Genomic DNA, 81,489 nt, shown 5'->3' with positions numbered 1-81,489 from the left:
GGCGCCGGTCCTCCCGGTCCTGTCAGTCCTGTCTGGCCCCCCCCCTCCCCGTCCCGCCCGCTCCCGGCGGCGCGGCGCCCCCCCGGGTGGACCGGCGTCGTTGTTTCCGTTCGCTCGTCCTGAAAGGCAAAACGATGACTGTTGTGACTGCGACCGCGCACATCGATGGGTGGGTCGGTGACCTCACCTACGACCCGGATCAGTGGGAACGTATGCAGGGCTCCTGGGCCAGTCGCTATCCCACGATCGACCGGCGCGCGCATGAGCTGATGGAACAGATCGCCCGCAGCGTCTCCCCGCACGATCATGACGCGGCCCGGGCTCGTCTCGATCGCTACGTGGCGAGTTTGTCTGATCGCGGTGTCCGTGTCGCTGCCGCCGATTTCCGGCGGGCTCAATTCGAGCACTATCACCGTCGACCGCTGACCCCGCTACCCACCTGAGCCGCGGGCACCGGCGGATGCGTGCGTCATGTCCGAGCCACTCCTACGAGTTGACCTGGAGGCCGAGATGCTCGGCTACGTGCTCTGGTCGCTGAACTCTCGGACCGCTGTCGCGTTCTCGAGGCGGTCGTCCACGATCTGACCGTGATCGTTGACGACTGTCTGGATCGCGAGTCCGAACAACTCAACGACGTGCGCCGCGAGCGCCTTGCCACCCCCCGCATGTCGCGCGGCGCGCCCCATCCCGGCAGCTCCTACGACTGGAGCCTGCCGGATACCCACCCCTCGCCCTGCGACACCGACGGCGACAGTGAACCGTCCCGGGTTTGGGGCCGCCTCCCCCGGCGAGCAGCACGGCACCTGACCGCGGTCAACCGCCGTGGCCCTGCATGGATTGCGGGGGCCGTGTCGGCATCTGTCCTGCCTGCCCCGATAGGTGCGCGGTGACTCACCGACACGGCCCCCGCAGTCCACGCCCAGCCACCACACCATCGCGATTCACCAACACGTCCGTCGGCCCCGGCCGTGCAGAGAAAGGCTCAGCCATGGCACTGATCTGGTTGATTGCCATTGCCATTGCAGGCTTCCTGATCTTCTGGTCCCTATTTCCCATCCTCGCCCGGGTCGCCGGAATCTTGCTGATGTTCGATTCCGTCCTCACGTTGGCTCTGTTTCCCGACCGGGCCCCCGCCGCGCATATCGGCTGGCTGCTGGCTGGGGTGCTGCTGTGGCTGGCCGGGCACGTCGTCTTCGCCGTCAAGCACGGCGCGTGGCGTTCCCGCCTCGCCGCGCGGATCGTCCGCGCTTCGGTCCTGCGGCGGTTGCTTCCCTCCGAACTCCGATAGTCCCGCCATGTCGTCCCTCGCCGACACCGGCGGTTTCCCGGCGGAATCGCCCGCCGGGCCGGGACGCGCTCGCCGCGCTTTGCCGTTGGACGCTGCGCGTCGGCTGCCGCCGAGCAGCTTGCGCAGTTCACCGACCGGCATCTCGGCCCAGGTGCCGAGATCGGCGTCGCTGACGCCGCGGTGTTTCATCCGGCGCAGCGCGTCGCTCTGCTCCGGCAGCGCGGCGGCCACCACCTTCTCGTAGGAGTCTTTCGCTTTCGCCACGGCTGTCTCGTATCGAGTCGTCGCGGCGGCAATCGCTGCGTCGCGGCGCTCGGCGGCCCGCTTCTGGGCATCGCGATGACGACGGAACAGGTAGAGGTCGTCGCCGTTGGCCCGGGCGATCTCGAGCTGATGCCGCACTGCCTGCGCGGCGATGCGGCGTGCGATCGCCCGCCCCGACGTCGAACGCTTGCGTGGCTGCTGGCTGTCCATGTCGTCCTCCACTTCCTGACGTCCCCGCCCGCAGGTCGCCCCAGGGGTTGCGGGGCTTCACAAGCCTTGTCCGCTCTCCCATTCTGTTTCTCCAGAATTTCACTGTAGCGCTGCTACCACTCCCTTCTGTACACCATTCTTTCTCGCGCCATCACTGCCCATTACATCCCATATGGGCTTTGCTTTTATATGCGTCACACCCCTTGCATCGCGATGCGACTCGGGGGACTTTTGAATAGGTGATGACACTTCACCGGCTGCATTCCGGTGACGGCTACGAGTACTTGACCCAGCAGGTCGCCACAGGCGACCGTCTTCGGGATCGCACCCGTGACCTCACCGACTACTACACCGCACACGGATGCCCGCCGGGTCAGTGGTTCGGTCGCGGAGCAGCCGCACTCGGTCTATCGGGCGAGGTGACCGAACAGCAGATGCAATTGTTGTTCGGCGAGGGAATGCACCCGGACGCGAACCGTATCATCACCGAAGCCTTGGCCGACGGAAAGACTATTGACGAGGCGATCGCGGCCGCGAGTTTGGGTGCGAATTTCTATCAATTCTCCTCCAAGACGCCGATATCGGAACTGCTCGATCGGATGGTGGTCGCGTTCACCGAGAAGGAAAAGCGGCGACCGACCTACGACGAGCGGATGATGCTGCGCACCGAGGCCACCCGTGTGCATCTGACCGCCGAACTCGGCGCCGAGCCGTCGACCGAGGCCATCGAGGACGCGCTCGCCCAGGAGCAACAGAAGTCGCGCAAGGCCGTCGCCGGGTTCGACTGCGTCTTCACTCCGCAGAAATCGATCGCGATCCTGTGGGGTTTGGCCGACGACGAGGTGCGCCGGGTCATCTGGGAGTGCCATGAGGAAGCGATGCGCGAAACCCTGGAGTGGGCCGAGCAGCGGTACGCGGTCACCCGCCGCGGCCACAACGGCGTCCGGCAGATCGACGCGACCGGGTTCACGGTCGCGTTGTTCCGTCACTACGACTCGCGCACGGGTGACCCGTTACCGCACACGCACGCCACGATATCGGCGAAAGTCGAAGGCAGCGACGGCAAATGGTCCTCGCTGGACGCGCGCCCGCTCTACGGCGGCGCGGTCGCGTTGTCGTGCCGCTACAACGCGATGATCGTCGGCAAGCTGCGGCGCCGGCTCGGGTTGCGGTTCGAGGCACGGTCCCGTGGCCGCGGCAAGCAACCGGTGCTCGAGATCGCCGGTATCTCCGATGCCATGATCGAGTTCTTCTCCCGGCGCCGCACCGCGATCATTGCCCGCACCGAACAACTCCTCGCCGCGTACCGGCGAGCACACGGCCACAATCCCGACAAGCGCACCCAAGCCAAGCTGGCGCAGCAGGCGACGCTGGAAACCCGGGACGCCAAAGCCGAACCGCACAGCCTGCGCGACATGCTGGCCGCCTGGGATCGCCGGGTCCGCGGTTTCCTCGGCGACGGCCGCGACGCACGACGGTTCGTCACCGATCTCCTCGAACAACATCGGCTCGACCACCATCCAGCCACATTCGACGCCCGCCGAGTCGCCATCGCCGCGGGTGTGGCCCTCGGCGGCGCCTTCGAAGTTCTGCGAGCCGACGACACACACCTGAACACGGCGATCGAGCACGCCATGGACCAATGCATCGGCCTGCACATCGGCGACCGCACTCCGGCCATCGCGCAGGTCCGGGGACTGCTGCGCTCACACGACGATGACGAGTTGCTCGCTGACATCGACGACGCATTCACCGCCACCCGGCGCACCACCTACGACCCGAAACGAATCGCCGGAGAAGTCACGGCCACGATCGCGCGGCGCCGGGCGACCTGGACCGAGGCCAATATCTATTCCGCCGCCGACGAACGAGTCGGTCTGTGCGATTTCGACAGCGACACCGCGCAGCGCGCCGCCGTCGAGGAAATCGTGCAGGCCGTCCGCGACGGACACAGCATCCGATTGACCATTGACCCGGACCCGGTGCCCGCGGCCATCGCGCGGCACAACGGGGAAAGCGAATTCACCGTCACCGGCGCGATCCGCTACACCAGCGACGAAGTCCTCGCCGCGGAGCACCGCCTGCTGGACGCGGCCAACACCGCCACCAAGCACTACCTGCCCCGCACCGCGGTCGACGCGGCCATCGCCGAAGTCGAGCGGGCCCAACCTCGCCGGCGTCGCCGCCGTCTCAACGCCGCGCAGCGGGCGATCGCGCATCACCTCTGCACATCAGGGATGGCGTTGACCGCCGCCGTCGGCCCCGCCGGCAGCGGCAAGACCACCGCCATGAAGGTCGTCGCCCGCGCCTGGCGAGCCAGCGGGAGGTCGGTGCTGGCGCTCGGTCCGTCGAAGAACGCGGCCCGCGAACTCGGCGACAGCATCGGCGTGCGCGGCTCCACCGTCGCCCGGATCCTCACCCTGGCCAAGTACCGGCTGCCCACCGGCATCACCCCAGGTGCGATGCTGCTCGTGGACGAAGCCGCGATGGCGGCCACCCACGACCTCGACCAGCTGCAACGCCTCGCCCACCAGCACGGCGCCATCGTGCGATGGGTCGGAGATCCGCACCAGCTGTCGGCCGTCGAGTCCGGTGGCGCACTGCGTCTCGTCGCCGCCGACACCTGCGCACCGACGCTGATGACGATCGTCCGATTCAAGACCGCCGCCGAGGCCGCAGCGACACTGGCGGTCCGTGCCGGCGACGCGGAGACGGCGTGGAAGTTCTACAGCGATGCCGGACGGGTCACCTCCGGGATGGTCGACGAGCTGCGTGAGCGCATCCTGGCCGATCACCTCGCCGATATCGCCGCCGGGAAATCGTCGTTGATGCTCGCGGCCACGCTCGATGACGTCGCCGCCTTGAACCTCGCCGCCCAAGCGGCGCACACCGTGTCCGGGCGTGTCGACACCATGCGCGGCTCGGTGCGGTTGTCCGACAGCGCTGACGGCTATGTCGGCGACGTCGTGGTGACCCGCGTCAACGACAACCGGTTGCGGATCACCGGAGGCAAACGCCGCGGCACCGGCATCGACAACGGCGACCTGTGGCGCATCCGGAAAGTGCACGGCGACGGGTCGATCACTGTTCTCGGTGTCGATCACCGCGGCAGTGTCCGGCTACCGGCCGATTATGTGGCCACTAACGTCGAGCTCGGCTACGCGTCCACGGTGCATCGCAGCCAGGGCAGCACAGTCGACCGGTGTCGCCTGTTGATCAACGCCACGCTCGGGCGTGCCCTGGCCTACGTCGGGCTCACCCGTGGCGCGGAATCCAACCACATCTACCAGGCCATCGACGCCCTCGACCCGACCTGCGAGCAGCAGCCCGAAGACCCGCTCACCGAACAGGCGATGTTCGCGAGGGTCCTGGCTCGCGAGGATGACAATCTCACCGCCACCGAAACCATGCGACTCGAACAGGCCCGCATCGACGACCCGGCGCGGCTGCGCGGCATCTACGACCACATCACCGGGCTGCTCGCCGACACACGCGGCCGTCACCTGCTCGACCGGGCGCTGCCGGTCGTGCTCTATCGCGACGCCGAAACCTCCGACCGATTCCAGACCCTGCTCGACACGATCGCGCTGGCCGATCAGCATTGGCTCGACAGCCGGGCCCTCGTCGCCGACATCGCCACCAACAACGGCGAGGACCTCGGCGACAGCCTGGCGACCGCCCGCGATGTGGCAGCAGTGCTGTGTGCTCGCGCCGACGACTGGATCGCGCAGCATCTCACCCCCGCGACCGCAGCTGTGTCCGCGGCGACCGACACCTTGACCGCGAATGTCTCCGGCGACGCGGCGCTGTATGCCGCCGCCGCGGCCGTCAATCGCCGCGAAGTACTGGCGCAATCGGGCCGGTTCCGGGCTTTGCGTGACGCTCCCGTCGCAGGCTGCCCACCCGTGCCGAGCCGTCATCCCGGCGTCGACACCGAACTCGCCGATCTCGCCGACGAACTCCGGCGCCGCCTCACCGGCGGCCCCGGACCAGCAGCGCACATGGAAGCCGCCGTCGCGCCCGCTCCCGAGTCCGGTTCAGACGACGTCACCCGGCGGACGCGTATCCAGCGTCTCGACCGGTTACGTCACGACCATGAGCACTACATCAAGCAGCTGTCCGACGAGCGCGGACGCTACCTGCTGTACCGGGCCCTGCCCGTGGTTGTGTACGCCGAAGCCACCCGCTCCCGGCATTTCTCCGCCTTGCTCGACGCGATCGCTCACGCCGACGCCACCGGCTTAAACAGTAATGCGCTGATCGGTTCGATCACCACCGACGACTTCACCGACTTCGGCCCCGGCCTGCTGGAGACCCAAGATCCCGCCTCCATGCTGGCCGGCCGCGCTCAACGATGGGTCGCCCGCGAGACAGAAAACCGGCACACAGCCGCAGCCAACGCCGCCGGTGCGCTAAAACTTGAGACATTGGCGCTCACCGACGACACGTCCACCGCCGAACATACTTCAGCGGCGGGCGCGATAAGCCGACTCTCCGAGCATGCCGCACTCATCCTAGCTGGGACGCGACCCCCGATGCTGAGCCCTACGCCCCCGTGGTTCCCTGGCATCGACCAACATCTCGTGGATTTCGCCGCTGAGCTGCGACGGCGTATCGTCCACGAGGAAGAAGCGCTCCGCGACAGCGACCACGCCGCCGCAGTTCTTCCCCAAACTGATGCTCCTGCCGTCGATCAGCCGGTCACTGATCCTCCAGATCCCGGTGTTGACAAATCCTTGCCATCGCCCGGCAGTGTCTCTCCCGTGCCGTCGGCGCGCCGCGACGACGCGCCACCCAACGCGGGATCGACAACGGAGGACGCCACACGCGGCACCCGGCGGCGGCGAAAACTCCTGCGCCGACAGCGTTCGCTGCCGGTTCGACGGGGCCGCCGGTCGCTGTAGCACACCAGCACACTGTGGCGGTCAGTGCTCGCCTCTTGATGCCAGTCGATCTGCGGCGGACAATTCCCGGTAGCCGCAAGCTCGCCCGACACCGAGAGGGACCTCCACCATGGGCCAGACGGGGCTGAGCGTCACCATCGCACTGGTACTTCTCCTGGCCTGGGCGCTATATCCCGGTCTCGCGCGATTCCTCGCCATACTCCTTGTAATCGACTCCATCGGATCCATCCTGCTGTTTCCGTACAAGGCGCCGTTGGCCCATCTCGGCTGGCTCGTCTTCGGCGTCGCGCTATGGCTTGCCAGCCATCGGCGCCTCGCCGTCCGCGACCGCTCGTGGCGCTCCGCCCTGGCCAAGCACGCCTTTCAACTGCCCGGTCTGCGACGTCTCCAACCTCGCGCCCTACCGTGACCGAGCCCAATCAACCGTCACAAGTTGCAGCCGGGCCGAACCTGCACGCCTTCCCGGGCAGGCCCCTATTACTCTGGGTTGCCGCTGGCTAAAGGCGCCGCTGCCGTTTTGCTTTTGCTGATCGTCCCGGCGCGGTGCGGCGACGCACCGAGCGCTCTCGTTTGGCGCCGAACCCAGGCACCGCCGTGAAGTCCGGGAAGGCCGCCACCGGAGCCGTGCGCTTCGTTGAAAGCGCACCGACATGGGCGTCGATTCTTGTCCGGACTTCCATCAGCGCGAAACCGAGCAGATTTGATCCTCGCCAATGGTCCGGTTCCCGAACTCGCGGATCATCGGCGGCCAGACCGATGCCCCAGACTCTGTCCCACGGACTCGCTTCGACCAGGATCTGCTTGCCCGTCCCCAACAAGTACTCACCGAGGTCTGCGTGCTGCGTGAACTTGGCCAGATTGCCGCAGACCACCAAGTCGAACCGGATCGCGTCCCAACGCCGCTGGTCGAACGGCCGAACTCGGCGACCGATTTGCTTGGCCTCGGACGGGCTCCCGCAGGTGAGTATCCGCTCGGCCGTGTCGTGGTCGCCCATCAGGCGCGCCTTGCTGGCCATCATCCAGTGCTCGGCGGTTGCGTACTCCGTTCCGCAGATCACGAAGGGTGCGGGCCACCATTGGCTGAGGCACCCAGCGCCCACTGTCCCGTCACGCTCGGGACGGTGACCGGAAAAGACAAGGAATTGTCCGGACCTGGCAGTCGCCGCCAACGCACGCAGCTCGGCTCGGGTTCGGTTTGCTGGCGCCGTTTTCGGCCACGGTCTTCCGGTTGCCTCGCCATCTTCTGACGATTTCGACAAATACCGGTGCGGGTCGACGTCGGGGACCAGAGTCGCGATCAGTTCGCGGTGCTGTGGATTCTCCCGCCATGCGTCGCGATGCCTTTCCACAGCCGTCTCGTAAGACCTCCGATGGCTCTAACTGTCAAGCAGCGGCGTTCTCGCGCGGTGGAGCGGCTGGGCCGAAGGCTTTGACGGGATCGAATGACTGACGAGTTTGGAGACAGTGATGCAGTTGCCCGAGCATCTTGTTGAACAGGTGCCGCAGTGCCGGTGTGTGCCGGTCTCCGTGGGCTCGGCGGTGTTGGTAGTGGGCGCGGCCGGGGCCGGGGTTGACTGCGGCGGCGAATGCCCAGATCCATCCGGCGGCGGCGAGGCGGTCGTTCTTGATCCGGCGGTAGGTGATGGAGATGGTTTTGCCGGAGGCTCGCGTGACGGGCGCGGATCCGGCGTAGGCCTTCAGTGCACGAGCGTTCGCGAATCGCTTGCGGTCGTCGCCGATTTCGGCGAGCACCCGTGCGCCGGTGAGGTCGGCGAGGCCGGGAAAGCTCACGATGATGGCGTAGTCGGGGTGTTTGCGGAACTGCTCGGCGGTGGCTTGTTCGAGGTCGTCGGCGCCGTGACAGGCGGCGTCGAGGGTGGCCAGCAGCGCGAGGGCCTGGCGGCCCATCGCCTTCTCCACCAGCTCGGGCTGGCGCAGTTGCGGCCGCTGGAGCCGGTCGAGAAGTTCGGCGGCCAACTCGTCGATGCGGCGAGCACGGCCGGCGCGGCGCAGTGCGGCGGCGACGCGGGCCTTGGTGAGCTTGGCCGCCTGCGCTGGAGTAGGCGCGAGCGCGAGGACAGCGCGTGCGTCGGGCTTGGCCAGGTTGGTGGCCGACTTTCCGGAAAAGGCGTCGAGGAAGGCCGGGTAGTACTCGCGCAGCAGCGACCGCAGTTCGTTGCTGGCCTTGGTGCGCCGCCAGACCGCGTCCTGCTGGGCGCGGGCGAGGACCGCGATGGCTTGGGCCAGTTCGCTGTCGGCGGGCATCGGCCGATGCATGTGGGCGTCGACGCGCAGGATGTTGGCCAATGTCATGGCGTCGGCGTGGTCGGACTTGGTGCGGGCCATCGAGTGGCGTTCCCGGTAGCGGGCGACCGCCATCGGGTTGATCGCGAACACCGGCCGCGCCGACGCGCGCAGGGCGGCAACCATGAGCCCGCGTGGGGTCTCGATCGCGACCGGGATCGGGTCGTCGGCGGTGTCTCCGGCGTCGGCCAGCAGCCGCGTCAGCTCGGCGAAACCGGTGGGGGTATCGGCGATTCGCTTCTTCGTGACGAGCTTTCCGTCCGCGTCGATGATGGCGATATCGTGGTGCCCTTCGGCCCAGTCGATGCCGCAGTAGATGTTCAATCCCGTCCTCCATCAGGTGTTTTCCAGTGGTCCGTGACCCGGGCGGAAACGCGCAGCACCCTACTTACGAGCCTCTGTGGGCTGGCCTCCGATGAGCTGTTCGCGATCCCAGCTCACCCGCACGGCACCTGTCTCTGTCAGAGCTCGAAGCTCACGAATGACGGGGCGTCCGGTCGTGCGGGCGGGCTCGAACCACGAGCTATCCCAACCGATTACGACGGCCGGGCAGGGCCGACACACCGCCGATACCCTGCCCGGCCGATCCCGCCGCCTCACCCACGGCCTTGTATCAGGGCCCGGGGCCCACGAGATTTGCAGGGATCGAGGCAGCAGGAGATGCCGACCACTGCCGCGGGCCTTCCGACAGGGCTCGGGCCCGGGACCACAACAGCGGTCAGCAGTCGGCAAGTCGGCAGACCCGGCCGCGGTGCTCGCAGCCTTTCAGGAGGACTCGCAGTCCTGGGGAGAAACCAGGAGTCAACCGCGACCGGGTCCACCGAACGATCACTCAACCGGTGAAGGCGCCACGCCTTTCGAAAGGATTTGCAGCCCGGGAACTTCCAGGCGTCCAACACCGACCGAACAACCGTTACGAGATAAGTAGGGTACTTCGCCCAGGTCGACAAAGACCGCCCGATGACGGCCAGTGTGCCGGCTGCGATAATGCTGCTGTCGAGCTGTCGTCGACATCGCAGCGCCGCCTCGATGTCACCGGATTCGACAAGCGCGGTGATGATACGAGCTATCTGTAGGTCGAGAGCGTTGATGGTATTTCCGGCCACGGGTGTCCTTCGGGAGTCAGAGGTGGCGGCGGACCTGTGTTTGTACGGGAGGCAGGGTGCGCTGTCGTCTGCGACGTTCCTGTTGCTCGGGAGTCGCATTCCTGTTGGTCCGGACGGGTGCATCACCTCGACGCCGTTCGTCCTGGCCTGAGCCCAGTTCCAGTGCCTCGCTGCATCTTAGGGAACTGCGTGATCTCGACTCCGAAGAGTCATCTCGCAGCGTGCTGCGGAGCCTTTGTCCGCCGTCAATGAGTTCTCGGAGGTGAACCACTCGATCTTGAAACTCCGTCAGTTCCGCTTTCGTCTCGTCCGGTATGCGGATCGGGTCGTCAGCCCGTGATTCGAGCGCGTTGGTCAGCTCGTCAACGTTTCGGTAGCGCCCGAGGTCGTACCGGTTCGCGGTGGTGAAGCCGGGTTTCTCGTTCACCTCCATAGCCACCACGTGCCATGGTGTGTCGCCGACTCCTTTCATGCTGATGTCGATACGCCTGGCATCGTTATCGGGGTCGTTGATGTGAGTGACCAGTCCGGTCGCACAGATCCGGAGGTATTCGTCGTGCAATTGACGCGGTAGACGGTCGATCCATGTTTCGGGTGGCTGGTCGTGTATTTCCCCGTTGGCGGTGAAGTCGAGGTGTTGCCCGATCGTGTCGACCGCCTCGGTCGGGTTCTCGGCGTGTTCGCGGCCGATATAACGCAGGTAGTCGACGATCTGGTCTCTGATGTTGTCGCGTCGTAGTCGCGTCTCAAGTCGCCGCGATACGAATTGCGGGTCGTGGTCATCGATGGTGGTGGCGAGGTAGTCCTCGACGAGGAAGTCGAGGCGAGTCTCGTCCAGCCATGCCATGCCGGTGGGTTCGGGCATCGGCCGTGTCAGCTCGGCCAATACGGCGAGTTCGGCCGATGTGTCGGCCGCCGGGCTGCTGTCGAGAGTCAGAATCCGTTGCGCCGCTGCCGATTCCGGGACTCTCACAGTGATCGTTACGTCGATTGTGTCATCCGGTTCGCCAGCCGCAACATTCATTTCCAGCCACTCGACAGCGCGGCGCAAACTGGTGAAAGTCTGGGCAGCGGTGTTGTCGCTGCCGTGGCTCGCGAAGGCGGCGAGGTAGTTCTCCGGAGTCATGTCGGGCCCGGGGAGACCAGGCGCCGACTGTGCGGTGGGGAGCGGAGATTCGCCGGGGTCGGAGAGTCCGGGCATTGGTTCTGCTTGGTGTCCGGGTCCTTGTGGGTCTCGGTCGCGGACCAGTTGATCGTGAAGGTCGTCGCCGACTGCTGCGTATGGTCGGACGATGTCGATCACGTCCTGTGGGTCGGTGAACTCGCCGAACCAATTGCCGATGTCGAGCAGGATGATGTCCCCTCCGGTGTGGTCGTGGCCGTCGAAGACTTGCGCGAAGTAGGTCCGGAGGCCGCGGTCCCAGCCGACGATGACTTCTCGGTCGGGATGGTGGGCGGCGTCGAGGGTCTGCAGCGGGATGCGGCTCACAACAGTGCCTTTCGTCGTATTCGTGCGCCTGCCGTGTGGCGGCGTCCGCGCGTCCTACGGCGGCCGCGCGCCGTGTCGGCGAGGTGGATGCCGGTCGCGGCGGTTTCGGGTTCTGCTGCCGCGACGGCCCCGCCGTGTGGCGTGGCGGGCAGGATCTCCGGGTGGTCGCACGCGCAGATTCGGGCTGTCGCCGCTAGCGCATCGAGGCGGGCTTGGAACGCGCACAGGTCTTGGACGATCTCGGCCGGTACGGTCACCGCGGGTAGGTGTTGTCCGGCTCGTGCAGTGGCGCGGTAGGGGGCGCCGATAGCGAGGTCGGCGAGCATGTCGGTGACTCGTGCGTAGTGCGGGACGCCGACGCGGCCGATTTCGCGGAGTTCGCTGCGGCGCGGTGGGTCGTGCAGATACTCGATAGTCGTCCATTCCCGATCGATCATGCCGACGATGAGGATTCGGCGAGGTTCAGCGGGATCGGCGAACTGGATGCTGAAACCGCCTGCGAAAGCCTGGTCCAGCGCTTGGGCTGCCTCGGAAGCGGGATCGCCGGTGTCCGGCCGAGTCGGTGCTGTTCGGGTCGGTTGTTGGGCGACCGGGCGAGCGGCCGTGATCGCCGTCTGGATCGCGTCGGCGAGTTCGGGGCCGGTGCCGACCCCGAATCGGTGTATCGCGGTGAATTCTTGGCGGTCCCCGGATCGGGTGTAGACAGCTGCCGCGGCTAGCGCTGGTTCGGCCGCCGAGGTGTCGTGGTGGGCGCGGTCGTGCAGCCAGGTGAGTGCGTCGTGCAGCCAGGTGAGTGCGTCGTGCAGCGTGTCGAACTCGGCCCTGCTGGGTTGGCGTGTTTCGTGCGGCTGGGCGGGGTCGGCGAGGATTGCGAATGCGGCGAGGTAGGAGGTGGCGAGGCGGTTGTCTCGTGGTCATGACGGATCCTCGATGGGTGAGTCGGTACGACTTACAGGTGGCGGCGCCGGACGGCCTGCCGAGCCGAGGATTGGCTTCGCCAGACGCGTTGGCGCCGTTGTTCTCCGCTGACGACTGCCGCCGGCTGTTGTGTGCGCTCGGTACGCTCGCTGCGGCTGCGTACCTCGCCCTTCTTGAGCAGCCTGCTGGGTGGAGCAGTCGAGGCGGGACGGCAGTCGACGCACTGTCCGTCGGTGACTTGCCGGTATTCGCTGCAGCCCTCACACCATCCGTTGCTGGCGGCGACCGGCTCTGTGGCGACCTTCGAGATGCTGTGCGGTGTCTGCTGTTTGGGTGTCTGCGGTAGTTCGGGGTGGTTGCGGACCCAGGATTCGATGGCGCGGTATCCGATGTCGCCCATGTCCCTGCACTGGTGCCATTCCTGCCGAAGGATGCTGCGTGCGGCTGGGCCGTTGTGTTCGGCGATGAATTCGCATCGGGCGTTGATGGCGTCGATTTTGCTGTGTCCCAAGGGAAGTTCCCGGATTCCGGTCATTCCGTCGGTCCGGCATGGGTTGCAGAGTCCGTCGTCGCCGCGTCCGGATCGGATGCGTTCGTTGTACGGCAACCCGTAGGGTGAGGTGCTGCTGTCGAGTGTCGCGCGTTCGAGGCGGCAGGCCACGCAGGGCAGCCCGCGCAGGGGTGGGGTGGCGTCTGCTTTGTCCTGGTCTCGGTAGTAGTCCTCGACCTCTTTGTAGCGGTCGTCGTCGTAGCCGCTGTCGTGCTGAATATCCAGCGACGCGAACGGTTTTCGACTGTCGCGGGTGAACGGCTTGTTGTCGTCGACGCCGGCCCGGCCGTCCGGGGCCTCGTCTAGCAGCTCGGTGTCGTCGATTGTTTCCTCACCCGTGCGCTGCCGACGTCGCTGGGCGGCGGCGTGGGTCCGTTGGTCGGCTGCGGTGTCGCCGAAGTACGCGTCGACAACGTTGTGTTCCTCGCGATTGGACGGCCGGGTCGGGCCGGTCCGCAGCGCCGGGTCCACGCGACGGCGCGTGTTGCGGGGTGGGCGGTAGAACTCGCTGCCGTTGGAGTTCGTGGCGTTGGCTCGCACGTTCCTTCCTCCGGCCGGTCGTGCGGGAAGAGGGTTGCCTGGCGCCTTGTGGACGTGGGGATCTGTTGGTGGCACCAGTTTTTCGATGAGTGCGCGCTGTGTCGGGTTGTTGTGCCAGAGCTGTCTCATCTCGGCTTTGGCCTCTTCGTACGGGTGGCGCTCCCAGATCGAGACGCACTGCCAGATCATGCCGAGCCGCTCGCGGTCGAAAGTCTTGGCGAGTTCGCGTACCTGCTGTTTGGCGCGGCGCAGGTCACCGGAGTTCACCAGGGCGGCGACCGCGGTGATCGCTTCGACGTCGCGGTCGATCAGCGGGTCAGCCATGGCCGTGCTCCTGCCGCTCGGCAGCGCAGTGTGCTGCGACCCGGGATGTGAATGGTGTTGTCATCGCGAAGCCTCCTTCGCTACGGGTTACGCGGAGTTCAGATGCGGCGGCGGTTTTGCGCCGCCGGGGGTTTCGACAGCCGCCTGCGCATGCGCTGAGCCCACGATGTCGTGGTGTCAGGGCTCGTTGCTTCGGCGCGCTCTACTGGGCCGCCTTGCGCATGGTCACCACTTCGCGCCCCATCGCGGGAGCCGTCGGCGAGTCGGCCCCTGCGATCGGTCGGTACGGGTGGCCTTACCCGGTCCCCGATGCTGTCGGTTCCGCGACTGGGCGATTCGCGGAAGGCGTCGGAACTCGCGATCCGACTGCCGAATTCATCCAGCAGCTGTTCGGCGGCGTGGCTCCACTCTGTGCTGTGTCCTGGCTCTGTGATCGAGTCGGCCAGCTCCTCGTAAGCGGCACGGTAGCCTGTTGTTTCGCGTGCTCTGTCTAGTCCGGCGGCAAGGTCGGCGACGTCGGTCGCGTATTTCCACAACTGTGCTTGTGCTATGTCGGGAGCGCGGACCGCCGGACACGGAATCGTTTCTCCTGTCCGGGCGTCGATGAGGACGGGCCTGGTTTCCAGACCGTCGAGGAATTCGCCAAGCCACGGGTGCACTCCAGAGCCGACCCGGTACTCACCGACGTACTCTGTCAGGTCGACGTGCTCGTTGTGTTCGCGCCGGTATTCGAGGGCGCGCCACTGCCCATCAGCGCTGTGGTAGCTGATCGAGACGCGTCGTCCGGCGTTTCCGGCCGCCGGTGCGGCGAATTCGACATAGACTCCGCGGGTTTCGACATCGTGGAGTGCTTTCCACTGCGGGTATGCAGGGTCGAACCGCTGTCGAACGGCGATCTCTATCTGATCAGCGATCTCCACCGACCTACTGACGGCGGAGTCCATGAGACTGGTGGTCGGCGAATGCAGGTAGTCGTCCCATGGGTCAGGATCGACATATCCCGTTGCCTTTTCATCGAGAGGCTCGAGACCGTTCAGAACCCGCCCGATCCTTCCGTCGAGCTCGGCCTGTAGTACCTCGCACTCCCAGTAGATGTCCGGGTGCATATCCCCGAGCCGCATGACGCTCATTTCGCTGCTCACGGCCTGATGAGCAGCAAGGAGCGCGTCCAGTGTCCCCCTTTCCTGAACTCGACCGAGGTGGTTGTCGAGATCGGTCAGGAACTCGAGCAGGATTGCTTGATGCGCCGCAGGCACCAGGACGGGCTCACGGCGGGTTGGTGATGTGCCGTTGAGTGTTGGTCCCCTTTGGAGTTGGCCTATCACGGCCCCCAGACGGTGCGTGTCGTCCAAGCGATAGGCGCCGATCGGGCGCAAGGCAACGCCGTCGAGATCCATGGATGCGGGTACTGATGACGAGATCACCCACTCGGGATCTGCGACCAATTCTCGGGCAGCGAACTCGTGATGTTCGGTGAAGATGATCTGCACGACGCGATGCGGCTGGGCGTCGGTCGCGGCAGCGAACACGACGTTCACTCCCTGGCGGCGCACGTTCTCGAATTCGGTATACGCCTCGTACTGCGGATCGAAGCGTTCCCGTACTCGATCGCGATGATCGTGGACTGTCGCATCGGGCGGCTGGGTTCTAACTGCTGCATCAAGATTCGCACCATCCGGATTCATGACATCGCTCGCGTCTGCGAGTTCCCGACGAGCCCGGTCGGCGATCCGTTGAACGCCGCCTTCGCCGTCGCTCTCCCATTCGGTCGCGGAATACACCACGCCGTCGACCACCAGGTCGTCGCCGATTACGTCGCGCCAGAAATTGAAGTCACTCATGGCATTTGCTGCCCTTCGCCGAGTCGCCTCGGACAGGCGGTTGTGCCGGGTCCGGCCTGTGTGCGCTGTACAGGCGGGTCGCCGAGTTCGACTTCGAGGGTGGGTTGGTCGGTTTGGTCGTGAGGTCGCCGGTCACGCCGTGCCGCTGCTGGTGGGGGTGTTTCGGTGGTGGCGTCGAAGATCCAGGAGTTCAGCTGCGACGTCGATAGGAGTGAGTCGATGCAGGTGCGCTGCCGGTCGCTGTCGTCGGGGCCGATGATGTAGCACGCGGTGACCGGCGAGGTGTCGATGAGGGTGAGGGCGGCCATGGGGGTGTCCGGGCTCAGGTTGTAGCGAAGTGATTTGACGAACCGTCGTCGGTCGTCGGTGAGCCGGTCGATGAGGCGTTTTTCGGTGGGTGTGGTGACGGGGATCCAGTGCCGGGTCACTGTCATGACCGCGATCTGTTCGACATCGGTTGTGCCCGTGTCTGTTTCACCGAGGGTGAGGATTCCGATCAGATGGGTGTCGGGGTTGTCGGCTCGCAGTGTGAGTTCGGTGCCGTACGTCGCGGTCATCCGGGCGTAGGTGTCGCCCGCGAGGTGTAGCGGGAGATCGGGGACGTGCTTGAACAGCAGTGCGGCGCCGGTGGTGGTCGGGGTGATGCGTTTGATCTCTCCGACGGCGATCATGAGCCGACGGCGCGATCGGTTGCCGGTGATGTGGGCCAGGGCGGCTGTGCGCCGGGCGATGATCTCGGCCTTGCGCTCGGAGTTGAACGTTTCGGGTATCCAGAGCCGGTTGACCAGCGGAGTCCGGTGGGTTGTCTTGTCTTCCGCGGCGGCGAGTAGGTATTTGCGGATGGTGGCCCAGTTGCGTTTGCCGAGCATGCCTGGTGTCCATCGGGTGAATCCGGCGTCGTCCCACAGCAGATGTAGCAGACCGCGCAACGTGAGCTTGGTGGGATCGCCGCCGCTGTCGTCGGCCCCGGTGGTCGCGGCTGTGGGGTCGGCGCGCCGTCCGTGGTGGGTCAGCGGGAATCCGAGGGTGATCCGGGTGGTTTCGGGCTGCTCTTTCACCGCCTTCCCCAGCAGCTGCGCCAGTCCGGAGACTTCGGGTGGCGGTGCGTAGGAGCTGCACAGCGGGTCGTGGGTCGATCCCGTGCCGGGCATTCGTTTGATCAGGTACCGGCCGCTGACCTTGGCGATGTACATGTCGACTCCGTCGCCGCCGTAGCACGTGCAGCGGGGCCGGGTTCCGGCGGCGTGTGCTGCGGCGAGCACCGTTTGCGCGTCGCCACGATCGCCGTCGATGGGGTGCCCGTCGATGACATACATTGGCTGTCACCGCCTTTCGTGGATGTCGGGGTGTGGTCCGGTGGCGTTCATTGCCGTCGCCTGCTGCCGCGTTCGGGGATCCAGCCCCCGGCGATACGCGAGTACACCCAGACGCGGCCGTCGTAGCGGATCGCGACGGTGCGCCCGGCTGCTTGGATCGATTGCGCGGATCGGTTTGCGATGAGGTCGGCCATGTCCTCGTCGTCGACGAGTTCCGGTCCGGTGGTCTCTTCCGGCGCTGCGGGGTTGCGGGCGTGTTCGGGTCGGCCGGCGAGGTCGTTGTGGACGAAGTCGTCGAATCCGGGATGGGTGGGTTGGGGTTGGGTGCGGTAGCCGCAGCGTCCCGGTCCGCAGCTGGAGAAGTCGCTGATACGAGTGAGTTGGTCGATGGCTGGCCAGAGCCATTGCTGGTGCCAGGCGATGAGGTCCTCTCGCGGTGTGTCGTGCTGGTCAGGTCCGGGTAGGTAGGCGGCCTGGTGCGCGGCCAAGAGCGCGGTGAGCGTTTCCACAGCGCTGCCGTGCCGGAACCAGCAGGAGGGAACGCGACTGCCGAGTTGGTAGCGATGCCGCAGCCAGTCGACCCAGTCCGCGAGTTCGCGCCACAGCAGTGCGGCATCGGCGGTGTCGAGGTCGGCCCAGCTGAATCGGCAGGCGTCGTCGCGGCCCGTGCTCCGATGAGGTCGGTCGAGCGCGGTATCCGGGGGTGTGTGCGGTTCGACTGTCATGGCTGCCTCATTTCCTGTGCGTCGAGGCGCAGATGTGGTGGGAGTTCGCCTGCGGCGACGAGGGTTTCGAAGGTCTCCAGCGCCGCCCGGACCTGGCGTTGGGTGTGAGGGTCGTCCCACACGCTGGGCAGTCGCAGGACGGCGGCGGGCGCGTGGCGGTAGATCAGCAGCCCTTGGTCGTGGTCGAGTTCGCGGATTTCGTCGGCGCGCAGGACCGGTTCGTCGCGTTGCTGGTAGCTGCGGCCCATGGTCCGCGACAGGCTGGCTTCCCATCGTTTGCGTTGCCCGAGCAGCCGCGAGACGGCTTCGAGTTCGTCGCCACGCAGACCGGGCAGCAGCAGCATCGCCGGTGGTGATTGGCCGAGCATGCGCCCACCGATCTGGCCCCAGCGCATTTCGTTCTGGGATTGGTTGTGCGCGAACGCCCAGACGGTGATGCCTTTGCCACCGCTGTCGGTCATGATGCTGGGCAATTCCGGGATGGGCGCGACGTTGTTGACTTCGTCGAGCACCAGCCGCACCGGCGGGTCGATCCGTTTGCCGGGCCGTTTCTGTGAGGCGCGGTCGGCGACGTGGTGGACCTCGGCGGCCAAGGCAGCGACGAACGGTGCCATGCTCTGTGACGTGCCTTTGGACAGCAGGTAGAGGGTGTTCGCGTGCGCGGTGTCCAACACGAACGACTCGACCTCGAAGGACTCCGCGGCGGGAACATCCACCGCGGCAAGCATCTTCGGTGAGGCGAGGGGCTCGAGCAGGCGGGCGGCGGCGGCCAGGACGTCGTCGCTGGATTCGGAGCTGGAGCCCAGGATCTGTTCGAGTTCGGCGGCCCAGTCGGGCAGGTGGGCGCCGAGGATGTCGACGGCGGTGCGGTTGGTGCGGCTGGGCACCCAGACGCGCACGTCGCGGATCGACCGGTCGTCGAGGGCGGCGGCGTGCAGATAGCAGCGCAGCAGGGTGGCGGCTTTGGATTCGAAGTAGCCGCCGTTCTTGGTGCCTTCCAGCGGCATCGCCTTGGTGAGCGCTTCGGCGCGGCGAATCGCCACGTCCGGGTCCGCGCAACCCGACAGCAGGGACCATCGGATTTTCCCGGGCCATCCCGAGAGGTCTTCGGGGTCGAACACCGCGATGCGGCCCTGTGCGGCGCGGTCGAGGAATGTCGCCGCCATCAGATCGGTTTTGGTCGAGGTGGCGGCGACGAATCCGGGTGCGTCGTACACACGCTGGTATGCCAGCCGCCAAGTCTTGCCGGATCCGGTGGGGCCGTAGACGATGACGCCGTCGCGAGGCGACAAGCACACCGACGATCGCGGGTCGGCGGCCAGGACCCCGACCCGGACGGTCCGCCGGTCCGGCACCATCGGCCGCCGCCGGAGTCGATTTCGGACATTCATCGCCGCCACCTCCGTCGATACCGGCGCGGCTCGCGCCGAGCTTGTTCGGGGAATTCGGCGGCGGATTTGCGGGCGGCCGTGCGCGGGTCGAGCCCGACCCTGCGCAGGTCACCACGGGTTGCCAGCCCGACACGGCGACGGCGGTGACGGCGGCGGGAGTCGATCTCGGCGCCAGCGATCGCCACCGCGCTGCACCAGGCGATCGCGACGAGGATCATGCAGGTCCAGGTCAGCCAGGCGGGACCGGGTCGCGGGTCGGCCGGCCACGCGGCGGCGGGATCACTCCAATGTTCGGTCAGCCGCGCCAGCGTGGGGGTCAGCTCACGCCAGCCGGGAGCAGCGGGCCCGCGTAAACACAGCAACGCAGACAGGGCCCCACCGCCGAACACAGCAACGAACCCGCCGCAGACGATGTGCAGGGCGAGCACCACCCCGGCCGGAAGCACCGGTTCCATGCGGATGGGATTGGGCAGCGGCGGCCGTTGCGTAGTCATGCTGCGTTTCCCTTCACAGCACGATCGGTGTCCGTGAGTGAGACCTCCAGCGGGGATCTGATGTGCTGCAACAGAAATGGGTCGCGCCGCCCGATCTTGACCAGCGCTTGGCCGCGGCCCAGGCGCATCAGGGTCTCCTCGGTGCCCGGGGGAAGCCGGTACATGCGGCACGTTTCGCGCACGTCGTCTTCGCGGCCTTGCCCCATGAGCACGACGATCGACGCTTCCTGCATAAGCGCCCGCGCCGGTGAGTCCACCGGAAGATCCGAAATGTGGTGAAACGCCGACACGGTGCACAGACCGAGCCCGCGGGACAGTTTCATGTTCGCCTGGAACACTTCCCCGGTGCTGCCCTGAGCGACGTGCCAGCCCTCTTCGACCACGAGAATCGTCTGGGCGAATCGCGAGGAGCGAGCGGCAAGCCGGTTGGCCAGCCAGGTGTTGATCACGGTCATGACGACTCGCAGAGCGGGCCCGTCGGTCGGCAGAGCACTCAAGTCGAAGTGCACCAGGGGGTGGGTGTCGAGGCTGTCGCGGATTTCCGGGCTGGTTTCGGCGTCGACGAGTCCTTTGAGGTCGCGGTCGGCCAATCGCAGCAGCGCCAGGCCCGGCTCGAGGCCCCATTCGAGACCACGCTCCGCCCAGCGACCCCCGACGGCACCGAAGTCGTGAGTCTGTGGATCGAGCAGTCGCATCGCCAGCTCGCGGATCACCGGGGCACGGCCCTGCTCGCGGGCATCAGCGTTGACGAGTTCGAGCGCGAGCCCGACCGCGGATTTCTCTCGTTCGTCGAGTTCGCGGCCCATGCTGTCGGCCAGCACCGCCAGCACGAGCGCTTCCTGTCCGGCGGGCACGACCCCAGTCAGGCCGCCGGCGTGTTCGCCGCCGGTGCTGATCGCGGGGTCCAGCAGATTGACGCATGCTCCGCCGCCGCCGGCCCGGAATCGGATCGACGCCGCCCCGAGCGTCCGGGCGATCGGTGTGTACTCGCCGCACCCGGATTGCGGCTTCTTGTCCAGCACGACGACCTGCCGATCGGCGACGAGCTGGCGCAGCCCGAATGCGGTTTTGATCAGCGCGGATTTTCCTTGGCCGATGTCGCCGATGACGCAGACGTTGATCCCGGCGATCGCGTCGCCGTAGAGAGCGAACGGGTCGAGGATCTCGAGCTCGCCGGAGACGATGTTGAGCCCGGCGACCACGCCCTCGTGCCGCGAGGAGCGACGGCTGGTCGCCAAATTGAGCGCCTCGGCCTGGCGGGTCGTCGTCCACGCCCCTTCGGGCCGCTGCTCGTACCAGCCGTACCGATCGAGCAGGCGCCGCCGTCTCGGCACGCCGCGCCGGGGCTGCTCGACATCTCCGTGCTCGGCCACCGGTGCGGCCTTGCGTCCCCGGGATGCGCGCCACGAACGTCTTCCGCGCAATCTCGGCTTGCTGCCGGTCTTGTCGGGGTGCCCGGCGCGGGTACGTTCGCGAGTCAGTCGGCGGATCATCGGGTGTGCCTCGTTTCGGCCAGGCCGCGCCCGAGGGGCAGCGTGGAGAACTGGGCGACGTCGTGATCGCCTGAGCACCAGCGGATTTCGGCGAGGGCGGACTCTGTGGCGGCTTCGGTGACGCGCAGGCAGGCGCGGTCGAGGTCGTCGGCGTCGCGGCCGGTGACGGCGACCGTGATGGCGTACACGGCGCCGTGGTGTCCGGAGCCGGGCATCAGGTCCTGGCGGCGGCGGTCGGAGGCGGAGGCGAGCACTTCGGCGGAGCCGTCGCTGATCTTGCCTTTGGCGCGTTCCTTCTGCTTCCGGGCTTCGTCGGCGGTGAAGTCGCCTTTGGCGGCGGCGCGGGCCTTGTGTGAGGGGACGAAGTCGATGCGCACCGACACCGTGCGGATGGTCGGCATCGGCGGGGTTTCGTCGTCGCCGGGATCGGCTTCCACACCGGTCAGCAGCGGTGAGAGCCACAGCGGGCCGAGTGGGACCGGTTCGATGGCGCTCGGCGGGATGAAGCCGACGCGGGTGCGCCAGGAGCCCGCGGCGCCGATCGCCACGCAGTCGGTTCCGCCGATGTAGCTGGGCCAGCAGGTGTCCCATTCGGAGTCGGCGTGCCGGCCCAGCCGGTAGTCGGGATCGATACAGCCGCGCAGCACCGCGCAGGCGCGTTTGCGTCCGTAGACCTCGACGCGGCCCATCCCGGACAGCACCAGCAGGCGTGCGGCGCGTTCGACCTCGTCGCGGATGACCGCGGCGATGCCGCCTTCGATCGGCGCGTTCTTCGCCCGCGCCGCTCGTGCGGTGGCGGCCATGAACTCGTCGGTTTGCGGGATGCGCAGCACGACGAAGACGCGATGCTCTTCGGCGAGCGGGGTGAGCACATCGATCAATGCCCCGTAGGACTCGACCGCGGGTAGCAGCCGCGTGTCGCCGAGCTTCCCGACCTGTTCTTCTGCCCACCGCTGGTGTGGGGTCATGTCCAGTGGCACCGACCGGTGGACCAGTTGGATCCCTCGAATGAGGCTGCCCGGCCGGGCCAGCTGTGCTTGCAGGCTGCCGAACGCCGCGGAGGTCGCGGCGTAGGCGGCGTCGCCGCGCAGTCCGCCTGCCACGCCTTCCACGGCCAGCATCACAGTGAAGAAGGTCCGCTCTCCCGGGTTCGCGGTGCGCAGGATGAACATCTCGTCCAGGCCGGTTCCGGCGACGTCCAGCGGGCTGGTGTTCGCCAACGGCGGCGGCTGCGCCCAGCCGGGATCGAGCCCAGGGTGGCCGTAGGCGGGGTCGGCGGGGTTGCGGTAGATGTGTTCGCCGCGACGGCGGCGCGTCCAGGTCCGCAACGCGTGCAGCCCGCGCGAGGCCCAGGACGGTTTGCCGCCGAATTCCATGGTCGCGGCGAATACGGCGGCCAGCCCGGCGGCGATGGCGATGATCGACCAGGTCGCTCCGCCGCCGATCACATACAACGCGATCGCGGCCAGCATCGAGCATCCCCAGGTCGCGAGCACGGGCTGTGACAGGCCGAGCCAGGAACGGCGGGCGATTTCGCCGCCGAGCATGTAGGTGCGTTGCTGGTCTGTCATTCCTCGGCCTCCCCGGGTGCGGCTTCGGCGGCGGCGCGGCCCTTCTCGAGGGCTGCGGCAGCTCCGGCCGCCGCGACGGGAATAGCCGCCGTGCCCGCGGTCGCGGCGATCGCCGCGCCCTTGCCGACGCTGCTACCGAGTCCGGACGCGAGCTTCCTGCCGATACCGCCACCGCTGCTGCGGTCCGGGGCACCGGTTTTCGTGTCACCGGTTGTCGTGTTGGCGGTCGCGTCGTTTCGGCGGCTGCCCATCGTGGCGCCCAGATGTGCCTCGGTCCGGCTGCGGCCGTCGTCTCGGTCGGAGGTCCGCCAGCTCGGATCGCCGTCGTCGGTGCCGCCACGCCGGTCCGTCTGTCGCCTCGAGGTGTCACTGCCGGTCGTCGAGGAGTCGTGGTGGGACCGGCGTCGTGACAGGGCATTCGCGCCGAATCCGCCCATGGCGCCGGCGAGCAGGGAGCTGGAGTGCCCGCCGAAACCGTTGGCGTCGCTGCGCGACGGCAGCAGCGGTGCGTAGCGCAACAGAGACCACGGGGCGAGGCCGACGACGATGAACGCGACGACGACCAGGCACAGTTGCCCGAGTGTGCTGAGGGTGCCTTGCCCGGCGGGCTGGCCCGTCAGTGCGGCGTTGACCACGGAGGTTTCCAGAGCCAGCAGAAGGAACAGCAGGGGTTTGGAAGCCACGAGGCCGATGAACAGCAGCACCGGGCGCAGAGCCTTGGTGCGCCATTTCGGGTGGACCCACATGCCGAACCCGATCCCGGCCGCGATCGCCAGGGCGGGCAAGGCGACCGCGTGCATCAGCAGGCCGAAGAACACGGCGAGCGAACCCGCGATGAGCAGCAGGAAAAGCAGGAATCCGACAACGACACCGCCGGGCAGCGCGGGCGCGGTCAGTTTGCCGCTGAAGCGTTCCAGGTTCGTCACCATGTCGCCCATGTCCGGACCGGAGATACGGACGATGCTCTCGGACATGGCATTCGACGCGCCGACGATCAGTTGCGCGAGCATCGGCGCGAACAGCATGAGGAGCACGCCCGCCGGGAGGTAGCCGAACAGGTCCGCGGCGATGGTTTTCACGGTCTCCCCCTTCGCTGCTGCTCGCCACAGCGCCAGCAGGGTCATCAGGCCCATGACCGCAATACCGATACCGCTCGCCAATGCGTACCAGCGCAGAAACCACTCCTGGGACGGGTCGAAGGCGCCGACCGCGACGAGGCCGCGCAGAACCTTGCTACTCAGGTCCACGGCGGAGGCTTTGCTGGCGTTGGCCCAGTCGTCGATCACCGACTGCGGGTCGGCGACGAATTTGATCGCGGTCGGGATCGCGGTGCCGAACACCCAGCTGAACGCGCTCACGACCGCGTTGCCGGCCGCGTAGACGCCCGTGTCGCGCAATGTCTCGTCGATCCGGTCGGACAGCGATTTGTTCTGGTCGATCCAGTTCGCGGTGCCGGCGAACAGCCGTGCCACATGCGTGTTCCACGCGACGCAGTTGCGCTGGTCTCCGCTCGGCGCGTCGGCCTGGTCGCAGTTCACGAAAAACGCGTGGGTGCAGTAGTTTCCAGGAAGGTCGCCGCCGCACGGCGCGGTCCACGCCTTATCGGGTACCGTCTGCGCGCCGCCCGTCTTGCGCATTTCGGCCAAGGACTGCTGGTCCGGTGCGGCCGACCAGACGAAACCCCACGTGTTCCATTGGGGATTCGCCCATCTCTTGAGGTCGTCCGCGCACGCCGGCTGCGGTAATGCGTAGGCCGGGTCGCCGGACGGGAATACCTTGGGCAGCAACTCTTTCGACGGTTCCCGGTTTGGTTCGCTGTCCGCCTCGAGTCGAGGGTCGAGGGAATGGTGTCCCTGGGCTCTGGCCGCGCCGACGGCGTACGCCTTCTTCTGGTCGTCGGTCATCGACCAGTAGATGAGGCGGTCCTCGTTGGCCAGCACGGCGTTGATGTAGGCGCCGATGTCACCGCCGCGGTCGGTGCAGGTCCCGGTGAACCAGGCCGCTTTGAATTCTGGGGTGTTGCCGATGAATTTGCGCAGGTCCGCGGGGAATCCGTTCGGCAGTGACCCCGACGGGGTGGCCGGGCCGGGCTCGGGGTCGGCGCTGGCGGTGCCGGCTCCGGCCAGTGCCAGCGCTGTGACGATCAGGAGCATCAGAATTCGCCGCATCATGGGCTCCCTCTAGTCGATGTAGAAGGTGTAGTAGCCGCCCTGTAGGGGGCGGGTCAGCGGTGATCCGGAGCCGGGGGCGATGGCCTCGTCCGGGGTGGGTCCGGTGTGGGTGGCGAGGTCTTTGGCTTTCCAGTCGCCGCGTTCCCAGACCAGCGACACGGTGGTGCTCGACCACAGCGTCATGACCGAGACCGGGTCTCCGGGGGTGATCGAGTCGCGTGACACCGCGACGGTCCACACAGCGACCTGCGCGGTGTCGGCGTTCACCGACTCGACAGTGACCGCGGCGGGCAGCACGTTGAGGACGTTGCTGTCGTGCTCGCGGCCGGACGCGATGTCCAGCGATTTCGTCAGTCCCGGTCCGGGATCCGACGCGGTCAACGCCGACCGCACCGCCGTCGCGGTCACGCGGCCTTGCCCGGCCTGGGTCAGTGCCTGAACGACGTTGACCGCTGCGGTGGCCGCGCCTGCCCGATCTCGGGTGTAGCCGGTGGGTACTCCGCTGGTCACGGTGGTCGGACCGTGGCCCGCGCGGACGTGCCCGCCGCCGGGACTGGTATCGCTTCCGTCGTGCAGCGACAACGCGGCCACCACAACGAGCAGACCGGCGGCGCCCGCAGCCAGCAGCCACCGCATCGACACTCGACGCGCGAGCCCGTGTCGCCGCGAGCCCGGCGCTCCGAGGGGTGCCGGTGGTGTGGAGGGCGGCTTCGCGTCGGGCGAGAGTGATCCGAATCCTGTTGTGCTCATAGCGTTTCCCTTCGGTGTACGTCCGGGCTCATCCGCCGACGACGAACAGGACGGTGCCGACCATCGGTGAGGCGAGCGCGACGAGGCCTAGGGCGATCAGGGCGTCTTGGAGTTCCTCGGAGCCTTCGGCCAGGTCGTTGGTGTAGCCGCGGGCTTTGGCGCGGCGCACTTTGAACGCGCCGACGATCACTCGCACGACGCAGCCGATCAACACCAGGGCCCAGATGAACGCCACGAGGCGTTTCCAGGTGGAGTCCATGGCCTCGCCGAACAGCCCGAAGTTCGGGGCGATGCCGCCGAGGGGGTTGGGGATCGCCGCGTCGGCCGTCGCGACGCTGAGCGTGACGATCAGGCACGCTGTGGCAGCGCTGACCGCAGTTCGCCAGGCGGTGCGTAGCCGGTGCGATCGGGTGATGGATGTCATCGGTGGGGCCTTTCTGGGTGGTGGTGGTTCCGGTCGGGTTGTCATGGCGTTCACCGCCGTTCGCCGTAGGGCCGGCCGTGGTGGGGAACCGCGATGCTCGCGCTCGGGCAGCCCGATCCGCACCGCGCGGAGGTCCGCGCGTCGTCGGGGGTGCAGCCGCGGCAGCGGCGCGGCGCACGGCTGCTTGGGGCGCGGTAGCTGTCGGGCAGGTAGGCCCCTTCCAGGGGTGCCGACATGCGCGTCAACATGTCGGCGAGCCCGTCTGCGACCGATGCGGCCACCTGTGTCCACGCTCGCCTCGATGAGGCTGTCAGGCGCGACCACACGATGCGTTCGCCTCCGGCCAGCAGCGGGTCGTGCGGCACGTCCAAGATTCGGGTGATGCCGGCGTGTTCGAGCGCGCCGACGATGGCCTCGCGGGCGGCTGGATCGGTTGGGGACTGTGTGGCGAGGGTGACCACCGCTCCGGTCACCAGGTCCCGGCGCCCGTACGCGGCCATGGTGTCGAGCATTTTCAGCGCCATATACGCCGCGTCGCGGCGGCACACCAGGGGCACGACCAGCTGGGTGGCGTTGTCGACCGACCAGGAGAACGGTTCGGCTCGATCGTTGTCGCCGCTGTCGATCACCACCATGGACCGGTGCCGTCGCAGCACCGCCATGATCGCCGCGCACTCGTTACGCCCGATCACCTCGAGACGGCCGGAGTGATCCGAGGCCAGGACTTCGTCGAGCGTGGGTTGCAGTCGCAGGTACCGCGCCAGGCTCGAGGCGTCGGCGGCCGGGGAACACAACGCACGCGCATTCGCCAGCACATCGACCACGGTCGGCGCGGTGTCTGTGCTGACCGCGGCGCGCGCGGCGAGGGTGCCGCGGGATTCGTTGGCGTCCCAGGCCACCACACTGCCGCCGCGGTACACGCCGAAGATATTGGCCAGCACGATCGTCACCGGAGTGACTCCGGTGCCACCCTTTGGGTTGGCGACCAGGATCACCGGCGTGCCCGGTAACGGCTGTCGGATCCGTTCGACAGCGCGGCGGTGAGCGACCTCGCTGCCGTCGCGAGGCGGGCGCAGCCGGCTCCCGAATGCGTTGACCCGGCCGCGCCAGCCCCACTCGGCCGGGTCGGTGTCGACGCCCTCGGCTTGTTTGAGCACGACCGGACGTGCCTGGTGTCTGTCGTTTCCGTCAATGGTGTCGGTTCGCAGGTTGTGTTGCCCGACCCCGTACGGGTCCGGGATCTCCTGCGTGTCGCCGATCTCGTCGCGATCTTCGTCGGCGTTGTCGGGCTCCTGCGGTCCGCCCGGTGCGGGGGTGGGGCGCAGGCGCTGGCGGCGCAGGTCGACGATCGCCTCGGCGTCGTATTCCGTTGTGCCGCCTTGGCCGTCGTCCGGTGCGGTGTCCGTCGACGTGCCGTCCGGCTGGTGTTGCTGGTGGTGGTGTTCAGTGCTCATCCGAATCTCCTCACTGACGGGTTGGAGCCGACAACGCTCATGGGGGCGGTCTTGACGACGTCGCCTGTTTGCGGGGCGTGCACGACGGTCCCTTCGCCCACGTAGACGGCGACGTGGCCCGGCGCGGGCCCAGCGGGAAAGACCAGGTCTCCCGGCTGGATCGCCGATTCCGGTACGGGAGCGCCGCGCGGGTCGTCGACTTGTTCCTGGCTGGTGCGCGGCAGGATGATCCGGCCGTCGGTGGCGACGGCGACCGCGCGCAGGGTGAGGCCGGAGCAGTCGAATCCGGGCGCGCCGCCGTCGGCGGCGGTGGGTCCGTCCGCCCCGCCGCCGCCCCACACGTAGGGGTGACCGCGCCAGCGCATCGCCTCGGCGACGATCGCCCCGCCGATCGAGGAACCGACCGATTCACTGCCGGTGAACGCCCGGGCGGCGGCCGGGATGGCACGCACGTACTTGCGGGTCTCGCCGTTCTGGCAGACCTGTCCCTGCCGCAAGGTCTCGTCGGCGCCGCAGTTGTACATCGACAGCCACAGTTCGGTGAGATCGCCGCGCAAAGTGCCTTCTGCCAGGCCACGTTTCGCGATGCCGGCCAATTCGCAGTCGTAGCGGCCCTGGCTCACAACCGCGTCGGGGATACTGCGGGGATCCTTGCGGCCGTCACCGTCGGCGTCGACGGCCGGCCCCTCCGGGGCGTTCCAGGTGTCGGGCATGAACTGGGCGGGCCCGACCGCGCCTGCCGGGCTGGTCGCGTCGACACGGAACCCGGACTCCTGTTGCAGCTGCGCGGCCAGCAGCGGCGCGGTCACCTCCGGGCACAATGCGGCGGCGCGGGCAATCCACGGCTCGAACGCCTCCGGCACCGAGCCCGCCTTCAGTCCCCCGTCGCCCGGCGCAGGGCCGCACCCGCTGCCGTAGCCAGGTCGCCCGGTCAGTCCGCTGCGGTTCGCGACCAGATCGATGGCGTCCGTCGCGGTCTCGCCCGCGCCGCGGGCGGTGAGCCACTGCATCGGATCGGTGTGTTTACCGCCGGACAGCTTTCCTCCGGGCACGACTTCGAAATGCAAGTGGGGCCCGGACGATTCGCCCTCGCTGCCGACATCGGCGATGTGTTGGCCCGCGCGTACGGTATCGCCGGTGTGGACGAGCACGCCCGCGGCCGACATGTGCCCGTAGACCGTCGACACGGTCCGGCCGTCGCTGTCGGTGGTGTCGATGACGATCCAGTTCCCGAACCCGTCGGCAGGCCCGGCCGCCACCACCGTGCCGTCGGTGGCCGAGTAGATCGGCGTGCCCGCCGCGGCGGCGAAATCCTGTCCGCTGTGGAACTCTCTTCCCCGAGGCCCGTACGGCGAACTCGGGACGAAAGTGCCTGGCGCCATGGGCATCACGACACGGGTGGGCCCGCGCGATGTCTCGCGCCGGGGCATGTCGGGAAGGCAGGTGGGGTCGGTGTGTCGGGATCGACCGGAGACGATGATCAGCATGACGATCACCGCGACGACCAGCCCGAGGACCATGATCGCCTTGCCGCCCGACGCCACTGTCGTTTCCGTGCTCACGACACGGCTCCGACCTGCCGGATACGCCCGGCGAACCAGTCCGTCAGCCAGGTAACAGCGGTGCGCCCGGACTCGTCGATGACGAATCGGTCGTACCCCTGATGTGCGCCCGAGGCGAAGAACGAGGCCGCCGAGACGCCGTCGGTAACCAACTGACCGAGGTCCGCCGCTCCTTGGGACGTGCTGTTGACCAGTGACTCGGCCAAGCCCGCCAGGTTCGACGCGCCGCCCATCGAAGCGGTCGGCGTACCTGGCTGCGGCGTGTCGAGCGCGGTGCTGGGGGTCTTGGCGGCTCCGGTCAGTGTGTTCACCGCGGTCGTGGCGAACCCGAGCAGCGTCGGAATGAGCCCGACGAGCCGGGCGCCGATATCGACGAGGTTGCCGCCGCCGGTGATCGCTTCAGCGATACCCCACAGTTGTTCCTGGAACCCGCCGACCTGCAACGCGAGCTTGACGACGTCCAGGTTCCCCAGGATGCCGACGATCACCGACGCGATCTGGGCGACGCCCTGCGGGTCGGGGATCATAGCCAGCAGGTTCGACACCATGTGCAGGTCGACTCCGGCGGCCATTTTCACCAGGGGGTTGCAAAGGTTGTTCAAGGTGCCGAACTGCTCATGCAGGCCACGGACTTTCGCGGGCAGGTCGATGCCGCCGTCCGCGACGATGGTGGCGATCTGGCGCAGGGTGTCCAGGATCTTCGGGACGTTGGTGGCGAAGTCGAGGGTGTTGGTCGCGACGTTGACCACCTGGTCGAACACCGTCGACGGTCTCAGGATCGACAACACGGTCGTGGCCTGCGACAAGGTGTCCGCAGGCATCGCCGACAGCGGCGCCGTCGAAGACGCCAAAGCGTTCGCCGACCCGGCGACATCCGGCGTGGGGCCGCCGCCTCCGTAGCCGGCTTGTCCGGCGATCGTGGCCAGCGAATCCAGCGCCGTGCCAAGGTTGCTGTTCTTCGCGGCGGTCAGCACCTGGCTCGCCTGGTGTTCGGGCGACCCGGCCGGTGCGTTGGCCAGCCGTTCGGTCGCCGCCCGATTGCTGTCTGCCCAGCCGAGCAGATCGGCCAGAGGCCGCAGCGTGTCCTGCACCGCCGTGACCGCGCCCGGGTCGATTCGCCCGGATAGGGCCTGTGGCACAACGGTATTGAGATTGTCGGCCAGCTTCGGCAGATCACCGCGCCCGAGATCGGACACCAGCGACTGGGTCAGTGCCTGCAGCTGCGCCGCATCGGCACCGGGCACCCCCGTCTGATCGGTGTTGCCTCTCGGGTTGTCCCCGCCGGATCGCGCACCGTCGGGCCCGGGCGCGGCGGGCTGGTCGCTTCCACCGCCGAGGATGCGGCCCAGCCCGGCCAGGATCGGGTTGGTCGCGGCGTTGGTGTTGCAGTACTTATCCCGTGGATCGCAGATTTGCGCGGTCACGGCCGATAGCTGGCAGAACCCACTGGGGCGTGGTCCGGCGATGCCGTGCCCGTCCAGTGGAGGGCCGACGACTTTGCCGCCCTCCGTGCCTTGCTGCGGGTCGGCGATCAACCCGACTGCGATCACTCGTTCCGGCGGGATCGGACCTTTGCCGCAGCCGATGCTTGCGGCGAGGTCGCCGATGACGTCGGCGCCCTGGCTGTATCCGGCCAGCACGAACTTCGCTGCGCTGCAGCGTCGGGCGAGATCGGTGAGCTCCCCTGTGGCGGCGGTGATGCCGGTGGCCTCGCTGGCGCCGTAACTCAGGCCGCGGTCCCATGCCGAGGCGCTGTAGCCGAGGAATTGGGACAGGAATCGGTCACCGAACCGGTCGCTGAGCCCGGTACCGACCGGTCCGAGCAGCCCGATCGGCTGAGCGGGGTCCGCTTGCGGGTGGGTCTCCCCCGTGCCCGGCACGAATATCCCGGCCACGGCGGGGCAACCCGGCCCGCTCGCGGAACCCGGTGCCGGTGCGGCGAAGGCGGGCGTCGTGCCGGTGAGAAGGGTGGTCGCGGCGAGCGCCGCGATCCAGGTTGCGGGGGTGGCGATCGGTCGCTTCACAGGCCGACTCCCATCACGATGTCGGCGTACGCCGTGGTGGTTGAGGAATGCAGCTGGTCGACGCTCAGAGCGACCCCGCCCACCAGATGCGGGTCATAGGGGACCTCGAACACGTCGCGCACCCAGCCGCTCAGGCTTCGGCGGATCTCGTCAGCGATGGATTCCGTTCGCCGATCCTGGTGCGTCACAACAACTGTCGTATCGGCGACGACGTCGACGCCGAGGTTGTGGTCCAGCCATTTCAGGCTTGTGAACAACCGGTTCGCCGCCCCGCGGCGGGCCGGTGCCGTGACGATTAGGCCGGTGTGGCCGTCACAGATCAGCGGCAGCAGCTGCTGCGCCGAGACGTGCCCGCCGCCGTCGTAGATGCCCAGATACCCCGACATCCTCAGCAGTCGCGCGGTCGTCCCGATGGTGGCTCGCGGGGGCAACGCTGTGTCGTCTTGCCACAGCAATCCCGCGCCGATGCTCGACGAGAGCAGCAGTTCGCGCGTGACCGACGTTGCGCCGTCGCCGATTTCGGTCAGCCACGCTTGCAGCGACATCGGACGCATCAGCTCGTCTGCTCCGCGCAGGCCGAGGTCGCCCCCGGAAGTGCTCGCATCGACGGCGACCGCGTCCCAGTCCGTCGTGGCGCCGATGGCCGCCGCCAGCCCCCACGCGGTGGTGGTCGCGCCAGCGCCGCCGCCTGTCCCGACCACAAGGACCGCGGGAGCGAGCGGCTGCGGGATGGCCAGCTCTTCGGGTTCAAATGCGGTGCTCATCGCGGCGTGATCCCGGTGATCAGGACCCGACCGTCCACGACGGTGGTGGTCACGGTCTGTCGATAGACCACCCGGGCACGATCCCGCCGGGTCTCGGTCAGGTCGACGTGCCAAGAGTTCGGCCCCGCCGGGGCGACAAGGACACAGAACCCGGTGCCCGCGGGGATGGTGTCGATGCCGGCCTGGATGGTCTCTGCCGCAGGCACATTCGCATCAGGGGTAGTCACCGCTCGTGCGGCTGTCCCGGACCGCGTGACGTAGTAGGCGGTTTCGAACGCCATCACGGCGCCGGGGCCCGAGTCGGTGCCGCCGGTGCCCGAGCCACGGACGGTGTCTCCGGTGACTACCGGCGTCGAAGAGCAGTCGCCGCCCTTCTGCGCGACCGGACTCTGCCCCGGGCTGCGCTGGTCGACGGCAATCGGGGCCCGAGTAGGCGCAGTGTTTCGGTTGGTGTGGTGCAGGAGTACGCCCATGGCGACCGCGCCTGTCACCACACAGACGCTCACTGCGGTCAGCGCGAGTCTGCGACGACGAGTTCTAGTCGCATAGTCGCGTGCTCGCCGAGACGCGATCTGCGTCCAACGAACGTCGAAGTCCTCAGCCAGATCGGTCGGGTCGGAAACTATGCCGCCGTGGCTGTCGGTGTCGGCAAGATGACGCAGCTCGCCCGCAGCGCCTATGTCCAAATCCAGCGCTGTCAGGTACCGATCCAGGTGCCGTTGTGTGCGGGTCATCGCCGAGCCACCCATCGATGCGGCACCGCGGGTCGGCCCATCTGCGCATGCAGCTGTTGCCGGGCCTGCCGCACGCGTTCGACCGCCGGGCGGACCAACGCCGGGGCGGCATCCACCAGCCACTGAACGGGCCGTATCACCTGCGCGAACTGTCGCGTGACCTCGGCGACCAGTGCACGGACCTGACTCCCCAAAGACTCAGCGCCGGACGCTGCCCCGCCACCGGTTGTGACGTGCCCCGTCGCACCCAATGAGCCAAGCGGGACACCGGCCTGCCCGGACTCGGCGACCGCGAGACCGACGCAGACTACGGCAACAGCCGGTGGCAATACACCGGCAATGACGGCGCGACGACAACGATGTTGCTCGCGATTGGACTTCCGCATCGGCGGCCCCACTTCCACGGCGACCCCACCGGCAACCGCGAAAACCGCAGGCGATCAACGCCGTTCGCGGCACACGATGCTCAAGCAGGATCAAGGCGAATGCGCACCGACCAGCGGCCCCGACGCAACAGCGCCGATCACCTCACAGGTCGGGAAGCCACAGCACAGGCACGCGTTCACTACGCGGTTAGTGCCCTTGTGGCGCTACATCCGGGTCCGCTGCCAGCGATCACCGGGGAACCCTCGAGAAGAGGACGCACATCCAATGTAGGACGGATCGCCCGAACTCGCAACCACCTGGCTAATAACCAGTTCGCGTGCGCCTTCCCTGCCTGACGGTGGACCTCGGACTTGGAGACCGGGTCCTGCACGCCATCATCGAAGAGCTGCCCGGCGGCGGTCTGCGTGAACACCCATACACGCGGGTGACTTCCGGCGGGACGTCGCAATCGGCCGGTATCGGCTGGTTCCGACGCAACCGCCTGGTCCCGGTCCCGGAAGTCGACTCGATCGCCGAGCTCAACGCGATGATCGATGAGTGGGACGCCGCTGACGACAACCGCCGGATCGGGGCACGGCCACGCACGATCGGGGAAATGTTCGCGGCGGAGGCCGGGTTGCTGCGCCCCTTGCCGGATGAGCCGTTCGAGACCGGCCGCTGGTTCGCACCGCGGGTCGACCGTTACGCGCAGATATCGGTGCGCACCAACAAGTATTCGGTCCCGGTCCGGTTCATCGAACGCCAAGTCCGGGTCCTGCTGCACGCCTCGGAGTTGGTCGTTTACGACGGGCCCACCGAAATCGCCCGCCACGAACGGCTACTCGCCAAGGGCGGATCGCGACTCGAGCTCGATCACTACCTGGAAGGGCTGCTGCGCAAACCCGGCGCGCTGCCCGGGGCGACCGCGCTCGAACAGGCCCGCGCCGCAGGCAAATTCACCCCGATCCACGAAGCCTGGTGGGCCGCCGCCCGCAGAACTCACGGCGATCAACACGGCACCCGCGCCCTGATCGAGGTGCTGCTGCTGCAACGGCATATGCCCCACGACCTGCTCGTCGATGCTCTGGCCGCGGCCCTGCAGTCAGGCGCGCTGACCGCGGATGCGGTCGCGCTGGAGGCCCGCAAGATCAGCGAAGCCCAGCCCGCGCCCGAACCCGTGGTCGATCTCGACCTGCCGATCGACCCGCTGCCCTCACTGACCGCGCGCCGTCTCGCGCACCTACCCCCGGACACCCGCCCGCTGCCCTCGGTCGCCCAATACGACCAACTGCTTCGCCTCCCCAGAGCCCAGAAAGGCACCTCATGACCGGAAATTCCGTGATCGGACGACGCAACGGTCTCACCGAGCCGGCCGCCGACACGGCCATCGACCAAGCCTGCCGAGTATTGCGGCTGCCGACGATCCGCTCCCTATTCAGCGAGGTCGCCGACACCGCCGCCAAAGAGCAGATGTCCTACCGGGCGTTTCTGGCCGAGCTGCTACTGGGCGAATGCGACGACCGGGCACGGCGCCGCTCCGAACGACGCATCCGCGCCGCCGGATTCCCACGCGACAAGTCGCTACGCGCCTTCGACTTCGACGCCAACCCCAACATCGACCCCGCCGCCATCCACACCCTCGCCACCTGCGACTGGGTCCGAAAGAGCTTGCCGCTCTGCCTGATCGGCGACTCCGGCACCGGCAAATCCCACCTGCTCATCGCATTGGGCACCGAAGCAGCCATGCAAGGCTTCCGGGTGAAATACACCCTCGCGACGAAACTGGTGAACGAGCTGGTGGAAGCCGCAGACGAGAAGGTGCTGTCTAAGACCATCGCCCGCTACGGACGCGTCGACCTGCTCTGCATAGACGAACTCGGCTACATGGAACTCGACCGGCGCGGCGCGGAACTGCTGTTCCAAGTCCTCACCGAACGCGAAGAGAAGAACAGCGTCGCCATCGCCTCCAACGACAGCTACTCCGGCTGGACGAAAACCTTCACCGACCCGCGACTCTGCGCCGCAATCGTCGACAGGCTCACCTTCGGAGGACACATCATCGAAACCGGAACCGACTCCTACCGACTCGCACACACCCGCACCACCAAGAGCTGACCTCAACCCGACACACCCACACCGCTCGACCGACACACCGGTCGAGCGGTGTTCGTTTTCACGCTCAGAACCCGGCACCAAACCGCCCACCCGATGCCCAGATTCACGCCAAACCGACGTCAGAATTCACGCCCAGAGCCACCACGCCTACCGTGAGCACAGCGCCTCCACGCGCTACACGGCCCTCCCGGACAGCACCGAGCCAAGGACTACCGGGAGGGCCTTCGCATGCCCTCATCGGCACGGTGCCGCCGCCAACCAACACCACCCCGAGCCCGGCACACACCAAGATTCGTCGGCACCCACAATGCCGCGAAACCACCCGCTACGTAGGAACTTTGAATGCCTTCCAACAGCCCGCCGGATCGGATGCACACGATGCAGGGTGGTCTTCGTCCGCATCAGATACACCTCACCCGCACCCACCTCAAGCCGATGAACCGCACGGTCCCGCAGAATCCCATCCACGTCAGGCCGATGCTTGTCCCACACCGTGTGCGAAACGCACTCGACGAACCCACCGTCCACGACGGGAGGACACTCCGCGACCCACACGAGCGCGAAACTGTAGTCATCCCAATGCCATCCGTGCGTATCCTCGGGCCGCTCCAACCGGGTGATCACGAACTGCTCCGGCTCGTACGGACAGGCGAACACCTGCTCACCAGCTATGCGCGAGACCGCATCGATCACCGCCGAGGACCGGTAAGCAGACGGAATCACGGTGCCGTACTCAGCGATTCGAGCGCGCGTGACGTTCCACATCCGCCGCGGCGTCGAATCCGTCGCCGCCAGCGTGAGATCACGACGAACCGCAATGGTGTCAGCCAACCGAATAGCCTCGGCCGCAACAGCGTTCACAACGTCTGGCGAGATGAACGATGTGACGCTTACACATCCACGATCGTCGAGCGCTCGCCCCGCACAGACGAGTTCTTCGTCCTTGTACACATGCCTCCCAACCGTCGCCGACGGCCACGTATTCGTACCACGTGTTCGAGACCTACAGCCTAGTTGGGCATTCCACTGCAGAGCTCCGGCCAGCGGCCGGGCGACAGTGCTCCCACTGACGCCTCGGCTGCTGCTGCGCGAAGGTGCAGAGTCTCAGATCGCGAGACATGTCGATCTTGGTTGACCAGCGGGTTCGTTGGGTTGTCTCACAGCATGCCATTTGGCTCGAGTCTCAGTTCCGTGGCATTTCTTCAGGTCCGCGCTCTTTCTGCGTCGTACCTATTTCGGACGAGCACGGGCAGGACTGGTGGCACTTCTTGTGCGAATTTCTCGCCGGGCCCAGTACGCCACGTTGAGCCCCGAACACGAGGACTGCCTGTGAGCGCCGATCACACACAGATAAGTTTCCCGTTCCGCGCCGGTCATTACACCGGAGACCGACTCACGGAAGGCTTGCACCATGCGGAAACTGATTTACGGTATGAACGTGTCCCTGGACGGCTACATCGCCGCGGCCGGCGACGACCTCGGCTGGGGCGGGCCGCCGGGCGACGAGCTGTTCGAGTGGAGGCTCGACCAGGAGCTGGCGATCAGTCTGTCGCTGTACGGGCGCAAGCTGTGGCAGACGATGAGCTCCTATTGGCCGACCGGCGACCGGCAGCCCAACGCCACCCCGGCGGAGATCGAGTTCGCACGGAACTGGCGGGACACGCCGAAGGTGGTGTTCTCCTCGACGATCGACAAGGTCGACTGGAACACCCGACTGTTCACCGGCGACGCGATTGCCGAGATCACCCGGCTCAAGGCTGAGGACGGCGGCCCGATGGGCATCGGTGGCGCGACGCTCGCCGGGGCGGCGATGCGGGCCGGGCTGATCGACGAGTACGTGATCACCACCTATCCGGTCCTCGTGGGCGGCGGCACGCCGTTCTTCACCACGCTGGACAGCTGGGTGAACTTGAACCTGGTGGAGACGCGGGCTTTCCCCGGCGGCGTGGTCCTGACCAGATACGAGACGTGAGAACTCGCCGCACCGAGCGGTCTTCGCACGCACCAACTCGAAACCTCCTGCTGCGGAAGCCAACTGGCGAAGATCATCTACCAATCAACAGCAGAACGCGCGGAGTCTCGAAACGATGGCGGATCCGCCACGTCACCGCCAACCATTCTGAGAATCCGCCACGAGTTCTGAGGCCCTACAGAAGGACGACGTCTAGGCGGCAGCGGGGGAAAATTCTCCGGCCTGCACACCCTTGGTAAAGGCGACCCACTCGCCGATCGTGAATGACAGCGCCTGATTACGGAAGTCGCGAAGTGTAGTTGTTCCGTCGGCCTCACGGATAATGGCCGGCACTTCGTCAGGCGGGCCTTCGAGGCTCTCTTCGGCTGCGACAACCGCGAGGAACTCGGGCCAGGCCGCAGCCGGGACGGTGATGATCGGCTCGTCGGCCGGGTCGCCCTGGTACTTGTCGTCGCGTATGAGCACGGTGTCCGCGTCCTGGCGGACCACGACGCAGTTGGACGAGTCGCGCGAGAACGACGACTTGAACCAACCAAGACTCACGACAACACAGCTGGACGTGTCGCGCGAAAACGACGACTTGAACCAGTGCCGTCCACAGTTACTTGCAGTGCCCATATAGATCATCCTACTCAATGAAAACCTCAAGTCTACCTGCGGATTCGTCGATCAACGCGAGGGACTGGTCAGGCGAGAGCGCCTGATCCTGCACATATTCGAACGATCGGCTGAGGTCCAAGACCTTGTCGGGATCCTCGATCATCTTTGCTTCCAGCGGTGACTCGAACCAGGCGAGTGGTCCGAGCTGCGCGCTGGTGAACTCCAGGACATGGAAGGTGCAACCGCCGAGGATTGGCCCCTTCTCACTCGTGAACGGAACGATCCGGAAGTCGATCGTGGCCTTGTTCTCCCTAATGGTCCTGGCCAGGTACTGAAGCTGGTCACGGAGCACTCCAGGCCCACCGAACTGCTGCTCGATCGCGGCCTGACTGACCACCGCGACCAGACGAAGTGGGTCATCGCCGAACAGGCGTTCCTGGCGCTTCATCCGTGCCGCGATCCGGCGATTGACCTCCCTGGCCGGGATCCCGATCTGGTCGGCCTCGATGAGTGCCCGAGCGTAGGTCTCTGTCTGAAGCAACCCGGGGATGAGCAGGCTCTCGTAGGTTCGTACTTCTTCGGCACCGTATTCGAGGCCGAACTCGTTGATGTGCTGCGCAGAGAAAACCTTGCTGTAGGCTGCCCACCAGCCACTACCCATCGCGTACTCCCGCAGCTTCAGCAGATGCTCCCGCTTGTCATCGGGGAACTGGAGCGCTTCGAGTACTTGGATGAACCTCTCGGGCTTGACCAGCTTCTTCTCGTTTTCGAACCTCGACCAGAAGGTGCCCACGACGCCAGCGGCGCGTGCCAGGTCCGGCCCCGTCATGCCGAGTTCTTCCCGTCGATCACGACAGATGGCGACGATCTCCCACTTGGCAGCTACTGACGAGATTGGTGGCATCGGAGCCCCTTCCTTCCAGTCTGGTGGCTGTACAGTACGCGCGCGGATCGCCATCAGCATATCCCCAGTATGTGTCGAGGGAGTTTTGTAGATCACTTGCGTGGTGCTATTTACCAACATATAGTCCGATGTGTCGGCCGTCACGTTGGTAGACGAGGCGGTGGGCGTTCGCCGCAGGACTAGTCCGGCCCTGCGACCAGCGACTAGCAGGTGATAGCCATGCAGCTCGTTTCGGGAATCGACGCATCTGACCGTCTATCGGCGCGGTACGTGAGCCAGGGCGGATGGTCGCCGCTGTGGCTGCCGGGGCGCACAGTGTCGACAGCTAGGGCGATATCGGCGATCCGTGCGGCCGAGGAGTTGCGGCGTGAACCGTCGCCGGATGACCAGGCGTGGACCGTGATTCGTGACGGTGCGGAGGCGCTCGGGCTGACGTTGCGGGAGTTCTGTCAGCTCTTCGATGTCGAGTGCGAGATTCCCTCGGTCTCCCCGGAGCGGAACATGTTGTGGGGGATGCGGTTTCCGGAGCGCGTGCGGTGGGGGTGGCGATGATCCCGCGGCCGTTGATGCTGGGATACATCCGCGAGGAGCTGCTGCTCGACGTGGTCGAGGCGGAGCACCAGCTGGACGCGTTCGCATTCGCGGAGGGCTTCTGCTTGGGGCGGGCATACCGCGATGCGGGGACGGCGACGGGTTCGTTGTGGGTGCTCGCCAACGAGATCGAACGTGGCGAGTGCCGCGATCTGGTGGTTCCGTCGCGGATGCACTTGGACGCGGTACCCGGGCCGAGAAGGGTTCTGGTGCAACGGTTGTGGGCGATGGATCCGGCGGTCCGGGTATGGTCGCTGGATCGCCGCGAGGGTCCGGTCGTGCTCCGCCGGCGCGAGCGAGGGGCCGCCCCATCGCATGGCCCCGGTATGACGGAGCTGGACGGATTCCGGTGCCCGGTGTCGCATGCCGGACAGTCGATCGCCCGGCTGCATGTGCACGAGAGCCTGACGCGGGCGGGGCTGCGCGACAGGGTCGCCCCGGTGGACGTCGTGGTCGGCGCACTGCTCGATGAGGCATTGGAGGCCGTGCAGTACCGGACGAGTCGTGAATATCCGATCTATACCCGCACCGCAGCGGCGCTCGACCAGTTGGCGAGCGAGGCCTTCGGCGAGCTGTGGATACGTCTGCTGATCACGCGGTCTGACGAGCTCGTGGTCGAGGTCGTCGAGCAGCGTGAACACGATCGAGACCTGCTCCCCGCTGCTCTAGTGCCGTTGGGTCGCTACGGGCGAATGCGGCCACGTGAGGGCGGAACGCTGACCTGGTGTGCTTTACCGCTGCTGGCGGCATGGACGGAAATGACCCATGCGATTCGGGCTCATCAACAGATCGCCGCCGGGGGTGCATGATGAACCGGGCCTCTGCGATTGTGCGACAAGACATCTCACGCCACGCGACCGACGAACACGTCGCACGGATCCGCGAGCTGGCCGCCGCCCGGCACTGGACCCTGTGCGGCGTGCTGATCGCGCCCGATGACGGCTGCTTCCGATCGATCCTGGCGAGGTTCGGAGAGGACCGGATCGATACGTTGCTGGTGCCGTCGGTGCTGCATGTGACCGGTTGGTTGGTCGAGGTCCGGTACCACGCCGAGGTTGTGACGCTGGAGCCGTTCATGCGGTGGCCTCGGCACTCGGCGCAGGACATCATCGCCCGCTCGGGCCCCACCGGCACCGCAGCAGGGCGGGAGCAGGTGCTCTGCGCAGGCGGCCACGTCGGGGTGGGTGGTGATGCGTTGTGGGCCTGACGCAGTCGATGTACGGGATAGTGCGCGCCGACCTGGCCGGCGTGGTCGCCGAGGACTGTGTCCGAGAAATACGCCGGTGGGCCCACGGCCATGGCTTCGATCTGCGTGGGATCGAATGCGTCTACTCCGACACCTCGTTCCCGCTTCTCATTGCGACCTTGCGGCCATCGCGGATCACCGCGGTGGCGGTGCCGTCGCTGATCCACGTCGCTGGTTGGGTCGACGCCCTGCGCAGCGAGGCGGACGTGTGGACGATGCACCCCCTGCGGTGCTGGCCGCACCGTACGGCCCCACCGACCAATCCGAATGCGGCACAGCCGCAGCGGAGGCGACGGGAGTGAGCTGTCATGGATTGCCATCTGACCGTGCGATTGGACGACGGCGCGCCCCTGCACTATCGGGCCGACCGGCGTGTGGCGGAAGCTTTCGCTGCTGCCGCCGCCTATCTGGCCCAGATCACCATCGACGACCACGTGCGGACCTGGATGCCGCAGCTGCCCTGTCAGAGCCTCTGGGAGTAGCCCGGAACGGGATGACCGCCGACCACTCGAACGAGGAGCAGCAGTTGATGCCCCCATTTGGAGCGTCGGGGATCGGCCATGGCAACGGGCGAGGAACCACCGATCAATTCAACGAAGAAGGAGCGATTATGCACACCACTATCGCTGCTATCGCAGCCACGAGCACTGACGTCGACCTGATGGTCGAGCAACGCTGCAACCTATACCGGGATCTGTTCGAGCTCAACGCTTTCCGCGACCCCGCGACGCGTGCGATCCAGATGGGTACCGGCCGGATGTGGGCGGTCATCGTGCCGAAATCTGTTGGCGCACGGGCCGGAGCACTGTTGCAGGAGCATTGCGCGCCGATCTTTTCTGTCGACCATGCGATGTGGGTATTCCTGACCGACCCCCCAGCGCGCACGCCGTACAGCGTCGAGGTAGGGGTGAATCTGTGCCGATTCGGTGCCGCCGCCGTACTTCCCGGCGGGAGCATCGAGCTGCCGACACCGGGCAACGAGAAACGGTGCTGGCTCCGGCCGCCCATCGAGGGCGGTGCCCGGCCGCCGTTCGACACCGTGGTCGGCGCCATCGTCACCGCGGGCAATCGGGCGAGGTGGCCGTGACCGACATGGATATGCGGTCGCCGATGGACTGCCAGCTCGACCCGGCCTGGCTGGAATGGTCGACCGACAAAGACGAGCGGCTCCGCGAATTCTTCACCCACGACGTCCCGGCAATGGTCGCCGACAAGTACTCCACCGCGGGACTGCGCGTCGCCGAACACGCACTGCTGCAACGGTTCCCGCCAGGACCATCCGCCCCACCCGAAGAGGAGGCTGTCGTTCGGTTCGCGTGTTATCTCGGGCAGGTGTTCGTCGAGAGTTTGAACGCCTACTGGTTCAACGATCCCTTCCCGTACACAGCACCGCGAGCAACGATCCGGTTCGAGTTCACCGACGTCCGGATCGACGTCCACGACCAGGTCGTTCTCGCCCTACACCACCGCACCGGCACCCGGTGGCACGACCTGCATACCGCGCTCGCCTCCCGCTGCCGAGCGTGGTGGGAATCCGGCCGCAGCGCCCGATAACCCGCTACAGACCGCGTGCCCAGACAACGCAGAGTTCACAGGGAATAGGAATGGCCGAAGGAATTGTGAAGTGGTTAGACAAGAAGCGCGGCTACGGATTCGTCAACGTGTACCGGCCGCCGGGAGTCGCCCCCGACAAACGATCGGACCTCACGAATGAGGTTGCCGAGGTCGGTACCGAACTCCCGCGCCGAAGCCTCCAAACCAGTCCACGGCGGCATGCACATCCCCCGGCGTGACCTCCACCGGATCGGTCATCCCTCCCCTGCGGTCGATCAGTTCACCTCACCTTCGCACTATAAGACGACCCGCACGCCCACGCGGATCCACCAACTTAAATGCCCAGCAGCAGCATCGAGAGAGCCTTACCTGGTGGCAGTCTCGAATCGCGGGTGAACCATCGACAGCATGGTGCAAGTCGGGCGGGGTGCATACATGATGATGGCGACGCCGATGAGGCAGATGAGTGCACCGGTGATATCCCAGCGGTCGGGGCGGAACCCGTCCAGCGCTACTCCCCACAGTAGCGATCCGGCGACGAACACTCCGCCGTAGGCGGCCAGGATGCGGCCGAAGTTGGCGTCGGGTTGCAGGGTGGCGACGAACCCGTAGAGGCCCAGGGCGACGATGCCTGGCGCCAATCCATGCCCAGCCTTTGTGTTCGCGCACGCCTTGCCAGATCAGCCAGGCGCCGCCGACTTCGGCGACTGCGGCGAGCGCGAACAGTAGGACGGAGCGTAGGACGGTCACGGCTGGTGAGCCTACGAGATCACCGATCGACTGGCCGGAGTGCAGCCGCAACTGCGCCCTGTGTTCCGAGCGGCATTGCCTTCGATGGTGGCACTACGACGGTGCATGCCACAGCCGTGAGCACGGCCGTGTCGCCGGGTCCAGATCAGCCCGCCGATGCCGATGATCAACGCGATCCCGACCGGTTCCAGCCATGACAAGCTCAGCAGCGCGACTCCGCCGCCCGCAACCCCAAGGGCCAGCAGCGGTGCAAGGCACCAGGCGATACAGATCGCGGCACCGGCCCCGATGGAGGCCCACCAGCGTCGGGCGCGCTCACCCCGACGAACTGCTCGCCGCTTGCCCGGAGATGGCCGATCTGGCCCGGCTGGTCGCCGAGTTCGCGCAACTTATGACCGAGCGCCGCGGCAGCGACCTGGACTCATGGATGAAGCAGGTCCGCGAGGCTCGGCTGCCCGAACTCGGCCCCTTCCTGCGCGGCCTCGACCAGGACCACGACGCCGCGATCGCCGGCCTCACGTTGCCCTACAGCAGCGGCCCGGTCGAAGGCGTGAACACGAAAACCAAACTGATCAAACGACGAATGTATGGACGAGCCGGACTTCCACTCCTACGGCACCGCATCCTGCTCGCCTAGCATCGACCGCCACCGGAAGTGCACCAGAGCCGTTAAATTGACAGTCCCCACGGCCCGGGGGCGACGCCGAGTACACGCGGAATTCAAAGTCCCGCCCTCATATTCGATGTGTGTGCTGTTGTGAGTATGTCGGTGGTCATCCGGGCTGTCCGGTATGGGAGTTCGGGTGGGTGTCGGGGGTGGGGCAGTCGTCGGGGGGTGTGCTGCGTAGCCGGGTTATGGCGGTGTCGATGACGGTGAGGAAGGTCCGTAGGTCCGCGGGGGGTGTGTCGCCGAACAGTGCGGCGGCCATCGTGTCTCGTTCGTCGCGGAGGGTGGTGGTGAAGGTGTGGCCGTGGCCGGTGAGGCTGACGAGCAGGGCGCGGCGGTCGGTGGGGTGTGGCCGTCGGGTGACGTAGCCGTCGTCGGTGAGGCCGTCGACGAGTCCGGTGATGTTGCGGGGGGTGACGGCGAGTAGGTCGGCGAGGGTGCGCTGGGTCATGGGTCCGTGGTGGTGGAGGGCCCACAGGAGCCGGGCGCGGGCTTGGGTGAGGCCGCGGTCGGCCATGCCGCGTTCCATCATCGCCCCGAGTAGTTCGGTGAGTTGAAACAGCCGGTCTGCCGCGGTACTGGCGGGGTCGGCCTCACCCGGTATATCGTGAAGCGACTTCACTATGTAACCACCTCCTAATTTCTAGGGTAGCGGGGTGGGTTTCGAGTTCGAGAGGGCGGTGGCGGTCATGCCACAGCAGATCAGACGTCGGCCGGTGTTCGCCCGGGTGTATGCCGGGTTGTTCGAGCCGGGGCTGGAACGGGCCGGGGTGGCCGAGTATCGGCGCCGGTTGCTGGCGGGACTGTCCGGGCGGGTGGTGGAGGTGGGCGCGGGACACGGTCCGAATTTCGGCTTCTACCCGCCGGAGGTGACGCGGGTGGCGGCGGTGGAGCCCGAGCCGCTGTTGCGGGCGCGTGCCGTGCGGGCGGCCGAGGAGGCGCCGGTGCCGGTGGAGGTGATCGATGGTGCGGCGGAACGGCTTGTGTTCGGTGCGGGGGAGTTCGACGCGGCGGTGGCGTGTATGACGTTGTGCTCGGTGGCCGATCCGGCCGTGGCGCTGGCGGAGCTGGCGCGGGTGGTGAAACCCGGTGGGCGGCTGCGGTTTTTCGAGCATGTCCGGTCGGAGTCGGCGCGGATACGTCGGGTGCAGCGGGCCGTGGACGCGACGGTGTGGCCGCTGCTGGTGGGTGGCTGTCACACCGGCCGCGACCTCCTGTCCGCGCTCGGCGCGGCCGGATTCACCGTCACCGAGGTGGAGCGGTTCCGGTTTCCCGACACCGCGTTTCCTTCACCGGCCGCCGAGCATGTCCTCGGCACCGCGGTGCTCGGCTCGCGAGGTGAGGATCTGTCGTGACGGGCGAAGCAGGCGCCGTGACGGATTCGGTGCCCGAGGGCGGTGTGGGTGCGGCGGAAGCGTCGGCGCGGTTGCTGGAGCGGATGGCCACCCGGCTCGGCGGGATAGCGTCGGCGGCAACGGTGTTCGGGACACCTATCGTCTCGGAGGGGGTGACGGTCGTGCCGGTGGCGCGGGCGGGCTTCGGGTTCGGTGGCGGCGCGGGCCTGGAGGTGCGCGCGGACGGGACCGGCGAGGGCGGCGGAGGCGGGGTGGACGTCCGGCCGCTGGGTTACCTCGAAATCCGTTCCGGCACAGTGCGCTATCGGCCGATCCGCGATCCGTGGCGCGATGTCGCGATCCCGCTCACGTCGCTGGTGCTGGCGACCGCCGCACCGAAACTGCTCCGCGGCCTCGCGCGGCTACGCCATGGTCGACGGCGTTGAGCGGCGGGCTCGGCCCTCGCGTGACGTCACAGCGTCGATGAGCGCGGTGACGGCCGTGGTGATGTCGCCGGGGGTGCTCCAGCGGCCCAGGGACAGTCGCACGGCGGCGAGGGCGCGCTGGCCGGACAGGCCCATCGCGGTCAGCACCGGTGAGGGGGTGTGGGTGCCGCTGTGGCAGGCCGATCCGGTCGATGCCGCGAGCTGTGGTGCGGCAGTGAGGATTTCGTGCCCGAGCGTGTCGTCGACGCTGATGTTCAGCGTGTTCGGCAGACGACGGGTGGCCGGGCCGTTGAGGTGCACGCGGCCGGGCAGGGCATCGGCCAGCCGTCGGTACAGGTCGTCGCGCAGGCGCCTGGTCCGGTCGGCGGAACCGGAGGCGAGGTCGGCGACGGCGAGGTCGGCGGCGGCACCGAGGGCGACGGCCAGGGCGACGTTCTCGGTACCGGCGCGCAGCCCGTGTTCCTGCCCGCCGCCGTAGACCACCGGCTCCAGCTCGACGCTGTCGCGCACGTAGAGAGCGCCGATTCCCTTGGGCGCGTACATCTTGTGTCCCACGAGGGTGAGCAGGTCGATGCCCAGCGCCTGCACGTCGAGGGGGATCTTCCCGGCGGCCTGGGCCGCGTCGCAGTGGAACACCGCTCCGTGCCCGTGGGCGATGGCCGCGAGTTCCGGTATGGGTTGCAGGGCACCGGTTTCGTTGTTGGCCGCCATCACCGACACCAGCACCGTCTCGTCACCGACGGCATCGGCGAGCGCGGCGGGGTCGACAAGGCCATCCGCATCGACCGGCAACAGTGTCACGCGGGCGCCGTGCAGTCGTTCGAGGGCCCGGCAGGTGTGCAGCACGGCGGGGTGCTCACTGGCCTGGGTGACGATATGTGGACGCGGCGACCGCGAGGCGAGTGCGGCGCCGCGCAGGGCGAGCAGGTTCGCCTCCGACCCGGACGCGGTGAACACCACCTCCTGCGGGGTGGCGCCGATGAACGCCGCGATCTGAGCGCGGGAGCGGGCCAGGGCGGTCAGCGGGGTGTCGGCGTAGCGGTGGCCGCTGGAGGGGTTGCCGAAGTCGTGGCGCAGGTAGGGCAGCAGCGCGTCCACGACCCGGGGGTCGACGGGGGTGGTGGCGTTGTAGTCCAGGTACACCGGCCCGTCGGCCAGGGCGGCCGGGATCGGGGCCGGGCGGGTCATGCCGGGACCGCGGTGTCGGTGGGGAGTTCGGCGAGGCGCCATTCGAGCATGCCGTCGTGCAGGCGGACCGCGCGGCGCCCGCGCTCGGTGAGCAGCCGCACCGCGTCGTAGGCGAGCACGCAGTATTCGCCGCGGCAGTACACCACGATCTCGGTGTCACCGGGCAGCTCGCCGATCCGCTCGGCCAGCTCGCCCACCGGAATGCTGACCGCGCCCGGGATATGCCCGGCCCGATACTCCTCGACCGGCCGCACATCCAGCACCAGCACCTCACCGGCCGCGGCCCGCTGCAGCAGCTGCTCGCGGGTCAGCTCCTCGCCACCGCCGGGCCCGAGGTAGGCGTCGCGCGCCGGGGCCACGGCGGCTTGATGCGTGTCGGCGACCTTGCGCAGCAGCGCGAACAGCTGCGCCACATCCTCGCCCGCGAGCCGGTAGTGAATGCGGACCCCGTCGCGGCGGGTGGCGACGAACCCCGCCTGCTTCAGCGTCTGCAGATGCGCCGACGCGGTCGTCAGGTTCAACCCGGCAGCGGCCGCCAGCGCCTCCACCGTCCGCTCGCCCTGCGCCAGCAGATCCAGCAATTCGAGGCGCTTGCCGCTGGCCAGCGCCTTCCCGCTGGCCGCGAACGCCTCGTACAGCGCCGCCTTCGCCGACGGTGTCGCAGCACCCATCAGATCCTCCATTCATCCATGGAATACCGTACACCGGTTGCTTCTCCAAGGTTCCATGGAATAGTCTATCTCCATTATTCCATGGTTTATTGGAATAAGGTGGCCCGCTCGGGCCGACGACACAGGAGCAACCGATGCCGACCGATTTCACGCTCGTCCCCGTCATCGACGAGGGGCTGGGCAACTCGACCTATCTACTCGACCTCGGCGACGGCCGGGCCATGGTGCTCGATCCCGAGCGCGACGTCCGCGCAGTCCGCGCCGAAGCCCAGCGGCGCAACCTACGCATCGCCTACGCGATCGAGACGCACATGCACGCCGACTTCATCTCCGGCGTACGGGAACTCGCCGACACCGACGGCGCGACGGTGCTGGCCCCCGAGGTCGGACCGCGCGGCTTCGCGGTCACCGGTATGAGCGACGGCGACACGGTCGAGCTGGGCCGATTCCGTTTGCAGGCGTTGTTCACGCCGGGGCACTCGCCGGAGCATCTGTCGTATCTGCTGCACCACGGCGACCGGTTGCTGGGCGTGTTCACCGGCGGGTCGTTGATGGTCGGCACCGCCGGGCGCACCGACCTGGTCAGCCCGGACCAGACCGTGCCCCTGGCCCGCGCCCAGTACCACTCACTCCAGCGGCTCATGGAACTCCCCGACGACACCCCCGTCTGGCCCACCCACGGCGCCGGGTCGTTCTGCTCGGCCGCCCCCGACGGCGAGCGCGTCAGCACCGTCGGCCGCGAGCGTGAGACCAATCCGCTGCTGCAGGTCGCCGGGGAAGACGAGTTCGTCGCCGCGCTGCTCGGCTCGCTCGGCACCTTCCCCGGCTACTTCCTGCGCCTGGGCGAGATCAACCACAACGGCCCCGCCGTCCTCGGCGCCACCCCGGCACTCGCTCCACTGACCACCGCCGACGTGCAGCACCTGATCGCCGACGGCGCACAGGTTGTCGACGTACGCACAGCGGCGGCCTTCGCCGCCGGGCACATCCCCGGCGCCCTGTCGATCACACTGCGGCCGGTGTTCGCGACCTGGCTGGGCTGGCTGGCCGACCCCACCCGGCCCGTCGTCATCGTCCGCGACCCGAGCCAGAATCCCGACGACATCGCTTGGGAGGCAGTCAAAGTCGGCTTCGACACCCTCGCCGGAGAACTGCACGGCGGCATGCCCGCCTGGACCGGGCCGCGCGAGGACGACGCCACCACCCTGGTCGCCGCCGACCGCCTCGCGATCCAGCCGGGCGCGGTGCTCGATGTCCGCCAGCACGGCGAATACACCGCCGGGCACGTGCCCGCCGCCCGCAATATCGAACTCGGCGCCCTCACCGCCCACCTGGATCAGGTGCCCGAGGGACCGGTCGTGGTGATGTGCGGGCACGGCGAACGCGCCATGACCGCCGCCAGCATCCTCGCCCGCGCCGGGCACACCGACATCCGGGTTATCGACGGCGGCGCCGCGGACTACGCGCGCGCGACCGCAGGCACCCTGCAGGTGGGGTCGTGAGCGTGAGCACCGCCCGCCCGCCGGTGCTCGGCCTCCGCGAGAACGCCGCCCAGTTCACCCTGCTCGTCGCGGTCAACGCGCTGGTCGGCGGCATGGTCGGCCAGCAGCAGACCGTGCTGCCGCTGCTTGCCGAATCGGTGTTCGGGCTCACCGGCTACACCGTCATCTTCACCTACGTCGCCGCCTTCGGGATCACCAAAGCCCTCGCCAACTACCTCGCCGGAACCTTCTCCGACCGATACGGCCGCAAACCCGTGCTCCTCGTCGGCTGGCTTGTCGCCGTCCCGGTGCCGGTGATGCTCATCGCCGCACCGAACTGGTGGTGGGTGGTGGCCGCCAACATCCTGCTCGGCATCAACCAGGGCCTGACCTGGTCCACCACCGTCGTCATGAAGATCGACCTCGTCGGCCCGGCCCGGCGCGGGCTGGCCATGGGCCTCAACGAAGCCGCCGGATACGGCGCGGTCGCCGTCAGTTCCCTGCTCGCCGGATACCTCGCCGAGCACCACGGACTCCGCCCGGCACCGTTCCTGCTCGGACTCGCCTACACCGCCCTCGCCCTCGCGCTGTCGGGGATCTTCGTCCGCGAAACCCGCGACCACGCCCACCTCGAAGCCGGACACCACAGACCCCGCGCCGACGGCCGCCACGATCACCTGCACGCCGACCTCACCGACCGGCAGATCCTCTGGCAGACCAGCCTGAGGGAACCCGCCCTGTCCTCGGCCAGCCACGCCGGACTGGTCAACAACCTCAACTTCGGCCTGTCCTGGGGCCTGTTCCCCCTCCTGTTCGCCACCGCTGACCTCACCACCGGCCAAATCGGACTACTGTTCGCGCTCTACCCCGGCGTGTGGGGCGCCGGGCAACTCGTCACCGGCGGCCTGTCCGACCACCTCGGCCGCAAACACCTCATCGTCGGCGGCATGGCCCTGCAAGCCGCAGCACTCGCGATCATCGCCCACTCCAGCGGATTCGCCGGATGGGCCACCGGCGCCGTGCTGCTCGGCGGCGGAACCGCCATGGTCTACCCCACCCTGCTCGCGGTCATCGGCGACGTCGCCCACCCCCGCTGGCGCGGCCGCGCCGTCGGCGTCTACCGGGTCTGGCGCGACCTCGGCTACGCCGCCGGCGCCGTCCTCGGCGGCATCGTCGCCGACCTCCTCGGCCTGCACGCCGCCGTCTGGGCCGCCGCAGCCGTCAGCGCCGCCTCCGCTCTCGCCGTCGCGATCCGCATGTACGAAACCCACAGACCAGCGAAAGAGCCACGCACACAACACAATCGCCTCGCGTCGCGCGGGTATCGGTCTCGACGGAGCTCCGATAGAGACGTTCCGAACAGCATCGCATTGGACCACATCCTGATCAGAGTCTCGACGGCCCGCTTCCGTCGGGGACGGGGCGTGTCTCCTGCTAGGCATCGGTGCTGTGAACTGCGTATATTCGGATCTGGAGCCGGGTCGCCGGGTTGGTGGTTCCGGTTCGGCCTGATGACGATTCTGAGCGACCGAAGTCCGCCGTCCAATGACTCGAACGGATGGAGGGCCGTGACGGGAGCGAGTGTCACCAGGTCGCAGTGGGAGCGAGCCGCAGAGATGGTGACAGGTAACGCTGCCGTGTGCGGGAGATGTGCACGTGCGAGGAAGTAGACGGCTGGACAGTCGACCGCCCGCAGGCTCGCCGTTAGCATCCACTGCGCTGGAGCTAGACATCCGGCCTGGCAATCCAGGAGTTGGCACACTGACGATCTCACCGGGCTGATCAGTTGGCGCAACGGCCCGATCGGCTGACTGCCACGACAGTTGAGCATGTTTCGCTGGAATCAGTGATCTTGGCGAGGAGGAGCACATGAGCGACGAGGTAGTTGGTCTGCCCACGAGAGTGAATCGACTGTTTAGTACGCTTCACGCTCGGGGTGAGCCGGAGCAGAACGTGGAGGGCGTCGCTGTAAGCGTTTCGGCGATGCTGGGCCGGACTGTGCCCTCCACGGCGATCACAGCGTTGCGCAGCGATCCGCACGCGGCGGTCAGCTCCGACACCGAGTTGCTGGAAGCGCTGGCGCGTCATTTCCGCGTACAGGTGGAATATCTGACCGGACCGGCGGATGAGGTCGTGGTGATTGATAGACAGTTGCGGCTGCTGGCGGCGACGCGCGACGCCGGTGTGCAGCATCTGGACTTACGAGGTGACGAGTTGGATGTCGACGCGCTGGCGCGGGAGTTGTCGAAGCTGCCGCGCGAAAACTCGGAACCACTTGATCAGCAAGAATAGACTATTCAGTACGGAACTAATGCGTGACGCGAAGGGAACCTGAGCCGCTCGACGTAGCCCGGAAGGGAGGGGAACGGTGACTCATACGGCGCCACATGTTCAGGACACCGCCCAACTGGTTGCCATCCCGTGGCCGTGGGATCCCCACGAATACGTCGACCGAGTGGCGAAATACCGGAATCGGCCGATAACGGTGTGCCCGATCGACCCGAATGCATTGGCGGGCACTGGGTGCGGCACCGGGAGCGGATTGTGGATCGCCCGCGAATCCGACGACATCATCATGGTCGGCGCGGACACCGAGTGGCACGCCGACCATATCCTCGCCCACGAGATCGGTCACATGCTGCTGGGTCACGGATCGACCACACCCGGCGGCGACACCGACGATCTGCCGTTGCAAGCGCTGATGCCCGCCCTGGACCCGGCATCGATCCGTAGTGTGCTGCGCCGCCAGGACTATGGGACTGCCCGGGAGCGGGATGCGGAAACCTTCGCTGGTCTGGTGATGGTCGAAGCCACACTGCCCCGGCGGATGCCGTCCAGGATCCGGTCCACCTTCTTCCTCGGCCGACACCGATGACCTCGCCGATCCCCGGCTGGTTCGCGTGGCCGGCGCTCGTCGCGGTCATCGCAATCACTGGTGGGCGATGGTGGCTGCTGAACGATAAGGTCGTCGACCGCCTTATCAACAGGGCGATGTTGGCCGGGATCTCCGGCCTGCTGCTGCGTGAGGCGTGGTTCGAGCATCTCCTGACGCAGATCGTGTGGTTCGCCAGCGATACCGACGTCCTGCAACTGTGCAGGCAGCTGTCGTTCGGGTCGATCCTGCTGAGCGTCTCCTACGTCTACGGCATCGCGAAATTGTGGGAGGGTGCGGACCCGACAGGGACGTGGCGCCGTCAACGTGTTTACGACCTCGTCGCCGTCGCTGCGACGGTCGTCATTCTGGTCGCCGGTACCCCGGCTCGGCGCGACGATTTGCTGATCGATCAGGCCATGGGCTGGCCGGCGGTGATCGCTTGGACGGCGTTCTACGCGCCGATCGGCGCAATGGCGTGGGTGATCGCCCGTGTCGGCATTCGGGAACTTCGTAGCGGCGACACCACGTGGCTCGAGCGGGCGTTATACGTGGGCGTCGTGATCTACGCTTTAGCACTCGGGCTGGATTCAGTCGCCACCCCGATCCTCACTGCGCTCGAAGTCATCGGTGATCGGCCCGCGCAAGATCCGGAGATGAGCCGCAAGGGCTGGATTTTCTTCCTGTCCAACGTCACCGCCGGGGCCGCGGTGGCGGTGCCTCTCGTCTCGACGATCCTGACGCGTACCGGCTGGGACCGCACCGGACGATATTGCCGACGCCTGCAACCCGTCTGGCGAGATCTCACCGCCAGCGTCCCGGAGATCGTCCTGGACCCCCTCGACGACCGGCGCGAAATCGCGCCCGCGACGCGACTGCACCGGATGATCATCGAGATCCGCGACAGTCTGCTCCATCTCAGGCGCTACAGTCCCGAGCCCGACATCGATCCGGTTGCACCGGGGGGCGTCCTGCCGTATGCGGTAAGCATCGCCCGAGCTATCGATGCCAAACAAGCAGGCCGCACCCCGCGACCGGCCAGCACAACTCCGCACACTGTTCGCCTCGCCGCGCGAGACCTCACCGCCGACCTCCAGCAACTTCTCGACCTGGCGAGGGTTTGGCCTCGGGCACGCCGCATCGCTGCCGGCGAGGTCACCCGTCAATGAGGTCGAGTCGTTCTTCCAGCCAGTTCAAGCCAATCGGGCCGACACTGTAAGCCGAATGCAGGATCAGGTTAGTTGGCGAGGTCGGCGGCCGGTGAACAAGGTGACGTCGCCTACATCGGTGAGCGTGTGTTCTTCGAAGACGGTGGTGAGCGCGGTTTCGAGGTCGTCACGGTCGTCGTCGCTGTTGTTGAACGCGCCCGCGCGGCTGTACGCGGTGGTGAGGAATCGCCCGAACAAGGTCCGTGGTGTGCGCCCCCGGCCGAGGATCGTGGACCCGAACAACACCCCTTCGGCGGTGAGCACCCTCGACAGGTGCTGGAAGGCGACACCTTTTTCGGTGAAATTGCCTGGGATGCAGTGCATCACGAAGTTGATACCTATCGAGTCATAACCGGTTCCCGCCGCAGCAGGCACCGGATCGAGAACGCTGCCCACAACCTCATCCACGGCGTGTCCGGCCTTACGAAGGCGCCGCGCGGTGAAGGCCAGCGGTGTGGGATTGAGGTCCATCAGGGTGATCTGGGCTGGCCCATCCGAAAAGTCGGCATGTGCCAAATACCAGCCGGAGCCGGGACCGACCTCAAGGTGCCGATGCCCGATGTTGTGACGGTAGGGCTCGAGCATCGTATTTGCGTCGCATCGCCACCCGTATCGATTGCTGAGCCGGATGACCCAGATGTCGTAGATCGTAAGAAACGCTACCGAGTACGGTGCGGCGGCTTCGTGAACAGCAGCCTGCCGGGCAGATGTTCCGGCGTTCTCGTGGGAAGCGCTCAATCCAAACACCCCGCAGTGTCTGATCGTTGGTATCGAGCCGGACCGTGTTACCAGCATCCCACACGATCACTCTCGGGTACCGCACCGGCTGTCGATCACTCGCAAGCCCGCAGCCGTCGGCGGATGAGCCAGCCCGGCGACCCACTCACAGGTGTCATTGGCTCGCTCGCGATCGGTACCGCTGTTCGAATTCCTGCTCAGTCTCGGCATCCAGTTCGTCACTGCGACCGATCAGCCAGCGCCGGTACAGCCGTTCGACCGCATTCGGGTCATCACGGGAGACCGGGACGGCCAGCGCCTCACCGAAGGCGATCTCGACCACCGGGTGAACCCGGTCGCCGCGGTTGCGTTCAAGTATGTCGGTGACGAACGGGCCGATAATGCCGCTGACGGCCTGGTCGAGGCAGGATATAGCGTTTGGCAACTCGGCGACCGCCGCGGTATGCAGCATCCGCTGCGCCTCCAGCAGGGGGAGCAACTGCTCGAGATCGAGCGTGACGCTGGTTGCGCCGGACTCGAAGGGATGGCGGTCGTCTTCGGTGGGCACGGGCCGGCGGCCTTCATAGTAGGCGACGCGCGCCGATCCGGGTTCCCAGCCGAGCGCGGTGTCGTACTTGCGGAAAGTGCTGGGACGCACGTTCTCCGGCAGCTCACACCGCTCGGCCTGGACCTGTGTCGGCACCGCGGGCCCACCAGCTTCGCGGACCTCCTGCATCGACAGGCCTCGCTGCTTGCGCCGGTCGCGCACAACCAGAGCGAAGAACTCGTCATGGGCTGCCATGCTGCAAATACTACCTTAAAACTTCCCGAAGGTGTCCGTATCTGACTTCTCAGATGCAAGGACATCAAATTCTTAGATTTTTTCTTCTTGAAAACAACCTAGAAGCTGCCTACTGTGTAGTGACGTACCTTATGCCGAAGCGGCACTCGTGGTCGCCGCCTCGTCACCGAGAGCAAAGCGAGGGAAGCGCCATGGGCGAACCACTACGAGAGCATTCGGATGATGCCGTCGAAGTCGCACTGGCAACGGCATCGGCGGGGAGCATCGGACCGCATGCCCGTCCTGCCAAGGCCCTACGTGCCGACGGTGTGAACTCAGCCCAGCAGGCCGCGATCGGCCCGCTCGGCTCGGGATGGCCACATGCATCGGGCAACGCACCTGGTGCGCGCACTGGATTCGGGTTCATTGCCGAGTGTCTCGCCGGCAGCAAATCCGAACCCACGGTGATCGCCGACTCGGCAGGCCCACACAGATTCCATCGCATGTTCCGTACTCTGCGCGAGACCAACGAGCCCTCTGTGGCGCCGCGATTCGCGGAACAGGGACTCGCCCTGGTGCACCGCGCGGTTCGCGAAGGCCGCGCGATGACCACACACCTGCCCATCGGAGGTCAACACGTGCCGGTCCGCTGCTACCCGCTGATGGGGCCAGGCGGTGCCGTCCACGCCGTACGGATGGAAGCGGAGCAGCCCGAAGGTCACCGTCCGCGAATGCCGCTGATTCCGGTCGAGTTCGACGCTGAGCGGCTGGCCTGGTTCGGCACACCTGACGGCCCAGCGTCCGCGATGTTTCGCTGTAACACGTCCTGGACGCTTCCGGCGTTGCTGGAACATGTTGTGTGGCTGGATAAGCGGCTGGATCTGATCGCCCTGTTCGACCCGTTCGAGCCAGCCTCGCGATGGTGCGAAAACCTCGTAGTCGTCGACCCTGTCACGCTGGCGAGGTATCACCTATGGATGGCCGCCCGCTCCGTCATCGGCCCGCAGGGCGTGCCGATTGTGCGGGCGGTGATCGCCGATCTCACGGGGCTGGTTGCGGCTCCGGACCGAGACCCTCTGACCGAACACCTCTCGGCGCGCGCCACCCGAGGACACGGCTCAGCGCTGATGGACCTGCGCACGACCCTCATACATTCCTTCGCCTGCCCCAACGACCCCCGCCTGGCCTTGTGGCGGCACCGCAACCCGCAACTACACCCCGACGACCTGCCCGCGATCATGACAGCGGTCGCCGACCTCGCCGCCGGCAAGCCCACCACCATCACAATGCGGATCCGGTTCGCCGACCAGAACCCCTGGACGAGGCTGCATGCCACCAGCTCACCACTGATGAATTACTCACGCCCGCAAGCATCCATCGACTTCTGGATAGAAAACTGAATCACCAATAACGATACATAAGTACCAGATTTTCGCGTAGTAACAGTACAACGAAAGACCTCCGGCGATCCGAGGTTTCCGGCGCCGAGTTCCCCACCGGTACTGGCTTGTTCCAGTGCACGGCCATCGCTCTCCCATCGCTGCCTGGGAGCGGTGCGCCTTCGGGCCTCGGTTCGCCGACCGCGCCTTTCGAGGTCCGAACACCAACACCCGTTTGTGTCGTTCGACTCGAAAGGCGTTGTCATGCACCCCTTCCCGGCATCAGCTGGAGGCGACTCCGGATGTAGCCGCCGAACGGTCGATGGCCGGGACAGCTATCGGCTGCCAGGCCGACCGATCTGCTCGACGACACGATCGTGGTTCGCGGTCGTCGTCGACGCCGGTCGCATCCCACGGAGTCGCTGCATCCTCCCACTCACCACCGGCTCCAACACGCCGATCGGACAAAGGAGCCCGCGATGACCATCGACCCGCACTCTGACACCAATCCTGAACCCGCCCGGCATCTTCCGAGTCGCGTCGTCCGCGACAGGCCGCTGCCCGGGACCCACGAAAACCAACCTGACCGCGCCAGGGCTGCCGAGCGCTGCCCATCACCGGCAGGACTGCCACGCCGACGTCCGGCAGCCGCGAGCCAGAACTCCGCGGCACCTTCTCTCGACGCCATACCCCAGCCTGACCTGCTGGGTTGGGCTCTCGCCGAGACATTGGCCGACAGTGGCGAGACTGTTGTGGTCGCTGAGGGTGACAAACTCAAATCCCTTGGGAAGCTCGACCGTACACGGATCGCGCAGAGCAGGCGGGCATCGGCGGCGATCTCCGCGCTCGTGCATCAATGCCTGGCCACGCGGAAACGTCAGTACCGCGACATTCCAGGCACCCATCCGTTGGCGGTCCACGTCGTTCCTGCCGTAGGTCCGTCGGGCGCGGTTCTTGCCGTGCAACTATGGGCTGGCACGGCGTCCCAGAAGCCGCCCCAGCGGGGACCCGTCGGCACAGTCGAATGGGACGCCGCAACCGGTGTGGCCGAACTCAATACGGCATTGGAGCGACAACTGGGGATTCCGGCACCGCTATCCCGGCCGCACTACACATTGCCGGATCTCCTCAGCCACATCGACGGATTCGACGACTTTCTCGGATTCCTCGATCTGTTCGATCGTGCGTCAACAGTCGATCGATGGGTCGGAACGGTAACTACTCCAGGCCGATTCAGCATGATCCGCCGCCATCTGCGCATCGTGGCCCGTGTCCATTTCGAGTCCGGCAACCGCCGTGTGCGCGCCATAGTCCACGACATCACGACCATGCAGCCACCGCCACCGCCGCACGTCGACTCGGTCACGCTTGCCGGCTACCCGACATCATCGACCAACGCAATCGCCCGCATCGACCTCGGCACCGGCCTGATCAATCGCTGGATCTGCCTCAGTCCAGGGACTCTCGAGCCTTGGGCCTATCAGAACCCGGAGATCGATACCGACGGCACAGCCGATATCGCTCGATGCTGCGCCCAGCTGCACCGTGGCGCAACCACCGCCACTGCGGATCTGCGAATTCGCTTCGCACACTCGAACACGTGGATTCCAGTCCACGCCGAGTGGATCGCGCTTCCCGAAGCCCGCCGACCGCAGGCCCTCGTCGTCCTCGTGCCAGGCGTGCCGGGAACATGACCGTCCCACAGCCTCAACCTCCAATCCTCTGTCGGCGGCGCGACGAGATGGCGCCGGTGGCGTTGTCTGCAACAGGCAGTCCCCGTCCGATCGGTGCGTCTTGTCTCGCCGCCGTTAACCAAATAGTTGCGCGCTCAATTTAGCTGTTCTAAAATTGTCTATGCGCCCCTCCAAGGGGTTTCCCGGTGATCGCTGGCAGCGGATCCGGATGTAGCGCCGTCAACAGGAAACGCATCACTGCCCTCGTGCGACGGCTTCCGATTCTCTTGACCGCGGCACAGCTCGCTGTCGTGGATCGGTTCGACCTGCTACTCCGGCGGTCCACCGGCTGATGGTCTCGTCTCGCTAGCCGTGCCCGCCGGATGCCCTTATGAGGTGTTTCCCATGGCGCAGATTCAGCAATACCCGCCTTCGATTCGCGAGCAACAGATTGCCATGTCCGCGCTCGCTCACGCAGCGCGCCGAGATTTCGAGGCCGTGACCCGCCTCATCACAATGATCCAGGATCCCGAGGAACAAATACGCCCAGCTTTTGTCATCGTCACGTTGCTCGCCGAGTTCCACAACGGCACGGACCAGTACGACGCCGAGGAACTAGCGCTCTGGTTCGCCGATAAGGCGCAAGCCCTCGCCGCACAGGCCGACCTTCCGTGAACAGGCCGACACAATGGAACCCACACAACACCGACCCGGTGGACCGGGCCGAAGAATTCTCCGAATCCACCAAGTCTCGGCCCGTACCGGACATAGCCCGGATCGTATCCGCCACCTTCGTGTCAAAGGCCACGAACTCTACGACCGGGCCTGGAAAGCGGGCGACGCCCAAAATTCTCCTCTGCTCTTTGACGAAGCCGACGTCGACGAATGGGTCGCGGGCAAAAGGCTCCACCCGAACAGGACAGCGAATGAGTAGCGACCCGAAAGGCACCGCCTTACCACTGACCTGGTCCGCCAGCCAATCCACGGTTCAGGCTGATTCCGATCTGCCTACACAACTTCCGATGCCGGAGCTAATCGGCGACGTCGACGCCCAAACTGATCAATTCCACTACAACGTCGCGTCGGTCGGCCTCAACGGCCGTCTCAGTGACCGCAGGCCGGTCGGGGTCTTGAATTGGGGACCCGAGTCGAGATTGGCGATCGAGGTCGCCGGACGAACCATCGTCATCAGGGAGGACCCGCGCGGCGACTGTCGGCTAACAGGTCGAGGGCATCTGCTTCTACCAGCAGGTTGCCGTCATCGCTGCCTGATCGAACCGGGTGAGCGAGTATTAGTCGCAGCGTCAGTGCACCGCAAGCTTGCTCTTGTTTATCCGATTCGGCTTATTGAGCAGACGTTGTCACCGCTGCACGAGCAAGCGATGGGTGGTGCCCGATGACAACCGCCACCGAGATCGAGGCCGCCAGGCTGTTGCTTGCGAAACTCGGACTCACACCGCAGCAACTCGTCGAGGCCACTCCGCCTGTCAACGTCCCGACCTTCAGTGCCTACATACCGGCGATCATCGCCACGATGCCGCCGAGCACACTCCGCGTCTACGGCCCGTATCTACGGCGCATCGAACAGGCATGGAGCCAGCGCGTCATTACCGAGCCGACCCCTACCGAGCTGCGGCAACTCGCCGAACGAACCAAACAGCAGGCAGTCGTCCGTCGCAACTCCCGCGGCGGACGTAGCGCCGCCGAGAGTCTCATCGCCGCCGCCCGGTATCTCTACCGGCACGCCGAAGAAGACCGACTCATTCGGCCCGCCGACAACCCAGCCCAAAAGGTGGCCAAACCTCGCAGGCTGGCCAGCACCAGACGCGCGATACCGAACCGCCAACTCGCCGAGATCGTGGACATCGCGGCGACAACGGGCAACGATCCGTGCCTGGACGCCATGCTGCTTCGATTACACATCGAAACCGCCTGTCGACGCGCCGCAGCCCTCGCCCTACGGCCAATGGACCTCGACCCCGAGCAGTGCCTCGTCTTTCTACGCGAGAAAGGCGAAACGGTCCGGTGGCAACCCGTCTCGCGCCCGCTCATGCAGGCCATGCTGCATCACATCGGAGAACGACACGGTCAGACTCCCGCCGAAACCGAACCGCTGTTCCGCCAGCGTGACGGACGACCCGTCACCCGTCGCCGCTACGACTCTCTGTGGAACCGAATCGGCACTCACCTCGAATGGGTCCGGCGCCAGCAGGTCAGTACACACTGGCTCCGCCATACAACTCTGACTTGGGTCGAACGCAACTTCAGCTACGCAGTCGCCCGCGCCTACGCCGGCCATACCGAACCAGACAGTCGCACCGGACAAACCATCACCTATATCCGTGCCAACGTCCAAGAAGTCGCCGAGGCGCTGTCCGCGATGACAGGAATCCCCCACCCGCTGACAACCTGATCGGGAGCGGGTATGCCTGCGGCGCAACTGGTTCCCGGCTTACGCTGGTCCGCACAGTCGTCGTTGGTGTCGAGCCGAGACGCGGCGGGATGTGGTCGAGAACGGGGTGTGTGGTGCCGAGGGTCAGGTTGCGCAAACGGGCGCTCGGCCGGGTCAACGCGATGCTGCGACCGATAGGGTTCGAGGTGGTCAGGCCGGTCGACGACTTCGCCGATTACATCCCCTTCGAACGGACCCAGGTGGGCGCGAAAGCGGCGGGTTTGGCGGTGGGTGAGTACATCGATCGCGAGTTCAATGTCCCGGGATCCACGCAGGACACCATCGACCGGATGGCTGCGCTCGGCGTGTTCGACCGGCCGATCTCGCGGGTGTGCGAGATCGGTCCCGGCTCGGGACGCTACCTCGAGAAGGTGCTCGCCGCGTGCTCACCACAAGCCTATGAGATCTACGAGACCGCCACCGCGTGGCGGGAATGGCTGGTCGCCACCTACCCGGTCACCGCGCATCCCGCAGACGGCCGCACCTTGGCCGCGACAGCGGATGGGTCGGTGGATCTGGTGCATTCGCACAAGGTGCTCAACGGTCTGAAGATTCTCGACGCGTGCGGCTACCTCGCCGAGATCGCCCGGGTCACCGCACCGGGCGGTGCCGTGGTCTTCGATGTCCTGACCGAACGCGCGCTCGATGAGGTCACGCTGTGCCGCTGGCACGAATCCGGGGCCGGATATGTCACCAGCATGATGTCCGAACAGTACGCCGTCGACTTCTTCACCCGGCGCGGATTCACCCTCCTCGGCGATTTCCTCGCGACTTCGATGCCAGGTAAGACGCACTACCTCGTCTTCCAACTCGAACGCGCCAGCAGCTGCTGATCGCGGCCGCAGTCCGTACCGCACGGCGGGCGGTGGCCGGTCAGCGACGGGACGTGCTGCGCGACAGACGCAGCACGACGGCGATGCCGCCCAGCCGCAGCTCGTCATCGACGCCAAACACCGGTGCGCTGGTCGGGCCTGATCACCGTCGACGATGTCCTCCTGCGCCTGCTACCTGTCGTCGCTCACCAGGGACAGCTTCGGCCCCCGTTCTCGAAGTCATACTGGCGGGCGCGTGGGAGGGGCGTGACCGCGGAATCTGCGGTGGGCCTGTGCTTCGCTGTGATCGTGGCGGCGTTGCCACCACCGACGTGCTGCCAGCCCTCCCGTGAGGTGTATCGCGATGCCGACGAGGATCAGAGTCAGCCCGGCATGGAGCCAGAGTCCGGTGTGGGCGGCGATGCCGACGGCGGCGAGCACGACCACGCCTAGGCGCACCGCAGACGAGGTTCGGGATGCGCTCATGCGTCGCCACCCGGCTTACCGGCGCGCACATAGTGCAGGAACGGGCGTACGGTACCTTCGGTCACGCCGATGAAGCCGGCGGCTCGCACCATCGGCGCGATGCGGTGCACTGGGTTGTCGCGCATGGTTTCCCCGGCGAGGGCGCCGACGAGGTGGCGGCCGAGCGGGCGGAAGTCGGCGATCATCAGGCGCCCACCGGGCGTCAGGACCCGGAACATCTCCGCCACCGCCTGGCCGCGGAGTTCTTCGGGCACATGGTGAATCACCAGGCTGGACACCACCACATCGACCGAACCGTCGGGCAGCTCGAGGTCCTCGGCCTTGCCGTGCCGGAATGCGCACGTCCCGCTCGCGCGTCGGCGCTGGGCGTGGTCGATCATCGAGTCCGACGGATCGATGCCGTCGGCCCGACCGCCCGGAGCCGCCGCTGCGGCGGCGAGCGCGGTCAGATACCCCGGACCGCACCCGACATCGAGCACCCGATCACCGGGCCCGATCCCCGCGAGCCGGGCCAGCTGGCCGTACGCCCGGCTTCGGCGCGTCCCGAACGCCACCGCCCCGAGGACCTCGTATGCCCTGGCGTGCCCGACCGCGCCCGGCGCGTCCTGCTGTGCGTGCGCGTGGAATGTATGGCTGAAGACCATCACGGAACCTCATAACTTAGTCGCCACTAACAACAAGGGTTATGTTAGTGCCGACTAAGTTATGAGGGCAAGGGGTGGGTACGATGCGGACGTGACCGACCAGCACAGTTCCGCGCCTCCGGCAACTCGGGGGCGGACGCGGATGCCTGCGGCGCAGCGGCGGGAATCGATCCTGGCCGCGGCGACCGAGGTGTTCGCCGATCTCGGTTACGAGCGGGGGAAGACCGCGGTGGTGGCGCGGCGGGTCGGGGTGAGCGAGCCGGTGATCTTCCAGCACTTCCGCACCAAGGCGGCCCTGTTCGCCGCCGTGCTGCGCCGGGCGGGCGATCACGCCTGCGGTTTCCTCGACCAGCTCGCCGCGCACCCGGTGCCGCTGCGCGAGGTGCTGGCACGGCTGCTGGCCCCCGCCCATCTCGAGCAGGTGCACGCTCGCGGTTCGCTCGGGGCGTTGTTCGCCGAGGCCGCGACCGTGACCGGGGAAGAAGAGATCGACACCGCCGCCCGCGAGACCACCCAGCGGATGGCCGCCGCGCTCGCGCGCCTGCTCGACCACGGCCGCACCGCCGGGGAACTACGAGCGGACCTGGACCCCGAAGCGGCGGCGTGGTGGCTGCTGTCGCTGGTGGCCTCGCAGAACTTCCGGCGCACCACCGCCCCCGACCCCGCCCGCACCGAGACCCTCGTTGCCGAGGCCACCCTGACCTATCTGACCGGCTGAACCGACCTGCGCAAAGGGGCGGAACGGACGTCACGCCCTCATGTTCGCATCTGCGCACATGTTGTCGTATGGTGTGGTGGTCCGTGGTGCCGGTTCGTGGCCGGGAGGCGTCGTCGATGTTCGAGGTGTTGCGGTATCCGCGGTTCCGGCGGTTGTTCACCGCGCAGGTGGTGGCGCTGGTGGGGACGGGGTTGCTGACGGTGGCGTTGGGGCTGTTGGCCTACGACCTGGCGGGCAGCGACGCGGGGGCGGTGCTGGGGACGGCGCTGGCGATCAAGATGGTCGCGTATGTCTTTGTCGCTCCGGTGATCTCGGCGCTCACCGATCGGGTGCCGCGGCGGGTGCTGCTGGTGTCGGCGGACGTGATTCGGGTGGTGGTCGCGGTGTCGCTGCCGTTGGTCACGCAGGTGTGGCAGATCTATGTGCTGATCTTCGTGTTGCAGGCGGCGTCGGCGACCTTCACCCCGGCGTTCCAGACGGTGATTCCGTCTGTGCTGCCCGACGAGCAGGATTACACCCGGGGCCTGTCGCTGTCGCGGCTGGCCTACGACCTGGAGTCGCTACTGAGCCCGGTGCTGGCCGCCGCGCTGCTGACGGTGATGAGTTACAACCTGTTGTTCGTCGGCACCGCCGCCGGATTCGTCGTCTCCGCGATCATGGTTGTCGGCACCCGGCTGCCGCGGCTGGTGCCCGCCGACCGCTCTGTGCCGCTCGCGGTACGGATCACTCGCGGGGCGCGGCTGATGCTTGCGCGGCCGGTGTTGCGCGGGCTGCTCGCGATGAACCTGGCCGTCGGTGCCGCCACGGCCCTGGTGGTGGTGAACACGGTGGTGTATGTGCGGGATCTGCTGCACGGGCCCGCGTCGGCGGTGGCGGTGGCGCTGGGCTGCTACGGCGGCGGATCGATGCTGGTCGCGGTGTCGATGCCGCGGCTGCTGCGCCGGTTGCCCGACCGGCGGGTGATGCTGACCGGGGCCACGCTGACCTCGGTCGGGCTGCTCGCCGCCGCGGTTCTCGCCGCGCTCACCCCGGCACCCGCGCCGGGCTGGGTGGTGCTGGTGGTGGCGTGGATCGTGCTGGGCGCGGGCACCTCCCTGATCAACACTCCCTCGGCGCGTCTACTGCGGGCCCAGTCCGACGCCGACACCCGTACCGCGGTGTTCACCGCGCAGTTCTCGCTGTCGCACGCCTGTTTCTTGCTGACCTACCCGATCGCGGGCTGGGTCGGCGCCGCCGCCGGGCAACTCACCGCCGCGATCATCCTCACCGCGATCGCTACACTGGCCGCCACGACCGCCGCACGCGTGTGTCCGGTCGATCTCTCGTCGGGAGTCGAGCCGGTGGCGGCGGAAAGTCGGTGAACGATGACCAGCGCGGACAGCCCCGCAGCCCGGGAGCCGGCAGCGAGCCTGCAACACCCGGTCGCCCCCGACCAGCCGCGCCTCGACGCCGCCACCAGCGCCTTCCGCATGCTGTCGGACCCGACCCGCCTGCACATCCTCTGGCTGCTCGCCAACGCCGAAACCGACGTCACCGCCCTTACCGAAGCCTGCGGCGCCTCCCGCACCGCCGTCAGCCAGCACCTGGCCAAACTACGCTTCACCGGCATGGTCGACACCCGCCGCGACGGCCGCCACGTCATCTACCGCATCCGCGACGGCCACCTCGCCCGCCTCGTCCGCGAAGGCCTCAACCTCGCCGACCACATCGTCACCGGCGAACCACCCCACGCCTGACCTGTTGGTCAATGGCGGCCGTACCTGCCGGTGAGATACACGACGGCGAATCCACCACCCGCCAGCACGATCACCAGACCCGCCGCAATCACCCACAAGGGCAGGCCGCCGGAATCCCCCGAGCCGCTGGTGTGGTCATGCGCCGGAGGCACCGCGGCCGCGCCCGACGGCTCCGGCGATGGCGCACCGGTCGCCGAGCGGGTGAGTTCGAAATTGTAGGTGCCCTGGATCGGGTGACCGTCGGCCGAGATGACCCGGAACGCGACCGTGTACCGGCCCGCGGCACCTGCCGCGTCGATCGTCGTGGACAGGGTGCGGCCCTCGGGGGCTGGTCCGCCCTGCTCGAGATGCGCGCCATCGGGAGCGACGACGGTTAACACGGCAAAGCTCGGCTGGATCTCCTCGTTGAATGTCAGTGACACCCGCGCAGGCAGGACCTCGATCCGGGCGCCGTCAGCCGGATCACTACCCGACAACGCCACATGCGCCCCGGCCGGACCCGCCGCGATCGCCAGCGCGCCGAACAGGGCTGCCAGCGGCACCGTCATTCGCGCAATCACCGCTACGACCGCGTTCCGGCCTACACCTCGCACAGACACAGCTGGAGGCTACCTGCCACTGCAGCCAACCGCGACATCAAGTGCGCAGTCGTGCACGTGAGCACCCCGCCGCGTTCCGGGATGCCGAGGAAGCTGCTGACGTCCCGAGCATCTGGGTGGGCGGAGGATGAACTCCGCCACCCAGCCCAGTGCGAGCATCAGCCGTGTGCGGCCATGCGGCGTTGGATTTCTTCCGGTGCCACGTCTTCGATGTGGGTGGCCACGTACCAGTGGTGGCCGAACGGGCAGGCGAACGCGCCGGACCGGTCGCCGTAGGGCATGTCGGTGAGCGGGAGGCTCGCGGTGGCGCCGGCGTCGAGGGCTTTCTGGTAGACGGCGTCGGAGTCTGGGACCTGCACCCACACGGTGACCGGGGAGCCGCCGGTGGTTTTCGGGCTGAGGATGCCCATGTCGGGGATCTCGTCGCTGACGATGATGACGTTGTCGCCGATCATCTGCTCGGAGTGGATGATCCGGCCACCCATCTCGATGCGGGTGCGTTCGGTGGCGCCGAGCACGTCGTGGTACCAGTCGATCGCCTCGGCGGTCGGTGTGGCACACATCCACGGAATCACCATCTGGTAGCCCGGGTGTCGCCAATCGGTCATGAGCACAATCCTTTCCAGTGGTACGAGGGTGCCTGCGGGTCAGGGCTTGCCGATCGCCTCGGCGATGGCATGATCCATCTCCTGGGCGCTGAATTCGTGCTGGCGTGCGGCGACCCACCAGGTGTGCCCGAAGGGGTCGGTGAACGCCGCTCCGCGGTCGCCCTGATACATGTCGCTGGGCGGATACACCTGGCTCGCGCCGGCGTCGATGGCGCGGGTGAATACCGCGTCGGGGTCCTCGACCCACACATGGATCGGCACCGGGGTGCCGCCGACGTGTTTCGGGTCGCGCATCTTCCAGTCGGCGTTCTCGTCGACCACGAACACCACCGAATCACCGATCTGCAATTCCGAATGGTTGATCTGTCCGTCCGGGGTCCGCACGACCAACCGCTCGACCGCGCCGAACACATCCTTGTAATAGGCGATGGCCTCGGCGGCCGGAGTCGCCACCACGAAAGGGCTCACCCGGGGATAGCCGTCGGGAATGGGTTTCACCACCATGACATCTCACCTCTATCTCTCTGCGGTCCGTCGCTATTTGCTGCTGATACGCCAAGCTAGAGGTAGTCGAGGACAGTAGACGTCCTCAAAGTCAGGATACTGAACGCTGTGACCAAGGACATGCCCACTCGTTCGCTGCGGTTGCTGGCACTGCTGCAGCACCGGCGCACCTGGTCGGGAGCCGATTTGGCGGACAGGCTCGGAATCACTGTGCGCACGCTGCGCCGCGATGTCGAGCGGCTGCGGAGCCTGGGCTATTCCATCGTCTCCGAACCGCGGCACACCGGCGGCTACCGCCTGGCATCCAGTACGGGGATGCCGCCGCTGCTGCTCGACGACGACGAAGTCGTCGCGGTCGCCGTAGCGTTACGCACCGTGGTCTCGGGCATGACCGGTATCGCCGAGACCGCGGTGACGGCCCTGGCCAAACTCGAACGCGTGCTGCCCACCCGGCTGCGGCCCCGCGTGAACGCCCTGCAACAGGTCCTCAGCGTGCCGAATCCACCGGCGGGTGCCCCGGTCGATGCGCGGACCCTGACCACAGTGTCGGAAGCCTGCCGTGACCGCGAAATCCTCACCTTCGACTACACCGGCCGCGACGATGTCCCCGCCCGCCGCCGTGCCGAACCACACCACCTCGTCACCGCGGTGGGCCTGTGGTACCTCATCGCCTACGACCAGCACCGCGACGAGTGGCGGATATTCCGCGTCGACCGCATCACCGAACCCGCCCCCACCCGCCATCGCTTCCGGCCGCGACCGCTGCCCGCCGCCAACCCCATCACCTTCGTCACCACACGCATCGCCCGCGCCCCGACACGATACCGGGCCGTCGCGACCGTCGCGGCGGCCGCCGAGACCGTCCGCGCCTACCTCGGCGTCGACGTATTCGGGCGCGTCACATCCGCCGACGCGCACACCTGCACCCTCGACCTGTCCGGAAACTCCCTACTCCGGATCACCACCACGCTGACCGGGCTCGACGCCGACTACACCCTCGACGCCGACCCCGACGTCCTCGACCATCTCCGCACCACCGCCACCCGCCTGCAGCAAGGTCTCCGCGGAATCGACTGACTCCGCCACAACCGTGCCCGCCCCGGCTGTACCAGGCTCCAGTAGCTGCGGAAAAGCCGGCTGTCATAGACTCAGAATCGTTGGCAGACAATGTCTTCCCTCGCGCGGTAATGCCGCATTCCGGTTGCTCGGGACGCGCCTGGCGATCAACGAGAAGCGTTGGGAACCTGTTCCACCTCTGCGCTACAGTCGGTGGTCCCACGACTGGCAACGCAGTGCTCCTTGCCCTTGCGCACGACAATCGACGCCATTGTATTGCAGGGCGATCCAGCCACCACGGAAGTCGGACCCGGCGGCGCGGATGCGTCGCCGTGGCCCGGTCGGCTACCATCCCCGCTGAGATTCGTGCGGACAGCCTGGCCGAAAACCGCAAGAGGTCGGCCGGAATTCGTCCGGATACTCCGCCCGATTCCGTCAGCAAAGCCACGATCGGCAACGGCAGATCGGCGGGGTCGTGTTCGCGAGGATTCTTCAACAACCTGGTCAATCCCCCGGCTGTGTTCGGGATCCGCTCGCAGGCGATCACCTTCGCCGATGTGATCAACGACTGCCACGTCGTGGTGAGTCGATCCCGCACACAACCGCTGTCATCCGTGCTCTCCTCGCTCAACCAATTGTATGGGCATCCATTGCCATTACGGCCGTACGAGGTCAGCTACCATCAACAGGTTTCAGCCGGAACCAGATAATCCGCTCTCCGGCTCAGCGGAACCTCAGCCTATCTGTCCGATGCCCGTATCGAAGATGCAACTCAGCCGTTGGCACGAATGCCTGCACCCTCATGACTCCCAGAGGGGCGCTACCCTGTCGCCGATCGAGTAGCGCGATATACCTGAAATCCAGACAGGTGGTTCAGAATGAGTTGGCGGCGGTGCCGAGGAGATCAGCCAGCGCTTCCTCCAACTCTGGTAGCACGGCCGCCTCCCGAGCTACCCGGACCGCTCGCCGCGATGGGATCTCATCAGATGCAGCGATGTAAGCGACCTTCGTCCATGACTCCGCGGCCAGACGTGCAGCCTCGGCGGCCGCGGCGACATGCGAGTTACGAGTATGATGGGCAAGATCGACGCACCCCTGAGCGGTAAGGCGTCGAAACAGTCCACCTCCAGTGCCCGCCTTTTCGATGAAGGCGGCGAGTGCCCTGAGCACGGTCTCAAGGTCTGAGTCGCTGAAGATGCCAGGCCAACGCGTGACATCGCGAGCAAACTCGCGAACGCCTTCGAGTCCGGTGCCGGACACACTGTCCACGGGCGGTGCCGCGATAGCACTCGGCCCCCCGTGTCGCAGTGTTGCCGCCGATTGTTCGAGTGCCGCGGCAGCCATGGACGGGAGGTCGGGCGCGGCGGAAGGCCAATCGACTATGTACGTGGCGTGACGTGTCGGTGTTGGGAATCCGGTGGAGGAGCGGGCCCGTGCCAGCGCGTCATAGGGCACCGTCTGTATCTCATCGCGGTCGTTGTCGACAACATATGCCACGCGGGTCTTGTCGTCGTAGCCAACAATTACGATGTCGTGGCGGCTCATGCGCAGTCGTACCCGCAGGTATGGGAGTTCTGCGATGTCAGCCCAGACCATGACGGGCCGCCTTGAGTCCAGTTCGGTCGTCACCCATTTCCAACCAAGACTGGGGTCGTCGGTCTGGCGGAGCTGGGTCTTCGCACCGAGGCGCCGCAACAGGTCGACCTCCAAATCGGCGCCACGCCCCACCAGGTAGATCGGAGGCTTCAGCGCATCTGTGCGCAGGTACGCGAAATCGAGCGCACCGCCGAGGGTGAACACGAGCCCTTCGCTGAGCCGATCACCCCAGCCGAGCCCTGCCCAGGTCATAAGATCGCGCAACGCACCCGACCCGCAATGGCCGCCCTTCTGGTGGGGGTAGGGCAGGACTAGCATCCGGTAACCACCTTCAGAGTCGACAGCCCGCGGAAAGACAACCCCGTACGCCAGCGAGGCTGTTCGGCGAGCCTGAGGCCGGGAAAACGCGCCATGAGGAGCGGGAACAGTATGGCTCCTTCGAGCCGGGCCAGCGGCGCGCCGAGGCAGAAGTGAATGCCGGCGCCAAACGATAACGGCGGGATCCCGGTTCGGGTGATGTCGAGCCGATCGGGGTCACAGAATCGATCCGGGTCTCGATTGGCCGCCCCGAGCAGGGTCAGTACAACCTGCCCAGGGTGCAGGTCGACTCCCGCCAGCCGTGTCGGCTCGAGCACCGTGCGCCCGTTGGTCTGGACCGGCGAGTCATAACGCAACAATTCTTCGACGGCACTGCTCGCCAGGTCGGGCCTGGCACGCAGGAGGTCCATCTGGTCGGGATGGTCGAGTAGTGCGGCAACGCCGTTGCCGATCAGGTTTGTGGTGGTTTCGAACCCTGCCGCGAACAACAGAATCGCCGTGCCGACGCATTCGTCGTCGTCCAAGACGTCGTCGCCGTGCGCGACGGCGAGTCGGCTGAGCAGGTCATCAGCAGGGTGGGCGCGCTTGACCGCCAAGAGGTCCGTAAAATATGTGGCGAGTTGGTCTTCTGCTTCACAGGCCGCGGTCAGCGCCGCAACGTCGGCGCTGGGTTCGAGTGAGGCGAGCAGCGAACGTACCAGGGGCGCGGCTACTGCTCGATCGGGCACCGGCACCCCGAGAAGATCGCCTATCACATTCACGGGCAGCGGCAGCGCGAGATCGGTGATGATATCGGCGAAGCCTTGTTCCCCGATGCCATCGAGCAGGTGATGGATCTGCGCAACGATGCGGCTGCGCAGCTCATCGATGTGCCGGGGGGTGAACACGTCAGCGACCAACCGACGCAGCCGATTGTGGTCGGGCGGGTTGCGGAACAGCATGGTGCGCCGGAATCGATGCATGGCCTGATGCTGCAAATCTTCAGGAATCTCGGACAAGCCGAAGCCCAGCGACTCGTCGGCCTTGCCGAGGCGACGGTCGCGGAGGGCGGCTGTGCAGTCGTCGTAGCGACTCAACACCAGCACTCCCGATCGTGAGACAAACACGGGTTGCGTCTCGCGCAAGCGCCGAAAAGCCTCATAGGGCCCGGCTGAGCCATGATCGGTGAGCAAGACGTCGAGGAGCAGTTCCCTCTCGGTTGGTGTAGTCATGCCTGCCGCCGAGCGTTCGCCTGCGACTGCAGGAAGTGTTCGGGATCGACAACGATGAACAGCGCGGTCGCTCTGGCGACCGAGCACCCGTCCGCATGCTCCATCCTGGCCGCGAGATTCAATTTCCGGCCATCCCGCGACCGCACATCGGCATGCAGGGTGTAGGGAGTGTCGAGCAGAACCGGGGCGAGATAGTCGAGGTCGAGACGGCGTGTGACAGCGAGTTCGCCGACCGTGTAGAGCAGGAAGCCGAACAGGTCGTCGATTACGGTCGCCACCGCGCCGCCGTGCGCGATCCCTGGCGCGCCGACATGACGCTGGTCGAAAAGGTGGTGGGCGACGACGCCGTGTCCGCGACGCCGGACCGCGAGATGATGCCCGTGCGGGTTCGCTGGCCCGCAGCCAAGACAGCTGGGATGGTGGGGCGGCAATTCGGACGAGCCGGATTCGAGAGGGTCGAACGAGCGCACCCAATCCTCCAAATCGGGGTCGGGCGATCCGCCGACCGGGTCCGGAGCCTTGTTCATGGTCAGATCTCCCTGTCGATGAAACTTCGCCCAACGCCCAACTCGAGTATGACCGTTGCTCACTGACATTGCAGTCAATCAGCACGCATTTGTCAACAAATGATCAGTCACGCTACGTGTGTCACCTACAGTCGCAGCGGCAGACACCCGGACAACATCGTGCGTAGGCGTGTTGACACTTGTCAGGCACCTTCGAAACATCATCTGTGATACACATCACACACAATCCTGTATGACGTCGTGCCGAGGAGAGAAGTCCCGGACGAGCTGCGTGAGCGGGCCGTGAAGACGCTTGCTGAGTGCTCGAATCACCTGACGTCCCAAAGGATCCAGTATGTTGCCTGGCGTGACGGCAACATCCGCGCCGCCATGAACCGGGAGAACCCCAACGTCATCACCAGCACCGGAAACGACCGCGATTGCCCCGCCCCAACGGAATCCGCACATCCGGAAACCACAGATCACGCTGCGCGATATCTCCCGGTTCATAACATCCGGCTGCCGCCGCTCACCGAGGACGGCGATCGGAACTGGCCACGGAATGCGCGATCTCGTCCATCACCACGGCGACGCCGCCGCCTTTCGGTACTCGCGCCGGCCGTGCCCAATTGACCGGCGCCGCCCTAACCTTGCCGTAGCGCGGGCCATCTGCACCGCCAGCTGGGTCTTCCCGGACCCGCCGAGCCCGGTCAGGGTGATCAGCCGCACCGGGCCGAGCAGCAGCGTGACGCTGTGATCGAATCCGGCTCGGCGCCCGACGAATTCGGCGGTGGGAACGGGGACGGTGACGTTCCGGCTCATGCGCTGCCGCGCCCGCCGGGACGGGTGCCGCGCGGTTCGCGTTCGCGTTCGCGCTCGACCCGGCCGCGATGCTCGGCCGGGACCAGCGGGAGGATGTCGTCGCGAGAGCGGATCATCAGTTTGTGCAGCACAGCCGCCATCTGCGCGTCGACGGTGCGGTAGGAACTGCCGCGCCGGGTCGCGATCGCGGTGTTCGACCAGCCCGCCGCCGCCAGCACCGCGACATCCCGTTCGGCGTCGGTGAGCAGCTGCCAGGGAGTGGGGCGTTCCCGGCGCGCCGATCGATCGGCCGGGAGTCGTCGCAGCGTCAGGTCGCCCAGCGCCAGCCGCGGCACCTCGATCAGCGGCGGCCGCAGCGCGGCGCCCTCGTCCCACGCGGCGTCGAAGTCCTGCTGCCCCAGTACTTTCCGGGTGAGTTCGGCGGCGCGATCGGTCTCGCTGGCGAACGGGCCGAGGTGCGCGATGTCGACGCCGAGTTCGTAGCGCAGCGCCGCGGCCCCGCCGAGCAGTCTCGCGATCTCGATCGCCCGGTCGACGGCTCGCTGCGAATCGGTCCGCCGGTTCGTGGTGAGCAGGCGCGCCAGGGTCCAGGCACGAATGTGTACCGCCCACACCGTGCCCCAGGAGTCGCGCATCTCGACCTGGCGCGCGAGGGTGGTCCGGCCGCGCGTCAACGCCTCGTGCGGATCGCCGTGTGCGGTTTCGGCTATGGCCCAGGCGAGTTCGGCCCAGGACTGCGCCCACTCCGCGCCGGAGCGGGTCGCGGCGTCCAGGTGACGGCCGGTGATCTCGAGCGCCTGCGCGGGCGTGCCGAGGAAGGCAGCGGCGAGCGCCTCGAACATTTCGGCCATCGTGGCGCTACCGAAATCGTTTGCCGCGGTGAACTTCTCGCGTGCCCGCGCGAGCACGGTCAGGGCGCGGACGTCGAGGTGCGCCAGCATCAGGGCGCACCCGGAGGCGAATTCCACCGGCGCGGGCAGTCCGGCGTCGGTTACCGGATCCGCTCGCCAGGCCGCCGCCCGGTCCGGGTCCGGCACGCAGGCCGCGACACAGCGCTCGAGCATCTGCTCGGCCTCGCCGGACAGGCCCTGGCACAGGCTGAGGAAGGCGATCGACGCCATCACCGACACCTGCAGATCCGCCCCTTGCGGTCCGGGACCGCGCGCGGCCGCCAGCGTGCGCTCGGCCAACCGGCGCGACTCCCGCAGCGAACCCTTGAAGAACGGCACGCGCAGTCCGACCATCCCCGCGACGATCTGCATGCCGACCACCGCCTCGCCGGGCGTGGCCAGGCTGCCCTCGACGGCGAGCAGCAGGTTGTCCCAGGCCGCGCGGGCCCAGGCGAGCAGCGTGTGCTCGCGGTCGCTGAACCAGCTCACCGCGGCGTCGGTGACCCGGTCGCGGTAGTAGCGGCGGTGCCGGTCCGCCAGTCGCCGCGGTTCGTCGTCGGCGCGGTGCGCCAGCCGCTGTTGCGCGAACACCCGGAAGCTTTCCAGCAGGGAATATCGCACCGCGTCCGCGGCCAAGTGGGTCGAGACCAGCGATTGATCGGCGAGGCGTTCCAGCAGGCCCTCGATCTCCTCGCGGTCCAGCTCCGCACCGGTGCCGTCGGGACCGGAGCAGATCGCCTCGATCGCGTCCAGATCGGCGCCCACGTCGAGGGCCGGGCCGTCGTCGGGATTGTTGTCGTAGCCCGCGGCGAACACCGACAGCCGTTCGAACAGCAACCGTTCCTTCGCGCCGCACAGGTCGTACGACCAGGCGATGACATCGGCGATTCCGTGGTGCCGCTCGTCGGTGCCGGTCCGGGCGACTGCCGACCAGCGCAACCGGCGATCGCTCGCCGCGCCGGTGAGGTCGCCGAGGATCATCGACAGCGACTGGCGGCGCAGCCGCGCGGCGGCGAGGCGGACGTGCAGCGGGTAGTTGTGCAGGTGCGCGCAGATCTGCTCGACCTCGGCGTCCTGTGTCTCGTCGAGGATGTGACCGGTCAGCGCGGCGCGCCGGCGGAACAGAGTGACCGCCTGCCGGCGGGTGAGCGGCGGAATCGCGACCAGCTGTTCGTCCACCCAACCGATGGGTTCGCGGCTGGTGGCCACGATCGTGAGCCGCGGCACGGTGTCGAGTAGTTCGGTGATCACCGCGCCCACCTCGGCGAGCAGGTGCTCGCAGTTGTCCAGGATCAGCACGGTCTGGGCGGCCCGGCCGACGCCGTGGGTGCGGCCCAGCGTGTCGATCAGCGCCTGCCATGCCGACCGGCCCGAGAAATCGGTATCGACGACCGACCGGGCGACCTCGTCCTCGACGGTCGCGGTGTCGGCGCCGCGCGGCAGGCGGGCCAGGCGGACCCAGTGCACGGGGATGCTGCGGGCCTTGTGGAAGCGCTGCGCCGCCTCGACCACCAGGCGCGTCTTGCCGATGCCGCCCGCGCCGATCACGGTGATCAGGCGCGCGGGACCCAGTAACAGCGTCGCGATCCGTTCCAGTTCGCGCTCGCGGCCGATGAATTCGGGTGCGGCGGTCGGCGGAGTTCCCACCCGGTGCGGACGGTGCGGTGGCATATCCAGCCACTTTAGTAGGCGACCGCGCGGTACCGCCGACAGAACGGGCCTTAGTATGGGAGTGGATACCTACCTACGTGCCCGTGCCGGATCTACCGATGTCCCGGGCGCGCCGCTGGGCCACTATGCATGAGTCGCCGACCCGCGGCGGCCCCGAAGCTCGACGCCGAACAGTGAGATACGTGCAGTGGTTGCCGGAACGCCGCATCCGGGCGGCACCGGCCCGGACTCGTGTCATATCCGGGTGCGGTTCGACAGTCCGCCGATCGTTTTCGACTACCAGGACGATCGGGCGGTCGCCGCCCGGTTCTCCGCCGCCGTCACCAAGGCTGGTGCGCGGGTGACGATCGATTCCGACCTGCGTGACAATTTGCCGCCGCTGCCGTGCAGGCGACTGTGGACCTGAGTGGACGGCCGCGTTGGGCAGGTGGGGTCGGGCGGATCTGACAGGGCGAGGGCGTTCGGCGGGGTCGGGCCGAGTGGACCTGAGTGAGCGGCGGTGTGCAGCTTGCGGTCGGGTGACCTGTGCAGGGCGGCGTTCGGCAGGACGGGCTCTGGTGGGCCAGAGTCGTCGCCGTTCGGCAGGCCGGGGGCCGGGGCGATGGCGTTGGGCAATGGTCTCGAGAGGAAACCGATATGAGGCGTATACGGGTACTGGGCGCGGGTGAGTGCGGACTGCCACTGGCGCATCGGCTGCTGGCCGGTGGCGCGGAGGTCACCGTCGTCACCGACCGCGACAGCGAGGCGATCCTGTCCGGTTCGGTCACCAGCACACAGGTCAAGTTCCCGCCGACGCTGGACCTGGAATCGGCTGCGGGACTGGACTTCTGGCGTTCCACCGCGCCGCAGATCGCCGGCATCCGGTTCACCATGGTGGTCGATCGCGCGGTGGCGGTGCAGTGGTCCGGGCGATTCACCCGACCGGCGCGCAGCGTCGACCAGCGCACGGTCTTCGGCCGCTGGTTGCGGACGTTCGCGGATGGCGGTGGGCAGCTGGCGATCGCCACGCCGGCCATCGCCGAAATCGACCGTGACACCGCCGATTACGACCTCACGGTGGTCACCCGCGCGAATCGCGAACTGGCCGCCTGCTTCCCGGCGGCCCCGGCCTGGGACGCACCGGTGGGTCCGCAGCGGCAGCTGGCGGCGCTGTACCTCGACGGTGTCGTGCCCGACCCGGACGAGCTGGGTACCTATGTGACGCTGCCAGGGACGGGCGAGATCATCTCCTATCCCGGTCTGACCGGACGGCCGGGTGCCGAACGCCGTTGCGAGATGGTGCTTTTCGAGGCGCGGCCCGGCGGTGAACTGGATGTGTTCGGGGGGGTCGGCGATCCCGGTGAGCGGCTGCGGCTGGCCCAGCGGCTGCTGGACCGGCATCTGCCGTCCGCCCTCGCGGACCGGTACCGCGACGCGGAACTGACCGACGCCGGGGCCACGCTGGTCGGCGCGGTCACCCCCGCGGTGCGCTGCCCGGTGGGCACGCTGCCGTCGGGCGCCGCCGTGCTGGGCGGCGGTGACGTGGTGTGCCGCATGGACCCGGGCGGCGCGCAGGGCGCCAACAGCGCCGTGCACTGCGGGCTCCGGTACGGCGAGGCGATCCTGGAGCATCCGGACGGTCCTTTCGATCGGGACTGGATGATCGCGGCAGCCGAGCCGTGGCTGACCGAAATCGCCTACCCCGCCGCGCGCTGGACGGCGACCGTGCTGAACCCGCCGGCCCCGGTGCAGGATCTGATGCTGGCGGCGGCCCACGATTCCCGGCTGGCCGACGTCTTCGCCGACACCTTCGCCCGCCCGGCGAACATGACCGAACTGGCCGCCGGGACCTGACCTACACCGGCGGCCGCGTCGGCGGGAAGACTACCGGCAGCGCGGTCAGGGCCCGATGGAAAGGACCCGGCCGCCAAGCCAATTCGGTGGCCGGGATCGCCAGCGCGAGGTCGGGCAGCGCGTCCAGCAGTTGGTCGACCGCGTCCTGCGCGATCAGATACGCCGCCGAGCGGGCAGGACAGGCGTGCGGGCCTGCGCCCCACGCCAGATGCGACCGGTTCCCGGTGTGGTCGCCCGCGCTGACCAGCGGGTCGTTATTGCATCCGGCCAGGCTGACGACGACCGGCTGGTGCGCGGGCAACCAGTTGTCCTCGATCAGGATCGGCTGGCGCGGATAGGTGACCGAGAAGTTCGCCATCGGGGGATCGTCGAACAGCACCTCGTCCAGAGCGTCCCGGGTGCACAGGCTGCCGCCGATCACATGACCGGCGAACCGGTCGTCGATCAGGATGAGCCGCAGCGCGTTCCCGATCAGATTCTGCAGCGGTTCGATGCCCGCGCCGTACAGTACGACGATCTGGTGGATCACCTCCGCGTCGTCGAGCGCGGCGGGATGGGCCAGCAACCGCGAGGTGATGTCGTCGCCCGGCTCGCGCCGTTTCATCTCGACCAGTTCCAGCACGGCCGCAGCCAGCAACTGGTTGCCCTGTTCGGCATCGTCGCCGTCGAACACCGCGACCGTGGCGGCGGCGATCCGCGCGCCGATCTCCGGCGGGCAGCCCAGCATCGCGTTGATGACCGCGAACGCGAGCGGAAACGCGTACTGCGCCACCAGATCCGCCGACCCTGCGGCCTCGAAATCCGCGATCAGCTCCCCGGCGATCCGCTCGACCGTGGCATGCAGCGCGTGCAGATCCACCGCGTCGATGCCGTCGGTATTGACGCGGCGGTAGCGAGCGTGCTCGTTGCCGGTGCTGCGCAGGGCATTCGGCCGCCACTGCAAGACCGGCAGCACCGGGCAGTCGGCCGGGACGCTGCGTTCCCAGCCCCGCGGATCGGCGGGGAAATGCTCGGGGTCGTGGAGAATCCGGATGGCGGTGCGGTAGCCGATGACCAGGGTGGCCGGTACGCCCGGCGCCAGCTCGACCGGCACCAGCGAACCGTATCGGGCGCGCATGGACCGGTACGCCGCGTGCGGATCGGTGGCGAATTCGGGCGCGTACAGCGGCACTCGCTCCCGGTCCAGCTGGACCGGCGAACCGTGGTGCGAAACCGGTTCGGCGGCAGAACGATTCGATGAACGTGGCACTGTCAACTATGGCTCCGATACGGTGCGAATTGCCCGAGGCGGCTGCAGCGTAGGCACGTAGACCTCGGGCGGACATCGGTAGGCATTAGGTGTGCCATAGGCATTCGCGGGTGGATAAGTGCAGGTCGCTGGCCTCCGGCCGGGCAGTCGAGCCCTACCAGCGCCCGTACGACCTGCCCCGGGGCAGGCCATCGGCGCGCTGCCCTACCAGCCGATGGCCACCGTGCTGCGGGCCGGCAATCTGCCGATCGTGCTCGGTCTGAAGGGCTTGCCCATGGCCGCCGATGCCGAAAATATCGCGGATGCAATGAATTCCGCCGCGCCCGCGCCCCCGGTGTGCCGATCTCTCCTGGTCGCGCACAGCCTGCGTGCGGTCAGCGGTCGCTATTATCTGCCGGGCGCTCTACGGGCACGAGTCGATGGACACCTACATCGCCATCGGCGCACCGCAATACGGTTCACCCGGGGGCGTCCGGGTAGGCGATCGGGGCCCGGGGCGTAGGCCTGGCACGGACTTCATGACCTCGCTCAACGCCGGAGACGACGCTCCGGGAGACACCGCCCACGACTCCGTGCGTAGTGCGCGCCAGCCGGGGACGAGATCGCAGTCGAGCCGCGCACCCTCACCGCGCACGATCCCGGCGACCCACCCACGCGACGGGGTCGACCCCGCTACCCCCGGCGCGCCCACCAACTGCCACGCCGTAGTCACCGCCGCCGGAACCAACGCCCTGATCGAGGTCACCTGGCGGCACGGCACCCAAACCGGCCCCGCCAACCCCCGACACCGCGATGAGGTCCTGATTCGCCGGCATCCGAGTCCCCCGCCAACCACACCATTATCGCGGCCGATGTCGGCACCCTGCCCGCCGCCCATCGCCGAACTCGTACGCCTGGCCAAGATCCGCTGGCGCATCGAACACGACTACCACGAACTGAGGTAGCCCTCGGCCCGGACCACTTCAAGGGCCGGTCACGGCTCGGCTGGCACCAGCACGCCCCGCCCTCGTCACCGTCGCCCACCTATTCCTCACGACCCTGCGACTGACCGCTCCAAAAGCCGGTGGGCAGCGCTGACCCTCTACGACATCGCCCGCGAAATCCAACGCGCACTCGCCGTCTGGGTCCCGACGCGGATGAGAGGCTCGGGTCAGTGGCGAGATCAGCGCTGCTTTCACCAGCGATCGGGCCGTGCGCTGTCGGCAGGCCGAGAAGCGACCTCCTAGTGTGTCCTGGTTGCCGGCGGACGGGGTGGGTAGCGGGGCCCGGCGGTCATGTCGATGGCCAGATCGGCCGCGTCGAGCACTGTGGCGCGCGAGGGGAGCCGCAACAATCCGGGGGTGGGTTGGCTGGCCCATCGCCATCCGTGGCCGACGTCGGACAGCGGCAGCAGCACCCGCTGGCCGCGGCGGCGCAGCGCGACCCCGTGTTCGGCTAGCGGCCGCCGGTGCGAGCCCAGCGGAAACCACGGCCGCGACACGTCCACCAGGAATGTCCAGACCGCGTCGCGGGAGTCGGCGATGACCGGCAGCGACGGTTCCGAGCGCAGCAGGACGTGGACGCGGTGCCCGAGACCAGCGGGCATGTCGATCGCGCCGATTCCGAACCCGCAGACCACGCTCGGGCGGCAGCCGACGAGTTCGACGGGGAATCCGTAGCGGATCCGCATCCGGTGGGCGATATCGACTGGGGTGTAGCAGGATTCGAACATCACAGGTCCTCGGCCAAGCCGCCGCAGTAGGCGGTCGCGGCCACATAGGGCAGGCAGCCGCCATGTCCGTCATGGGTGATCAGGACGTACCGGGCGTGGGTGAGATCATCGAACCCGGACGGATCGTGGGCGCAGTCCGGCTGCGCCATGGGTGAATACGCTTGTGATAACACCTGCACAGCAACCTCCGCGAGTCGTCGGGCAAGAGGCCACCGATACCGAGTGTCACCACCACGCCGAAGCGATGTATCACGCGAGGTGGTGCGACGAAGAACCCACCCGGTGAGGGTGACTGCGGCAACTACATCATCTGGTCGTTGCCGGTTCATTGCTCCAGCGTTGCCGAACCGTTGCGAGTTTTCGAACATCGCCAACGCAGCACACGCTTGACCCCATGTCGTGTCGAATCACCGGACGCACAGGCATTGCCGGCGCAGAAGCCTGGTATCTGGGACTCCGCCGCTCACATCTGTCGTCAGCTCGACGGTTCCTCGGCGAGGACCACGGCGGGCCGCTGGACACCGCGTCGATATGATGGCGGTGTGGCCGTCCAGCACCCCTCACATCGCGCCTCCGGGCTCGTCCGGATGGTCGGGGTCTTGGCGCTGTTGCTGGGTGTTGTCGCCATGCATGCCGGCGTATTCTGCCTCGGCGCCGGTTCGCACCACACCATGCCCGAGCATTCCGCCATCGCGACGACTGCACTCGACGAGCACCACGACACCGCTTCGGTCGGCGACATCGACCAGGCTCTTGCCCACGCGGGGATGCATCCCTGCGTCTTCGTCCTGTCGGCTGTAGCGCTGGCCATCGGCCTCGTGCTACTGGGCCGCCTGGACTGGGCCCGTGGCGACGGCCATCGACCTCCTCTCGGAATTTTGCGGGCGACCAGGCAACGACCTCCGCCCTGGACTGTTCCCTCGTTGGCGGACTTGTCGATACTGCGGATCTGATCGTCTCGGCCGCCTCGTCGCGACCGCGGTTATCCTCGACGTCTCACGCATCGTCGGCGGTGATCGGTGGACACGTCACAACTGTGCGGCCTTCCCCTGGCAACAGCAGTTGGTGCGGGCACGATGGTACGCCAAGGCGCTCCGGCCGACTGGCTGGCTACCTCACTGCCCTGGGCCGACCGGTCCACAGGTCCGTGCCCGGGGTCGTTCGACCGCTGCATCCGACTGCCTACGCAGCCGTTCAGTCCGTTCATGATCCAGGAGACCCCATGTCGACCAGCCCGTTCCCCCATCCGGCCCCGATGACTCGGCGAGGGTTCCTCGCCCTCGGTACCGGCGCCGCCGCGGCCGCCGTTCTCGCCGCCTGTTCGACGGATTCGTCGAACTCGCGCACACTCGTCCAAGCCGACTCCGATCCCGTCCGAGCTGCTGAGAGCGCCCGTCGAGCCGCAAATGCTCAGGTTCGGCAGGTGTCCCTGCGGCCCGCCCCGGCCACCGTCGATCTCGGCGGTGTTCAGGTGCAGACCTGGACCTACGACGGCAAGCTGCCCGGGCAGGAGATCCGCATCAAACCAGGACAGGTGCTGCGTGCCGACCTCACGAACGGCCTGCCCGCCCCCACCACGATCCACTGGCACGGTCTCGCGCTGCGCAACGACATGGACGGGATGCCCGACCTCACCCAGGCCGCCGTCGCGCCCGGCGGCACCTTCGGATATGAGTTCGCCGTGCCCGATGCCGGTACCTACTTCTTCCACCCGCACGTCGGGGTCCAGCTCGACCGCGGGCTTTACGCCCCGCTCATTGTGGAAGACCCGGCCGACGGCACGGACTACGACGTGGAAGCCGTTGTGGTGCTCGATGATTGGCTCGACGGCGTCAACGGCCGTGACCCCGACAAGGAGCTGCAGCAGCTGCGAGACAAGGGCATGGCGAGAATGAACATGGGTGGCACGACCACGGGCGGAATGAGCGGCATGGACCACGGAGGCATGAGCGGCATGAACATGGGCGGCTCATCTGCCATGACGATGCCGACCGATCCCAATGCCCCGCTGGGCTCCGACGCCGGAGACATCACGGACTACCCGTACTACCTGATCAACGGACGCATCGGCACCGACCCGGTCACCTTCGACGCAAAACCCGGCCAGCGGATGCGCATCATCAACGCCGCCTCCGACACCGCTTTCCGTGTCGCCGTCGGCGGGCACCAGCTTCGTGTCACCCACACCGACGGCTATCCCGTGCAACCGGTAACCACCGCGAGCCTGCTGATCGGCATGGGCGAACGCTACGACGCCATCGTCGACCTCGGTGATGGCGTCTTCCCGGTCGTCGCCTCCGCGGAAGTCAAAGCAGGACAGGGATTTGCGCTCATCCGGGCCGGCGCCGGTACTGCGCCGCTCGCCGGCGTCCGGCCGGCCGAGCTGTCGATTCCACCGTTGTCCGCCGACAAACTAACCGCAACCGAATCGGTGCGATTGCCGAAACGCTCCCTGGACTCGACGCTGGACCTCACCCTCGAACATGACATGAACAACTACATCTGGACCTTCAACGGCACGGCATTCCCCAGCCACGCGCCGCTGGATGTGACTGAGGGACAACGGGTTAGGCTGCGGTTCGTCAACAAGACAACGATGTTCCACCCGATGCACCTGCACGGCCACACCTTCCAGGTCGTCAACGCCGCCGATACCGGTCCACGCAAGGACACCTCGATCGTCCTGCCGATGCAGACCGTTGAGGTCGACGTCGAAGCGAACAATCCGGGCCAGTGGATGGTTCACTGCCACAACGTGTATCACGGCGAGGCCGGAATGATGAGCGTACTTTCCTACGTGCGCTGACCCAGTCTCCCGGCGGTTCCCGGGCGCGGGGGCCCCCCCCCCCCCGGGGGGGGGGGGGCCCGGGGGGCCCCCCCCCCGCGGGGGGGGGGGGGGGGGCCCCCCCCCCCCCGGGGCGCCCCCCCCCCCCGGGCGGGG

General features: G+C 67.3%; 75 protein-coding genes and 4 pseudogenes. 36 read left to right on the top strand and 43 right to left on the bottom strand.

Annotation, left to right across the window (positions count from 1 at the left end; all coding sequences use genetic code 11):
- Positions 1-143: 143 nt before the first annotated feature.
- On the top strand, positions 144-443 hold the full coding sequence (locus QH290_RS26970; protein WP_280385970.1) for a hypothetical protein: 300 nt from the start codon (positions 144-146) through the stop codon (positions 441-443).
- A gap of 602 nt (positions 444-1,045) precedes the next feature.
- On the opposite strand, the gene QH290_RS26965 is transcribed toward QH290_RS26970, so the two are convergent.
- On the bottom strand, positions 1,046-1,762 hold the full coding sequence (locus QH290_RS26965) for a hypothetical protein (protein ID WP_280385969.1): 717 nt from the start codon (positions 1,760-1,762) through the stop codon (positions 1,046-1,048).
- 242 nt (positions 1,763-2,004) lie between these two features.
- On the opposite strand from QH290_RS26965, the gene mobF reads away from it, so the two are divergent.
- Both mobF and QH290_RS26955 read left to right on the top strand, forming a co-directional pair.
- Entirely contained in the window at positions 2,005-6,666 is a 4,662-nt protein-coding gene (gene mobF, locus QH290_RS26960) for a MobF family relaxase (protein WP_280385973.1), read from the top strand.
- A gap of 109 nt (positions 6,667-6,775) precedes the next feature.
- A complete protein-coding gene (locus QH290_RS26955; RefSeq protein ID WP_280385967.1) occupies positions 6,776-7,075 on the top strand; it encodes a hypothetical protein in 300 nt (99 codons plus the stop codon).
- Between the two features lie 88 nt (positions 7,076-7,163).
- Here QH290_RS26955 and QH290_RS26950 read toward each other — a convergent pair whose 3' ends face one another.
- The 20 genes from QH290_RS26950 to QH290_RS26855 form a co-directional block, all read right to left on the bottom strand.
- Positions 7,164-7,766 (bottom strand): riboflavin biosynthesis intermediates N-glycosidase, encoded by a 603-nt coding sequence (locus tag QH290_RS26950; protein ID WP_280385971.1) that lies wholly within the window; start codon positions 7,764-7,766, stop codon positions 7,164-7,166.
- Positions 7,767-8,049: 283 nt separating this feature from the next.
- Entirely contained in the window at positions 8,050-9,294 is a 1,245-nt protein-coding gene (locus QH290_RS26945) for an IS110 family RNA-guided transposase (RefSeq protein ID WP_280266129.1), read from the bottom strand.
- Positions 9,295-10,092: 798 nt separating this feature from the next.
- Positions 10,093-11,565, bottom strand: a complete 1,473-nt coding sequence (locus QH290_RS26940) for a hypothetical protein (RefSeq protein WP_280385965.1) — start codon at positions 11,563-11,565, stop codon at positions 10,093-10,095.
- Positions 11,562-12,002: a hypothetical protein gene (locus tag QH290_RS26935; RefSeq protein ID WP_280385963.1), complete on the bottom strand. Its 441-nt coding sequence runs from the start codon at positions 12,000-12,002 to the stop codon at positions 11,562-11,564. The genes QH290_RS26940 and QH290_RS26935 overlap by 4 nt, the downstream gene beginning before the upstream one ends.
- 512 nt (positions 12,003-12,514) lie before the next feature.
- A complete protein-coding gene (locus tag QH290_RS26930; RefSeq protein WP_280385961.1) occupies positions 12,515-13,897 on the bottom strand; it encodes a hypothetical protein in 1,383 nt (460 codons plus the stop codon).
- A 98-nt stretch (positions 13,898-13,995) separates the two neighbouring features.
- Positions 13,996-15,738 carry a hypothetical protein gene (locus QH290_RS26925; protein WP_280385960.1) on the bottom strand — a complete coding sequence of 581 codons (1,743 nt, stop codon included), beginning with the start codon at positions 15,736-15,738 and terminating at the stop codon, positions 13,996-13,998.
- Positions 15,735-17,054, bottom strand: coding sequence for a DUF1173 family protein (locus tag QH290_RS26920; protein ID WP_280385958.1), 1,320 nt, complete (start codon positions 17,052-17,054; stop codon positions 15,735-15,737). Before QH290_RS26920 ends, QH290_RS26925 begins: the two co-directional genes overlap by 4 nt.
- Before the next feature lie 47 nt (positions 17,055-17,101).
- The gene (locus tag QH290_RS26915) at positions 17,102-17,779 is read right to left on the bottom strand and encodes a hypothetical protein (RefSeq protein WP_280385956.1); all 678 of its coding nucleotides are present in this window, start codon (positions 17,777-17,779) and stop codon (positions 17,102-17,104) included.
- Positions 17,776-19,170 (bottom strand): type IV secretory system conjugative DNA transfer family protein, encoded by a 1,395-nt coding sequence (locus QH290_RS26910; protein WP_280385954.1) that lies wholly within the window; start codon positions 19,168-19,170, stop codon positions 17,776-17,778. The genes QH290_RS26915 and QH290_RS26910 overlap by 4 nt, the downstream gene beginning before the upstream one ends.
- Positions 19,167-19,664: a hypothetical protein gene (locus QH290_RS26905; protein ID WP_280385953.1), complete on the bottom strand. Its 498-nt coding sequence runs from the start codon at positions 19,662-19,664 to the stop codon at positions 19,167-19,169. The genes QH290_RS26910 and QH290_RS26905 overlap by 4 nt, the downstream gene beginning before the upstream one ends.
- Positions 19,661-21,037: an ATP/GTP-binding protein gene (locus tag QH290_RS26900; protein WP_280385952.1), complete on the bottom strand. Its 1,377-nt coding sequence runs from the start codon at positions 21,035-21,037 to the stop codon at positions 19,661-19,663. The genes QH290_RS26905 and QH290_RS26900 overlap by 4 nt, the downstream gene beginning before the upstream one ends.
- A 116-nt stretch (positions 21,038-21,153) precedes the next feature.
- Positions 21,154-22,728: a hypothetical protein gene (locus tag QH290_RS26895; RefSeq protein ID WP_280385949.1), complete on the bottom strand. Its 1,575-nt coding sequence runs from the start codon at positions 22,726-22,728 to the stop codon at positions 21,154-21,156.
- Complete coding sequence (locus tag QH290_RS26890; protein WP_280385947.1) at positions 22,725-24,899, bottom strand: hypothetical protein; 2,175 nt, start codon at positions 24,897-24,899, stop codon at positions 22,725-22,727. Before QH290_RS26890 ends, QH290_RS26895 begins: the two co-directional genes overlap by 4 nt.
- 9 nt (positions 24,900-24,908) lie before the next feature.
- The gene (locus QH290_RS26885; RefSeq protein ID WP_280385945.1) at positions 24,909-25,535 is read right to left on the bottom strand and encodes a DUF8175 domain-containg protein; all 627 of its coding nucleotides are present in this window, start codon (positions 25,533-25,535) and stop codon (positions 24,909-24,911) included.
- A gap of 142 nt (positions 25,536-25,677) precedes the next feature.
- Positions 25,678-26,073, bottom strand: a complete 396-nt coding sequence (locus QH290_RS26880; RefSeq protein WP_280385943.1) for a hypothetical protein — start codon at positions 26,071-26,073, stop codon at positions 25,678-25,680.
- Positions 26,074-26,123: 50 nt separating this feature from the next.
- The gene (locus QH290_RS26875) at positions 26,124-27,527 is read right to left on the bottom strand and encodes a MinD/ParA family ATP-binding protein (protein WP_280385941.1); all 1,404 of its coding nucleotides are present in this window, start codon (positions 27,525-27,527) and stop codon (positions 26,124-26,126) included.
- The gene (locus QH290_RS26870; RefSeq protein ID WP_280385939.1) at positions 27,524-29,089 is read right to left on the bottom strand and encodes a peptidoglycan DD-metalloendopeptidase family protein; all 1,566 of its coding nucleotides are present in this window, start codon (positions 29,087-29,089) and stop codon (positions 27,524-27,526) included. The genes QH290_RS26875 and QH290_RS26870 overlap by 4 nt, the downstream gene beginning before the upstream one ends.
- Positions 29,086-31,113 carry a cutinase family protein gene (locus QH290_RS26865; protein ID WP_280385937.1) on the bottom strand — a complete coding sequence of 676 codons (2,028 nt, stop codon included), beginning with the start codon at positions 31,111-31,113 and terminating at the stop codon, positions 29,086-29,088. The genes QH290_RS26870 and QH290_RS26865 overlap by 4 nt, the downstream gene beginning before the upstream one ends.
- A complete protein-coding gene (locus QH290_RS26860) occupies positions 31,110-31,877 on the bottom strand; it encodes a hypothetical protein (protein WP_280385935.1) in 768 nt (255 codons plus the stop codon). The genes QH290_RS26865 and QH290_RS26860 overlap by 4 nt, the downstream gene beginning before the upstream one ends.
- Entirely contained in the window at positions 31,874-32,626 is a 753-nt protein-coding gene (locus QH290_RS26855; RefSeq protein WP_280385933.1) for a DUF8176 domain-containing protein, read from the bottom strand. Before QH290_RS26855 ends, QH290_RS26860 begins: the two co-directional genes overlap by 4 nt.
- Before the next feature lie 688 nt (positions 32,627-33,314).
- On the opposite strand from QH290_RS26855, the gene QH290_RS26850 reads away from it, so the two are divergent.
- Positions 33,315-34,304, top strand: a complete 990-nt coding sequence (locus QH290_RS26850) for a Mu transposase domain-containing protein (RefSeq protein ID WP_280385931.1) — start codon at positions 33,315-33,317, stop codon at positions 34,302-34,304.
- On the top strand, positions 34,301-35,092 hold the full coding sequence (istB, locus tag QH290_RS26845; protein WP_280385929.1) for an IS21-like element helper ATPase IstB: 792 nt from the start codon (positions 34,301-34,303) through the stop codon (positions 35,090-35,092). Before QH290_RS26850 ends, istB begins: the two co-directional genes overlap by 4 nt.
- A 234-nt stretch (positions 35,093-35,326) precedes the next feature.
- Here the strand turns inward: istB and QH290_RS26840 are convergent, their stop codons facing one another.
- A complete protein-coding gene (locus QH290_RS26840) occupies positions 35,327-36,043 on the bottom strand; it encodes a HalD/BesD family halogenase (RefSeq protein ID WP_280385927.1) in 717 nt (238 codons plus the stop codon).
- A 460-nt stretch (positions 36,044-36,503) separates the two neighbouring features.
- On the opposite strand from QH290_RS26840, the gene QH290_RS26835 reads away from it, so the two are divergent.
- Positions 36,504-37,064 carry a dihydrofolate reductase family protein gene (locus tag QH290_RS26835; RefSeq protein ID WP_280385924.1) on the top strand — a complete coding sequence of 187 codons (561 nt, stop codon included), beginning with the start codon at positions 36,504-36,506 and terminating at the stop codon, positions 37,062-37,064.
- 192 nt (positions 37,065-37,256) lie between these two features.
- On the opposite strand, the gene QH290_RS26830 is transcribed toward QH290_RS26835, so the two are convergent.
- On the bottom strand, positions 37,257-37,682 hold the full coding sequence (locus QH290_RS26830) for a DUF397 domain-containing protein (protein ID WP_280385922.1): 426 nt from the start codon (positions 37,680-37,682) through the stop codon (positions 37,257-37,259).
- 10 nt (positions 37,683-37,692) lie between these two features.
- The gene (locus QH290_RS26825) at positions 37,693-38,628 is read right to left on the bottom strand and encodes a Scr1 family TA system antitoxin-like transcriptional regulator (RefSeq protein WP_280385920.1); all 936 of its coding nucleotides are present in this window, start codon (positions 38,626-38,628) and stop codon (positions 37,693-37,695) included.
- 476 nt (positions 38,629-39,104) lie between these two features.
- Here QH290_RS26825 and QH290_RS26820 point away from each other — a divergent pair, with 476 nt between their 5' ends.
- The 6 genes from QH290_RS26820 to QH290_RS26795 are packed head-to-tail and all read left to right on the top strand — an operon-like array spanning position 39,105 to position 41,959.
- Complete coding sequence (locus tag QH290_RS26820; protein WP_280385918.1) at positions 39,105-39,968, top strand: hypothetical protein; 864 nt, start codon at positions 39,105-39,107, stop codon at positions 39,966-39,968.
- A gap of 20 nt (positions 39,969-39,988) precedes the next feature.
- A complete protein-coding gene (locus QH290_RS26815; RefSeq protein WP_280385917.1) occupies positions 39,989-40,366 on the top strand; it encodes a hypothetical protein in 378 nt (125 codons plus the stop codon).
- Entirely contained in the window at positions 40,357-40,707 is a 351-nt protein-coding gene (locus QH290_RS26810) for a hypothetical protein (RefSeq protein WP_280385915.1), read from the top strand. Before QH290_RS26815 ends, QH290_RS26810 begins: the two co-directional genes overlap by 10 nt.
- A 6-nt stretch (positions 40,708-40,713) precedes the next feature.
- A complete protein-coding gene (locus QH290_RS26805) occupies positions 40,714-40,887 on the top strand; it encodes a hypothetical protein (protein WP_280385913.1) in 174 nt (57 codons plus the stop codon).
- A gap of 11 nt (positions 40,888-40,898) precedes the next feature.
- Positions 40,899-41,492, top strand: coding sequence for a hypothetical protein (locus QH290_RS26800; protein WP_280385911.1), 594 nt, complete (start codon positions 40,899-40,901; stop codon positions 41,490-41,492).
- Positions 41,489-41,959, top strand: coding sequence for a hypothetical protein (locus QH290_RS26795; protein ID WP_280385909.1), 471 nt, complete (start codon positions 41,489-41,491; stop codon positions 41,957-41,959). The genes QH290_RS26800 and QH290_RS26795 overlap by 4 nt, the downstream gene beginning before the upstream one ends.
- A 365-nt stretch (positions 41,960-42,324) precedes the next feature.
- Here QH290_RS26795 and QH290_RS26790 read toward each other — a convergent pair.
- Positions 42,325-42,709 (bottom strand): annotated as a pseudogene (locus QH290_RS26790) (YnfA family protein).
- Between the two features lie 193 nt (positions 42,710-42,902).
- Here QH290_RS26790 and QH290_RS26785 point away from each other — a divergent pair.
- The gene (locus QH290_RS26785) at positions 42,903-43,346 is read left to right on the top strand and encodes a transposase (protein WP_280385907.1); all 444 of its coding nucleotides are present in this window, start codon (positions 42,903-42,905) and stop codon (positions 43,344-43,346) included.
- 136 nt (positions 43,347-43,482) lie between these two features.
- Here the strand turns inward: QH290_RS26785 and QH290_RS26780 are convergent, their stop codons facing one another.
- Entirely contained in the window at positions 43,483-43,998 is a 516-nt protein-coding gene (locus tag QH290_RS26780; protein ID WP_280385905.1) for a MarR family winged helix-turn-helix transcriptional regulator, read from the bottom strand.
- 34 nt (positions 43,999-44,032) lie between these two features.
- Here QH290_RS26780 and QH290_RS26775 point away from each other — a divergent pair, with 34 nt between their 5' ends.
- Together QH290_RS26775 and QH290_RS26770 are read left to right on the top strand one after the other, a co-directional pair.
- Positions 44,033-44,731, top strand: coding sequence for a class I SAM-dependent methyltransferase (locus QH290_RS26775; protein ID WP_280385903.1), 699 nt, complete (start codon positions 44,033-44,035; stop codon positions 44,729-44,731).
- The gene (locus tag QH290_RS26770) at positions 44,728-45,156 is read left to right on the top strand and encodes a spore germination protein GerW family protein (RefSeq protein WP_280385900.1); all 429 of its coding nucleotides are present in this window, start codon (positions 44,728-44,730) and stop codon (positions 45,154-45,156) included. Before QH290_RS26775 ends, QH290_RS26770 begins: the two co-directional genes overlap by 4 nt.
- On the opposite strand, the gene QH290_RS26765 is transcribed toward QH290_RS26770, so the two are convergent.
- Together QH290_RS26765 and QH290_RS26760 are read right to left on the bottom strand one after the other, a co-directional pair.
- Positions 45,133-46,344 carry a cysteine desulfurase family protein gene (locus QH290_RS26765; protein ID WP_280385898.1) on the bottom strand — a complete coding sequence of 404 codons (1,212 nt, stop codon included), beginning with the start codon at positions 46,342-46,344 and terminating at the stop codon, positions 45,133-45,135. The two genes, QH290_RS26770 and QH290_RS26765, sit on opposite strands and share 24 nt — an antisense overlap.
- Positions 46,341-47,015: an ArsR/SmtB family transcription factor gene (locus QH290_RS26760; protein WP_280385895.1), complete on the bottom strand. Its 675-nt coding sequence runs from the start codon at positions 47,013-47,015 to the stop codon at positions 46,341-46,343. The genes QH290_RS26765 and QH290_RS26760 overlap by 4 nt, the downstream gene beginning before the upstream one ends.
- A 134-nt stretch (positions 47,016-47,149) precedes the next feature.
- Between QH290_RS26760 and QH290_RS26755 the strand changes: the two genes are divergently transcribed.
- The 5 genes and pseudogenes from QH290_RS26755 (at position 47,150) to QH290_RS26735 (ending at position 52,537) form a co-directional block, all read left to right on the top strand.
- The gene (locus QH290_RS26755; RefSeq protein WP_280385892.1) at positions 47,150-48,517 is read left to right on the top strand and encodes an MBL fold metallo-hydrolase; all 1,368 of its coding nucleotides are present in this window, start codon (positions 47,150-47,152) and stop codon (positions 48,515-48,517) included.
- A gap of 2 nt (positions 48,518-48,519) precedes the next feature.
- Positions 48,520-49,794 (top strand): annotated as a pseudogene (locus tag QH290_RS26750) (MFS transporter); the annotation flags it as partial.
- Between the two features lie 571 nt (positions 49,795-50,365).
- Positions 50,366-50,788, top strand: coding sequence for a hypothetical protein (locus tag QH290_RS26745; protein ID WP_280385888.1), 423 nt, complete (start codon positions 50,366-50,368; stop codon positions 50,786-50,788).
- 283 nt (positions 50,789-51,071) lie between these two features.
- Entirely contained in the window at positions 51,072-51,371 is a 300-nt protein-coding gene (locus QH290_RS26740; protein ID WP_280385886.1) for a hypothetical protein, read from the top strand.
- Positions 51,368-52,537: an MAB_1171c family putative transporter gene (locus QH290_RS26735; protein ID WP_280385884.1), complete on the top strand. Its 1,170-nt coding sequence runs from the start codon at positions 51,368-51,370 to the stop codon at positions 52,535-52,537. Before QH290_RS26740 ends, QH290_RS26735 begins: the two co-directional genes overlap by 4 nt.
- A gap of 63 nt (positions 52,538-52,600) precedes the next feature.
- Here QH290_RS26735 and QH290_RS26730 read toward each other — a convergent pair whose 3' ends face one another.
- Both QH290_RS26730 and QH290_RS26725 read right to left on the bottom strand, forming a co-directional pair.
- Positions 52,601-53,314 carry a class I SAM-dependent methyltransferase gene (locus QH290_RS26730; protein ID WP_280385882.1) on the bottom strand — a complete coding sequence of 238 codons (714 nt, stop codon included), beginning with the start codon at positions 53,312-53,314 and terminating at the stop codon, positions 52,601-52,603.
- 154 nt (positions 53,315-53,468) lie between these two features.
- On the bottom strand, positions 53,469-54,095 hold the full coding sequence (locus QH290_RS26725) for a hypothetical protein (protein WP_280385880.1): 627 nt from the start codon (positions 54,093-54,095) through the stop codon (positions 53,469-53,471).
- 191 nt (positions 54,096-54,286) lie between these two features.
- Between QH290_RS26725 and QH290_RS26720 the strand changes: the two genes are divergently transcribed.
- The 7 genes from QH290_RS26720 to QH290_RS26690 all read left to right on the top strand — a co-directional run bounded on the left by QH290_RS26720 (position 54,287) and on the right by QH290_RS26690 (position 60,843).
- Complete coding sequence (locus QH290_RS26720; protein WP_280385878.1) at positions 54,287-55,474, top strand: hypothetical protein; 1,188 nt, start codon at positions 54,287-54,289, stop codon at positions 55,472-55,474.
- Between the two features lie 458 nt (positions 55,475-55,932).
- A complete protein-coding gene (locus QH290_RS26715) occupies positions 55,933-57,147 on the top strand; it encodes a GAF domain-containing protein (RefSeq protein ID WP_280262974.1) in 1,215 nt (404 codons plus the stop codon).
- A 384-nt stretch (positions 57,148-57,531) separates the two neighbouring features.
- On the top strand, positions 57,532-57,801 hold the full coding sequence (locus QH290_RS26710; protein ID WP_280262976.1) for a hypothetical protein: 270 nt from the start codon (positions 57,532-57,534) through the stop codon (positions 57,799-57,801).
- A 251-nt stretch (positions 57,802-58,052) separates the two neighbouring features.
- Positions 58,053-58,526 carry a hypothetical protein gene (locus tag QH290_RS26705; RefSeq protein WP_280262978.1) on the top strand — a complete coding sequence of 158 codons (474 nt, stop codon included), beginning with the start codon at positions 58,053-58,055 and terminating at the stop codon, positions 58,524-58,526.
- Positions 58,523-59,539, top strand: coding sequence for a site-specific integrase (locus QH290_RS26700; RefSeq protein WP_280262980.1), 1,017 nt, complete (start codon positions 58,523-58,525; stop codon positions 59,537-59,539). Before QH290_RS26705 ends, QH290_RS26700 begins: the two co-directional genes overlap by 4 nt.
- A gap of 161 nt (positions 59,540-59,700) precedes the next feature.
- Positions 59,701-60,411 (top strand): methyltransferase domain-containing protein, encoded by a 711-nt coding sequence (locus QH290_RS26695; protein WP_280385877.1) that lies wholly within the window; start codon positions 59,701-59,703, stop codon positions 60,409-60,411.
- Positions 60,412-60,657: 246 nt separating this feature from the next.
- Positions 60,658-60,843, top strand: coding sequence for a hypothetical protein (locus QH290_RS26690; protein ID WP_280262985.1), 186 nt, complete (start codon positions 60,658-60,660; stop codon positions 60,841-60,843).
- Positions 60,844-60,872: 29 nt separating this feature from the next.
- Here QH290_RS26690 and QH290_RS26685 read toward each other — a convergent pair whose 3' ends face one another.
- The gene (locus QH290_RS26685; protein ID WP_280385874.1) at positions 60,873-61,520 is read right to left on the bottom strand and encodes a class I SAM-dependent methyltransferase; all 648 of its coding nucleotides are present in this window, start codon (positions 61,518-61,520) and stop codon (positions 60,873-60,875) included.
- Between the two features lie 91 nt (positions 61,521-61,611).
- On the opposite strand from QH290_RS26685, the gene QH290_RS26680 reads away from it, so the two are divergent.
- The 3 genes from QH290_RS26680 (at position 61,612) to QH290_RS26670 (ending at position 63,974) form a co-directional block, all read left to right on the top strand.
- Positions 61,612-62,238: a TetR/AcrR family transcriptional regulator gene (locus QH290_RS26680; RefSeq protein ID WP_280262989.1), complete on the top strand. Its 627-nt coding sequence runs from the start codon at positions 61,612-61,614 to the stop codon at positions 62,236-62,238.
- A 116-nt stretch (positions 62,239-62,354) separates the two neighbouring features.
- Entirely contained in the window at positions 62,355-63,599 is a 1,245-nt protein-coding gene (locus tag QH290_RS26675; RefSeq protein ID WP_280263018.1) for an MFS transporter, read from the top strand.
- Between the two features lie 3 nt (positions 63,600-63,602).
- The gene (locus QH290_RS26670; protein ID WP_280262990.1) at positions 63,603-63,974 is read left to right on the top strand and encodes an ArsR/SmtB family transcription factor; all 372 of its coding nucleotides are present in this window, start codon (positions 63,603-63,605) and stop codon (positions 63,972-63,974) included.
- 8 nt (positions 63,975-63,982) lie between these two features.
- On the opposite strand, the gene QH290_RS26665 is transcribed toward QH290_RS26670, so the two are convergent.
- The 3 genes from QH290_RS26665 to QH290_RS26655 form a co-directional block, all read right to left on the bottom strand.
- Entirely contained in the window at positions 63,983-64,522 is a 540-nt protein-coding gene (locus QH290_RS26665) for a copper resistance CopC family protein (protein WP_280262992.1), read from the bottom strand.
- 209 nt (positions 64,523-64,731) lie between these two features.
- Positions 64,732-65,181 carry a VOC family protein gene (locus tag QH290_RS26660; protein ID WP_280262994.1) on the bottom strand — a complete coding sequence of 150 codons (450 nt, stop codon included), beginning with the start codon at positions 65,179-65,181 and terminating at the stop codon, positions 64,732-64,734.
- Positions 65,182-65,220: 39 nt separating this feature from the next.
- Entirely contained in the window at positions 65,221-65,685 is a 465-nt protein-coding gene (locus QH290_RS26655; RefSeq protein WP_280262996.1) for a VOC family protein, read from the bottom strand.
- Between the two features lie 108 nt (positions 65,686-65,793).
- Between QH290_RS26655 and QH290_RS26650 the strand changes: the two genes are divergently transcribed.
- Positions 65,794-66,762 (top strand): helix-turn-helix transcriptional regulator, encoded by a 969-nt coding sequence (locus tag QH290_RS26650; protein WP_280262998.1) that lies wholly within the window; start codon positions 65,794-65,796, stop codon positions 66,760-66,762.
- 852 nt (positions 66,763-67,614) lie between these two features.
- Here QH290_RS26650 and QH290_RS26645 read toward each other — a convergent pair.
- The 6 genes and pseudogenes from QH290_RS26645 to QH290_RS26620 form a co-directional block, all read right to left on the bottom strand.
- Positions 67,615-68,655, bottom strand: a complete 1,041-nt coding sequence (locus QH290_RS26645) for a BtrH N-terminal domain-containing protein (protein WP_280262999.1) — start codon at positions 68,653-68,655, stop codon at positions 67,615-67,617.
- A complete protein-coding gene (locus tag QH290_RS26640) occupies positions 68,649-69,866 on the bottom strand; it encodes a cytochrome P450 (protein ID WP_280263000.1) in 1,218 nt (405 codons plus the stop codon). The genes QH290_RS26645 and QH290_RS26640 overlap by 7 nt, the downstream gene beginning before the upstream one ends.
- The gene (locus QH290_RS26635; RefSeq protein WP_280263001.1) at positions 69,863-70,393 is read right to left on the bottom strand and encodes a PaaI family thioesterase; all 531 of its coding nucleotides are present in this window, start codon (positions 70,391-70,393) and stop codon (positions 69,863-69,865) included. The genes QH290_RS26640 and QH290_RS26635 overlap by 4 nt, the downstream gene beginning before the upstream one ends.
- A 338-nt stretch (positions 70,394-70,731) precedes the next feature.
- A pseudogene (locus tag QH290_RS26630) lies at positions 70,732-70,883 on the bottom strand (IS21 family transposase); the annotation flags it as partial.
- Positions 70,884-70,951: 68 nt separating this feature from the next.
- Positions 70,952-71,194 (bottom strand): hypothetical protein, encoded by a 243-nt coding sequence (locus QH290_RS26625; protein ID WP_280263003.1) that lies wholly within the window; start codon positions 71,192-71,194, stop codon positions 70,952-70,954.
- The gene (locus tag QH290_RS26620) at positions 71,191-73,755 is read right to left on the bottom strand and encodes a helix-turn-helix transcriptional regulator (protein ID WP_280263005.1); all 2,565 of its coding nucleotides are present in this window, start codon (positions 73,753-73,755) and stop codon (positions 71,191-71,193) included. The genes QH290_RS26625 and QH290_RS26620 overlap by 4 nt, the downstream gene beginning before the upstream one ends.
- A 244-nt stretch (positions 73,756-73,999) precedes the next feature.
- Between QH290_RS26620 and QH290_RS26615 the strand changes: the two genes are divergently transcribed.
- Complete coding sequence (locus QH290_RS26615; protein ID WP_280263006.1) at positions 74,000-74,161, top strand: hypothetical protein; 162 nt, start codon at positions 74,000-74,002, stop codon at positions 74,159-74,161.
- Between the two features lie 230 nt (positions 74,162-74,391).
- Positions 74,392-75,588: a styrene monooxygenase/indole monooxygenase family protein gene (locus tag QH290_RS26610; RefSeq protein ID WP_280263008.1), complete on the top strand. Its 1,197-nt coding sequence runs from the start codon at positions 74,392-74,394 to the stop codon at positions 75,586-75,588.
- A 1-nt stretch (position 75,589) separates the two neighbouring features.
- On the opposite strand, the gene QH290_RS26605 is transcribed toward QH290_RS26610, so the two are convergent.
- A complete protein-coding gene (locus tag QH290_RS26605) occupies positions 75,590-76,843 on the bottom strand; it encodes a cytochrome P450 family protein (RefSeq protein WP_280263010.1) in 1,254 nt (417 codons plus the stop codon).
- 863 nt (positions 76,844-77,706) lie between these two features.
- Here QH290_RS26605 and QH290_RS26600 point away from each other — a divergent pair.
- A pseudogene (locus tag QH290_RS26600) lies at positions 77,707-77,914 on the top strand (transposase); the annotation flags it as partial.
- Positions 77,915-78,059: 145 nt separating this feature from the next.
- Here the strand turns inward: QH290_RS26600 and QH290_RS26595 are convergent.
- Entirely contained in the window at positions 78,060-78,548 is a 489-nt protein-coding gene (locus QH290_RS26595) for a hypothetical protein (protein ID WP_280263012.1), read from the bottom strand.
- Complete coding sequence (locus tag QH290_RS26590; RefSeq protein WP_280263014.1) at positions 78,548-78,697, bottom strand: hypothetical protein; 150 nt, start codon at positions 78,695-78,697, stop codon at positions 78,548-78,550. Before QH290_RS26590 ends, QH290_RS26595 begins: the two co-directional genes overlap by 1 nt.
- A gap of 438 nt (positions 78,698-79,135) precedes the next feature.
- Between QH290_RS26590 and QH290_RS26585 the strand changes: the two genes are divergently transcribed.
- Together QH290_RS26585 and QH290_RS26580 are read left to right on the top strand one after the other, a co-directional pair.
- Positions 79,136-79,501 (top strand): DUF6153 family protein, encoded by a 366-nt coding sequence (locus QH290_RS26585; RefSeq protein WP_342213770.1) that lies wholly within the window; start codon positions 79,136-79,138, stop codon positions 79,499-79,501.
- Between the two features lie 269 nt (positions 79,502-79,770).
- Positions 79,771-81,354 (top strand): multicopper oxidase family protein, encoded by a 1,584-nt coding sequence (locus QH290_RS26580; RefSeq protein WP_280263016.1) that lies wholly within the window; start codon positions 79,771-79,773, stop codon positions 81,352-81,354.
- The last annotated feature ends 135 nt before the right edge of the window (positions 81,355-81,489 follow it).

The sequence above is a fragment of the Nocardia wallacei genome, assembly GCF_029869545.1.
GTDB classification, from domain to species: domain Bacteria; phylum Actinomycetota; class Actinomycetes; order Mycobacteriales; family Mycobacteriaceae; genus Nocardia; species Nocardia wallacei_A.
Note: the sequence above shows the minus strand (reverse complement) of the source record. Positions and strands in the feature narration are given on the sequence as shown.

Coding starts and splice junctions, on each gene's coding strand:
- QH290_RS26965 (WP_280385969.1), bottom strand. CDS start 1,762: ATGGACAGCCAGCAGCCACGCAAGCGTTCGACGTCGGGGCGGGCGATC.
- mobF (WP_280385973.1), top strand. CDS start 2,005: ATGACACTTCACCGGCTGCATTCCGGTGACGGCTACGAGTACTTGACC.
- QH290_RS26635 (WP_280263001.1), bottom strand. CDS start 70,393: ATGAACAAGGCTCCGGACCCGGTCGGCGGATCGCCCGACCCCGATTTG.
- QH290_RS26655 (WP_280262996.1), bottom strand. CDS start 65,685: ATGGTGGTGAAACCCATTCCCGACGGCTATCCCCGGGTGAGCCCTTTC.
- QH290_RS26740 (WP_280385886.1), top strand. CDS start 51,072: ATGGTCGGCGCGGACACCGAGTGGCACGCCGACCATATCCTCGCCCAC.
- QH290_RS26785 (WP_280385907.1), top strand. CDS start 42,903: ATGACAAGCTCAGCAGCGCGACTCCGCCGCCCGCAACCCCAAGGGCCA.
- QH290_RS26930 (WP_280385961.1), bottom strand. CDS start 13,897: ATGGCTGACCCGCTGATCGACCGCGACGTCGAAGCGATCACCGCGGTC.
- QH290_RS26745 (WP_280385888.1), top strand. CDS start 50,366: ATGAGCGACGAGGTAGTTGGTCTGCCCACGAGAGTGAATCGACTGTTT.
- QH290_RS26695 (WP_280385877.1), top strand. CDS start 59,701: ATGCTGCGACCGATAGGGTTCGAGGTGGTCAGGCCGGTCGACGACTTC.
- QH290_RS26620 (WP_280263005.1), bottom strand. CDS start 73,755: ATGCCACCGCACCGTCCGCACCGGGTGGGAACTCCGCCGACCGCCGCA.
- QH290_RS26935 (WP_280385963.1), bottom strand. CDS start 12,002: ATGATCGATCGGGAATGGACGACTATCGAGTATCTGCACGACCCACCG.
- istB (WP_280385929.1), top strand. CDS start 34,301: ATGACCGGAAATTCCGTGATCGGACGACGCAACGGTCTCACCGAGCCG.
- QH290_RS26755 (WP_280385892.1), top strand. CDS start 47,150: ATGCCGACCGATTTCACGCTCGTCCCCGTCATCGACGAGGGGCTGGGC.
- QH290_RS26855 (WP_280385933.1), bottom strand. CDS start 32,626: ATGGGTGGCTCGGCGATGACCCGCACACAACGGCACCTGGATCGGTAC.
- QH290_RS26875 (WP_280385941.1), bottom strand. CDS start 27,527: ATGAGCACTGAACACCACCACCAGCAACACCAGCCGGACGGCACGTCG.
- QH290_RS26660 (WP_280262994.1), bottom strand. CDS start 65,181: ATGACCGATTGGCGACACCCGGGCTACCAGATGGTGATTCCGTGGATG.
- QH290_RS26675 (WP_280263018.1), top strand. CDS start 62,355: ATGTTCGAGGTGTTGCGGTATCCGCGGTTCCGGCGGTTGTTCACCGCG.
- QH290_RS26590 (WP_280263014.1), bottom strand. CDS start 78,697: ATGGCGCAGCCGGACTGCGCCCACGATCCGTCCGGGTTCGATGATCTC.
- QH290_RS26895 (WP_280385949.1), bottom strand. CDS start 22,728: ATGACAGACCAGCAACGCACCTACATGCTCGGCGGCGAAATCGCCCGC.
- QH290_RS26835 (WP_280385924.1), top strand. CDS start 36,504: ATGCGGAAACTGATTTACGGTATGAACGTGTCCCTGGACGGCTACATC.
- QH290_RS26910 (WP_280385954.1), bottom strand. CDS start 19,170: ATGAATGTCCGAAATCGACTCCGGCGGCGGCCGATGGTGCCGGACCGG.
- QH290_RS26670 (WP_280262990.1), top strand. CDS start 63,603: ATGACCAGCGCGGACAGCCCCGCAGCCCGGGAGCCGGCAGCGAGCCTG.
- QH290_RS26880 (WP_280385943.1), bottom strand. CDS start 26,073: ATGACATCCATCACCCGATCGCACCGGCTACGCACCGCCTGGCGAACT.
- QH290_RS26805 (WP_280385913.1), top strand. CDS start 40,714: ATGGATTGCCATCTGACCGTGCGATTGGACGACGGCGCGCCCCTGCAC.
- QH290_RS26925 (WP_280385960.1), bottom strand. CDS start 15,738: ATGAGTGACTTCAATTTCTGGCGCGACGTAATCGGCGACGACCTGGTG.
- QH290_RS26595 (WP_280263012.1), bottom strand. CDS start 78,548: ATGTTCGAATCCTGCTACACCCCAGTCGATATCGCCCACCGGATGCGG.
- QH290_RS26825 (WP_280385920.1), bottom strand. CDS start 38,628: ATGCTGATGGCGATCCGCGCGCGTACTGTACAGCCACCAGACTGGAAG.
- QH290_RS26725 (WP_280385880.1), bottom strand. CDS start 54,095: ATGGCAGCCCATGACGAGTTCTTCGCTCTGGTTGTGCGCGACCGGCGC.
- QH290_RS26665 (WP_280262992.1), bottom strand. CDS start 64,522: ATGACGGTGCCGCTGGCAGCCCTGTTCGGCGCGCTGGCGATCGCGGCG.
- QH290_RS26625 (WP_280263003.1), bottom strand. CDS start 71,194: ATGAGCCGGAACGTCACCGTCCCCGTTCCCACCGCCGAATTCGTCGGG.
- QH290_RS26640 (WP_280263000.1), bottom strand. CDS start 69,866: ATGACTACACCAACCGAGAGGGAACTGCTCCTCGACGTCTTGCTCACC.
- QH290_RS26885 (WP_280385945.1), bottom strand. CDS start 25,535: ATGCGGTGGCTGCTGGCTGCGGGCGCCGCCGGTCTGCTCGTTGTGGTG.
- QH290_RS26710 (WP_280262976.1), top strand. CDS start 57,532: ATGGCGCAGATTCAGCAATACCCGCCTTCGATTCGCGAGCAACAGATT.
- QH290_RS26890 (WP_280385947.1), bottom strand. CDS start 24,899: ATGATGCGGCGAATTCTGATGCTCCTGATCGTCACAGCGCTGGCACTG.
- QH290_RS26765 (WP_280385898.1), bottom strand. CDS start 46,344: ATGACCCGCCCGGCCCCGATCCCGGCCGCCCTGGCCGACGGGCCGGTG.
- QH290_RS26800 (WP_280385911.1), top strand. CDS start 40,899: ATGACCGCCGACCACTCGAACGAGGAGCAGCAGTTGATGCCCCCATTT.
- QH290_RS26760 (WP_280385895.1), bottom strand. CDS start 47,015: ATGGGTGCTGCGACACCGTCGGCGAAGGCGGCGCTGTACGAGGCGTTC.
- QH290_RS26955 (WP_280385967.1), top strand. CDS start 6,776: ATGGGCCAGACGGGGCTGAGCGTCACCATCGCACTGGTACTTCTCCTG.
- QH290_RS26580 (WP_280263016.1), top strand. CDS start 79,771: ATGTCGACCAGCCCGTTCCCCCATCCGGCCCCGATGACTCGGCGAGGG.
- QH290_RS26585 (WP_342213770.1), top strand. CDS start 79,136: ATGGTCGGGGTCTTGGCGCTGTTGCTGGGTGTTGTCGCCATGCATGCC.
- QH290_RS26715 (WP_280262974.1), top strand. CDS start 55,933: ATGACCATCGACCCGCACTCTGACACCAATCCTGAACCCGCCCGGCAT.
- QH290_RS26860 (WP_280385935.1), bottom strand. CDS start 31,877: ATGAGCACCGCATTTGAACCCGAAGAGCTGGCCATCCCGCAGCCGCTC.
- QH290_RS26720 (WP_280385878.1), top strand. CDS start 54,287: ATGGGCGAACCACTACGAGAGCATTCGGATGATGCCGTCGAAGTCGCA.
- QH290_RS26915 (WP_280385956.1), bottom strand. CDS start 17,779: ATGACAGTCGAACCGCACACACCCCCGGATACCGCGCTCGACCGACCT.
- QH290_RS26705 (WP_280262978.1), top strand. CDS start 58,053: ATGAGTAGCGACCCGAAAGGCACCGCCTTACCACTGACCTGGTCCGCC.
- QH290_RS26645 (WP_280262999.1), bottom strand. CDS start 68,655: ATGCTAGTCCTGCCCTACCCCCACCAGAAGGGCGGCCATTGCGGGTCG.
- QH290_RS26685 (WP_280385874.1), bottom strand. CDS start 61,520: ATGGTCTTCAGCCATACATTCCACGCGCACGCACAGCAGGACGCGCCG.
- QH290_RS26920 (WP_280385958.1), bottom strand. CDS start 17,054: ATGTATGTCATCGACGGGCACCCCATCGACGGCGATCGTGGCGACGCG.
- QH290_RS26700 (WP_280262980.1), top strand. CDS start 58,523: ATGACAACCGCCACCGAGATCGAGGCCGCCAGGCTGTTGCTTGCGAAA.
- QH290_RS26830 (WP_280385922.1), bottom strand. CDS start 37,682: ATGGGCACTGCAAGTAACTGTGGACGGCACTGGTTCAAGTCGTCGTTT.
- QH290_RS26610 (WP_280263008.1), top strand. CDS start 74,392: ATGAGGCGTATACGGGTACTGGGCGCGGGTGAGTGCGGACTGCCACTG.
- QH290_RS26735 (WP_280385884.1), top strand. CDS start 51,368: ATGACCTCGCCGATCCCCGGCTGGTTCGCGTGGCCGGCGCTCGTCGCG.
- QH290_RS26905 (WP_280385953.1), bottom strand. CDS start 19,664: ATGACTACGCAACGGCCGCCGCTGCCCAATCCCATCCGCATGGAACCG.